A 115,343-nucleotide genomic window follows, 5' to 3' on the forward strand; every position below is an offset into this window, starting at 1 on the left:
CTACGACCAGATCTACCATTACAACGTGAATACCGGCGGTGGTAACCAGAACATTGTCCCGGGCGATTACTACTACCAGGACTGGAATAATGATGGCGTAATAGATGGTAAGGACGAATCGCCGATCGCTGTCAGGGACCTGCCGCTGATCAATTTCGGAATGACCCTTGGCGCGGCATGGAAGGGCTTTGATTTTAACATGCTGTTGCAGGGGGCTACCGATTTCTATGTGCAGTATGCCGAGCAGATGGCAGAGCCCCTGATGTATGGCCGTAGTGCGCTCACACAGTTCCTGGACAGGTGGCATACGGCTGATCCCAATGCAGATGTATTTGACCCGAATACCGTGTGGATACCCGGTAAATATCCTGCCATGGGCTCACCGGTGGCAGAAGGTACCAAAGCTGTGCAGGACGCCACTTACCTGAGGATTAAAAGCCTCGAAATAGGATATACGATTCCCCGGAAACTGCTTAGCCATATCGGTGTCAGCAATTGCAGGGCCTATGTCAACAGTTATAACCTGGCCACTTTTACGGGGCTGAAGAACAGTGATCCCGAACATCCCGGCAGTGTAGCCAATGGGGCGGACTGGAACTATTCCCAGGGTGGATATAAGTATCCTATGAACAGAACATTCAGTGTAGGCGCCAGTATCACTTTTTAAACTGCAACAACATGAAGCACAAGCTATATATAAGCATCATCACTATACTGGCGGTATTGTTACAGCCATCCTGTAAAGACCTGGACATCGATCCGCTGAATGTGATCCAGGACAAGGACGTTTTCGCTACAGAAGCGGGGATAAAAGGTTATCTGGCCACGATATACCGCGCCCTGCCCATAGAAGATTTTTACTATCGCCAGGAAGGTTCCGGGTTTAACCGCCAATGGGAACACTTTTATCATCCCGGTGCTCTTTGCGGGGAACTGGTCGGGCCTTATGGCAGTACCTACGACGGGGCCGGTGGCTTTGGCTACTGGCCTTATGGCGATATCCGCACGGTCAATTACTTTATCGAGAACCTGCCCGTTTTCAGTACAGGTTTCTCGCAGGAGCAGATCGATGCCTGGTTGGGCGAGGCCTATTTCTGCAGGGCCTATTTCTATTTTGCGCTGGCTAAGCGCTATGGTGGTATTCCCATTATCAGGAAGGTACAACACTATCCGGAGCAAAGCCTGGAAGAGCTGCAGGTACACCGGGACAAGGAAGTGGATGTCTGGAATTTCATTGGCGATGACCTCGACAGCGCCTACAATAAAATGCCGGCCGTCAGTGAAAGAGGGCGTGCTAACCGTTATGTGGCTGCTGCCCTGAAGTCTAGGGCAATGCTGTATGCAGGTAGTATCGCGAAATATGGCTCGGAGAACTTTGTAGCCGGTGATGCCCGCGATCAGGGATATGCCGGTATCCCGGCGGCTGCAGCGGCAGGATTCTTCCAGAAAGCATGGGATGCGGCAAAGCTGCTGGAAGGGCATTATAGTTTATACCGTAAAAAGACAGATAAGGAACTGAATTATGCAGACCTTTTCCTGGACAAGGAAAGTACCGAAAATATCCTGGTAAGGGATTACTCGCTGACCACCGGTACTGCCCATAGCTGGGATGCTACTATGACCTGCCGTTTCATGACTGCGGACGGCCTTTCCCGCGCCTATCCGACCCTGGAGCTGGTAGAGCGTTTTACCGGACAATTGCCGATCGTGAACGCCGACGGTACGCCCCGCCGTTTCGATAATACCAGTCAGCTGGCGCAGGGACTGGAACCCCGCCTGCTGGCAACCATCTATTTCCCCGGTGCTACACTAAGAGGTAAACAATTCGATATGCAACGTGGCATCTATGAGCATTTTAGCGGTAGCGCTGCTGACGAATTAGGGCAGAACCCTCCGAACCGGCCATTCAGGCACCTGGCAGGTAAGACGGAAACCCTGTTCAACGGCATGCGTATTATCGGTTTTACCGGTATCAGTACTGACAATGATGACCTGACCCGCACTGGTTTCTATGTACGGAAATACATTGATTATAATCGCGCGCAATCCCAATGCGGACTGTATATGAGCACCCAGAGCTGGATAGACCTGCGTTATGCGGAGGTACTGCTGAACAGGGCAGAAGCGGCTGCAGAACTGAACAATATGGCCGATGCCCGGAATGTGATCAATGATATCAGGGACCGTGCAGGCGCTCCGCTGTTAACAGGGGCTTTTACAATAGACACCGTACGCAACGAGCGCTGTAAAGAGCTGGCCTTCGAAAAACAATACTGGTGGGACCTGAGAAGATGGCGCATAGCCGACAAAATGCTGGATAACACGAAGTACCATGCCCTGATGCCATACTATGTTGCAGATGAACAAAAGTACATCTTCCTCCGGGAGCCGGAACCCTTCCAGCGTTCCTACAACTTCGAGAAGAAGTTTTACTATGAACCTATTCCAGGGGGAGAGCTGGGCAAGAACCCGAACCTGTATCCCAATAACCCTAACCACTAATTAAAACGACTACCATGCAAAAGATCATAAAGGGATTGTTTATCTTACTGACTGCTGTAGCAGTATCTTCCTGTACCAAGGAAGATAATTTCGATGGGCCTGATGCCGCTTTTAAAGGAAGGCTGCTTGACAATGATTCAAAAGAGAACTTCCTGACGGAAACAGGCGGCGTTCAGATCAAACTGGAAGAACTGAGCTGGAGCGCTACGCCTACACCGCAGTATATACCTGCTAAAATTGACGGTACCTTTGAAGATACGAAACTGTTCAGCGGGCATTATCGTGTTACGCCTGTCAACGGTGCTTTCTGGCCGGTACAGGGTGTAGAGATGGATATCAATGGAACGACTACCTACGATTTCACGTTGACGCCCTATCTGCGCATTACCCAGTTCACACATGAACTGGAAGGCACTACACTGATCATGCGGTTTAAACTGTCAGCACCTGTGGAGACGGGCCTGCCCAGGATATTGGATGTCAAGCCTTTCGTTAATACGAGCGACTACGTAGGCAGCGGTGCTACCATCAGTCAGTATACCGATCCCAATAAGATCGATATCAATAGTAGCTGGTCTGCCGATATTGCTGCAACAAACTATGAGATCAGAGTACCTAACCTGAAGGCAGCCAGAACATTTTATGCAAGAGTAGGAGTAAGGGTAGATGACAGTTTCAAGCAGTTTAACTATTCACAGATCATTGAAGTTAAAGTACCATAGCGAACTGAGGGGCATTCCGGGCGACTGGTTTGCCCCTTTAAAATGTCGTAATTGCCCCGCCTGCGCAAGTGAAAAGAATTTCATCTTTGTTGTAGTAACAACGCTTTCCATTATTTGTAAACACTAAAAGCACATTGTTATGGAAAAACATGAATTCAAGATCACTATCAATGGTCCCAGGGAAAAGGTCTGGAACGTTCTCTGGGATGACGCTTCCTATCGTGCATGGACATCGGTTTTTGCTCCCGGATCATACGCTAAAACTGACTGGAAAAAGGGCAGTCAGATACAGTTCCTGGATGAAAAGAATGACGGCATGATATCCAGGGTAGAAGAGAATATTCCCAATGAATACATGTCGATAGAACATCTCGGATATGTAAAGAACGGTGTTGAAGACAGGCATAGCGAGGAAGTGAAGAAATGGGCAGGCGCACATGAAAATTATACATTGAAAAATGTAGATGGACAAACAGAGCTGGTGGTGGATATGGATATTGTGGATGAGTATAAAGACTATTTCGTGAAGACCTGGCCTAAGGCGCTGGAAAAAGTAAAAGAGCTGGCGGAACTGCAGTAGCTCCCTCTGTCAGATGTGAATATTATAGCAGGCCGTTCCCCGTCATCGGAGAACGGCTTTTTTGTTCTGTTATTACAAAGTACCATTTTTTATTACTTTAGCCTCCAAATTCAACCAAAACAGTGAAGGAATGGAGGTCGCATGCCGGAGGTCCTAGATAATGAAACAGCATTACTTGAAAGAATGGCGAAGGGTGATAAGGATGCCTTTCAGGTAATCTATTACCATTACGCGCCAAGGATATACGGCAAACTCCTGAAATTGTTACATTCCGAAGACCTGGCTTCAGAACTGCTGCAGGAGGTGTTTATTATCGTCTGGCAGAAACATGCCCTGATCGATCCGGAGCGTTCATTCCGGTCTTACCTTTTCAAAATAGCAGACAACCTGGCCATAGACCTTTTCCGGAAGGCCAATCGAAGCGCCCAGTTGATCAACCGCCTGCTGGAAGCCAGTATTGATCATTATACGCATACGGAAGAAAGGCTGGAGCAAAAGGAGAATGCATTCCTGCTCCAGACTGCCATTGATGCCTTACCCCCGCAACGTAAACTTGTATTTACCCTCTGTAAACTGGAGGGGAAGAGTCATGATGAAGTAAGCCGTTTATTAGGTATTTCTCCATCTACCGTTAATAATCATGTAGTTAAGGCTACTCAATTCCTGCGGGAGTACCTGGCCGGCCGTCCCGACATTACGGGAATGCTCCTGCTTTGGTTTTTATTTAAATAATTTTTTTCCCCGGAGTAGTTATTTATTCAAGCTTGTTCGTAATGGCTATTATGGAAGATATTTTTCATGAGGAGGAACTGCGTAGCCTGTTCGGTAAATTCCTGCAAAAAGACTGCTCGGAAACGGAGATCCGGAGACTAATGGAGTACGCTGACATAGATCAGCTGAAGTCCGTATGGGAGGAATTGCTGTCAGATGTGGAGGTGGAAGGAACTGCCGGGGAGCTCTATGTGCTGTATCAGCAGCCGGTAGACAAGGTGTTCCGTAATCTTTCATTCCTTACAGATGAATTGCCGCAACAGGAGGGCTCCCGTGGAATATTTTCTTTGTCCCGCTATTGGTGGGCCGCTGCCGCCGTTTTCCTACTGCTGTTATCAGGTACCTGGTTTTTTATGATTAGGCCACAAAGGCAGGGAACGGTTATCGCTACTGTATATGACAGGGCACCGGGCACCGACAAAGCCTTACTGACGTTGGCGGATGGAAAAGTAGTGCCGCTGGACAGTACCGGCAAAGAGCAGTTGGTGCAGGGCAATACGGCTATACAGCAACAGGGTGGGCTGTTAAAATACAGTGCCGGTGCACATGCCGCCGGCTTCAATACACTGAGCACTCCCCGTGGCGGACAATTCCGGGTGGTATTGCCGGATGGTACCGCCGTATGGCTGAATGCCGCTACCTCGCTGCGTTATCCCACAGCCTTCGACGGTAATGAAAGAGTAGTAATGCTGCGTGGGGAGGCTTACTTTGAAGTAGCTAAAAACGCCAGACCTTTCCGCGTACAGATAGATGAACGCACAGCGGTAGAGGTGCTCGGCACACACTTTAATATCCATGCCTATTCCGATGAAAACCAGATCAGTACAACGTTGCTGGAAGGTAAAGTAATAATGACCAGAAGTGATGCATTACTCCGGCGCGTTGTGCTGAATCCGGGCCAGCAGGCAATAGCAGATAAAGAACAGTTAGGAATTAGTAAACAGGTGAATATTGACCAGGTAATGGCCTGGAAGAACGGTATGTTCAACTTCGAAGGTATGGACCTGCCCTCCGTGTTGCGGCAGTTAGCCAGATGGTATGACGTAGAGATCATCTATGAAGGAAAAATACCTACCAGGAAATTCGGCGGTGAAATGCAGCGGGATCTTTCCCTGCAACAGGTGCTGCGCATACTGGAAAGGATGGACGTAAAATGCAGGATTGAAAACGGGAACAGACTAATAGTAATGTAAGGGGGAACATCAGCCAAAATAAAAAGTCGTTCTACCCCCGTAGAACGACCACAGCCATGGCCGGCAAACAAACAGTCTTCGTAGGACGCTTATTTATTTATCAACCACAACCAGTACAAAAGTATGAATTTTCAAGCTTTTTGTAACCGGCAGGGGAAGCCTATGCCCGTCCGGAAGGACCACCGGTTATTGATCCAAACGCTACGTGTTATGCGATTATCAACCATTATCCTGCTGCTCTGCATTTTGCAGGCGAGCGCCAGTAACACCTACTCACAAAGCATCACCTATACCTGTAAAGATGCATCGCTTGAGCAGGTATTTAAAATCATTAAGCAGCAAACAGGATATGTCGTGTTTTACGACCAGGAGCTGCTGGTAAAAACCAAACGTGTTACCCTGACAGTAAAAAACCTGGAGCTGGAGTCTTTCCTCAGGAAAGCACTGGATGATCAGCCGCTGGATTACTCCATTGAAAACAAAACGATCATCATATCCAGGAAAGTAGTGCCGGAAAAAGTGCCTTATGTACTGCCGATGAAAATTCCGCTGGTGTCGGGTATTGTTACCGACGAAAAGGGCCGGCCCGTGGCGCGAGCGGTTGTTCGCCTGCTGCCAACGGAAGACAGGGGTACGATGACAGAGGAAGACGGCTCCTTTAATCTGGCCGCAGTGCCGCCGGGTAACTATACACTGGAAGTCAGACACCTGAGCTTTTTGACGGCGCAAAAGAAGATCGTAGTGGCCGATAAGGATGTAAAGGTAACGATCGCCCTGGTACCACAGCAGCGGGACTTGAAGGGGATTGTGATCAGCACCGGTTTCCAGAAGATTGAAAAAGCAGCTACAACTGGTTCTTACTCCCAGATAACTGCCAGAGAACTGGAAGAAACACCTGATATTAATATTATGAAGCGGTTGGAGGGCAAGGTGCCTGGTGTACGCTTCGACATTCGTAATAACCGTATCCAGATAAGAGGAGTGAATAATTTTGGTACCAGCTCTCCGCTGATCATTATAGACGGTTTCCCGGCCATTGATCAGAACCTGGCATTGCGTCCGGGGTATACACCGCTGTTGGGTGACCAGGCAGGCACCAGCTATGATGTATTGAATGCGTTCAACCCTGCGGATATTGAAAGTATCACTTTCCTGAAGGATGCAGCGGCTACCTCCATCTGGGGTTCCAGTGCGGCTAACGGGGTGATCGTGGTGGAAACAAAGAAGGGCAGGAAGGGTGAGATGACAACCCTTAACCTGGCAAGTACGCTCAGCATTGCAGCACCTGCAAACATGAAGAACATGAATGCGATGAACAGCCGTGAGTACATCGACTTCGAACGCGAGATGTTTGACGCTAATTTTTACCAGGATCCTTTTACACACTGGCGGTATACTAATCCCAGTGAGGCCGTGAAATACATGTTCCTGGGCAAACGTGGCGACATCACTCCACAGCAGCGGGATGAAGCCCTGGAGAAACTGGCCAGTACGAACAACCAGTCACAGATCAGGGAATACCTCTTACGACAGGCGGTGACACAACAGTATAACCTGTCCGTAAGCGGTGGCGGAAGGAATACCAGTTATTATGTATCCGGTAACTATTCCAAAAATCTGCCGGTGTTCAGGGGAAACAAGACCAGTTCCTATTTCCTGAACAGTAACATGACTACCGACCTGTTGGATGGAAAGGTGAAATTGTCTACCGGTATTAACCACAATTATTCAAGCAGTGTGGTGAACGCCGCTGCGTTGACCGCATTGAACCCCGGCACTTTTGCCCTGCGTCCTTATGATCTGCTGGTAGATGAGCATGGGCAGTCAAAGAACTACAGTGTTTTATTCAAACCGAATATAGAAGATAGTCTGCGGAGATTAGGCATGCTTCCCTGGACCTACAATACCATCGATCAGCTGAATTATTCCAATACCCATTATTTCAAGCAGACCACCCGTGTACAGACCTCCCTCACCACCCGCCTGACGCCCTGGGCAGACCTGCAGTTGTCGGGTATGTACCAGCGCAGTTCACAGGAGATCGAGCTGATAGATGAACTTAATAGCTATGTTACGAGAGATATGTTGAATACAGCTACCTCTGTTCAGAACGGCAAACTTGTTTATGGTATTCCCATAGGCGCTGTTGCGAAGCATACCAATACCTGGTCTACTGACTATGGTTTGCGAGCGCAGCTGAATATAGACAAGCAGTGGAAACTGATCCATCATCTTAACTTCCTTGCGGGTACTGACATCCGCGAGACAAAGTCAAAAGGGTACCGGCAGACGCATTATGGCTACGATCCCAATACAGGTGCTGCGCAGGCCTGGAACCCGACAGTCCCGTACAGGACCTTCTTTTTCGGAACGCGTACGCTGGGGTATTCCGATGGGGCACTGATGTCAGATATACAACGTTTTCTCTCCTATTTCTCCAACGTCAACTATTCGCTGTACGACAAGTACTTCCTTTCGGGTAGCCTGCGTTTTGATGATTTCAGCATGTTAGGCATAGCGCGCCGTGACAGGGCTATTCCCTTATGGTCTGCAGGTTTGAAATGGGATATGAGGAAGGAGCATTTCATGCCGGCAGAGAAATGGTTGACGGGACTAATGTTACGATTAACCTACGGTACGGCAGGTACGGCCCCCAATGGCGGAACCAGTTTCCCTGTTGTGAATGTTATGCCTGCCGATCCGATGACAGGGTTGGCATATGCAACGATCGGTTCTCCCGGCAACCAGCAACTCGGCTGGGAAACAACGGCTACCCTGAACGGAGGTCTTGATGCAGACATCCTGCATGGCTTGCTTGGTATCACATTTGACATATACCGTAAACATTCATCCGGCATACTGGCCACCTTGCCTTTTAATCCCACCTATGGCTGGAGCTCACTGTTATATAATACAGCGTCCATGAACAGCCACGGTTTGGAGCTGGGTATTAACGCCAATATCATCCGGACAAGGGATTGGGGATATACCACCAGTTTCAACCTGGCCTACAACACCAATAAGGTAACAGACACAAGGTTCAATGTGACGGAGAGTACGATGCAAACGGGTTCGCCCGTAACAGGTCACCCGGTCGATTACCTGACGGCATTAAGATGGGCAGGACTGGACAACGAAGGGCAGTCGCTCATTTACGATAATGCCGGCAAGATCCTGACGTCTACTGATGGAGCGATATTGAAGCCTGAAGACCGGGTGTTTAAAGGGCGTCTTAATCCGCCGGTGTTCGGAGGCTTTATGCATTTGATAAGATACAGGCAGCTGAGCTTTTCTGCAAGAATGGTCTTCTATATGGGGCATCATATGATGAAAAAGGACGTGACGCCAGGGCTGTATCCGGAGGGCGGTAGTGCGCCGGGATTTGCAGGTACATCAAAAGCCCTGGTACGCCGCTGGCGGAAGCCGGGCGATGAAGCCACCACCAATATTCCCGGTATCATTCATTCCAATTTTACAAGCCTGGACCGCTACAGCAATGCAGACATCAATGTGATCAGTGCTTCACATGCGCGCCTGGAACAACTCTCCCTGAACTATACAGCAGGTCCACGCATACTTAAAAGATGTCCCTTTATGAAGACCATGAACATAGGGGCCACCGTGAGTAACCTGGGTGTTATATGGCGTAAGAATAAAGAGGGAATTGACCCGATGTATGTGTTGGAAAACAACTTCGGCAGCCTTAAGCCGGCTCCTACCTATACTTTCAACTTCAATGTTTCATTTTAATCTTTACAGATCATGTCTATCATAAACAGGTTAATATATTTCGCGCTGGGTGGTGTGTTACTGTGCCTGAATACAGGATGCAGGGACTATGTAGAGGTTACACCTATCGGAAGACGGGCCTTGGTGAATACGGGCGATTATCAGCAGTTGTTATATAATGGTAACGACTTCCAGCCCTCCGGTTCCTTTCCGGCCTATGCGTCAGACGACTATGGTATCAGCGACGCCAATTTTGAAGCGAATATGCTAAAGGTGCTGGGAGCAGTATACAGCTGGGCTGTTACATTTGTGGGGGACGGGGAGGACCCGGATTGGTCCAGGTTTTACAAACAGATCTATGTCTGCAACCAGGTCATTGAGGGAGTATCCGGCAGCGCAGGAGGTACACCCGCAGAGAAAGAACGCATACGTGCGGAAGCGCTGGTACATCGTGCATATGCGTACCTGATGTTGGTGAATAGCTATGCGAAGCACTATAACAAAACAACTGCCGCTGCCGATGCCGGCGTACCGTTGTTGCTGAAACCCGACCTGTACGCACCTTTGCCCAGAGCCTCCGTACAGGCAGTCTACGACCAGGTGAAAGCAGACCTGGAAGCGGCGATACCTGCATTGCCGGATCAGGCTATCATTAACATGGTACCTTCTGCTACCGCGGCTTATGCTTTGCTGGCGCGCGCCTCGCTTTATATGTCCGATTATACGAATGCGGCAAAATATGCAGACAGTGCGCTGGCCAGACAATCCACCCTGCTGGACCTGCGGAAATATGCTGACAATGTGATTACTTTACCGCTCCTCTACCAGGATCCGGAAGTGATGCTGGCAAAGGAGGTCCGTTCGCTGACCCAGGTATATGCACTGAACCCTTCACTGGTACAGCTTTTTACTACGGGAGACCTTCGTTATACATTGTTTACAGCTGACGGTTCGAACTATGGCTGGTCACCCTTCACAGGCAGAGGCTTCTGGCGCCCCATGCTTACGAATACAGGCGCCTGGACAGGACCTAGCGTGGCAGAGATGATGTTGATCAGGGCAGAATGCGATGCCCGTAGTGGCAGGAAGGCAGATGCTTTGGCGCTGTTGAATGCATTGCGCGTGAAACGTTTCACCGCAGAGGACTATTCAGACCTGACGGCCGCAACACCGGAGGCCGCGCTACGACTGGTGTTGGAGGAACGTCGCCGTGAACTGATGGGCACCGGTCTTCGCTGGTTCGATCAGAAAAGGCTGAACCTTGAACCGGCTTTTGCCACGACGGTTACACGTACCTACATGGGCAAGACCTATACGCTGGAGCCCAACAGCAACCGATACGTATTTCCAATAGCCACAACTTATATTCAATTTAATCCGGAGATCACACAGAATCCGAGGTAAAAAACATTAGCAAATCACATATGAAATCAAGATCAAGCAGGAGTGCATGGCTGTTGTCATGCGCCATGTTAGCTGCGTCCTTTCATGTAACGGCGCAGAAGAGAAAAGGTAAAGACAAGGATAAAGCTGCTCCTTCCGCCGAAGTGAAAGCCGATACGACGAGCAAGAAGCCGGAACCACCCAAACTGAAAAAGTACAGTGAAGTGATCACCAAAGACATGGTCACCTCCAAAGGCTTTATTACCGTGCATTCCAAAGAGGATGAGTACTTCTTCGAAGTGCCGTTTTCCCTGATGGGTAAAGACATCCTGATCGTGAACCGCGTTGCCGAAGCCTCTGTGGACATGCGTAATGGCATATGGGGACTGGTAGGCGATGACATCGGGCAGGGTGTATACCGTTTTGAAAGAGGCAGGGGCAATAAGCTTTTCCTGCGCCGCATCTCTTTCACAGAATATACGGGCGACAGCACCAAGCCGATGTACGCCAGTGTACAGAAGAACAACCTGCAGGCTATTGCGGCGGTTTTCCCGATTGCAGCGTACAATGAAGATTCAAGTGCAGCAGTACTGAATATGAAAGAATTCCTGGAAAGCGATAATGATATCCTGTATTTCTCCAAACAGGCATTTAAGGACCGTGCCGGTATGGGCGCACAACAGAATGACCGCAGCTACATCAAGTATGTACATCCTTACACTACTAACCTGGAAGTACGGGCATTTAAAACATACAGCGCGGGCAGGAACCCAACATCCTCCAATTACAGTGTGGAGCTGAATTCATCCATGGTATTACTGCCGGAAAGTCCGGTGCGCCCACGTTTGCAGGATAAACGCGTGGGATTTTTCTCCGTTTCGCACAGGGACTTTGACGCGCATCCGCAAGGGGTGACCAACGCTACCTATGCTATCCGCTGGCGACTGGAACCTAAACCGGAAGACGTGGAGAAATATAAGAGAGGTGAACTGGTAGAGCCGGTGAAGCCGATCGTGTTCTATATTGATCCTGTAACACCTAAGAAATGGGTACCTTACCTGATACAGGGTGTAAACGATTGGAAAGTAGCCTTTGAAAGGGCCGGCTTCAAAAACGCTATTTATGCCAGGGAAGCACCTTCCCGAGAGGAAGACAGCACCTGGAGCCTGGAAGATGCCAGACATTCTGCTATCGTGTACCGCCCTTCCATTATTGCGAATGCTATGGGCCCCAGCGTAACTGACCCCCGTTCGGGAGAGATCCTGGAAAGCCATGTGTTCTGGTACCATAACGTAATGTCACTCTTACAGAAATGGTATTTTGTACAGTGTGCAGCTGTAGATACCGGCGCGAGAAAACTGGTGTTGGATGATAAGCTGATGGGAGAACTGATCCGTTTCGTGTCTTCCCATGAAGTGGGTCATGCATTGGGCCTGGCGCACAATTTTGGTTCCAGCTCCACCGTGCCGGTAGAGAACCTGCGTAATAAAGCCTGGGTGGAAAAGTATGGTCATACGCCCTCCATTATGGACTATGCCCGTTTCAACTACGTTGCACAGCCCGAAGACAATATCAGCCGTGCCGGTCTCTTCCCCCGTATCAATGACTATGATAAATGGGCTATCGAATGGGGCTACAAATGGCGCCCTGACTTCAAAGATGAATGGGAGGAACAGAAAGCGCTGACCGCTATTGTAACGGATAGCCTGAAAAATAAGAGACTCTGGTTCGGCAATGAAATGGAGCCGCTGGATCCTCGCAGCCAGAATGAAGATCTGGGCGACGATGCTGTGAAGGCGAGTACCTATGGTATCATGAACCTGAAACGTATTATTAAGCACCTGGGTGAATGGACGAATGAACCGGAGAAGGATGCCACGAATATGCGGGAGATGCTGTCTACCCTGTTCAACCAGTATGCCACCTATGTAGGGCATGTCATGAAGATCGTCGGCGGACAATATCACTACGAGAAGATCGGCAGTCAACCGGGACCCGTATACGAAGCAGTAGACTACAAACGTCAGAAAGAGGCGATGACGTTCCTGGATAAAGAGTTCTTTACTATCCCAGAATGGCTGAATGAGAAATCGCTGATGGAGAGAATACCGGACAAATTTGGTATCGACCTGACGGATATGTACCGCAGCGCCATGAACGGTATGCTGAACCGCATGCGTTTAACGGCCATGCTGGCTGCACAGTACGACGATAAGGTTGCGAACACGTATACAGTAGAGGAACTGCTGCAGGACATGGACAAGAGCATCTTTAAGGAACTGTATGCAGGAAAGAGCATAAGCTTCTACAGGCGTAACCTCCAGAAGATCTATATCAATAAACTGCTGGATATGGTTTATCCGAATGATGATAACGAGCTGATGTTCTCTGCCATGAATCAGATGTATACATATTACCAGACAGACATGAGTGATGCCCTGAAAGCAGCGCTTATGAAAGCGCAGCAGCTGATTGCCAGGTATCAGGCAGATCCCCGCCTGGATAAAGAAAGCCAGCGGCACCTGAAAGAACTGAATATCAAGATCAGGAAAATGGGTGAGAAAGACTTGCGGTATTAATCGCACAACCAACCATTGACAGGGCGTCTCATGATGAATGAGGCGCCTTTTTTGGTTAAGTATATTTCAGGATATACATCAAAGTATCTATATTGCCGGTATTATACCCTGATACCCATGACCCGAAGGCAAAAAATTATCCTTATTCTGTTGCTGCCATTTCTGGTAGTCACCATTCTCCGTGAAACAGGCAGTTTAAGTTTGAATTTATACAATAGCCGTGCGACATCCACGACCAGCACCACATGGTCGGATTTTACCGGTATTGTAAAAATATCTGTGCAGGACCTGAAGAACATGACCTGCGTTGCGGACGATGGCCTTAAAGGAAAACCGTTGCTGGTCTACTGCCTGGGGCAGAAATATGGAGAGCAGGGAACAAAGGAATGTCCGCCGGTGGCGGTGTTTATTCATCGTATTGATCATGGCCCCTTGTGGACACCCCTGTACAAAAGTGCAAGGTTCCATTTAGTAGTGCCTGTCACCCGTTCACTCAGTGCCTACAGGCAGGATGGTGACAGTATACAATTGTACAACTATCAGCTCAGTGGCGTAATTACCCTGAACGGAGAGCTTACTGTTATTGGTCTGTGCTCTTACCGGCAGGCTGAAAGTTTGCTGGCCAGTAATGTGATGGTCAGCGTATATAACATTATGCGGGCCAAACTGGACGCTACGAAGTAAGACAGGGCCTCCTGCCTTACTCTGTTCTCAAACTCTTTAACGGACTGGATATAGCGGCTTTTACTGACTGATGGGCGATGGTTATTGCAGCGATGAACACAGAAATAAGAATAGCCACGATAAAGATGCCTGCACTGAGCGAAATATGATAAGCAAAATTGCCCAGCCAGTTGTACATCAGGTAATATGACAGCGGCGTTGCTACCAGGAAGGCCAGCGCTATCAGTAGTATGAATTCCTTACCGAACAACACAATGACGTCGGGAATAGAGGCACCCAATACTTTTCTGATCCCGATTTCTTTGTGACGTTGAACGGCGGCAAAAGCTACCAGGCCGTATAACCCCAGGCAGCCGATGATAATGGCCAGTCCGGAGAATAGTCTGTATGCCGTATACAGTTTCTGTTCCTGCTTGTACATAGCGGCTATATGATCGTCCAGGAACTCGTACGCAAAGAGATCATCAGGGAAGAGGGCTGACCAGTCTTTTTCTATGCGGGCGATGGTAGCAGGCATATGCTGCGGATACAACCTGACACTAACTGTATTAAAAGCACGTGGATTGTTAAACAGGATACAAGGTCTTTTTTCCTTGTGTTTTGATTCACTCTGGAAGTCCTGCATGACGCCCTTGATCTCCAGTTTCCGCTGGCCCTGCATGATGTTGAGGCCAATGGCATCTTCCATTTTTTTAATGCCCAGTTTGCGGATCAATGCCTCGTTAACGACTACCCGGGGAATGGAGTCTTTAACTGTTGTAGCTATAATGCCTTCACCCGCCAGCATTTTCATGTCGAACATCTTCATGAAATTTTCATCCACGAATTTTATCTCCACTACGTCGTCTTTTGTAATACCTCTTTCCGGGCAGGAGAAAGGCCCAAAGCTTTGATTATAAGACGGTGCACCGGTGGAGAAAGACATTTCTCTGATACCGGTATTGTCCTTTAATTGTTGGGCCAGTACTTCCCGTTTTGCCCCGTTGGGAATAACAAAGGAAATCACTGCTTCCTTATTGAAGCCAAGATCCTGGTTCCGGAAGAAGTCCATTTGTTTGGCTACTACCAGTGTGCCGATGATCAGCACCTGCGATACCAGGAACTGGACGAAGACCAGTGATTTGCGAAGGGTTAAGCCACGGGATGATTGACCGGTTGTGCTTTTCAGACTGAGCGCAGGCTGAAAGGACGATTGCACGAAAGCAGGGTACAGACCTGCCAGTAAGATAATAACAAAGGTCAGGGCAGCCAGCAGCGTATAGATCAAGGGTTGATTCAACTGCTCTATGCCGATGCGCACGTCTAACCAGGATGCCACCTGTGGTAATGCCAGGTGTGCGATGCCAAGTCCCAGCGCCACCGTAATGAGGACCAGTACGCTGGTTTCGCCGAGGAACTGGCGTATGAGTTGAAAGCGGTGTGCCCCCAGTACTTTTCTGACACTGGTCTCTCTCGCACGTTTCATGGCCTGTGCGGTGGCCAGGTTAATGAAGTTGATACAGGCAGTAACAATGATAAAGATCGCAATGGCGATCAGTGCTCTGTAGGTATTGCGCGATGAAGTGGCGCTCTGTATATAGCGCTGATCGAAATGCACCTCTTTCAGTGGTTGCATCAGTAGCTTTGCTTCCGCCGCAATCTGGGCGCCCCAGTGCTGCCTGATGAAATCCTGTGTACGGCTTTCGATGTTCTTAATATCATAGTGAGGAGGAACGACGATAAATGTATTGCCGCCCACAATGGCATAGAACTCGCTCATGGCGTCCTTCATCTCCTTTTCAATGGTAGCAAAGGATACAAGGAAGCCAAAGGTCATACCTGTGTTCGGAGGAAGGTCCCTGATAATCCCGGTTACCGTCACCAGGTAGTTGTTGTCGAGCTGGAAAGTTTTGCCAATCGGGTCCTGGTTGCCGAAATACCTGCGCGCCACACTTTCGGTCAGTACGGCGGTATTGGGAGCAGACAACGCAGTGTGCGGATTGCCGGACAACCATTCATAATCAAAGATGTTCGTAAACGAACCATCCGCAAAGGCATATTCATGCTCCATGTAACGGGTGTTGTCCACTTTTACCAGACCATCGGAACGATGCCAGTACTGGGAAACGCTTTCCAGTTCCGGAAAGGCTGTCCGCATAGCCGGCGCCACCGCCAGGGACACGCTGGGGTTGAAGTCCAGGGCATTCATTGTAACGCGATAGGTCCTGTCGGCCTTGCGGTGATAGGTGTCGAAGGTCAGTTCATTTTTCGTGATCAGAAATATAATGAGACAGGAGGCAATACTTAAGGTAAGCCCAATGATATTCAATGTGGCATAGTTAAGATTGCGCTTCAGATGCCTGATGGCGAGAATGAAATAGTTCCTGAACATATAAGGTTACGTTTGAGTGGCAGATGTCAGGATGGGATGCAAAGCCAATGCCACCCTGCAATGGGTTTATAGTCAATGGATTGTATGTTCATGTTACCATTTGATTGTTCGCTTTCAGCATAGTATCCGTCCGTTTCCGGACGCTTTTATCAGCTTGTGGTACACAGGATGTCCTTATCCCACAAAAAGAAGGCAATACGGACAGCCTGTTCGAATGGTAATAACCGGCTCCATTCCTGTACGATACTGCCAAAAGTGGCGTCTTTGCTGGCAGCTGACAGCAATGGTGAGATCTCTACTGTGTCCAGGTAGGCCATTTCCCGTTCCAGGTTAGGGTGCTGGATGGCGGTGCGCAGTTGCAGGACCTCGTCAATCACGCAGGGTGTTTCTTTGAATACCAGGGCTGACGAGAGGCGGACCTGTTCATGCCACAGGCGTTGCAGTTCCTGTTGTACATTGATCAGGCGCTCAGGCCCTTTTTCTTTTGGCGGGGTAAATTTATCCTTCAACTTCAGAAAGAATGCCGTCGGAGAAGGAGACTGTTCAATGAAGGGCGCAGATCTTTCCCTCCAGAACGCATGTTGCTGTCCCGGCCAGGCCTGTGCATAGTAGCCGCTGGTCCAGTGTGTATGACTGCTGACGGATTCGATCATGCGGTCTTCATAGAATGTCTGTGCCATGTCCGTATGACCGTTTTTAAGAATGGTATTGACCGCGATGACCGCCTGAAGGGAAAAGCGCATGGCTTTTTCCACGCCGGTAGAAGAAAGTGGGTCGAGAGAGAAAGCGGCCTCACCCAGGCGGATGTAGTTAGCCTGCCAGGGAGAGGTATGCGCGTAGGTCAGTACCGTACATGTCTGCAGCTCGCTGATGTGCCAGCGGCTGGCCGCCTGCTGAAATAATTGCGTCCGGGACAGGAGGTCATGGAATACCTGGGGAACGTTACTGCCTCTTAGCTCCGCCGGATCGATGAAGGCAATGGTCCTGAATTGTTCGTCTGCGGTAGGAGAGCCCCAGATCCAGCCTTTTTCTGTTGCCTCCACCAATGTATCGCCCGGCATGAGATGTGCCGGTAAATGGCTCCATATTGCGACTGTAGGGGGGGCTGTGAGCACCCTGTTCTGCATATGGTTGCCCCTGCGACCGCGGGCATCGAGAATAAACCGGCTATGGACGGTGATAATGCGGGCGTCCTGGCGGAGCTGCGACTGCCAGCCGGCATTCGTCTGTTTGCAGGATTCAAAACGGGCGGGTTGATATAGTGCCAGTCCGCGTTCTACTGCCAGGTCGAGCAGGTCCTTGTCGAGCTGTCCTCTGTCGACCATCACGCCCGGGCCGCGTTGCGGGGCGCTGACGGTTTGTGGTGTGGTGGTGTCCCATATTACCTGTGCACTCAGCTGGTGCAGGTAATTGTGTCGGGTAAGCAGGCCGGCGGCATCCAGGTAGTCAAAAATGTTCCTGATGCCGGGTGATAGGGATTCGCCGATCTGCGGGCGGGGAAAGGGTTCACTTTCAGCCAGCGCCACTTTGTGGCCGAGGGCGAGCAGGCGTAATGCAGCGCAGGTACCTGCGGGGCCAGCTCCAATGATAAGCACGTCAATTGTTTGTTCCGGGGTCATAATATGTTTGAATAGCTACTTGTACCAATGGGGCGCCATTCTGGCGATCCTTTCGTGGGCCTGGATGGTGTAGTGCAGCCATCCGCGGATATAGTCGCAGGCGTTACGGCCTCTTTCCAGTACCTCGTGGTGACAACCGCCTCCGCAAAGGTACCTGGCCCAGCACCGGCTACAGGGCTCCTGGTTATGTACATGCCTTGAGGCTAACCAGTTGTTCTGTAAGGTAGGATTTATTCCGTTTAGAAGATCACCCATATGGCCTGCCGGTTCATTGACGAAGCGATGGCAGGCTGATAGCTCACCGTCGGCGGATACGCCCATATAGCCTGCGCCTGCGCCACAGGGATAAGGCCTGTGGGTGCCTTTGGCAATTTCTTTCAATGCATTGACCATATTGAGGAAGGGAAAGCGTTTACCCATGATGACATGCTGCTCAAAGAGCAGGCCGCAGGCTATCATACCCTGCAACATCTGCTCCAGGTCATCTTTGGACATTTCACCTTTGCCACTGCTGGAACGCAGTAAGGGCGAAAAGCCGACACTATGAAAACCCATGTCTATAAACTCCTGCAGGGTCTTGGCAAGCTCCATGTTAGCTGGTGTGACCGTTACGCGGGCAGATACCTGCATCCTGCGCTGGGTAGCCAGCAATGGCCGGATCTTTTCAATGATCTGCTGATAGGTGCCTGCGCCATTCTTCAGGGGGCGCAGCTGGTCATGCTGGTTGCCGATGCCATCAAGACTGATGGTGACCGCAAAACCGTATGCTTCAAAGAAGGCTGCATCATCTTCCTTTAGCAGGGTGCCATTGGTGGTCAGGGAGAAATTTACCTGTACATCTTTCTGACGGCCCTGTTCAAACGCATATACTGTGGCATCTCTCAATGCTTTCCTGTTAATGAGCGGTTCGCCGCCCAGGAAAGTGACCTGTACCTTGCTGCCAGGTATACAATCTTTGAGTAAGAGGTCTATGGATTGCCGGGCAATATTGGCCGTCATGTTTTTCGTCGGCCCACCAAAGTCGCCCTGGTCTGCATAGCAGTAGGTGCAGCCCATGTTGCATTTCTGGGCAATAGCCAGCGAGAGCGCATATGTCTTCGGACTTTTCAGTGGTTCGTCGTTAATGAGTACGGGCATATCCAGCCCGAGGGAGATCAGCTCACCAGCGATACCTGCTTCATCCTGTAGCTCCAGCAGTTGCTGCATGCGTGCTTCAATGGCGGGTGGGATGTTGTGAAGGCGACTGCCATTCACAACAAACAACTGGGTATCGCCGGCAGTAGGCACCAGGTGTACCTGCGGTGATCGTGGCGTCGATTTTTTATTGATATGGGAGGCTAATTCACCGGCAATTATTGCCAGTGAATCAGCCCCGCTATGTAGTGTTGCTGCAGGAGACATTATTTATCGATTAATGAAGGATTGGGATGTACCTGCGTACCGGGTTTAACGGCTTTATCGCTGTTTTGTTCGTTGTTATTGCCGGAGGTGGATGGAGATGCTACCGCATCGCGGCCATTGATAATAAAACTCAGTTCTCCCTGCCAGTCCTTGAAAAGATCATCATAAGAAAAGAGGCGGGAATCTGAGCGGTTATCTGGCACATATTCTCCAGTGCGTCGTTTGGCCAGCCACATATCGCCGTGACTCAGGCCGTCTTCGCCTGGTTCCACATTGACATAGTCAGGCCGGCTGGCCGCCCAGTAATAACATGCGCATTCCCGGTAGTCGTTCTGCCAGGGAGCACAGAGGCCATGCGTCAGTTCTCCGGGACTGACGATGGTAGGCGACAGGGCAGCTGTATTGGGCGTCAGATAGCTGTTGACGGTAAGGGAGAATACAGGATATTTTACGGTATCAGTCAGATCGTCTTTCGTGACCAGTACCGGTAAGGTAGCTTCTCCCGCCGTAAACTGCGCCTGCACGGTTTGTCCGGGCGTCAGTTTAAAACCGGCAATAAGATTGGACCATTCCATAAAGGCAGCGCCATGCGGATTCTCTTTCGTCATCAGGTGAACATTGTCGCCTCCGGGAAACACCGGCCCCTCGCCGCGTACCATGGTAGGATGCCCGTTCACGGCTACCAGCCGCCGGCCTTTGAGATTGAAGCCGGTCGTATCGTCGAGCACATAGTTGTCATTTTCACTCATGGTAACGTTCTGGAAAGTATGTCGCCACAGGTTCCTGAAGTCAAACTCGAGCCCCGGGAAGCAGTTGGAAATGGCAGCTCTTGGCAGTACGCTGTATGGATTGCCGGCACCGCGGTAGTGCAATTGAGCGATGAGGTCATCTGCCTTCAATGGCTGGCCCGGCACAGGTGGTGCAGGTGGAGGAGGCGTCGTGCTGCCACCCGTCTGGAACATGGCATTGGAAGCCGCCTGTATCACACTGTGGATCATCCGGTGGGTGAGTGTCAGCGCTCTTCCGTCAGCACCCCTCATGAGGCCCGGCATTTTACGACGCTCTGAGTCTGAGAGGTCGCCGATCTTATGCGGCTTGCGGAGTGCGGAGGCAAACCAGGTGGCGGCGCCGGTGCTTAACCCGTTAAAGACCCTTTCATGCAGGGTACGAAGGGCCAGGTTGTCGACGATGGAGCTGGCCATAATAGGTTCATACAGGCGGCCAAAATCGTTGGTGTCCTGTCTTACCATAGTGCTGGCCACATTTTCCCTCCCATTAATGGGGTTACCGTTCATGACAGCAGTATTCATGAGCGTTATGGATTCAAAGGCGCGGCGAACGATTTCCTCCGCTACTTCAATAGGTACTTCCTTGTCAGGTTCTGTACCGAGGATGATCTGTTCCAGTTCGTCAGATACTGCGCGGATAGGCAGGATATCGGGCGCAAAAGCCGGCGGACCAGCCACTATGTGCGCGGTAGCAACGAGTGGTGTAAGATTGTTATCACCGGGCTGCAGGGTGGCAGTGACTATACCGTCACATTCATCGTCCAGGTACCCCCAGCTTACCTGGTCGCCCTTCGCAGTGCTGTAACCTGCAAATATCTGTGCGGGCATGGTATAGTTGGGATTGAACTTCGCTGACTCGCTGTATCCCTGCCAGCTACCTTTTGCAGGATCATATAATACTTGTGCTTCACTGGTAATGACCGGATCATTGGTTGGGGGAGCGCCCTCACTTTCTATTCTCTTTGTGGAAGATCCGTATACATTACCGGCGGCTGGTGTGAAACGGAACCTTAAGCCTGGATGGTCGTCCGATGGCTTGATAAACTGCACAGCGCCTAAGGGAAGTGTTGCCTTATCCATAAAATTCTGGCATTCTCCAATTAGCCTGTACACATAGGAATCTTTGATATTATCCACGGTGGCGATGATCTTGTCTTTGACATCGCCTGTTCTGCGGAATAATTTCAGGTTGCCGACAGTAACGGACCAGCTGATATTATCAAGACTAAGGCCCGCGCTCTGCAGCAGGGATGTTGTAAGTGGAACGAGCATGTCCGGGTTGTCGGAAGTAATAGCAAAGAGTTCCAGGAAAGGTGCTACCGGGCGAATGTAGCCATCACTTTGCGCCGGATGCTTGAATTCGATGTGATCCGGCACACTGGCGCTGACGGTATGTTGAAGATTATCGATAGTGAATGTTTCCTGCGGTACTATTTGTCTGAAACCAAGGGGTTGATTGTCTGGTATTACAAGGTCATATGCGTCAACCGGCAGGGGGGAAGCGCCCAGACGCCCTATTGCGATGGGAGGTAGGATACGGATTTCTTTGATTTGCATAACGTTTGTTTTTACTGATTAGTTAACAGCTGCAGATGTTTGTCAGCTCTTCTATTACCTGCAGAAGTTTTGCATCTGCTTCCAGCAGCGAATAGAGATAGCGGTGATTGCGCTCGGGGGATTGGCTCAGCAATGTCTGGATAAGCGGTGCTGATGCCTGTATGAGGTCTCTGTGCGCGCGCCACCTGTTATGCTCTCCGGCGGGTAATGACAGGGTATATGGTACCAGGAAAGGTGGACCGGCATACTTGGTATTGGCGTCGATCGTACCAGGATCCTGCTCCAGGGGCAGTTGTACCATTACAGCGGCAATACTGCGCAGGTTGTACATTTCACCGAAAGTGGAATTGATGATCATACCGCGGGGAGAAATGGCGCCGGCATTGTTGAAGCCATTGTCCAGCACAAAACTATGTGTCAGGAAATTCAGCAGCATCCGGTAGCGGAGATTGAACAGGTGCCCCCAGTTCTGTGCTTCTATATTGGTGATGATGTCGATTTCTTCATCGGCGTTCTGACCTTCAGAAGGGGATGAGTCCGGATCGTCCGAATTGGAGGGTATCTCCGGATTGACGGCCAGGTTACGGGAGAAAGACCAGGTGTTATCCGGATTTATCTCCTTTAGTTTATTATATACATCCAGGAAACGCTCGAAGTGTGAAGGCTGTGCACCTTTAGCGTGTGTAGGGGCTTCCCCCTGTTCTGCAATTTCGGTAATGGCGTTGTAGGCGTCATCTCTGCTGGCCAGTGGCATGACAAGAACATCAGGACTACCCGGCAGGGATCCTTTCATGGTATTACCCCTGTGGCCACCCTGGTAACCCCGGCCCCATTCATCAAACTTGGCCTGGAAAGGATAGGTCTCTGCCTGAAAGGCGTCGTCCGGAATGACTTTCGGATCATTGATCAGTTTACGGAGCACCTCAAACAGCGCGGCCACTGTATTGGGATGAGGGACTTCCTGTTTAACAAGGTTAACAATTTCTATCGCGACAGGATCGTCGCTTTCCAGCCAGCTGGGAGGTGCTTCAGCATACACATATTTTGCGAGTGATCCCATGGATAGCGGCTCCAGCTTGAAGGGGAAAGGATAAAAGGGCGTGTCCCATGGATAGTCCTGCCTTTCGAAGTGTAATGGAGCGCCTATCAGCTTCAATACATTCTGAACAGAAATGAAATGCCCCATTTCCTCTTTGGCAATACCGAGTATGACCTCCTGTATCCTGCGCACATCATCCTGATGTTCTTCCGGCACCTGTGGACCGCCAAGACTATAGGCAGCGTAGAGGTACTGCAGCATCAGGCCATGTTCTATCTCTGCGTCGATGCACAGTAGAAAAGACACATAGTCTTTGCCGTTAAATTCAGGGGGGATTACAATAGGAGCTTCATCAGCTTCAAAGGTGGAGTATTCCATCGGCTGGATTCCCTTCCCTGTGAATTGGACGGACTTTAACGCTTCTGTCCGCATCTGATTGAGTTGCGCTCTTTTAAATACGGGTCCAAGGTAACGTTCGAAATTACGTTGCATGATCAGTAGGTGTTTAGAATAGTTAGTGAGTCGGTGTGGAATGAAACAATAGCAAAGTTTACCTGCAGTGCTGCGGGTTTCACATGATCTGTTTGGTAATAGTTATTTTGTCAGTTTGTAATTGTACAAGAATGTGCCGGTCAATTCGAGGTCTTTTTAAAGATAAATACTTTTTCCGGAGCTGTCAAAATGAATTTTAAATACGGATGAAAACATATATATACTTTCCGATGCATTTACACTTTGAAGAAATATCAAACCAGTTGATATTTCCCATTGATGACACCATTGCATTGCGTGTATATCCGCGACCCTAAATAAAATGTTTCTCATTCCTGATCCACAAACAACTGCTGCAATCGCGCCAATGTTTCTTTCTCCGGTTGCTTCCACATACCGCGTTGGATGGCCTCCAGCATACGCTCTGTCATGTCTTTCAATGCCCAGGGATTAACTTGCTCTATAAACTGCCTGTTCTCTTCATCGAAGAGATATGCCTGTGTGATACCCTCGTACATGAAATCGTCCACGAGGTCGGTAGTGGCATCATAAGCAAACAGGTAATCCATGGTGGCCGCCATTTCAAAAGCACCTTTGTAGCCGTGTCGTTTCACGCCCGCGATCCACTTTGGATTGACTACACGGGAACGGTAAACTTTCAATAGCTCCTGTTTCAGACTTTTTACCCTTGGACTTTCCGGGCGTGCATGATCTCCGAAATAGATGGAAGGTTGCCCGCCTTTGATGGTCTGCACGGCATTCGCCAAGCCTCCCTGGAACTGGTAATAGTCGTCGGAGTCGAGTATATCATGTTCCCTGTTATCCTGGTTATGCATGACCACCTGTATATCAGACAGGCGTTTCTCGAATACTTCATGTGCCGATTCACCGATACGGTCTGCTCCATAGGCATAACCGCTCCAGTTGATATATACCTTTGCCAGGTCTTCCCGCGATTGCCAGTTCTTCTCATCGATTACGGCCTGCAAACCTGCACCGTAAGCGCCTGGTTTGGAACCAAACACCCTGAACAATGCACGCTTATGCGCCTTTTCCTCACCCAGTCCTTTGGACTGCCATTCCTGTTTTTCCTGCAGGAAGCGTTTTCTGATGGGATTCTGTTCAAAAGGCTCTTCCAGTTGCGCTACTTTTTCAACAGCCGCATTAAAGATGGAAATGACATCAGGAAAGGCATCTCTGAAGAAGCCGGAGATGCGGAGCATCACGTCTACTCTTGGGCGACGCAGGGTGATGAGCGGAATGATCTCAAAATCGCTCACCCGCCTATTGGCTGTCTGCCATACAGGTTTTACACCCATCAGTGCCAAAGCCTGTGCGATGTCATCACCACCGGTACGCATAGTGGAAGTGCCCCAAACTGATAGTCCGATCGATTCGGGATAGTCTCCGTGTTCCTGAAGATACCTGTCGATGATCAGGTTGGAGCTCTTCACACCCAGGTTGTAGGCGGTTTGTGTAGGGATCGCACGCACGTCTACTGAAAAAAAGTTCCGTCCCGTAGGCAGTACATCCAGGCGTCCGCGTGTAGGCGCGCCCGAACTGCCGGAAGGTACATAACAACCATTCAGCCCCTGCAGGAGGTTGGTGATTTCCCCGCGGGTAGCCTGTATTTTAGGTAATGTATTGTCGCGGATGAACCTGCAGTATTCACTGCTAAGCGGATATTGTCCGGGAATGTCGGCGCCGTTAAGCATGTCACTGATCAGCGTTTTAGCCAAATCTTCCAACAAGGCTATTACATCGCCATTGATCCGGCATGCTGCGAAGGCAGTATGCTGGTCACGCGCTTTGAAAGCCACCTGGTAGTCACAATTCAGCGGGTCTAATGGCAGGCCCAGATCTTTTGCCAGTACTTGTGTGATGCCCAATCTGCCTGCTACAGGTACCCGGTGCAGGGCCACCAGCAGGTCGGTAAGTTGTTCTCCTTCCGGCGCTTTACCCAGTATGTGAAGACCATCCCTGATCTGTGCTTCTTTCAGTTCACAGAGATAGCCATCCAGTTTCACCAACAGTTCATCAATGTCTTTCACTGACGATTGCAGATCTGCCTCCAGGTTGGCTTCCGTTACGAGTTGTGTGATCTGTGTTTTAATCACGGCGCTACGCCTGGGGTCTGTGCTATAAGCGTCATAATACTCATCGATCAGGTGTTCCAGTTTTGTCAGCACGCCATAACTCTCCGCCCTTGTCATAGGTGGTATCAGGTGATCGATGATAATAGCATGATTCCTTCTTTTTGCCTGTGTTCCCTCGCCAGGATCATTGATAATAAAAGGATAGAAATGAGGGATGGGGTTTAATAACACTGCGGGGAAACAGGTATCCCTGCTCAATGCCACACTCTTGCCCGGCAGCCATTCCAGGTTACCATGTTTGCCAACATGCACTACGGCATCTGCATGGAAAACGTTGTTCACCCAGCAATAATAGGCCAGGTAAGCGTAGGTAGGAGGCAGATCAGGAGAGTGATAGATTGCTTTGACATCCTGGTTATAACCGCGGGCGGGCTGAATGCTTACAAAGGTGTTGCCCAACAGGAAGCCGGGAATGATAAACCCGTCCGCGTTGTAATTGGGCGAATCTTCAGGATGGCCCCATTGCTGTTCGATCTTCTGCCTTAGCACCGGCGACAGCGCCTCGTAATATTGCTTGAACTGCGCCATCTTCAAACTTACCTGGTAAGGCCTGTATAAAGCAGTATCCATATCGTTGGTGATGTAATGCGTGATCAGCGCTATCAGCTCTGCACTATCTGCAGGTATAAACTCTCCAAGATGATAATCGTGCATTTTTAATGCATGCAGTATTTCAATGATGCTGGCCGGCGTATCCAAACCTACACCATTCGCCAGGCGACTATCCTTGTTCGGATAGTTCGGCATGATGAGGGCAATGCGTTTCTCTTTATTCGCCTTCTGCCTGATGGCTATCCAGCGCTTTGCGAACTCCACCACAAAATCGCAGCCTTCTTCATGTGTCGTGTATTTGAGAATATCGGAATCTGTTAATGTATCCCTGCCTAAAGAAGATTTAAATGAAACGGCGGTTGTAATGATCCTGCCGTCTATTTCCGGCAGTGCAATGTTCATCGCTACATCTGTAGGCGTCAGGCCAAACAGGTTCTCCTGCCAGATCTCTTTTGTACAGGAGGCGAAGATGGCTTGTATAACGGGTACATTCGTCTGCCTGAAAATGAACTGATCGTCGGTAACATCCAGTAATGATTTTATAGAGAAACTGGTGGTGTTGATGATCACATCTATCGCGGCTCCCACCTTGTTCAACAGGCTAAACAGCTCATCGCAGGTAGCCTGGTCGCGCAGATTGCTGGCAAAGGCAATAATGGGGTTGATTTCCTGTTTTTCGAGTGCCGCTGCGAGGTAATATACCGGCTCCAGGTTATCTGCCAGGTAGTGGGTCTGATATACGAGTATTACGGCATTTCCTGAACAAGATCGTCCGGGGATGATCGTATGTTCTTCTCCCCCGGGAATAATTCCCCGTTCCGGGTGAAAGAGGAAGAGGTCCGGTAAGCGTTGTGGGGCTTCGAAACTATAAGGTAACCGGAAGAAAGTATGAAAGATGTATTGCAGGCATTGCAGGTGATTCCGCCTGCCGCCTGCGCAGAGATATTTCCAGACGGTATCCGCAATATGCAGATCAACGGTGGAACTGTTGAGCAACTCAATATCGGGTACATCATATCCCGGGAGGAATAGTACAGGTATCTTCCGCAGCTCGCACTCAATGCTGACCGCTTCGAACAGGTAAGGATAATAACTGCTGCCACCCAGGAAGCGGCATATCACCAGTTTCGCTTTCCCGACCACTTCTTCTACATACTTATCGATCGTCAGTTCCTGTTTCAGGTATACGAGGTTAGCGATGCGCAGTGAGGGCAGGGGAGCATTGCCTGCTGGTGATCCGCCGGGCAAAGGCGCGACTGTTGCCAGCTGGTAGAGTTCCCTGTACGCGTTGTTCAGGGAATGGATCTCAGTATCAGCGGCCGACAGGAACACGATATCGCCTGGCTGCTGTTGTATATGGAAGACCCCTTCGCCGTTAGGGTTCCATCCTCCCGGAATAGTTGGAATAAGATGCATGTATGATATTAGCTGACTACACTCAGTTTTTCATTGATAACAGTACCCAGGTTTTTTTCGTGCAGCTCGTTGCCGATAATGACCAGGCTTGTTTTACGTGTTTCTCCATCTTTCCATTTACGGTCGAAATAGTGATCGAAACGTTTGGATACACCCTGCAACACCATCCGCATAGGCTTACCGGGAACATTAATGAAGCCTTTTATACGGTAGATCTCATGTTCTCCGATCAGCTCTTTCAGGGCTTCTACGAGGGTCTCCGGCGTATGGGGCGCATGGATATCGACTACCACGGAATCAATATCTTCATCATGTTCATGTTCCAGGCCATTGGCATGATCTTCTTCATGATGGGAGTGGCGGCTATCCAGGTCATTCTCCGCAGCTGCGTTAACGCCCAGGAGGATCTCGGCCGACAGTACACCATTTGCTGCTGCTACCATCTTTACATCTGTGCGTACCTTGCCTGCGATGATGGCTCTCACCTCTTCGTATTTATTTTCATCTATCAGGTCCTTCTTGGTCATTACTACCAGGTCAGCGCAGGATAACTGGTCTTCAAACAGTTCTTCGATCGGTGTTTCATGATCCAGTGAATCGTCTGCCAGTCTTTGCGCATGTACACGTTCCCTATCGCAGATCTCGCCTGTAGCTTGCCCGACTACATCTACCACCGTTACCACTGCATCTACAGTGATCTGTGGTTTTAGCTCCGGCCAGTTAAAGGCATGTAGTAAAGGTTTGGGCAATGCCAGCCCTGAGGTTTCAATGATGATATGGTCGATGGTATCTTTACGTTCCATCAGTTGTAACATTACAGGCAGGAATTCTTCCTGTACGGTGCAACAGAGGCAACCGTTGTTCAGTTCCAGTACGTCTTCTTCATTGGAGCAGCATGATTTCAGGAGCTCACCATCTATACCCATTTCGCCAAATTCGTTCACAATAACGGCCAGCCTGCGGCCATTGGCGTTCTGAATAAGGTTGCGGATCAGGGTTGTTTTGCCTGAACCCAGAAAGCCTGTGATGATAGTAACAGGAATTTTTGTAGCCATTTTGTATCTTTTAAGGAGTGTACAATTTATTGCGTGATATAATGTGTGGATATTTACTCCACCGTTTTCTTTCGTTTATAGAGGAATAATTGCCATTTCTCTTCTGCCACACCAGCCTTGTCCATCTCAGCCCTGCTCATGATGAAGAAGAGATCAGACAGGCGGTTGACGTACGACAGGATATAATCATCCACCGTATCCACTTTCATCAAAGAAACCAGTAACCTTTCTCCTCTGCGCATCTGTGTTCTTACCACATGGCACAGAGCTGATATTTCGTTACCGCCGGGTAAGAGGAAATAGTCAGACTTTGTGGTCATACCGGCTTCCAGCTCGTCGATCCATTGTTCACAGAACGCGGGGCCGTCTTCCGGTTTGGGATTAGGGTTTTCTTTCTTACAGTCTGAAGGGCGGGCCAGGTGAGACATCATGTCCATCATATCTTTCTGGATCTTATGCAGATTAGGTTGCCATGCATGATCGCTGCCCAGTTTAGCGCGTAGCAGCCCGATAGTCGAGTTAACCTCGTCCAGGGTACCGTAACAGTTCACCCGTACATCGTCTTTATCGACCCGGCTGCCGCCGAAAAGCGCTGTTGTGCCTTTATCTCCTTTCCTGGTATATATTTTCATGTGTTGGTTATTTCAGGTTGAATGTATAAATGCCACCGTATTCGACTTTCTCCGTCATGATCTGACTGAGTGGAATGCCATTGAAGAGGTGCATGGCACTGCGGATGATACCCGCATGTGTAATGATCACTACCCGTTGGTACTTTGCTGCCTGCAGATCCTTGATACACGCCGCAAAACGGTCTGTCAACATCTGTAAAGATTCTCCATTTGGCGGCGCCAGCCGGATATAGTCTGCCATCCAGGGATCCAGTTCCCCGCGGGGAATGTCATCCCACCTTTTGCCTTCCCAGTTGCCGAAATGAAGCTCCATGAGGCGATGGTCGGTAATGTGCGTGGGCGTAATGGCCTGTGCCAGCAGTTTACATCTTGTCAGTGGACTACTGTACACCGCGTCATAATCTGCCGGCAAGCTGCTGATGATTGCTGCATGCAGCATGGCATAATCAGCCGGCAGTGGAACATCTGTCTGACCATAGTTGGTGCCTTCAGGAAAGTCTGGTTTGATATGCCTTACTAGATATAATTCCATATTGCCAGTATGCTCGTATAAAAAGTGATCTCATTCAGTTGCTGTACTGCCCCGAGGCAGTCGCCGGTATACCCGCCTATCCATTTACGGAAGAAGCGGGACAGGTATAAAGTGAGCAAGCCGCAGGGAACAAGGACCAGCAACAGCAGGTAGGTGTAATGAAGGGCATAGATCATCAGCAGCAGGGGAACCAGCCCGGTGATCAGTGCCACACAGCAGCCCGGCCAGCTGATCTTCGTAGCCAGTGGTTTACTTTTGGAAGTAGCGTCGTCTTCCCGTGCATAAGGCATGTAACGTAAGAGGAACACCGGCATCGTGCGACTGAAAGCGTGTGCGGTCACATACAGCAGGCAGAATGCCAACAGGTGTGTATTGACCATCAGTAAAGCCAGTTTCGCCAGCAGGCATACTTTCAGGAGTATTATCACGATAAGGGCAATGACACCAAAAGCGCCCGTACGGGAGTCTTTCATGATCTCCAGGATACGTTGCTTCGTCCAGCCGCCGCCAAAACCGTCGGCTACATCAGCCAGTCCATCTTCATGGAATGCACCTGTGACAAGCAGGGTGGCGATGAGAGAAAGTATAACTGCTGTGAAAATGTCTTTGAAGAGCGCGTGGGCTGCAGCAAAGCAGACAGCGCCTATGATGCCTACCAGGATGCCGACCATGGGAAGGTAGCGGCCGGATCTGTTCAGATCGGCTGCGTTATGATCAATACCTGCGGGTAGGGGTATGCGGGTAAAGAACATCAGCGCTGTTAAGAATATGCGGAGCTCCTGCTTCATATGCTATGCTTTATTGGATACACCGGCAGATTCAAAGCTGGCCATTTCATTCAGGAAATTGACGGCAGACCGGATCAGGGGATAAGCTACCGCCGCCCCGGTTCCTTCTCCTAAACGCATGCCCAGCTGCAGCAAAGGTACAGCATTCAGATGGGCCAGCATCAGCTGATGCCCCTGCTCATTGGACTGATGCGTGAAGATGCAGTAATCCAGGATATGCTTATCTAATCCGGATGCCACCAGCAACGCGGAAGTGGAAATAAACCCGTCCACCAGGATGATCATACCTGCCGCAGCTGCCTGCAACATGGCGCCACACATCATGGCGATCTCAAAGCCGCCGAAAGTGCTTAATACCTGCAGAGGCGTCTTCTCAATGCCCTTATGGTGTGCTACTGCTTCGGAGAGGATCGCGCACTTCTTTGCCAATCCTTCATCATCCAGTCCCGTTCCCCGGCCTATGCATTGCGCCAGCGGGATATCGCAAAGCAGGCTCATAATGATAGCTGCGGAAGAAGTATTGCTGATACCCATCTCGCCAAAGCCGATCACATTACAACCTTCCTGGTGTATCTCCCTGACGATGGCCGCGCCCTTCTCAATAGCTTCCCGGCACTGGATCATTGTCATGGCCGGTTCATGCAGATAGCTTTTAGTACCCATACCTACTTTCGCATGTATAAGACCGGGATGCTGATGGAAGTCGAAGTTCACGCCCGCATCTACTACGCGGATCTGCATCCCATGCTGCCGGGTAAAAACATTGATACCGGCGCCGCCCTGTAAGAAGTTAAACACCATCTGGTAAGTCACTTCCTGCGGGAAGGGACTTACGCCTTCCTTTGCTATGCCATGATCGCCGGCAAAGACAACAATAGTGGGTTGCTGTAATGCCGGGCTAAGCGTCTGTTGTATAGCACCTGCCTGTAGGGCGATCTTTTCCAGCTGGCCCAACGAACCCAGTGGTTTGGTCTTGTTGTCTATTTTATGTTGCAGCGCTGCTGCGATGTCTTTATTTACCGGTGGAATATTGAATGTTGCCATATGAGGTGTCTGCTTATTAGTTATTTTAATGTGAGGGGAAGCCCGGATACGATCAGCGTTGCTTTATCTGCCTGCTGTGCGATGTATTGATTCATCCATCCCTGCAGGTCAGCAAACTTCCGGCCTCCTTCCGTGGAGGCATGTACACCCATCCCTATTTCATTGGAAATGATGATCAGGTTGAAATCCTGTTGGATAAAAGCATCAAATTCCTTTTTCGCTGCCGCCAGCGCCAGGTCTGCATCGTAGTTATTGTCCACGAAGAAATTGGTGAGCCATAGTGTTACACAGTCCAGCACGACCGTTTTATTGGCCAGTAGTAGTTTGCTGATCTCTTTTTCTTCCTCGATGTTTTCCCAGCGTGCATCCCGGTTTTTTTTGTGTAATGTGATGCGGGCATTGTGATCTTCATCCCAGATGCGGGATGTGGCAAGGTAAACAGGGCGTTCCGACAGGAGCAATGCCTGTTGTATCGCGTAGTCTGTTTTGCCGGACCGTTGACCTCCTGATATATAGTGGATCATTGGATGAATTTTATATTGTTATCGCCGGTAATGGTGCGTTTTGCCGGATATGCTGATATCCGGCGCCGATGGACACTGCCAGTTTTTCGGCCAGTTCCAGTTTGACAAAACCGCTTTCATTATCGATGACGGTGGTTCGTTTGATACCATTTAAATATTGCCTGTAAAACAATACCGCTTCTCCAAATGGATCATCCGTGTTGCCGGCATTGATCTTTCCATCGGTGAATATGTACAGGCTGGCATGTTCTTTCATATTGCGCTTAAACAATTGACTGATCATCGCAAATCCAGCTTTCATATTCGTTTTGCCTCCTGAGCTGAGGTGTGCAAGTGTATTGACCAGTTCCTGCACATGCAGGGTAGGCGCTGACAATAACTCCGCAGTTCCATTGCTCAAGGCTACTGCTGCGTATTTGATCCGTTTTGATTTGTAACGGTCAATTGTTTGCGCAACAAGACCTTTGATATAGGCGATTTGCCTGTCTTTCACCATAGAGCCACTGGAGTCTACCAGGAAGAAAACATACATATCTGCTTTGGACTGTTGACGTTTATACCTGATGGTTGTTTCATCATGCGTCAGGTAGTATTTCACTGTTTCCAGTACATCTACCCGCGGCGATAATGAGGCGCTCTTTTGTCTGGCGCCCTGGAGGTGAAGCGCGACTTTCATGGCCATCCCTTTCCTTGCCTCAGCACCACCTGTTTTCAGTTGCACGTATTGATCTGTTCCTGCTGCCTGCAGTAAATATTTTTGGCTGTTGCTCAGCTCATCCTGACCCTTATCGACTCGCCCTCCTTTTCTTCCCGCGGGGACTGGCTTTCCCTTTTCTGCTGAGAATGTTGCGTGGAGGAATAGTGTTTGGACCGGTGAGACAATACGAAAGGCATCACCTTATGAACATCGTCTGTGGCGACTTCTTTTTTACCGTAGAATGCAGCATATGCCCGCGCTGCTTTCAGTAGCAGAATATCTGCACGGAGCCCTTCTACCTTGTATTGGATGCAGGCATCAGCGATGCCGGCCAGTATGCTGTCGGAATAGGCTACTTGTTTTACCTGCTCCCTGGCATACATGATCTGTCGGGCAAGTTGTTGTTCCTCCGCTTCGTATTTTTCATGGAAGGCGGGTACATCTGCGTCGAACTGTAAACGGCGGTTGATGATCTCCATACGGTCTGTTCTGTCCATAGGCGTTTTTACCGTTACACTCAGGCCGAACCTGTCCAGCAATTGCGGGCGCAGTTCACCTTCCTCCGGATTCATGGTGCCTACCAGGCAGAACCTGCTTTCAAACCATTTGGACACGGTATCCCGTTCGAGGTGATAGCCGCCGCTGGCAGCTGCGTCCAGCAGTACGTCCATCAGGTAGTCATTCAACAGGTTTACTTCGTCTATATAAAGAATGCCCCGATTGGCAGTCGCCAGGAGGCCCTGCTGCACTTCCGTTCTTTTCTCATTAATGAGCACATCCAGTTTGATGCTACCAAGTACCCTGTCTTCAGTAGCGCCGATGGGCAGGTTGACAAAGGGGAAGTCTGTAATGCAGCGTTGCATCAGGTGGCTAAGCCCTCTTACGGTAGTGGTCTTTCCCGTGCCTTTGTCGCCCAGGGCCAGTACGCCCCCCAGGCCAGGGTCTATCATGCAGAGTACCAGCGTCAGTTTAAAGTCTTCCTGTGCATGTATGGCTGTAAAAGGAAATGATCTCATGAAATGGTCCGTTTAATGGTTAAGCGAAACTGTTGTAGATCCAGAGGCAGCCTACGCCAATGGAGAAAATGCCTACAACTGCGTTGAGCGATTTAAAGGCCAGCTGATTGCGTTCTATGAACCTTGATACCGAAAAGGCCAGTACGCAGCTGTAGGTGGTCATGGCCACCACGATACCAACACTCTGCAGTACAATGATGCCAATGGCAATACCTGTACTGCTGGAGGCCATGATCAGTGCGATGGCGCATGCCCCGCCGGTGCCTGCCAGTCCATGCAGCATGCCTACCCAGAAAGAACGGCTTAAAGGGTTCATGGCAATTTCCTGCCCTTGTTTACCATGAATGTGCAGCGCGTTATTAATGTGCTCATGTTCTGCAAATGCCTTGTGTGCAGCCATCATCTGCTTCAGCTTATGATTGCGGCGGATGGCGGATATGCCCAGCCAGATCATCACCGGACCTACTACTATCTCTGCATAGGAAGAGATGTTCAGTGGTAAGGCTGATTTCAGCAACAGGGCAAAACAGCTGAACAGGATCAGTGAAGTGGAGTGGCCCAATGCCCATTGGGAGGAACGCCAGATCAGTTTCGAAAGCCCGATCCTGTTGTTGGCCTTATCCGACGCCAGTACAGACACTGCCGCCATGTGGTCGGGCTCGAAAGAGTGCTGGATGCCCAGGAGTATTGAGTCTGTAAATAAGTATCCGATCATATTAAAAAGTTAGAATAGCATCATTTGCGTCGATCAGCAGAAGCTGCAGCTGTACGTCCGGTATCAGTGGTGCACAGACCGCATAACAACGTGCTGCCAGTTCCCGGAAGAATGGTTCCGCTTCATCGAAGGGAAACAGCTCTGTGAGTCGCCGGGCCATGTTCAGCTCCAGGATAGGCCGGCATTGATCTTCACTATAACCACAGTCCCTTGCCATTGTGTAGATGAACTGTTTATCCCAGCTGGACTTCCCGCTATGTGTATCCAGTTCTCCCTGGGCAAGTTTGGCAGCCTTCCCCAGCATGATGCCCATGTTCACCTGCCGCAGGGGCACAGCGCGGATCTTCGCCAGCGTTTCCCCGATCCAGTTTCCATACTGGATGAAAGCAAATTCCGGCAGATGGTGAAACCGTTTCCGCAGCAGGTTCTCCGAACGGCCGCCGGAATTGATGACGATCTCCCTGCAGTTATTGGCCAGCGCCACATCAATGCCCTGCGTGATGCTGGCAATGTAGGCGGAGGAACTGAAGGGCCGCACAATGCCGGTAGTGCCCAATATGGAAATGCCGCCTAAGATGCCAATACGGCTGTTTAAAGTCTTTTTGGCTATCTCTGCTCCATCCACCACGAAAACCTCGATATTTACCCCCTTATTAAGCGAATAACGGTGTGTCAGGAAATGGACAACATCCGTCATCATTTTCCGGGGTACCGGGTTAATGGCCGGCTCTCCTACACTGATCGCCAGACCGGGAAGGGTGACCAGCCCAACGCCTTCCCCACGAAGGAACCTGACTTCCTGTGTATCATTGAAAGACACGGTGCAGCCGACCGTGGCTCCATGTGTCACATCCGGATCGTCGCCTGCATCTTTTACGGTGGTGCAGGTGGCCTTGTCAGCGCTGTATGTGCATACACTGATCCGGAATGTCACTTTTTCTCCCCGTGGCAGTGTGATCTCTACCTCCTGCACCGGCGTCTGTGTAATAAGCGCCAGCAAAGCGGCCTTCGTACAGGCGGTGGCGCAGGCCCCTGTCGTGTACCCTTGTCTTAAGGGCCCTTCGGGAACCGGCCGCAGGCTCATGACAAGACGCTGTTGAGCCCAGCCAGGAGTGATACTTCATCGCTGACGGTGATGAACGTATCCGGCAGGGCAGGACGTTCGATGATCAGGATGGGAATATTACTTTGCAGGGCTGCCTGTATCTTAGTAGCCAGGAAACCGGATTCCCCGCTTTCTTTCGTCAGTATACAATCAATGTCATATTGCCGAATAAGGGCCAGTTCCTGTTGCAGATCGTTGCCCGGCATATCCTGCACGAGGTGTTCTTTTGGAAAGCCTGCCTGTACTGCCAGCGCCAGGGAACTTTCCCTGGGCAGGATGCGGAAGATGGTGGCATGCTGTTGCCAGTAGGGAGTCAGCGGTGCAATGGTCTGCACACCTGTTAATGCCAGCAATCGCTTCACCGGATGCTGTTCCAGCCAGGACATCGCAACTGTATAAGAGCTGCAATATTTTACAAGCGGATGTTCCAGCCGCTCCGGGTAATTGCGTTCATAGCGGAGTACCGGAAGGGACAGCGTCTGTGCACTTTCATAAATAGTAGCGTGCAGCTGGGTGGCAAAGGGGTGACTGGCATGAACGATAGCCCTGACAGCATGAACTTTACAGAATGCCTGTAGCTGTGTTGCCGTGAGCGCGCCATGCCGGTAAATGCCATATGCGCCCGGCTGAAAGTCAATATTTGTTTTGGTGGAATAGTAATAGGGACAAGCCGCCTTCTCCAGGATGCCTGCCACTTTTTTACCTTCTGTTGTTCCGCCAAATACGAGGATCATTTAATTTGTTTTTATGGCTTTACCTGTTCTGAAAGTATGCTTCCAGTCAGGATTGTATAAATGTGAACGGTTCTTTCTGGCGCCGATGGCGACACCTACTATCACGAGGGTGGTCAGCGTCAGCTTATGATCGCGTACGATCTGCGCCAGGTCTTTTAACTGGCCGGTGTAGATCTCTTCATCTTTCCAGCTTACCCGGTACAAGACGGCTACCGGCGTTTCGGGGTCATAGTGTTCGAGCAACTGCTCCTGTACCGGCCTTGCGATGGTAGCGCTCAGGAAGATGCACATGGTGGCTTTGTGTTTAGCCATCTCATTCAGTTTCTCGTGTTCTGGCAATGGTGTCTTGCCTGCACCCCGTGTCAGGATGATGGTTTGCACCACTTCAGGAATAGTGAATTCTGATTTCAGGCTGGCAGCTGCTGCCTGGAAGGAGGAGATGCCTGGTACGATGTAGTAGTCCATGCCTTTTTCGTCGAAGATGCTCATCTGTTCCTGTATGGCGCCGTAAATACTTGGGTCGCCGGATTGCAGGCGCACGATCAGATGTCCTTTTGCATAATGTTCTTCCATTAAACTGATCTGCTCTTCCAGGGTCATACTGGCAGAGTTCCGCACGATCGCTTCTTTTTTTGCATAGTGGGTGATCTCTTCCGGTATGAGACTACCTGCGTATAAGATAAGATCTGCTTCCTCCACGAGTTGTTTGCCTTTTAGGCTGATCAGCTCCGCGTCTCCCGGTCCCGCGCCTACAATAGCGATCACTGCCTTCCTGACCGCCTGGCGCTCAAGGGCAACGGCAATTGTATGTTTTTTGCCGGAAGGAACAGAGATCTTCTGTTTCTCCAGCAGCAGTTCCTTATTGCCAGACAGCAACATGGCAGATGCTTCGGACACACTATGTACGCCGAGTTTTGACATCACTACTTCCGACGGGTTAAGCACCTCCTGTGTATTCAGCTCATCGGCCGTATAAGTAATAAAGGGGATCTGCAGTTTTTCCGCCAATGCAATAAAGGCGGTTTCGTCGTGTTTTACATCAATGGAGCCCATCGCCCTCACAGATTCCATAGCAAGTCCATGCTGCGCCAACTGCTGGTATACAGACGCCTCCAGGAGCGCTGTTTCTATATCCCGCGAGCAGCCCATCCCGAGATGTAATACCGGCGGATGGAGATATAGTACGGGTATACTTACCAGGTACTTTTTATAAGTCACCGCGATCAGCAGCGCATACTTCGAAAGGTCTGCCTGGTCAAGGTCATAAAAGACATCTGCAAAGGCTGGCAGTGTCTTTTCGAGATGTGCCGTGCCTTTGTCCTTGATGTCGAGCAGTACCGCTGTAGGTTGGTTATTGACGAATAAGGAAATAATACTGTTCATGTCCCGGCTGGCGGCCGTCTTCCAGCCAAATTGCTCCGCCAGTGTATCGAGCGACCAGATATCCTGCAGGTCACTACTGGTGGTGATCACCGCCTGAGCGCCGGTGGCGGCCGCTAGTTTGCGGGTAATGGCATTGGCGCCGCCGATATGTCCTGATACCACTGATTGTACAAAAAGCCCCCTGTCGTCCATATTGATGACGGCAGGATCTGTTTGTTTATCCTGTAAATAAGGCGCAATGCTTCTTACGCAGATGCCCAGTGCCCCGATAAAGATCAGTGTATCGAAACTGCTGAAATTAACTGCCAGGAAGGAAGCAATGCTATCGATGTGTGTTGCCTGCTCATGATGACGGGTGCTGACCAGCAGGGACTTCGGGAATTCTGTCCTGATCCTGTTGCCCAACGCAAGGCCACTGTCGGTGCTGGCTATGATGACTGTCTTGCTCATGTTATCTTTTTTCTGCTCCCAGTATGGTAATAGGATTGTGATCATCCACCCGTATCACCATCGGTGTTGACAATGTATAATCTAACGCCTGCGCGATGGCTGTAAACTGAGTTTTGCTTTCCTCTTTCACTGCATTCAATACGATCCTGCCGCCGGAGGGAAGGAGGGTATCCAGTTTCCGCAATAGTTCTTCCAGCCTGCCGCCGTGCCCACCGATGAAGACCGCATCAGGAGCTGGGTAGAGATGAAGGTCTGTCTCAAAGAAATCGCCCATCACACTTGTAATACCCGGTGTGGAATGCCTGCGCATATTTTTATCCATCAACTCACTGCATTCGCTCCTTTGTTCAAAAGCGACGATGCGCAGGTGCGGATAGGATCTCCTGGCTTCAATAGAAACAGCGCCGGTACAAAAGCCTATATCCCAGAGCACATTACGCCCGGCGAGGTCCAGGAAGGACAGGCTGGAGAGACGCACGGGCATTTTGGTGATCATATTCGGACGGTTTTCCAGGCTATAGAAAAGATGGTCTGCGATGCCGTACGAGAATGCCTGCCTGTATGTTCTTACCAGTATCACACAGTTCAGCTGATGTGCCGTATGCCTGATCGCTTCAGTTAATTCAAATGTGGTGGTGCGATGATGGAGGCCGCCCAGGTCTTCGCCTACGATCATTCTGTAATTGGTGAAATTGTATTCCAGCATGCGTTGAGCAATAACTGCCGGTGTCTTCTGCTGGTCTGTCAATACACCGATCATTGGTGCCTGTGTAAGGAGGGCATTGTCCAGTTCATCCCAGGAGCGTCCGTGTACAGACACATTCCGCAGGTTGGCGTAAGCAAGATTGTTCGCATGACAAAGCAATTGTATGCTGTTGAAATAAGGATAGATCTTCATCGTTGCTGCCGGATCGAATTTCTGTATAGTGCCGGCAAAGCCATAGAACAGCGGGTCTCCGGAGGCGAATACCACCACGGGCCCGTTATGCTGGCTGAACTGTTCAAAGAGAACAGGCATATTACCCTGAATATCTATCCAATGATGATGTGCAGGAAGGTGTTTTTTCACCAGCTCATAGTGCCGCTTACCGCCGGAGAATACCTTGTGCGATGGTAACAGTTGTCTGACTGCATCCGGCAGGATGTAGTCAGGTTCATTTGATATGCCGATCACAATATATTCCACTACTTAATCATTTACGGTGAAAGCTGCATTGACGATACTGGCTGCCACATTGCTGCCGCCTTTACGTCCCTGTATGATGACGTAGGGCACGTTTTTCATGGCCTGTAATTTCAGCTTGGACTCGATTACATTCACAAATCCGACAGGCGCACCAACAATACCCGCCGGCCTGAACCTATTGTCCTGCAACTGGTCGCAGAGCTCAAACAGGGCAGTAGGTGCATTCCCTACCACAAACAGTGCCTCCGGATGTTTTTCTATCGCGATACGCATGCCTGCCTGGCTGCGGGTAAGCCTTTCTTTTTCCGCCAGTGGCAGTACTGCTTCATCATTCAGGTAACAGTATACACTGGTATTATATTTCTTCAGAAAATCTTTGGTAATACCTGATTGCACCATGGTGACATCAGTAACGATAGTACCGCCCGCCTTCAGATAGTGATGCCATTGCGTGATAGCATCCTTATTCGACAGGTAGAGATCCTCATATTCGAAGTCGGCCGTAGTATGGATACAACGCATAACAGCCCATCTGTCGGCCATCGTTAGGTCCGGGCGTTTCATTTGGGCAGCTATCTGCCGAAAGCTTTCGTCCTGTATTTCCTGGCCACTTTGCGGTTTCCTGGACATATATCCGCGGGGCGTGACAAGGAAGTTCTTAAACTGGTAGGTCTGTGAATTGCCGATCATCACAAGCGAGAACATGTCCACGTCTTCGATGCAGAGGTCCGCCAGCGTGGTGATCGTGATCTCTTCTTCTGGTCTTGTTACCTGGCGGATGATGGCAACCGGTGTAGCTGGCTCCCGGTGTTGCAGGAAGAGCTCTTTAAACCGGGACAGTTGCCAGAAACGTTTTTTACTCCGTGGGTTATAAAGCGAGGTGACAAAGTCGCCCATAGCCGCCGCCTGTATCCGCTTTTCGATCAGGGGCCAGGGCGTCATCAGGTCGGATAGTGAGATGCAGCAGAAGTCATGACCCAGTGGAGCGCCCAGTTTGCCGGCAGCAGCAATAAAAGCGCTGATACCGGGAATGGTCTCCAGTTCAATCTCCTTATCGGCATGTGTACTGGCATATTGATATACCAGGGAGGCCATTGCATAAATGCCTGCATCACCGGAACTGATCACCACCACATGTTTGTTCGCTTCACAGCGTTCTACCGCCAGTGCTGCACGGGCTTCTTCTTCTGTGAGGTCTTTCCCGATACATTCACAATCTAATTTCAGGAGATGTGCGATGAACTGAAAGTAATAACTATAGCCGATCACGATATCGGCTGTTGCCAATACCTGTTGGGCTACAGGCAGAATATAATCCTTACCGCCGGGTCCTATGCCAACTACACTTAACTTCATATCCTTTTTAAAATGAGTAAAGAAAAATAGGGGATCTCCCTGTTTTCCAGATCGTTTATATCTGTTGTAATGTATTGCTGTGTTGTGCCCAATCGTTCACAGTAGACCATCTGCAGGCCGGTTTGCCGGATGAGTGTACGGATCTCCTGCAGCACGCTGCGTACTTTGATCAGCACAACGGTTTCAAACTCCCGCAGGTAGCGGGAGAGAGCATCGCGGTCATTCATCCTCGGGAGAATAGCTATTTTCTCATTGAGAACAGCGAGTGAAGATTGATGTTCGGCGGCGCCCAATATAAAGGACGGCACACCGGCAACGATCTCCAGGTCCAGTTTGTGTGCCTGGATATGTTTTAGGAGGTAGGCGAAAGTGCTGTAGAAAGAGATATCTCCTTCGCTGACGAAGGCCACGCGGAGACCATTATGATAGTCGGCCAGCAGCCGCTGAAAAGTGTTTGCATAGGTGTTTTCAGCCGACTGGCGGTCGTCAGACATTTTCAGAAACATGCCCTGTAATTTACTTTCTTCCAGCTGGTAGTGTTGCAGTATCTGTAATGAATAACTGGCCGTCGTCCCATTCGGCAACAGCGATCCCGGATAATAGATCTTATCCGCCTGTTGCAATATTTGCAGGCCTTTTACGGTGATCAGCAGCGGATCGCCGGGCCCTAATGAAATGCCATATATCTTTCCCTGTTTGTGCATGTATTAGATACCTAGGATCTTTTTAACTTTTCTGAACACTGTTTTCTTATCGCCTGGCTTCTCCTCTTCTTCAAAGAGGATACCTTTCACTGCCAGGTGATGACCTACCTGTGGATTGCCTACCTCTTCTTCAAAGCCGATGATCTGTGTACGATATTTACACAACTGGCAATTCATATTTGGATTACCTTCTTCCACTTCACGAATGCGTTCATCAATTGTTTGCAGCAGCAGTTCATCACAGCCGAAGGCGGCAGTGGCGATGATCTCTTTCTGCGATACTGCCCTGAACTCATCCAGTTGCGTATAGATCTTTTTCAGTAACACGCCGGTGAAGAGGAATACGGGCAGGGCCAGGATCCTTTTATAGGGCAGATGATCGATGACAGGAAGGATGTCTTTTAACAGTGGTTGTGTTACACCGATGAAAGCCGTGGTGGCAAATCCGTAGCCCAGTCCTTCTCCCAGCATATGGGTGAGCTTCGCCACATCGGAGTTAGCATCCGGGTCGGAAGTGCCCCTGCCTACGAGCAGCAGACAAGCGTCTTTCCTGTCGGGTATTGGCGCTGTTGCTTCTGCCTGTTCAATGAGTTGCTTCGCCAGCTGAAGCATGGACGGCGTAATGCCGATATGCCTGCCCAGCCTGATGGTCAGGTCTTTATACTGGCTTTGCAGCGTATTCATTTCATAGGGAATATCGTTCTTGGCGTGGCCGCCGGCAAAGAGGATCGCAGGCACGGCGGTGATCTCTCTCACGCCTGCCAGGTACATGCGCTCTACAGCGGCTGCATACACCGGGTGTGCGAATTCCAGGAAACCGTAATCCACCATCCTGTCCGGATAGCGTTTTTGCAGTGCTGATACCAGTTCTTTAAAGCCGTATACCCCTTGGGGATCCCGGCTGCCATGACCACATATTAATATCCCTTTCATGTTATAACTATAATAGTCCGAGCGGATCCGGATATTTGAATGAATAGTTCAGCCGTTGTTTGATCTTTTCGGAATTAATGATCTTAAAATGAGGATCTGTCGCCGCTGCAAAGGTGGGCAGTTCAAGTCCCGCTTTGGCAGCAGCCAGTGTATAGAACTCCCTTCGTGTGGGATGCATATCTGCGCAGGCGTTGAATATCTCACCCCATGCCTGTTGTTGTATGATGCCGGTAATAAGTGCAATACAATCGTCCTGGTGGATGACATTGATCGGAGCATCTCCATTCTCTACATTCTTTTTGCCAGCGAGGAATCGTCCGGGGAGGCGGTCATAACCAACCAGTCCGGCAAACCGGACGATGGTCGTGATCAGGTGCGGATTTGTCCGCAGCATTTTTTCCACTGCCAGTAGCGCCTTGCCGCTGTCTTTCGAGGGCGGGGCTGTCTCCAGTTCTGTTACTTCCTGGTTCAGGTCAGGATATACAGAGGTGGAGCTGACGAAGATGACATGCTTTGCGGGGCTTTTGAGGACCTGATCCAGCAAGAGCTTCATCTGCGCCTGGTGATAGAGCAGTACATCTTCCCGGCGGGAAGGCGGAATATTGATGATGAGGATCTCGCTTTCAAGGAACCCTGCCAGATCATTGCTGGTAATACTGGTGTCTGTAATCTCCACCTGGTAGGGTGCGATCCCTTTTTGGCGCAGCGCTTCAAACCTTTCTGCCTGTGTGACAGACCCTTTAACGGTGTAACCTTCCTGCACGAGGTGTGCTGCCAATGGTAACCCCAGCCAGCCGCAACCGAGAATGCTAATTGTATTTTCCAGTGTTTGTTTGTTCATAGTACATTGTCCTTAACGCTTTCTAATACCGCTTCACCTTTGGAGTACCTGTGTCGCAGGTACAGCTCAGCGTATAACGATATAATGATACTGATAAAAACAAGACCGACAATATTATTCTGGAAATCATCCAGTTCCAGTGCCGGGTTCATTACACTTGCAATTTTATACAGCGGAATGGCAAAACACATGATGGTGATCAGCACATTCAGCTTAAAGCGATGACGCTGGATCTTTTTCTGATCGAATGTTTTCAGCAGTTTACTGAGCAGGAGGGAGTCGCAGGTTCCGGTGAGGATCAGACCCAGGGAGAATACCACGCCACCCAGTATAGCATATATCCACTGATTAGAAACAGATACTGCGTACCCAAAAGCCGCGATCTGGGAGGAGGTATCAAAGATGAAACCGAAGATGATGCCGGTGATGATCACGGTGAACGGATTAAGACTGTTGCTGAACGATTTCGGCAGCAGCTTTTTCCTGAACCCGCTGAGTTGTGCGCCGTCTTTACGCGTAAGTGAGATAAGGTTGGAGACGCCCATAAAGAGCAGCATCACAGAAGACAACCATTCCACTATGATATCGAGCATAGTGGGCATTTCGAAATTGTTCTTCAGGATGCAGAGGAAGAGTGCAATGGCGGTTACCATGATACCATGCCCGAAGGTGAAAAGAGTACCTACCCAACGGGTCCAGATACTTTTATTCAGATGCAGGCGGTAGGTATAACCGTCTATGACGGTAATATGATCAGGGTCCAGTCCATGTCGCAGGCCTAGTACCGACAGGACAATGAACCCTGTAAGGTCCTGTTGTAAGAAGTCCATTATTCGTTCGGTTGTCCGCTAAGGATGAGAGGTTTGACGTCTACAAGTTCAGCAGCGGGAAAGTGTACATGTTCTTCCAGCAGTACGTTCTGCATGAGGTGTTGTGTAACGATCTCGCGGGTGGTATCAGGCGTAACGCCTTTATACCAGAGACCTTCCGGGTGCATGAAGATCATTGGTCCCCAGGTACATTGCCCCAGGCATTTGGTACGTACAGTGTGAATTTCGTCGTTGAGGTCATGCTCGCTAAGATGTGCTCTTAACTGGTTGGTGTTTTCGTCGGCGCCGCTTTTGCTGCAGGTGCCGCCATTGCAAATGAAAAGGATCTTTTGAACTTTGGTCAGGTCTTTGATCGCCATACTGTTGCCTACATTTAATTTAATACATTAATTACCCGTTAATGATTAAACAAAACTTCAGGAGGGGAAATAGCGGGGTAGGGCAACGCAGATCACATGATATGACGTGTTGCTTTTCCTGTGCTTTCTTCCCGAAGCGTTGGATAAACATGGTTGTTGGCAGGTCTTCTGACTTGTTCCACTCTTAACGCCTTCCCATCCGCCTGATAGCGGGACAGTGGCATAAGTTAAGAGCTGTTTTGGAACTTACAGCAGCGGGAACTGTTTTGGAATTACACCAAATTCCCTTTTAATTTCAACCGGTATGAGCGGCTGAAAACCAAAAACTGGCGTGAAGGTAGGGAATTATTTATTGTTTTCCTAAGACAGGGGAATTGTACGGGGGGATCCCGTACGCATATACGGTGCGCAATGTATGGTTTTCTTTGTGTTGCGGGTAAGGTATTGATGCGATATAACATGCGTACAACTAAGGTGTTATGTATTTTGTCGCGTCATTTCATCACCTTTGCGACTAGTTGAAATTAGATGTTGCCCAGTAACCCATTCGTAGGTTTCCTATACTTTGTTCGAGCATATTCATAATTCTCAATTCAGATCTTCGTCTGTAGTAGCTGTAGGATTGTTATAAGGCGTCTTATAATGGATCTGTATGGTCATGTTATCGGGTTAATCCTGAATAGTTATTTTGGAAAGCGACAATAAGTCGCTGCGAAATATTGGCGAAGGCCGTGGCAGGAGTCAATATACATAATTCGTGTACAATATTTTTATAAATAAATCTCATACCAATGAAATCACTCTTAAAGGTTACAAGTTTGTTAGCCATTGTAGTAGGAACTTCTTTTTCCGCAAAAGCTCAGATCACAAATGATTATATCCAGAATAATACTGCGCAGGCCCAGAACGCCAATTTCTGGATAACAGGCTTAGGGAAATATGGGAATGGTATTGTTTTGCCGAAGGAGGGGTATGACGGGGTAGTCCTGGGTGTCCGTTTAACAAATGTCGCTGAAACCAGGGGCGCCAATTTACAATTAACCGGAGGAACTAATCCAGGACTTGCAACGTGGATACACGACGGTACCAACTGGGTGGAACGAATGAGGATCACAAGCACGGGATACATTGGAATCAATGCACAGGCACCAGGGAGAAGAATGGATATTGTGGATACATCTTCCATTGTTTATACGCCTACAGGTGCAGCATCGGTGCCCCCCGGAGGCATTGTGCAAATCAATAACAATTCTGCAGTTGATGGTTCCGCCGCCCATTTTTTTATGAGTGCGGTAAACGGAAGTGGTTACAGGAACGCTGCATATATTGGTATTACATCTAACAAAGGGACCGCACCTGCGCCGGATATCGTTTTCGGTCAGCGTACAGGAGGGCTTGCCTGGGGCGAGGCGATGAGGATCAAAGGAAACGGAAATGTAGGTATTGGCACGATTGATCCGGGTACTAATAAGCTGGCGGTTGAAGGAACTATAGGAGCCAGGAGGGTGAAGGTTACACAGACTTCCTGGGCGGATTTTGTGTTTGAGCCTGATTATCAGTTGCCTTCTTTAGCTGATCTGGAAAGTTATATCAAGGCTAATAAACATCTGCCGGATGTGCCTTCGGCGAAGGAAGTAGCGAAAGATGGAGTTGACCTGGGAGAGATGAATAGGATCTTGTTGCAGAAGATTGAGGAGTTGACCTTGCATGTGATAGAAGAGAGCAGGCGGAATAAGGAGTTGGAAGAGAAAATGCGATTGTTGGAAAAAAAATTGGAAGAACTGCAGCAAAGGTAGCAGACTGACAGGTGGGGCATTAGATACGAAAGGACGACAACAGTCATTGGAGGCTAAATAGTTAAGAAATTGAAATAAAATAAATCATATGCTTTTCCTTTTGCATGTGGGCATAACTCGTGTCCATAAGATAGCATTATTATTGCTTATAGTATTTGTTCATACATCTGTTTTTGCACAGCGAATTGACGGTGATCTAGGCAATTTATCTAAATTGATAGAAGTAATACCTCCTTCCCCTAATGCGGCTTCTTTAGGTAAATATGGAGATATTGATGTCTCTCTTTCGAGCGGCATGGCAAATGTAGCGATACCGATATACAGTTATCAATCAAGTAATCTTACTTTGCCTGTTTCTCTAAGTTACAGTAGTAATGGGTTTAGGGTTGATGAAATTGCATCACGGGTAGGGAACGGCTGGATCTTAAATGCCGGTGGTGTTATAACGCGCACTGTTTACGGGCAAATAGATGAGTCTTCTCAGCGATTGAAGCCCCCGACAGGTTTTCCTGAACCTACAAAAGCCACGCTGGATTATCTACATACTTTAGCCAGTGATGATGCCAATAATTTTGACAGTGAACAGGATCTATTTTCATTTAACTTCAATGGTTACTCAGGGAAATTTATATTGGATGATAGTATGCATCCGGTACTGTTGACACACTCAAATATTAAAATTGAGAATGATTTCAATTCGTCGGATTGGAATTTTCGTATTATTTCCGGCGACGGTATACAATATTTTTTTGGAGGAGAAGCAAAGGAAATTACAAATAAAAGTCAGACAGGTGCAGGATGTGGTAAAATATATAGGAACGCTGCTGTAACGTCGTGGTATCTTAAGAAAATAATACATCCCAATAGGGATACAGTTAATCTTTTCTATGATCCGGTTCGGATGAGCTATTATACCGGCATTAGTCAAAGCGCTTTTTATAAAGTTTTTAATCCGGGGGGCTGTACTACATGCCCTAGTTATCAAAATACTACCTGCGTGACCTCCCTCACGACGGATGGAGTGTTGTTGAGAGAGATAAAATCTTCAGGAGGCGCAAGAGTTAGATTTTTCTATACTGGAAGATCAGACCTGAACGATAGCTTATTAGCGAGGATTGAAATTTATCGTCCCGATGGCAGTGTAGCGAGAGTATTCAACCTTGAGTATACGCAGGCGGTCGCGAATGGATTTAGTAATTCTTACCAGACGAAGAATGAATTGTTTTACAGACCATTTCTAACTAAGTTCATTGAACGATCCGCTGATTCTGTACAGGTGAAAACACACATGTTTCAGTACAATAATATAAGTAATCTACCCCCAAGACTAGCCTTTGCCCAAGATCATTATGGCTATTTCAATGGTAGAAACAATAATACACTGCTAACCACTTCGAAAGATGACTGGCTTTCGGAGTACCTGCCACAGGCAAACGCTGATAGGGAACCTGATCCGGAATATAGTTCACGGGGTATGCTCGCCAAGGTCATATATCCTACGGGAGGGGAAGATACCCTTATTTATGAAGGAAATACCACCTATGAGGAGGTGGCGATACCGCCGCCAACCGGCATTCTTGTTGCAGATGCTTACAGCTCGGATGTTTCCGGCGGTATGCAAGTTGCAAATTCAGACACGGTATTGATTAGTGAGGATCAACACGTTACAATATACGCCAGTGCAAGTAGTGATGGTGACGACCCAATCCATAATAGAGGAACGGTATCAATTATTAAGTTGCCATCAGGAACAGCTGTATTCAGCAGATCGGTTACTCCTACGGAGCCTCTTTCCGCTACCATTCCTTTAGGCAAAGGAATTAGCTACTATATGCAGGTAAGGGCTTCCGGCGTTCAGACACAGGTGAGCAGTACACTTCGATATTTAGATGGCCCCGTAACATATACGTATAAGAATATGCCTGCTGCGGGTATCCGTATAAAAAAGACTATTAGTCGAAGTAAATCATCGCCGGATGTTGTACGACGATATTACTATAACTCATTGGCTGATACCGCACGGTCTTCAGCCGTTTATTTATTTAGAACGACGTACTTTAAGCCGCTTACTACTAAAATTGGTTGTGATCCTACAACGTGTTCTTATACATCCTGTCAGTATTATGCGTTGTATTCTAATACGCAGCAGAATTTATATGTATACGGTGGGGCACCGGTTATGTATCGTACTGTGGTAGAAGGAGTAGGAGAAAATTTTGAAGGGGGAGGTATAGAACATACATATACAGTGGCTAATGATATACCTGGAAACAATTTGATGGGTGATAATATTGCAAGTGCGCCCTTTACCAGTTATAGTTGGAAGAATGGCAGGGAAGTTTATCAATTTATATTTAAAAAGAATGGTTCAGTTAATGTCCCTGTCCAGGAGACATTTACTCATTTTAAAGAAGATAGCAGAGTAGACAGCGAATACGTTTCTTATGTAGTAAATGAGAAATATGTCAGAGATTGTCAAAGTGATCCTCCTTCTCAGAACGAGATTGAGGCATTTGACCTGTTGTCTTATTCTCATTTTAAAAACTGGTCCTATGTGGACAGTGTGAAGACACGTACTTATGACGATACTGGTTCCGCTTACATGGAACGTTTAGAAATTACGGAATATGGCAACGTTTCTCATGCAATGCCTACCAGCATTACATCTACTTCCAGCGATAATAAGGTTGAAGTTGTTAAGAATTTTTACCCCGCTGATTTGGCTTTTAATGGAGGAGAAGAATCAGCCAGGCAAACGCTAATAGCACAGAATATAATTACACCTGTTCTTTTAAAACAGTTTGTTAGAGATAATACAAACATAGCCCAGAGCAAAACAGGGTACACAATTACCCCAGAGAATTTAGTGCTGCCACAAACTCAAAGTACACAGACTGGCAATAATATAATGGAGAAAAGAGTTGAATTTCATAAATATAATGCGGCAGGTAAGCTATTAGAACAGTCGAAATCCGGAGATGTACACCAGGTTTTTTTATGGGGGTACAGAAGTCTGTATCCTGTTGCAAAAATAGTTGGAACTGATTATGCTACCGCTAGTAGTTTTGTAAATATGAATATTTTGAATAGTCCATCTTCTGATCAGCAGCTCAGGATGGAGTTAGATAAAATCCGCGTTGGATTGGCGGGTAAAAATGCTCTGGTATCTAGCTATACCTATTCACCATTAGTTGGGATTACGAGCGAAACAGATCCCTCAGGGAAAACAACCTACTACGAATATGATGGACTTGGCCGTCTTAAGGTTATAAAAGATAAAGATGGAAAGGTCCTAAAGGTATTTGATTACCAGTACTCAATACCAATCACACGATAACCCCTATCCGTTGAAAATAAGTTATATGAAGAGAATACTTATTTATATATCTGGCTTGTTACTTACGCTGAATCATACTCTGCAGGCACAAAATAAGCCGGGTGGAACACGCAATACGGCAATAGCCGTCACGGTTCCTACGGCATATACTACTACCTCTGTTAGTTATATTCGCACCTGGGAACCCGATATGCCATTGACAGATACTACTGCAGTGGTATCTGCAGCAAGGAAGGTGAGGGAGGTCAAACAGACCACTCAATACGTTGACGGTCTTGGTCGTCCGATACAGACAGTTTCGAAAGGAATTAGTAGCGGCGGAAAGGACCTGGTGGCGCCGGTGATATATGATCCTTATGGGCGGGAACAGTACAAGTATCTTCCCTATGTGCAGCAATCCGGTAATCTGAGCGATGGAAAGTTTAAGACAGATCCCTTTAATGCGCAGAAAGCATTTTATCAGAACGGGGTGCTTAACCCTGGCATTACAGGGGAGAATATTTTCTATAGCCAGCAACAGTTTGAACAGTCCCCGCTTAACAGACCGCTTAAAACTTATGCGCCAGGTAATAGTTGGGTGAATCGTCCTGTGGAAGCGCGGTATCAGGTGAACACCGTGACTGATTCAGTGAGACTGTGGAATATTGGAACGGGTATACCTACCAGCGCCGGCAATTATGCTGCAGGGCAGTTACAGGAAAATGCGACTGTGGACGAGCAAGGCAGCCAGGTCATAGAGTATAAGGACAAACAAGGCCAGGTTATATTAAAGAAAGTGCAGATAGCAGCTAACCCCGGTACGGGGCATATAGGCTGGTTATGCACCTACTATGTGTACGATGATCTGGGTAATCTCCGCTTCGTTATACCTCCATTGGCTGTAGATGCTATAAAGGGCTCCTGGACAATAAGCACAGCGATCGCAGATGAGTTATGTTTCCAGTATCAATACGATGCAAGGCAGCGTATGGTGGTAAAAAAAGTACCCGGCGCGGGAAGAGTATTCATGGTATATGATCTGCGCGACAGGCTTGTATTTACGCAGGATTCTGTGCAGCGGACAAAATCTCCTATGGAGTGGCTGGTGACATTTTACGATGAGTTGAACCGTCCAACCATGACAGCTATTTATCAGGGAACTGCTACAAGAGATACTTTACAGGCAAGGATGAACAGGGCTCCGGCTTCGCAGGCCATTTCCTATGTAGCGCCGGCAGAAGCTGACCTGGCCTTGTATACCCATGATGGAAGTCCATTATATACAGCCACCAACAGCGTTACTATGTTGGGTGAATTTGATTCCGGCGCAGGCGCAGAAACAGAAGCAAAAATTGATCCTGCCGCTGCGGGGGATACTACCGTGATTGCCGCTACAAATCCATTGCCTAATATAGCGGCATCCGCACTGACGCCTCTGACATATACCTTCTACGACAACTATAACTATTCCGGCAAGTTGGCTTTTATGTCAACTGACACTGGAAAGTTAATAGCTGCCGATACTTTATATCCTGAGAAGCTGCCTGTAAGTAGTATGACTACAGGATTAGTGACGGGAAGTAAAGTGAGGGTATTAGGAACCAATAAGTGGTTAACAACAACTGCATATTACAATGATAAGGGCCGTGCCATTCAGGTATTAAGTGAAAATAACCTGGGAGGTAAAGATGTACTGACAACGCTGTACAACTTCAAAGGAGCTGTACTGGCAACTTACCTTCGTCATCAAAATCCTAAAAGCCTTACGTCCCAAAGTACCTTGCTGACAATTATGACCTACGATCATGGCGGTCGATTGCTTACAGTGAGGAAACGGTTAAATGATGATGTGACCCAGGAAAGGTTGATCACTGCAAACAGTTACGATGAACTGGGACAATTGAAATTGAAACGCCTGGGAGTAAATTCTTCCGGTAGTGTAATTGACAGTTTAAATTATACTTACAACATCCGCGGTTGGTTACAAGGCATCAATAAGAACTTCGTAAATAGCGGTACAAGTACATCCAACTGGTTTGGCCAGGAATTAAGCTATGATTATGGATTTGATTCCAGCCAGTATAATGGTAACATATCTGGCGTTAAATGGAAGACCCGTGCAGATAGTGCCTGGGCTTATGGATATAGCTATGATAAAGCCAATCGCCTGACTGGTGCATACTTCACACAGAAGAATGGAGGTAGCTGGGCACAGGACAAAAAAGACTTCACAGTTAGCAATCTTACCTACGATGCCAATGGTAACATTAAATCCATGTGGCAGAAGGGGATGATTGGGACAAAAATCGATACGATTGACCGCCTAAGCTATACCTACTTGGCTAATAGCAATAAGCTGGCAGCAGTAGCTGATCCTAATCCTGCAAAGACAGCATCCGCAAAACTGGGCGACTTTATTGACGGCAGTAATAGTGGTAACGACTATTTCTATGATGGTAATGGTAATATGGTGGCTGATTCCAATAAGCACATTAGTTCAATTGTGTACAATCATCTGAACCTGCCTGCTGTAATTACGATTGCGGGTAAGGGAACAATTACATACCAGTATGATGCTTCCGGGAATAAAGTGAGTAAGACTGTGGTAGATAACACCAACACCCCTTCAAAGACGACTATAACCGATTATGCGGGAGCATTTGTATACAGGCAGGATAGTCTGGAGCTGATAAGTCATGAAGAAGGTCGTATCCGTCCTGTTTACAAAAGTGGGCAAGCGCTGCAATATGCTTACGATTATTTCGAGAAAGATCATTTGGGGAACGTGAGAACTGTTCTAACTGATCAGACTGATTTTACTATGTATGCTGCCACAATGGAAACGGAGGTGGCTGCTCAGGAAGTGGCATTGTTCAGCAACGTAGAGGAGACGCGTACAGAGGTGCCTTCCGGCTATCCTGCAGATCAGACTACGGAAAAGAACAAGTTTGCGGCGAAGCTAAATGCGAAAGCAGGAGGGAAGAAGGTCGGTCCTTCATTAGTGTTACGTATAATGGCCGGTGATACCGTTCAGATCAAGGCAAAGGCATTTTACAAGTCTCAGGGACCGACGAATAATAATGGAAAAGCCCCGGTAGAAGATATGGTGGCAGGTCTGGTGCAGGCATTTGGAGGTGTAGCAAGTGAAAACGGGTCGCATGCTTCCGATGCAATAGCTAACAATACACCTTTTAACGCAGATTTTTATAACAATAATTATCAGCGGTTAAAAGAAAGGGATCAAGATAATGGTGCAACAAGTCGTCCAAAGGCTTATTTAAACTTTGTTTTATTCGACGATGATTTTAAATTAGTGGAAGATAATAGTGGAGTAAGACAAGTGAAGGAGAGTCCGGACGAGCTGCAGGAACTGGGGGTGGACAAGATGGCTGTTGAAAAAAGTGGATTTTTGTATGTTTATACCAGTAACGAGAGTCAGCAGGACGTGTTCTTTGATAATGTCGTTTTAGCGGTGAATAGTGGACCGTTGTTGGAGGAGACGCATTATTATCCGTATGGGTTGACGATGGCGGGGATTTCCAGCAAGGCGGCTGTAAAATTAGACAATAGATATAAGTTCAATGGAGCAAATGAATTGCAAACAAACGAATTTGGTGAAGGCGGTGGTTTGGAGCTTTACGATGCTGTTAATAGACTATATGATGCCCAAATCGCTAGATTTCATCAGATGGACCCATTGACTGATTTGTCTTTAAGCTTATCAGCATATGTTTTCTCAAGTAACAATCCAATAAACAGGAATGATCCTTTAGGCTTGAAAGATACGACTATCAATGGAGTTACTGGACACTTACTAAATGAGGTTGTTGTTACAGCAAAACGTCCACAAAGCACAACAAATAATGTATCTGACCAACAAACCGGTATAGGCCGTTTATGGCGTCGATATGTTAGTCATTTTTCTGCTGCTTCCGCGAACGTTAGTAATCTAAGGGAACTAGGAATGAATTCAATGTTAAGAAGAAATATGATTTGGTTGACAGGGGATTTGTTGGAAAGAGTTAAAAAAGATCCTGAGATGATTGAGCATCAAAGAAGAATAGTCGCAATTATCAAAGCCGATCCGCGATACAAAAGACTTCGGTTCATTTATTCTAATACGGGTGAGCAATTGGAATTTGGAGGGAAAAGAGCAAAAGGAGAGGATTGGTTTGGTTTATCGGATGAAAATCCACTCTTGCATGAAGAGACATGGGACGTGGCAGCTAATCCATTAACATGGACATTAAGGCATGCTACAGTACAGACAGACGCAGTTGTTAAGGATGATGGCACTATTATATTGAATCATTATGTGAGTGATGTACTCGACCTTAGACCAGGTGCAAACCATACGCCTGCATATAATAAAGTTACAACCGTGTTAGGTGGTGCGTATCATGATGTGTTACGAGGTGCTGATAACTTGCAGGTAAAGGGCAGTTGGAGTACGCAAATCCAATAAAAATTAATGTAAAATGAAGAATACTTTTATCGTTTTGAGTTTTACGGCTTTGTTGTGTTTCGGTTGCAAACAGTCCGGAATCAATAAGAAAAACGTAGATCCTTTTTATTCTCAAGATAACGTGTTTGATAGACTTAACATTCCATTGATAAAGCCTTATAAGCTTATTAAAGTGGATGATACAGAATGGCGCCTGGAATTACAGACAACGAGTCTGCTAACACTGTCTATACATAATGTGCAAGGGGTTGATACAGCTAAAGGAAGGATTTTTATTTATTCTAAAGGCGGTACGGAAGTAAAGAATGTTCAATATAATGAACTTTGGTTTGTTATAACTCCAGACTCTTTGCTAGAGCAATCATTTGAATCGCATGAGGCGTTTAAAGATGCGTTAAAAAAAGCAAATATTAGTAAAGCTAATTTGAGAAATCCTGACATTTTTTATAAGGAAGTACATAAGTAATATAAATAACATACCGGAGTCTACTTGAAGTGCAGAGTAGCAGCCTTATCTTTTGCTGATGTGTTTCATCCAAGAGCTTCCTTGCTGCATACACAGATCTATGGAAGCTCTTGGATGTATTTTGTTTATATCGTAAGAAGCTCTATGAGAGATGAAGGAAAGCTGAATAGCAACACATAAGAGGTCCACTTAATGGGAAATAAGAATTATGAATATTAATTTGATTTGGATATTTCATGGTATTAACGGACGGTTTGCCAGCGGTGTTTTTACCGAAAGAAAACTTGCAGAGGAATGGATCTTTTTACATAAACTAACGGGTGTTTTAACAGCATATCCCGTTAATGTTGGGGTCTTTGACTGGGCAATTAAATCAGGCGTTTTTAAGCTACAAAAGGAAGAACACTCAAATCCCGAGTTCGTAGGTAAATTTACTTCTGCCGGACAGGAGCATTTTCATTATGAGAATGGCGCTCTGGCTTGATAAGCAACAAATCAACGGTTTAGCGTGCCTGTCTCAACAAGAGGTGTTTAAATGATAGTGAAGGGAACCTGGAGCCGCGATGATATCTACCATGGAGAATGTAATGAGAAAATATGGATACATAATATTGTTTGCCGGAATGCTGGTTTACATCTTGTATAAAATTGGTGTCAGACAGGCGACCATTATGTATTTAATGAGCGATACCGTTGCTATTAGGGCCGTGATTATTGATGAGCAAAATTTTTGGGGTAATAGCCCTGTCAGTCATGAGCATTCAAATTCCTATAAGTTTTTTGTAAATGGTCAATCATATACGAATGACTCACATGACTCGAAACTTTTGCCCGGGGATTCGATCGATGTGATATACAACAAGAGATATCCATTCTTTAACCGCCCCAGGTGATGTTAAGAATATGGAACAATTAGTTTTATAATCAGCTGTGGATATTGCCTCTTGCTTGTTACATGTTGGCTTGCCTAGCCGAGAGTTTGAGATGTTAATAATCTCGCAAGTTTACTTATTATTGAGTCCCAATCCTCCATACCTATGCCTAAGAAAAAAAATCTTAATATCTCAATCATCACCTTATTATCAGCCATTTGTATCGCCGCTGCATCCTGGTGGCTATATCTCACCTACACCTACAACGAATTTACGCCCCTTGCATTAGATAAGCAGAACGGTTATGTAACTCCAGGTGTTGCAGAAGACTTCTACAAAAATCTCCGCATTGTATTGAAGTCTGAACATATCGACTATAAGCTGAACATTTTGGACCATCCCCTGATCCCCTTGAAGACAGTAAGGAACCAGGCCCTGATATGCGACCTGACAGCAAAAGCACAGGATGTTGTTTGGATGTATAAGCATATGCATGAAAAGCTTCCTTCATTTCTATGTGAAGGGAAGGGTTATCAGGGCTTTGTATTCCATAAGGAGGTAGCCCATGTTCAAACAATAGATTATGGGGACATTGAATACATTGACCTTGGCTGTAAAGACATAGAGTTAACTGAAAAGATCCTGCAACTACAGGTGGAGCAGGTGATCAAGCTACGGAAGAGATATGCGAACCTTGAACTGCCCCTGTATTACCGTCAGTATGTCGGCTATCGCAGAGAAAACGGAGATAAAATGGTCTACGTCGACCTTGTGCGGAAGGATATCGCATCGGTATCAGCATTGTTGAATGGTATCATTCGCATTTACCAGGGGCATAAGGCTAACCTGGACGCAAGAGTAAATCTAACCCAGAAGAAGGTGGAGACCTTTGAAGCCACGTTGGTAGACCGTGATGAATGAGCCCCTTGCAAATGTAAAAAGATCACAATATATTTCGCCCTGATTAAAATACAATCCATATGTCTGAGCCTCGCTCTCTCTACCTAAAAATCAAAACCAGCAAGGAAAACCTCCAAAGTTTCTTCAGCGAAAAACCAATAGCCCCGCAAATTGATCAGGATTGGACGTCATGGTGGGACAGCCGTAAAATGCACTCCAAGTCGCCCTTGACAAAAGTTCCCATCTATGCCTGGCTAAAGACGAATCGTGGTCTCGCTGACTCATATCTGTCAGATCCACAAACAGGAACGCGCGAACGGGAAACGGATCAGGGCGAATGGCAGCTGGCTATCGCATTTCTCTCTCATAACTATACGGAGATCCTGCCTATGCTGGCCTGGGTTAAAAGTATAGCAACTTACCTGGAAGCGGGTGATGAAGGTATCGCCATTATTTATGACCATTTCTGGGGAAGCGGAAGCGTGATGGCACATTTGGAGTTTGCCGGACAGCAGGCATCTTTCAGGCTGACTAATAAAACCTCCGAAATCGACCCGAATATAATAGCGGAAGCTGGTAACATGTTGATGAATGCAATAGGCCAATAACCCCTCTGCATAAATGTACTGTGCTGACTATGCATAGCCCAACACCGCCATAATTGGTAAAGTAATAACAGGAACAATAAGGAACTTACATGAGAAGCAAGTTTATTTACCAGGATGGTAAATCGAATAAATTCTGGGACATTGAAATTACAGGTAATCAGTTCACCGTTTATTTTGGTAAGGCTGGTACCGAGGGACAAACTCAAACAAAGGAATACACGTCAGAAGATGAATGTAAAAAGGCCGCTGAAAAGCTGATCGCCGAGAAGATAAAGAAAGGGTATAGCCGGCTGGCTGAAGAAGCTGCTGACCAGATACTTAGTACAGACGCAATAACTCCCGAAATTCCTGGCGATACACTCCCCCGGCATTTATTTAACGACCTGCTGGCGCTTGCCCAATATCTCGCTGATGGCAAATATCCGGGAGAACTGGAAACCGTTCCCGTAACGGACGAAAACATTGAAGAAATGGAAGCAGCTGCCGGTTTTCAGATGCCGGAAGCATTCGTTGATTTCTGGCTGGAAAAGGGCTCGCTCTTTTTTAGTAAAGACGATTTTATTTGTGCAGTATATTGTTATAATGCTGGAGGTGTTAACGGCAATAACCTGCATGGGCTCCTGACCTTCTATCAAAACTTCTACAGATGTAAGTTCAAACTGCTCGATGAAGAGGCAGGTTTCTTATCGAAGGGATGCTGGGTGTTGGGAATGATCATCAGCGGAGATGAAATGAGGATATTTGTCAGCGATCCTTTAGGGATAATACATGTTGTTCATTTCCCGCAGGCGCTAAGGAATACCAGTGATGAGGCCTTTCTACAGGCATTATCGCCTGTATTGGAAGCAAAGACTGCCCTGAAATCCATAATGGGTACTGCCGCCTTCAACACCATAACAGTTAATACAGGCACAAATGAAGCCGAAGCCGTTGGCGATGAGGCCGGGGAAGAGGACGAAAATAAAGAAACACAGGCCTTCCTCGAAAAGCATGGTTTGAAAGCTGTTTCCTATCGTGAAGCGCTGGAAGCCCTGGAATTGGATCAGTTATTTGACTACTGGGAAGATGAAGATAATTCCTATGCTGAGAATTATGAGAGTGAGCGGGAATATTTTGAAGAATACAATAACGATATTTATTACTGCGACGGGGACCTGCATATCGATGGAGATCTGAAAATCCCACATGTTAATACCGGTCTGGTTGTGGTACGTGGCAATATGACGATAGAGGGCAAGGTCGCGTCTTCCTATGGCTCCGCTTATGCCTATTATGTTACCGGCGATACGAACATTGACTTCCTGGAACTGGGATATTTCCAGAAAACAGTGGGGACCGAGACCATCCGCTATGTTGCTTACGCCTGGGCCGAGGATGATGAAGTGGTACATTCCATGCCCACCCGGACCGTCAATGCACCCTATTTCTTCTCCTGGTTCTATGGCCTGCACTGTTTTGAGTTTGCACCGGAAACGCTGATCACAGCCCTGTACAATTATGATGAGCTAACGGCTTATACAACAGACAACGCCTTCCTTGCCTGGCATGATTATGCCTATGCATTCGTTCCGGAGCTCTGTTATACATTGGACGAATCCCATCATGATACACTGAATATCAATACACGATCAGTGTACGAGGCGCTGAAGAGCAATCAGCCCGTTTTACAGAAAGGCGTCACTTTAGAGGGTATTAAACTGACCCGTGAAGGTGTGCGACTGAAGGATCAGGAGGATGTTGCGGGGGCGTATCAGCTTTTTAAAGCCGCATTCACAAAATCTCCGGGTTACTATCTTGCCTATTATCATGCAGGTAAATGCCTGTTTGAGCAGAAGGCTTATAAACAGGCCATGGAGACGTTTGTCAAAGGTATTCCTTACACACCGGAGAAGGTGAAATATGAGCTGGCCTGTATGGAGGAAGCTGCTTTGTGTGCCGTACAGATCGGTGAATATGAGAAGGCTATCGAATTAGCGCATCGGGCACTGCAAAAGAGCAACTCAGCGTATTTTGCCCTGAGGGTATTGGGAGAAGCATTGATCTATCAGCAGCAACTGGATGCAGCCAAAGGTTACCTGGAACGATCTGTTGACATAAAGAGCATCTTTACGAACAACTGGTTACTGGGATTGGTTTATCACCTGCAGGGGGACGGGAAAAAGGCGGATAACTATTACAAAGAGGCTGCCCAAAAGAGCAGCAGAGCGCAACCTTATACGGAGCATACCAGTCTCCGCTATATATACGGTGATGCTGTGACCGTGAACTGGGATGCGCAAGCCCCGGTGTCGGCAGTAAAAGACCAGGCATACTGGGATCAGTACTTTACTGACATGCTGGCTAAGTATGGTCCGGATATGTATAAAAAGACCGGGAAATTCCCCGATGAATGGCTTGGCGCCAAGCTGTTAAATATCCCGGAACAATACCGTACCAGAGATATGCTACAGGCTTTGCTCGAACATCAGACGAAAGGTGAATACGACGTAAGGGGACGGGTGATCACGTATTTCAAACCGGAACTGTATACGCCGGCTATTATCCTGCTGGCGGTCAACAGGGAGGAGCCCTGTTTCTACCAGGAGATCCCTGCTGCATTCCTTTCAGAAGAGATCTACGCGGTACATCCGCATGGCATAGACCTTTCCTGTGTGCCAGAGGAGCATTTAACCTATGATCTATGCTTCCGTGCAGTAAGTGGCAATCAATACAACTATAACCATGTACCGGCCGCATTCAAAGACGAGCGGATGAATGTTGCGCTCATCGCCGGCGGCAATCTGCAAAGTACGCACTGTAAGGATCTGCCTTCAAAATACTATACCAATACATACATTATACAGGCCATTGACCTGGGTATTCATGTAATTAAAAACATTCCCGCGAAACTGGTAGATACTGAAATATACCAGTATGCTGTCAGAAAGTACGGGCAGGATCCTGAGTGGCCTTTTATTGTTGAACTGTACGACAGGGAGAGATGGCGTTTTGGATCTCAGTCTGATATGGAAAGGATGGGAAATAACGTAAAAAAATATGGTATGGACATCTTCGAATATGTAGAGATGGATCGTATCAACAAACATAGCTTTGCTTATTACAGGAAGCACCTTGGACAGTTACCCGGATTCAATGAGAAGGCGGCAGCCGCCGGTTGGGAAGAGCGTAGCAAGATAACGGATGAATACTTTGTGCAAGCGGAGTTTGACTATGATACTTTCAGTAAGGTTTGGGCCTGCTTCTGGGATGAAGACTTCATTATTAAGGCCATCACCGACAATAAATCCGGCAACAGTGAACGCATCTATGATGTGCCACAGAAATACCTGACACAGAGGATCTGTGATATTGCGGTGAAGATGAACTCATACGATTTTGAGTTTGTGCCGAAACATTTTGTAACACAGGAAATGTGTGAAACGGCTTGTTCGCTGGACTATGGCACGGCACTTGAATATGTTCCCCTGCCAATGCGTACAGCAAAGGTATGCGAACTGGCAATCCGCCGGGATATCACTAACATTAAATTTGTACCCCTTGCGTTGCGTACCATAGATTTTTGTGCCGGCGCAGTTTTGAGCGATCAGCAACTAAGTAAGTATATTCCGCACGCACAATATGCTGCAGTCTATGAAATGCTTGTTAAGAAGTACAAGAACAGGTTTGCCGCGGATTATCTGCTTTTGAACCAGGGATTGGGACTGATCATGGATAAGAGGTATGAAGAGGCAATAAAGCAATTATCGGAGGTCGAAGGTATTAAGAACGTTGAGCCGTCTTACCTGCATCAATCTGTTTATTATCTCGGCTGGGCTTATCATCTTCAGAACAATACAGTTAAGGCTACCGAATATTATCGTAAATCGCAGGATATCGCAAAAACGCAGAAAATTGAGGATGAAAATTGGTTGACATATCCTTATGCCAGCTTCCGGTTGCCCGATGTGCCAGGTGTATATGAATTCAGCCGCGAAGAATTTAAGCGGCAGATGCACGAAGCAACATTACTGGTGCAAGATAAAAATTATACGCAGGCAATTGAAATACTAGAACAGGCAGAAAAGCTGCTCAGGGATGCACAATGTTCTGAAATGAGCTTGTGGGCATATGTATGGGATTACCAGCGTTACGCGCTCTACGAAGCCGGCAGGAAAGAGGAATCGCTTGCATTGTGCCGCAACACTATTACTGAACTGGGTAAGCTCACTTTGTGGGATTACCTGGAAGAGTTCAATCCTATCCGCGCCGCACTACGCAGTGCACACAATAACCTGGCTTACCATTGCTACGAAACAGCAACAGATCTGAAAGGAATAGAGGAGGGAATTAAGCACATAAAAATAACCATGAAGACGGTATCGCCGATTGAGGAAAAGGGTGTGCTGAATCTTTTTTATGAAACACATGCCCTGCTCTTAAATAAGGCAATGAGCTTTGATCCGGCTTATAGGAAAGATCTGGAAAAGGTGGTTGCAAAGATCAGTAAACTGAAGCTGAAGGAGAAGGGATTATTAAGTGATGAGTATATTGAGCATGTGAAATTGTAGTGTCTGAAGTATTTACAGGAAGGCCTGGTTCCATAAGAGACCAGGCTTTTTTCATGTATGCGCTTCTCTATGGCAGCTGGCGACTATAACCAGCCTTGTGGCGCAAATACCCCCCATCATTGTCGATTTCCCCACCGCAACGCCAGCAGAGGATGGCCTATTTTTGAGCAACAAATATTTCAATTATGCGCAAACTAATTATGAAGATGTCGATATCAGTCGACGGTTTTGTTGGTGGTCCAAATGGAGAGAACGATTGGGTTTTCAGGAGCTCGGATGAAGCGTCAAGGGAGTGGAGCCTCGGGCAGGTGGCAGATGCTGGCCTGATTATTATGGGCAGGAAGTCGTTTGAGATAATGGCTCCTTACTGGCCAACTGCAACAGGGCCTTTTGCCGCCCCGATGAATGAAATTCCCAAGGCCGTATTTACCCAAAAAGGATTTAAGGTCCCTCCCGCCGATGCTTCTCTGCCAGCAACTGAGTCCTGGGCTAAGGCGCGGGTCTTCGACGGCGATCTTGCCGAAAGTATTCAGCAACTGAAACAGGAGCCAGGAAAGAACATAGTTGCATTGGGCGGCGCTGGTTTTATGCGCAGCCTGATAGATACTGGCCTTATTGATGAATATCATCTGGCTGTGCATCCCGTGGCATTAGGCGCCGGACTACCAATCTTTACCGGTCTTGCAAAGTCGCTGGACCTGAAACTGGTAGCCGTGAAGGATTTTCCTGGTGGCATAGTCGTTCATAATTACCTGCCCGCGTAAGGCCTGGGGGATTGTGGTATAATGCAAGTAATGCCTATACTGCACTAAAAGTGATAATATAGATAATCAGCAATTTTTCTGAAGGGAATCTTCCTGTCGGCTGCATTACGTCCGCTCTTCAGTATTGAATCCATATCGGCAAGAATTACTTTGGACCGTGCAAACCTGTCGTGACCCAGGAAATCTGTTTTTTCCGCCACAGCATCTATAATATCGATATTCCTGAATGTGTAAATGGGCGGCGGCATGCCGACTTCACCCAGTCTCAGGTTACCATGGATCTTTTTGGATGCAAGTAAAGCCCAGTCGTTTCTGGCAGAATATACAGTAACATGTTTTGCTTTTTTCACAATGGCATCCGCGTAACTGATCTTAAATAGATCAGCATAAATATCCGGCGCCGCCATAATCACCTGGTCAATTTTTAGATTTGTGGTGTCGTTTTCCAGTTGTAAAAGTGCATAACTGATTAGCCGGTTACCCATGCTATGTGCAATCAGGTGAATATTTTTAAACTTTCCTTCTTTTGATATGCGTTTCAGGAAGTCCTTAAATGCGGGAACGGCTAACTGAACTTTATCTTCGTCGGATATATAGTTAGCCGTTTTTCCATTTGAAGACCAGCTAAACATGATAGGAGTAATTGGCAGATGGATGTCTACTGCTAATTGAGCTGTTCTCAGTGCAGCGTCTTTAAAGCTGTTATTATATCCATGGACAAAAATAAATGCATCTTTACCGCTCGCTGCAAGTTTTAGCATTGAATTGAATTCACTATCCGTTAAAACCCTGATTTTCCTTTGTATCATATGCTTGTTCGGATCCTCTCTAAACTCCAGTTTCCATATACTGGGTGTTTCAGTTATTCCGGCTTTATGATTTGGCGGAACAGATACTATTGTGAATCCGACATCATATTTAACAGATCCCGGATTGCCAGGCTGATTCCCGTATTGGACCTGATCTTTTCCATAGCTTATAGCCTTCCTGTCGGTACCATATAATATTTTGACTGCCGTGGCAGTTGCAGGCTTTAAAGAAGTAGAGTCGTGCGCATCGTAACCGGGTGGTGGCACCGTAGCCGATGCCTCCTCAGAAATTTCCCTAGCCGAGACGCTGGAATCGCGTGCTTCTTCCTGAGAATATACCGGGGACCTTTTGCGTGTACTTGTACAGGACGTTATGAGCCCGATTAACACTAACAGCGATAAGGTAAGCGTGTTTTTCATTGTTTTGCTGGATTTAAGTCACATGATTGGAATCAATATACCCAAAGTTGCTTCGGTGCTTTAGTGATGGGGTATGATGAATATCTGGTTGGACGTTTCCCGCGGGGGGTATATCCCGGAAGTGCCCGGCTATTGGACGGGCGCCTGTGGCTGTAACCGGAAAGCGTTGACATTTTCCTGCGGTTTTTACTCCCGAAAATTAGGAAAGAATAATGGTAGGAAAAATACAAACTAGTTGGTATTTATCGTCGGGATTGTGGAGAGTAAGGGGGCCTGTGAAGCGCCTGGATGCGCCGTGCTCCATCCGGAGTACCGCGGTTATGGCCATAGGTTTCACCCCCGGCATTTAACCCGCATTAGATGTAGCTGACACTAGAAAATTTTTTAATAAATGTTTTGAAATATACGTTATTGTCCGTAGGTTTATGCCTGAGTTAATTTCGCAACAAATTAGCAACCTTAAGAGACACTGCAACCGAGCATTGTTGCCCAGTAAACCAAAAACAAAATTCACATATTGATGATTTGATGTTGTGACGAACAACAGCCTATCTTTCACGTAGCATATAACAGTAAAACTCTTCTAATGAAATCAGTTATCCCTATGGGCAATATCAGTCCCCGGCTGCACTATGCAATATATAAAAGCATGAACATGTATATCCGTTAACAGGCTCCGGCCCGGCACATAATCATATACCTGCGATTTCCTCTTCTCACTGAGGAACCAGACCCTTATTTCCTATACTTAAATATACTTTCAATGATACTGAAGACCGCTGCGAAAGGTAAGAAAGCATTTGCCATTGCCATGCTCATCTTACTTTATTGTGATGCAGTATTGCCCGCATACGCATTTGCTGCGCCGCGGGCGCCCCGGCATTTCAGCCATACTACGGTGAGCAGCACACGAAAAACATTGCCTGCATCTATTGTTGCTGCCGATGTGGCCTTAAATGAGCAGACAAGTGAAACACACTATGGCGGCCCCGGACAGCCAGAAAGCCAATCCTTCCATTCAGTGAACGGCGACAATATGGTAGATCTGTTCTCCGGCGACTTCTCCTACAAGATCCCCCTGATGGACGTTGGCGGCTATCCGCTGGCGCTTGGTTACAGCAGTGGGATCTCTATGGACCAGGAGGCCAGCTGGGTGGGCCTGGGTTGGAACATTAATCCAGGATCCATCACGAGGAATATGCGCGGACTGCCCGACGATTTCAACGGTACGGACACCATACAGAAGGCGTCCAATATGAAGGCTAACAAAACGATCGGGGTAACTTCCGGTGCAGATGTGGAAGTTACAGGCCTTAGCAAGTTTGTGGGCTTCGGCATAGGCGGTAGTATGGGCGTATTGTACAACACTTATAAGGGCTGGGGACTGGAAACAAGCGTGAACGCCAATATCAATGTGGGCTCGCGCAGTATGGGTACCTTAACCAGCGGCCTGTCTATTACCAACAGCTCGCAGGAAGGAGTCACGCTCGGTACTTCCTTCAGTTATAAGTTTGCCGATCAGAAAGCTTCGCAGGAAGGCGGCATGAGTGGTAGCGTATCTACCGGGCTTTCCTACAACGCCCGTGAAGGAATGAAAGCGCTGACGTTCTCGGCAGGCCTGCGGCAATATTCTGCAGATGATAAGAAAAACAGGGAGGTTGCTGAACATGGCAGCACTATGTCGAGCTATATCTCTTTTGCACAGCCGGCCTTTACCCCCACCATGAACATTGCCTACACCAATACATCATTCAGTTATACAGCGAAGATCGGCTATGAAACAAAAGTGGTGCATCCCAGTTTTTATGTATCAGGATACGTATCCCTCCAGGACATTGCGGATGAAGATAAACGCCTGGCATTGCCGGCATATGGATATCTGAACTATCAGAAAGCGAATGGCAACGAGGGCGCCTTACTGGATTATAACCGTGATAAAGAGATCGCTTACAGGGAGAAACCTGCTGTGCCCAATATAGGCGTTCCTTCCTACACTTACGATGTGTTCTCCATCTCAGGAGAGGGCAATGGTGGTATGTTTCGCGCTTATCGCGGAGATATAGGATATGTATACGATCATGCCATGAGATCAAAGGATAAATCGTCCAGGCTGAGCACCGATGTGGGTATCGGCGATCTCGTACACGGTGGTGTTGACCTGAGCCTGACCCGCGCCTATACGCAGGTAGGCCCCTGGGTGGAACAGAATCCCCTGGCTACTACCGTGGCATTCAGGAAGTCCGACAAGACATTTGAAAGCGCTTACTTCAGGAACCCCGGCGAGAAGACCGGCAATACTAAAGCATTTTATGATGCTATTGGGGGCGATGATGTGGTGGCTGTAGACCTGCACCAACCAGGAAACAGCAGTCCAACTATTGAGGCTACCAATACACTGAATGCTTATCGCAATAAAAAGCTGGTAGCAAAGAAAACGCTGACACCTGACAACGTGTATAAAGCAACACGCGACAAACGCAGCCAGGTCATTTCTTACCTTACGGCCAGCGAAGCCAGTGTTGGCGGACTTTCAAAATATATTGAGAACTATACACCGAACCTGTTCAGCCTGAATAGCTGCAGCGTTGATTTTCCTGATAATGTCAACGGGCAGGGCGTAGGACTGAAAGCAGAATATTATAAAGGAAAGAAATTCGAAGAGAAAGTACTCGAACGTATAGACCCGGTGGTGAACTACAACAACAAAGGCGAGTTCACCGCTACCGCACCTGCGGGCGTCAACCTGGACAACAACTTCTCTGTACGCTGGACGGGCCGGCTGAAGGCAGATGTTACAGGGCCTTACCGCATCAGCACCCGCAGTGATGATGGCGTAAGATTATACCTGAACGATACATTGCTGATAGACCGTTGGAATGATCACGGGGAGAAACAGGATACTGCCTGGGTGAACCTGGTGGCAGGTGAATTATATAATATAAGGACAGAATATTACCAGGCGGGTGGACGTGCAGTAATGAGAATGCTGTGGAAGCCATTAGGCACTACAGAGGTGCCCATTCCCACTTCCAACCTCTACCTGATGCCGGATAAAGACACCTTCGTAGTAGGTAATGGTCTCCTCTCGAGAGAGAAACGTGTGAACCAGTTCCGCAAAGCTGACCATATTTCCGAGATCAGTGTGCTGAATACCGATGGTCGCCGTTATGTATACGGTATTCCCGTGTACAACCTGAAACAAAAAGATGTTACCTTCTCAGTGGCTGCCAGTGGTGGTAACAGGAACGAAGGAATGGTGAAATATGCCGCAGGTTCCGACAATACACTCGGTAATAATAAAGGCAATGACAATTATTTCAACAGTGAGGAGTTTCCGGCCTTCGCGCATTCTTTCCTGCTGACAGGTATAGTGTCGGCCGATTATGCTGATGTTACCGGCGACGGTATCTCTGATGATGACCTGGGAACGGCCGTTAAGTTCAACTATACAAAGATCGCCGGTATTAAGAATCCTTACCAGTGGCGATCACCAGCCAATGACAGTGCCGCCTACAATGAAGGGCAGAGAACTGATAACAGGGACGATAAAGGCAGTTATGTAACTGGTGAAAAAGAACTCTGGTACCTGCATTCCATAGAGTCGAAAACAATGATCGCTACCTTCAGGACGAGCGAACGTGAAGACCTGCCCGCCGTCAACGAGAACGGTGTAAAGCAGTCCGGCCGTGTAGCCCGCAAACTGGATGAGATCAACCTGTATGCGAAAGCAGATTTTCAGAAATATAATACAGGCGCTAAGCCTATTAAGACCGTTCACTTTGAATATACCTATGAATTGTGTCCCGGTGTGAACAGGCCCTTGAACAATAACGGCAAACTGACACTGAAACGTGTCTGGTTCACTTATAACGGCAACGACAAGGGAAAGAAGAATCCTTATGTCTTTAATTACAATAGCAACAACCCGGTATATAATGCTAAGTCGTATGACCGCTGGGGAAATTACAAACCATCTTCGCAGAACCCCGGTTACACATCTTCTAACCAGATCAACAATGCCGAGTATCCCTATGCATTGCAGGACAGTGCGCTGGCGGCCGCTAATGCGGCAGCATGGACGCTGGATTCTATCATATTGCCCGGTGGCGGTCGCATGAAGATTGATTATGAGAGTGATGACTATGCGTATGTACAGAACAAGCGTGCCGCGCAGATGTTCAGGGTGGCCGGCTTTTCCAATAGTGCACCTGCTAATATGAACGATGTAAATCGCTCGCTGTATGGTCTTACCGACTACCGCTATGTTGCTGTCAAGGTACCAAAGCCGGTCAGCAGCAAACAGGAGATCTATACCAGGTACCTGGAGGGATTGAATGGCCGCTTATACTTCCGCTTATTCGTACAGGTGCCGGGCGATAAGTTTGGTGGTGGTGGTGAATACGTGCCTTGCTACGCTGTGATCGACGATAATGAATATGGCTATTTCAACAATGGCAATACGATCTGGATCAAAGTAAAAGCTATCAATGCAAGCGGCGATACAGGCGAGGTAACGAGCATATTCAGTCCGATGGCGCAGGCCGCCATTCAATACCTCCGTCTGAACCTGCCTTCTAAAGCCTATCCGGGATCGGATACGGGAGACGACTTCGAATTCTCCGATGCAGTCAAGATCCTGCTGTCACAGGCGGATAATATCAATAATACATTCCTCACCTACAACGTGGCTGCCAGGGCAAAAGGATGGATGCGCGACATCGATACATCGCGCACCATGGTAAGACTGGATAATCCATTCTATAAGAAATACGGCGGTGGCCTTCGTGTAAAACGTGTTAAAATATACGATAACTGGAATGCCATGACCAAACAGAAGGAATCTGTATATGGCACTGAATACCAGTACACGACCACGGTTGAAGTGAACAGGACGCCTGTAGAGATCAGCAGTGGTGTGGCCAGTTATGAGCCGATGATAGGCAATGAAGAAAACCCCTGGCGTCAGCCATTGGAATATAAACAGCAGGTAGCTGCATTGGCGCCCGTGAATATGGGCTATACCGAAGAGCCTTTGTGTGAGGCCTTCTTCCCGTCGCCATCGGTTGGTTACCGGAAAGTAAGGGCGCGTTCCATCAATTCAAAGAATGTGCGTTCTGCCAATGGCTTTGAAGAAACCCGCTTTTTTACCACTTATGATTTCCCGGTATTGACCGATATGACCCTCGCAGCAGATGGCAAAAAACGCTTTAAGCCGGCGCTGGCCAATTTCCTGCGTATCAACGCAAAACACTTTGTGGCAGTGAGCCAGGGCTTTAAAGTGGAACTGAATGATATGAACGGTAAAATGCGCTCCAAAGGTATGTATGCGGAAACGGATGCTGATAACCCGGTATCCTATACAGAAAACTTCTACAGAACAGAAGCACCGGCTGCTGAGTTCAAGCACCTGAGCAGTACCGTTATCACTATCAGTCCGGACGGTGTTGTGGATACGGCCGCTACAGTGGGAGAAGATGTGGAACTGATGCTGGATATGCGTCACCAGAAGAGTGTGACCAATTCTAACAACTTCAACGTGAATGGCGATTTCTTCTCATTCAGCCTGCCGCCGGTATTCCTCATCCCTACACTTTGGAACCTTGCACAGAGGGAAGAAGTATTGTTCAAGTCTGTCGCAGCCACTAAGGTGATCAGCCGTCATGGTTTGCTTGACAGCATTGTAGTCATTGATAAAGGAAGCAGGGTGGTAACCCGCAATATTGCATACGACAACGAGACCGGCAATGTGGTACTGACCAGTACCCAGAACCTCTTCGGAGATCCTGTTTATAATTTCAGCTGGCCTTCCGGATGGACCTACGAAGGCATGAGCGGTGCGTATAAGAACGTGAACGTGGTGCTGGATAATATTTTCATCTCCGGGGGTAAGATCACAAAGGGGCTTGCAGCGAATACGGAAGCTGATTATTTCAGTAGCGGCGATGTGATACTCGTAGGCTCAAGATTGAAGACGGGAGGCGCGGAATGTACGCCTGATATAGCCACATTCCGTACCAGCAGTGTACTGTATGCGGTAGATGCCAATGCCGTGAATGGCGGCACGCCTGATATCTATTTCGTGGATGCGGACGGTGTACCCTTCTCAGGCAATGATGTGATGATGAAAGTAGTGCGTTCCGGCAGGAAGAATATGAGCCTGGCTGTTGGAGATGCGTCCATGCTCAGCAATCCGCTGGTGAAGCAGGGTGATAAATACCAGCTGGTGATAGATGCCAGCTCGAGAGTGATCAAGGCGAATGCAGTGGAATATAAACAGGACTGGCAGGTGGCCGATAAGAAGAAACAGAAGGCCGTTTGCGCTAATTAATTGACTACATAAAATCAGATGATATGTTTATAAAGAGATTACTTGTGCTGTTGATGATACTTGCCGGCGCTTATGGTATGGTGGAAGCACAGGGTGGCAGGCCACCGGTGGCTGGTACCTGGGAGGTAGTAAAGATAGAGACCCGCCTGTTCTCGCAGCAGGATCACCGGCTGTTGGAGGAGAAGACTTTGACGAAGGCAGAAGAGTTTAAAAACCTGACTGGTTTCGTGCCGATGAAGATTGCAGTGGATGGGGACAAGTGTATGATCACCAATGCGTCGGGATTCACCGAAACGGGTAAATATAAGATAGAAGAGAAAGGTATCCTGTTGTATCAGAAGGCGCTGCCGCCAATGCCGGAAAATAGGATGCCCGGCATTCCTTCTCCCGAAGCGCCATATCTGCCCTACCGCTATAAAGTGCAAAGTGGCGGGACCTTGTTGCTGGAACTACCGGGCGCCTCCTTCATGGATAAGGCCAGCAATGTTCCGGTTGTACTGGAATGTACCTGTTACTATAAAAAGAAACAGTAGTTCGTTAACCGCTTTATCGCTATACCAATGATATACAAGATATTCAGGCGTAAATATATTTTTGTTTTACAGGCATTGCTCTTATTGCTTACCGCCGGTGCCAGTGCGCAGACCTGCCCTGCCTGGGGCCTCAGTGCTGTCACAGAGCCTTCTCTTTGCGCTGCCAGCGGTAAGATCACCCTGTCTTTTACCGGTACAGGTGCAGGTAATGTAACTGACATGCTGTTCAGCCTTGAACCGCTGACCTCCGGTGGTTACAACGTGTCGCCCAATACATCTAACGTATTTGAGAATATTCCCGCAGGCAGTTACCGCGCTTTAGCGAAAGGGATCTGTAACAATGCAGTAGTATCTGCCACAGTAGATGTAACTGTATCAGGCAACTACATTCCTTTTACAGCGGCAATATCCCAGAACCGTCCGGCATTACATGCCTGTAATACGGGAAGGGCATACGTGTCTATGAAGAACGGAAGGCTACCTTACCAGATCAATATAACAGGTAAGCCCGCTTCGTATACCGGCCGTACCTCATTTACGGCAACACAGGACATTTATATCGACAGCCTGCAGCCGGGCACCTACACAGTATCCATTACAGATGCCTGTGGAGCGGCGGCCTCTGTACAGGCTTTGGTGATCGATGAACTTTCCCTGATACCTACAGCCGATCTGTACACTGCAATGCCATATGGTGTGCCGAATACCTGTAATAAGTTCGTGATAACAGGGCCCCGCGCATATTCCGGAAGCCCTTTTGTGCAGTACCTGGCGCCGGGTACGCCGCTGACCTATAGCGTGTCTTTTGACGGCGGACCCAAAACGGCCTATAAGGACCTGGGTGGTAAAGATACTTTCACGCTGGCTGCCGGACAGACTTTTAAGGACATGTACACTAAAACGGTCACTTACTACATCAGGACGGCCTGTGGCGATGAAGTGGTATATCCCCGGGTATTCGGGATCCCTTATATGTGGGATTATTACAAGTTGAACTGTGCGACGGATTTCGACGAAACTTATTATGTGGATACCTCGTATTCACATTGTTATCCCATTTATATAAGCTTCAGGAATAAGACAACCAATGCCGTACGCTATGACACGATAAGGAAAAATGTAGACCGGCAGACCATGTCGCATTTTCCCTTTGGCACCTATCATATAACAGGTGTTACGAACGATGGTGTGACAATAGCCGATAGAGATGTAGTCATTAACGGCCCGGTATCCAATCCATATTCTGTGATCATTAACCAGAATGGTGGGCTCTATGGAAATGATGGTGCTGTGATGTTCCTCATTTACAAGTCAACAGGTTACCTCACAGCAGGAACGACCGTCACCCTGACCAGTCCTTCCAATATTCCTTATACTGCAACAGTTACGCCCGATTACCAGAGTAACACCTGGGGCGTGTACATGACACAGCATAACCCTGCACGGTATTTTTATCCGGGTAACTACACTTTCCGGGTAACTGACAGCTGTTTCAGTTATGATCTGCCCGTTACGGTGACCGAAAGAGATGTGTACCGTTTCAACCTGACCTATACAGAAGAGCAAACCTGTACCGGCCTTAAGATAAAGCCTACCGGTACGAGCGTTTATCATGATGCGCAGCAACCTGTCTATTTCAGGATCGTGAGAGGGCCGCAAGGCTCCGTAGGATATGACAATTCGATCATCACCACCGGCGATTCCCTTTTATTGCCTTTGGAAGGTACATACAGGATCGCGATGTCTTCATATCCGACCATTGTGGGCGATTTTTCGCAGGCAAACAGCCCGAATACCAAAGAGATCAACTTCACCTACAAGCCTTTGATCATAGACGTCAATAAATCGCTGGGATGGGTTTGTCCCGGCGCGCCGGATAATTCTGGTAGTATCGTAGCTGTCGCCGCCGGTGGCAGTAAGGCCGTCACAGGCGTCTTCGCCTACCGCCTGGCTGCTGAAGGAAAAGGTTCCACCGGACCTTACTGGGCCAGTAATACCACTGGTAAATTCAGTACGGCTACTTCCGGCGGCGCTTATACACTGATGAAGAACCAGAACTACGACGTACGGGTGGAAGATGAATGTGGCGCTGCAGCAGTACAGCGATTGAAGATCATCGATTTTGAAACGGCGGAACTGGCTACTTCCGATAAACTTGAGTATTGTATCGGTGACAGGATCGAGTTTAAGATCATTAACCTGCCAACAACCGCCATCACCTATGCATGGTCAGGCCCTGATAATTTCAGCAGCACTTTACAGAACCCGGTATTATCGCCGGTTACACCAAAGAGCGGGGGGAATTATCACGTGATCATCTACTCAGATATCTGCATGAATCCGATCCATGCAGACGTCAATATCACATTGGCGCCCTACAACCTGACCTGTTACAGCGCCGTGACCGATACAAGTGTAAACCCATATACCTATGGCCTGCTGGGCAACTGGAAGCCACAGCGGAGTTATTCCTATTACGCGGCAAGAACAGAGAGCAGTACGGCAACGGCCACTAATGTCAGAACAGACGGTACCATCAAAGACTTCGTTGCTTTCTGGAAAAAAGGCAGCACTGGCAGATGGCAACCACAATATGACACTACCCGCTGGATATGGAACAATACAGCCACCCTGTATAATAAAAAAGGCTTTGAGCTGGAAAATACAGATCCCCTGGGAAGATATAACGCTGCTATCTATGGATTTGATGATGCGCTGACCACCGCCGTAGTACAGAACAGTCGTTACCGTGAAGCAGCCTATGAAGGATTTGAAGACTATAGCTCCGCCGGTGCTGCCTGCGATACTGCCTGCAGCGGGGGACGCAGCTTTGATTTCTCTTCCTATAAAAGCGATCTGGATTCTACACAACAGCATACCGGGAAATACAGCCTGCGCATAGCTGCCGGTAAGAGCGCCGGTATCAGCGCGGTGATAGTACCCGATAGTACTGCCGGTTTTAATCTCTCTTTCAACAGGAATACCAACAGTTGTGTGAGCGGAGGGCAGGTACTGGGCAGTATCCGTACCAATAAGGATGCTATACTCCCGGTATATTCACCATTTGCCGGTAAGCAGATCGTGATCAGTGCCTGGGTCAAGGAGGCAAAGGACTGTAAAGGACTTAGCTATACCGGTAACAGGATGGTTATTTCAGCCAAACGGGGATCAACATCTTCCGTACTGGTTGCAACGCCAAAGGGCGGCATCATTGACGGATGGCAACGGTATGAACAACCAGTGACGCTGCCTGCAGATGCTACTGAACTGATCATATCAGTACAGGCAACCGGTACAGCTACCATATACCTGGACGACCTCCGTATACACCCTTACAATGCCAACATGCGCTCTTTTGTGTACAACTCTGCCGACCTGCGATTGATGGCGGAACTGGATGAGAACAACTATGCCACCTTCTATGAGTATGATGACGATGGTACACTGATCAGGCTGAAAAGGGAAACAGAAAGCGGCATTAAGACCGTGAAGGAGACGAGAAGCGCATTGTTAAAAGATTAATTATTCCTGGTACCCCTATTAAATAAGATATTATGCATTCTTTGCCAAGAAAGAGCGCTTTATGGCTGACGGTTTTGATGCTGCTGATGGCAGCCGGCAGCAGCTTTGCGCAAACAGGTACTGTCAGAACATTGAGAAATATACTGGACGGTAGCAGAGGTCAGTTAGCGAAAGATTCTGCTGCCACTGTTCAGGACAGCCTTTACTTTAACCCGGCGCAGATCGCTAAACTGGATACGCCTTACCAGGTAAAAAATATTGTCACCTTTAAGGTGAACGAATACAGTAACGTGTACCTGCCCGCGCAGTTCAGCGCTACCATTAATGCCCGGCTGATATATACGAAGCCCGACTTTACGATAGACTCTGTCGACAAAAGCTTCATTATCAATTATGATGCGGCAGGCAGTTATACCAACAGGAGCAGTTTCGTGTTTGCCAACGCGCACAAGGTCACAGTAAAAGTGATCAGTGTTTCGGTGACAGCTGCCGCCAGGGTGCTGAATGCACTCGTAATGGAGAATGAGATGCGGGTTACTCCCGTCTATAAATTATCCTGTACAGACGATGCGGTGAAGAATATCAGCGCTGTCAACGCGGCGAATACCGATTCTACGGACGAGCTGACTGTTACCTGGCCTGTTACTGCCGGTGCTGATGTCTATGATCTGGAATGGGCGTATGTGGATTCTTCTGCTTATACCAACAACAAATATGGCAATCCTGTCAACCCGGTATTGTTGTTCAGGAACAATGCCACCCGCGTAACGCTTGCTGATAATACCTACCGTATCCCGCTGTTGTATGATAATGGTGGCATCCTGTTCTTCAGGGTCCGGGCAGTACAACAGAAAAGCAATGTAAGCAGGGTGGAGACGGCCTGGAGCTCTGACTATAGCGGCGGACTGGGTGCTTACAATTTCACCGGTCACCAGCGAAAGCTGAATTGGCAGATGACGGTCAATTATGCCGAAGAGGGAAAGCGCAAGGCGGTAGTGGAGTACTATGATGGTAGCCTGCGTAGCAGGCAGCTGGTCACAAAAGACAATACGACCAATAAGACAACCGTTGGCGAAACCTTTTATGATTACCAGGGAAGAGCAGCTATACAGGTGATGCCTGCGCCGTCTATCAATTCGGTGATCAAATATTCACCTCGTTTTAACAGCGCATTGAATGGCGCTGAATATGACAAGTCTAATTACGACAAGCTGAATGCGCCTTCCGAATACCTTACGGCGAGGGCCAGCCAGATGTCGTCTGCAACCGGAGCGAACCAGTATTATTCCAACAACAATCCGGAAAAGAACACAGGTATTAACCAGTTTATTCCCGATGCAGGTGGATTCGCCTTTACTGAAACGGTATACACACAGGACAACACCGGCAGGATCAGCCGGCAGAGTGGCCTCGGACCTGTTTTCAGGATGGGAAGTAATCATGAAACGAGATATTACTATGGCGCTCCGGGCGATAATGACCTGGATGTGTTGTTTGGTACGGAGGCGGGCGACAAAAGCCATTACTTCAAAAATATGGTGCAGGACGCCAATGGTCAATATGCCATTACCTACCTCGATATGTATGGCCGTACCGTGGCTACTGCTTTGGCTGGTACCCCGGATAGCGCCAGCCTGGATAATCTCTCCTCCAACACCAGTTTCCCCGTAACAGATACTTTGTCAAGGGTGAACAGCAACGTGATCAAAGACCTGGTAATGGAGAATACCCAGAGCCAGCTGGTGGCGATAGATGGCGATTACCAGTTCAAATATTCCCTGGCGCCACCGGTATTACAAAAGAAAGATTGTAATAACAATACGGTATGTTATACTGCCCTCTATGATCTCGAAATAAAGATCACAGATGATGCTTATAACCTCCGCCTGGGTGGAAAAGCTTTCGACACCATCATCCGCAATTATACCGGAACGATCGTGCCTGATTGCAATACGCCCCAACCTTTGCAGGTGGCATTCACCTTACGTCTGCCCAGAGGCAACTACCAGATCACGAAGCGCCTGACCGTTAACAGGGAGGCTATGGCCTACTACAGGGACAGTGTCTTTATGAAGAAGAATCTCTGTACTACCCTGGAACAGTTTGTACAGCAACAGCGCGATTTCCTCGCCAATACACAATGTATTCCTAACTGTGCTGCCTGCCAGGACAGTATCGGCACATGGGATAATTTCCGTAACAGGTACATGACCGCGGGCGGTATTGCTACGGCCGATAGTGCCACTTACAGGGGAGAAGCACAGGCTGCATATGCAGAGGCGGTAGCTGCCTGTGAAGCTTTGTGTGAGAAAACAACGGAATCAACCGATGTAAAGGCAGCACTGCTCCTGGACGTATCTGCGCCTTCCGGTCAATATGCCGACGCTGAAGATACATTGAATGTATATTCCATTTTTTATCAGCCGGACGAGAATACGCTGCCGCCTTATAAACGCGATACCGTTACTTACCTGGATGAAGCAGGCAGGCCTGATCTGGCATATGACGAATTAAGCAATGCATATGTGATCCCCCAGCGTCTGAGACCTGAGCAGTTCGCTGCAAAGTTTAAAGCATCGTGGGCTCCGGCATTACTGAAGTTCCACCCCGAATATTGCAAGTGGCTGGAATTCCAGAAGCACCAGGCAAGTTATGTATGGGACAGGGACTTCGAAAAGACAGATACCTATACAGAAGCGAAAGCCAAAGGGTATCTGAACCCGACAGGCAATAACAGCTTCCCTTATCCGATAGTAGCCGCTAACAAAGATCCTTTGTCGCTGGAAAGCGCGGAGATGCTCAATGCGCTCCAGGCGAAGCTGACCAACTACAACGGCGGTTCCGGCAGCCAGATACTGACCATGTGGAGCACCGCAACTGCTACCCTAAAATGTGAAGGCACTAATACGTCCTGTATTACGTCTTATGCGGCGGCCACTGCGCCTTTCAACGAGAGCGCATTGTGTACGGGCGATCTGGATATGGCATGGCGTAATTTCAGGCAGTTATACCTGTCTGCAAAGCGTACTATTATCGACAATAAGATAAAGAATGCTGCTTGTCCCTCAGGTGTGTCTAACCCTACATCCGCAGCACTGCTGGCTGCCGGTAAACAGCTTAATTTCAACAATGCAACAGACGCCCTGGGGCAAAATGGGCTCGGCTATCTCAATAATGGTCAATCAGGACCAGCGTCAGATTCCGCTAATAATGCGGTGAAGCGGCATTATGAAGATAACTGTAATGCTTATGCAAAAGCATGGGTGAAACAGCTGGCGCCATGTAAGTATACCCAGGCCATGCTGAGTATCCTCATCCCGAGATTGGTGGAAGTCTGTAAGGAAGGATCGGATGTTTCTCACCCGATGGGATCCAGCTCTGTAAGGCCGGGCAGCACTTATACCTATAGGAGCTTCCAGCAGGTGCTGGAGGAATTCAATGCACAACAGGGCATTTCCAACGGTGTGGATTGTAATGGATACCTGATCACAGCACCCGCGCCTTATGACAAGCAGGTGGCATACGGCAACAAGCCGGTATATTCCAAACCCGATACCTGCGAGTGTCGCAAGCTGAATAACCTGCGGGCTGAATATCTCCAGTATGGTAAAACCACAGATGGCAGTTTCGCTGGGTACCTGGCGCGTACAAGGCAGATCAACATGTCGGATGCCGACCTCACGCAATTGCTGAACGCATGTAATACTACCAGCAGCTGTACTTACTTCACAAAGATCATCAGTCTGCCGCCGGCATTGCAATGTAATACCGGCGAGATATGTGTGCCATGCAGTGTGGTGAATAATGCGTATAACAGATTTACGGATAAGTTCCCGGGCATCACACCGACGATAGAAGAAGCGGATACACTGCAGCGGAAGCGGAATACCCTGTTTGCCAATTACATGAACAATGAACTGGGCTTCAGTAAACAGGCATGGGAGTACCTGAAGTTCCGTGCTGATTGCCCGGCGCCGCCGCAACCATCAGCTACTTGTACAACGATTACTAATATCAGGAACAACTTCCTGAGCCTGTATCCTGTTACACTGGGGGATTCTGTTACGGTTGACAAGACGGCTCCGACCCTCAGGATCACACACCTGCTGAGCACCAGGACTACGGCCTATGCTTCATCAGTGACCCTGGGAGCATCGGTATGGACGAACAACGGTGTATGGTTTACTTTCAGGGACAATATTGTATTCAATTTTGCCAGAATTGCGAGAGGCGCCAATATCACTTATGCAGACATGAACCTGTTTGCAAAACCCGCCTCTGCTGGTGGTGAGCTGGTCTGTGGTTCCTTATCGCATTACGCTGCTAATCCGGGAACCATTAGTTTGTTGTTTTCCCGTTCGCTGGGACCTGTAGTAGCCAATGTCACGACATGGGCGGGGCAACCAGGAACGGTAGCAGCCAATACGCTCACCATACCTCCGATCACGAGTACGCAGAGTAGCGCCAACTATTTGAACCAGGTCTGCACGAACCTCGTGAGGGATATGTATACCGCTTCCCGTAGTGGTACTGATTTTGGGTTAATAATGAGACTGAGTTCGGAGCCTGCAACCACGCGTAACGGATTTGTGTTCTGGTCAAATTCCACCACCAATGCCAACGCCATACCACCATTCCTGAATGTTAGATACAGGGCGCACAGATGTAATGAGTTTGAAGTTTACTTCAATGAGAATTACGGGCAGGGCACGAATTACACCATGCCCCAGATAGATAGTTTCTATCTGGCAAATTGTGGAAATGTTTCAGGTGTGTGTGGCAGTACGCCACCTGCGACGCCGACGCCGGTATATGATGGGCCCTTATTATGCGGAAAATCAACGCCTGTATTCCCGCCTACGGATGTGAATACGGTAAATAACTGTTCTGATACCGCTTTCTTCTCTGTCAGCAAAGGAACAGAGTTATACAATGCTTACCGCGATTCCCTGCTGGGCAGTTTCGGACAGGACTATATCAATACAGGACTGCTGGCGGCGAACAGGGAAGTATTTACAGTAAGTTATACCACCAGTGAGTATCACTATACCTTGTTCTATTACGACCAGGCGGGCAACCTGGTGAAAACCGTACCTCCTGCTGGTGTCGTAATAGACAGGTCTGCGGCCTGGGTGAATAGTGTGAAGGCTGCCAGAGCGGCCGGACAGGTGAAAGTACCGGCGCATCAGAAAGTTACCCAGTACAGGTACAATACGCTGAACCAGATAGTGGAACAGCAAACGCCGGATGGAGGGATCAGTAAGTTCTGGTACGACAAGCTGGGAAGACCGGTATTATCACAGAACGCCCAGCAGCGGGTAACGCGCGACTACAATTATACATTTTATGATGGACTGGGACGGGTAATGGAAATCGGCCAGTTGAGGAGCAATACCATCGTGAACGACAACCTCACCCGCAACCCGACCACCCTCCAGCATTTTTATTCAAGTGCCCGTGCCACCTGTGTACAGATCACACGTACCACCTTTGATATTCCTTATGCGCCTTTATCACAACTGGTCCTGTCTGCCCGCAATCTGCGTAACAGGATAGCATGGACCGCGGCATATGACAATGCGACTACCCTGGGCGCCGGCAACTATACAGCTGCGACTTTCTATAGTTACGATGTACATGGTAATGTAGATACGCTACTACAGGACTATAAGAAAGGCGGCATGGCCGATGCCGGGAACAGGTTTAAGAAGATTGTTTATAAGTATGACCTGATCAGCGGCAATGTGAAACAGGTGGCTTATCAGCCTTCCCAGGCAGATGCGTTTTATCATCGTTACACCTATGATGCAGAGAACAGGCTCATAAACGTGGAGACCAGCAAAGACAGCGTGTACTGGGAGAACGATGCCTATTATCAATATTACAGGCATGGCGCACTGGCAAGGCTTGTACTGGGGCAACAGCAGGTGCAGGGACTGGATTATGCTTACACATTGCAGGGCTGGCTGAAGGGTGTGAATTCAACTTCGATCGGTGGCAGTACGGATATGGGCCAGGATGGTACAGCGGGTAGCCCTGTGGCAAGAGATGCGGTTGGTTATGGTCTGTACTATTATGGTATCAGGGACTATAACCCGATTGGTAGCCAGGCGCCCTTTGCACCGATTGAGGGCACTGGCTTTAAGTCACTCTTCAATGGCAATATTGCAGCAGGTAGTCAGCATATCCCTGCTTTGGGTGAGTCTTTATTATCGGTCTACAGCTATGACCTGTTGAATCGTCTCAAAGGGACACAGGCCATCCGCGGATTAAATACAACAACCAATAAATGGACCCCTGTAGCGATCCAGGATTTCAAAGAAGGTATTACATATGATGAAGACGGCAATATCCTGACCTATAGCCGCAACGGCAACAGCACATTTGCCGGTAAACCGCTGGCAATGGACAATCTTACCTATACCTACAAGGCAGGTAAGAACCAGCTCGATTTTGTGGCAGATACAGTAGGTACAGGCAGGTACGATGATGATATTGATAATCAGACGGCAGGCAATTTCGCTTACGACAGTACAGGTAACCTGATAAAAGATAATGCGGGTGGTATTACCAGCGTTGTCTGGACAGTTGACGGCAAGATAGCCTCCATTACAAAGAGCGATGGGACGGTAGTTACTTACACTTATGATGCATCCGGAAACCGTATCAGCCAGACAGTGAACGGTGTACAGACCTGGTATGTACGGGATGCAGCCGGCAATACGATCAGCACCTATATTAAAGGGAATAGCAACGTCAATGGCGGGAATCTTACCCAGACAGAAGTGTATCTGTACGGTCTTGGTCGCCTGGGTGTGAGCGCATTTAACAGGGACCTGCAAAATGTTGCCCTGCCTGACCTGACAAATATGTCCGGACTGGGCGCCGGAATTGCCGGCAACTTTACGAGAGGAAGCAAGTCCTTCGAGATAAGCAACTTTCATGGCAATGTGCTGGCAACGGTATCTGATAAGAAACGTGGCGTGTCGAACGACAGCGCTACGATCAGCTATTTCATGCCGGATGTGCTTTCAACGCAGGAATACTACTCTTTCGGTATGAAGATGGCCGGCAGGGGGACCGGCAATAATGACTACCGCTTTGGATTTAACGGACAGGAGAAATCGATCGGGGTCGGCACTAATAATTATACCGCTCAGTACTGGGAGTATGACAGCAGATTAGGTCGCAGGTGGAATATGGACCCTGTTGTTAATCCGGGTGAAAGTCCTTATGCTACTTTCGCCAATAGCCCCATTCTTGTGAGCGACACGAAGGGAAATTGCCCGGATGGGAAATGTGGCGATAAAGAGAAGGTGGCAGCATATGAAGTGGTCAAAAAACATTTTGACCCCAAGAAAAACCGTAAGGACATTTCTGCTGAGCTGAAGCAGTCGGCCCTGGAATGGTTCTTAAAAGAGTATACGAGCGGTGGATATCCGAAGGATACGAAAGTAGGAGACTATGCGCATTTCGAGAAACTGGTGCTTGATACCTGGACCGGCGCTTTTGCTTCTTCCTTTTTCTCAAGATTTGAGTCGAACGATAAGCTCATTCAGGGTATGTCCACCTCATCGGGTAAGGCATTTGCTATTCAGTATCTATTGGGGAAGGATTGGAGCGATTTGCAGGTGTTTGGTAATGTGATGGTGCCGCAGATCATGGATTTCTTTACTGGTGCTGCTGTGGGCAGTAATCCCGGTTTTAATACACCACAAAAGCTACCGTCAAGAGCAGGTATTAATATCGGCTTCAGCGAAACGCTTTTCAGTGACATTCCGAAGGGAGCAGGCGCATTGTTAGGGAAGCGGGGAGAAGAATTAACAGAAGTCATGATCCGCCATGCATATCCGAATGCAACTATCGGAAAACAAGTGTATTTTTATTTTTCGAAGACGAACTACGCTAAACTGGATTTTGTTGTTGTCAATGAAGGGAAGGTGGTTGCCATCTGGGAAAGTAAGGTCAATGGAAGCGTGTTGTCGGGGCCACAGCAATTGCTGTTCATTGAAAAGCAGGCCGGGGCCTTTGGTGGTAAAGCTGCCAAAGAAGTAGGTATCGCCGGTCAAAGTGCAGAGGGGGCATTGCTGCGTGAGGTAAGGTATGAATCAGGTACGGGAGCTGCAACAATCATTTCGCATTAAGTATGAATAAAAAGGAGATTATAAAATTACTACGTTCAAAAGTTGACAAAGAACTGAAGGCCCTTGGATTTGCATACAGGAGCAAGGAGGAGAGCTATGTAAAACAGGATAAAGAAACACAGCTGTTCTTTGAAATTTCCCTGCTCTTGCTGGACTATGCGGATTATGAGAGTGGTGCAATAGGGAAGTATGTGGAATTATATGTTAATGTGTATCACAAAGAGGTGTCTGAAATCTTACTGGAAACGTCTACACGTAGTTTTTTAGGGTCAATGTTTTATTTTAAAATAGTGGGGAACTTGTTGGCGGATATAACCTTGAATCCCAATATTGCTGATTATACCAAACGTAATAATTTCAATTATTTCAAATTGAATTTTCCGCCGGGAAAGGAATCGGATGTATCAGATGATATATCATCAAAGATGCTGTCTGTCGTTCATCAGCATATAATACCTTTTTTCAACACTGTCAATACATTGGAAAAGATCAGGAATATGCTGGATCAAAGTTATGAGGCCACCCTGTCTGTTCATAATGTAAACAATGAAAGATTACTGGCCCTGGTTGTGCTGTTGCTGCAATGTAAAGATGATGCCATGTTGGAAAAGATACAGCGGATCAGAGCGCATTTCCTTTCTATTGATCATAGTACCGCATTAAGGGAACTTGATAATATTTTAAGTAAGTACCATTGATGCCGTATTGGGTGTATAAGTATCTGGAAGGTATTGTGTTAAGTAGATAATTGGCTATTGAATATTAGTTTGATGCCCGGGGCTGATCAACAATAATGATCAGCCCCGTTTTTTTTTTCAGCAGATGGCGGACCTCTTATCGCCAGCCAGGTCAAATCCGGTACGCTTGATAATTTTTCCCCAAATGTTTTGAAATCTACGGTATTGTGTGTACGTTTACAACCAAGACGAGTTTGCAACAAAACGAACAAAGAGGACAATAAGAGACACAGTACACGAGTAATGTTGCCCAACTACCATTAACAGTGAAGACGTAACCACTAATTGATGTTGTAACTGACAACACCAGTCTTTCGCGTAGCAAAAAACAAAAAAAACATCATAAAAAGCTATCAATGAAATCAGTTATCCCTATCCATCAACGCCCGCCAGATAAGTGTATTGGTGACATGTTTACCGTACGGCTCATTTTGTAATACCAGGAGAATAAGCCTGAAGGCTACTATCAGACCTATACGATTCCTCTTCTCCGGAGGAACAGGAACGCTATTTCCTATACTAAAATATACATTCAATGATACTGGAGATTGTTGCCAGACATAAGAGAGCGTTTGCCGTCATAATGCTGACGCTCCTTTATTGTGATGCAGTATTGCCCGCTTATGTATTTGCTTCGGCGCGGGCAGATAGTCGTAATTATACGGGGCGAAGACCTGTCGTGATACCTGTTAAGGAAGCCGGTAGTATGGCGAATACTTCGAGGTCAGGCCCTGTTAAAGCCGGGGCAGCGCCTTCCTTAAAAGCGAAAGCGGAGGCTGCTGCTGGCGGCCCCGGTCAGCCGGAGAGCCAGGCATTCCACTCTGTGAACAGCAACAATATGGTTGACCTGTTCACGGGCGATTTTTCCTACAACATTCCCCTGATGGACGTAGGTGGCTATCCGCTGGCGATCGGCTATAATAGCGGTATCTCCATGGACCAGGAAGCCAGTTGGGTAGGGCTGGGGTGGAATATTAACCCCGGGGCCATTACCCGTAATATGCGTGGCCTGCCGGACGATTTTAACGGCAGGGATACCATTCAGAAAGTGGTATCAGTAAAAGAGAACCGTACAGTAGGCGTAACAGTGGGAGCCGATGTGGAGATCACCGGTTTAAGCGAGTATGCGCAGTTCGGCGCTGGCGCCAGCCTGGGTATTTTACATAACTCATATAAGGGTATTGGCCTGGAAACCAGTGTGAATACCAGTATCAGCGCTGGGTCCAGCAGCATGGGATGGTTTACGACCGGCTTGTCCGTCACCAACAGTTCACAGGAAGGACTAACCATCGGCAGATCACTGGCATATAAGTTTGCCGATGAACAGGCAAGGCAGAAAGGTGGCCTGGGGGGAAGTGTATCTACAGGATGGTCTTACAATTCCAGGGAAGGCTTAAAGGCACTCACCTTTTCCGCTGGTTTGCGGCAATACACCATGGACTACCTGAACAGGCCCGCTGTACAGAGTGCCGGTATTTCTTCTTATATCTCTTTTGCTCATCCGGCTTTCACACCTGCCATCAATATGCCGGTTACCAATACGATGTATAATTATACCGCAAAGGTTGGCTGGGAAGCACAGGTGGTACACCCCAGTGTGTTTGTGAGCGGGTATGTATCCAAACAACGCATCGCACCGGAAGATAAACGCAGCGCCCTGCCGGCATATGGTTATCTCAATTACCATAGCGCTAACGGCAATGAAGGCGCTTTGCTGGATTATAACAGGGAAAAGGAAATCGCTTACCGGGAAAAACCTGCCGTTCCCAATATTGCAGTACCTTCTTATACATATGACGTATTCTCCATCACCGGAGAAGGTACAGGAGGCATGTTCCGTGCGTATCGCGGGGATATTGGATTTATATACGATCATGCAGTAAAGACGCGCGACAATTCTTCCCGTGGTAGTGTAGATATTGGTTTGGGTAGCCTGGCGCATGCGGGTGTGGACCTCGGTATCACCAGGGCCTATTCACAGAGCGGTCCCTGGATAGAGCAGAACCCCTTGGCTACCACCATTGCCTTCAGGAAACCGGACAAACTGTTCGAAAGCGTTTATTTCAGGAACCCGGGAGAGAAGACGATCAATACCAGGGCATTCTATGACGCTGTTGGCGGCGAGGATGTGGTATCGGTAGACCTCTATCAGTCGGGTAACAGTAGTGCTGTGATACAGACTGCCAACAGGTTGAATGTTTACAAGAACAAACGCTTCGTGGGCAATAAATCCTTATCCTCAGCAAATGTATATAAAACTGAAAGAGACAAACGGGGACAGGTTATTTCTTACCTGACCGCAGCAGAAGCCAGTGTAGCCGGTTTGTCAAGATATATAGACAACTATACCCGCAATGTATATAGTATTGGTAATTGTGGCAATACCTTCCCCGATGATGTGAATGGTAATGGTGCAGGACTGAGAGGAGAGTATTTCAGGGGAAGAAAATTCGAAACAAAACTCTTTGAGAGAACCGATGCCACGATCAACTTCAATAATAAAGACGAGATCAATCAGAACCTGCCTTCCGGCGCTGCCAGGCTGGATAACGATTTCTCGGTACGCTGGACGGGAAGAATAAAAGTGCCTTCCACGGGCCCTTATCGTTTCAGTACCAACAGCGATGACGGTGTAAGGGTATATCTCAATGATACCCTGATCATTGACCGCTGGAATGACCATGCTAATATGAAAGATACTGCCTGGGTCAATCTTGTGGCAGATCAGTTATATAATATCAGGACGGAGTATTACCAGGCGCGCGGTGGTGTGATCATGAAACTGCAATGGCGGCCATTAGCCGCTGCGGAAGTGGTGATTCCGACCGCAAGTCTTTACCTGATGCCTGATAAAGATACTTTCGTGGTAGGTAATAATCTGTCGAAAGAAAAACGTGTGAACGATTTCCGTAAGGCTGATCATATCTCCGAAATAGATGTCCTGAATACGGACGGCCGCCGCTATGTATATGGTATTCCTGTGTACAACCTGAAGCAGCGTGACCTCACGTTTTCCGTGGCCGCCGGTACAGGAAGAAGGGCGGAAGGATTGGTGAAATACACGCCCGGTCTTGATAATACCGTGAACAATAACAAGGGGAACGATAATTATTTCGACAGTGAGGAGATGCCGGCTTATGCGCATACATTCCTGCTGACAGGTATCTTGTCGCCCGACTATACCGACCTGACCGGGGACGGTATTTCCGATGATGATCCGGGGAATGCCATCAGGTTTAACTATACCAAGGTAGCAGGTATTAAGAACCCTTATAAATGGAGATCGCCGGCAAATGACAGTGCCAGTTACAGTGAAGGTTTACTTACCGACAACAGGGACGATAAAGGCAGTTATGTGGCGGGCGATAAAGAGCTGTGGTACCTGCACTCTATTGAGTCAAAGAACATGATCGCTACTTTTAAACTGAGCGACAGGGATGACCTTTTTGCTATTACGGAAGATGGCGCCAAACAGCCGGCACGTGTAGCTAAAAAGCTGGAAGAGATCAACCTGTATAACAAGGCTGATTTTCAAAAGTATAATACTGCTGCCAGACCCGTGAGGACAGTGCATTTTGAATATACCTATGAGCTGTGCCCCGGCTCGAACAGGGGAATTAATACCACGGGTAAGCTGACGCTTAAACGTATCTGGTTCACCTATAATGGTAATGACAAGGGCAAGCGGAACCCTTACGTATTTGCGTACAACAGTTTCAATCCACCTTACAATAGCAAGGCCTATGACCGTTGGGGCAATTACAAGGATAACCTGCAGAACCCGGGTGCCACTGCCAGTAATCCTATTTACAACGCGGAATATCCTTATACGCTGAGAGACAGTGCGCAGATGGCTAAGAACGTGGCTGCCTGGACGCTGGATTCTATTATCCTGCCATCAGGGGGACATATGAAGATCGATTATGAAAGCGACGATTATGCTTATGTGCAGAACAAAAGGGCTGCACAGATGTTCCATGTGGCTGGCTTTTCAGCTTCTAAACCGGCTGCCACCAGTGATCTGAGTAACTCGTTGTACGGGCTTATTGATTATCTGTATGTGGCCGTGAACGTGCCTAAGCCGGTCAGCAGCAATGAAGAAGTATACCGGCGTTACCTGGAAAGGATGGATAAGATCTATTTTAAGTTATCCGTACAGGTGCCCTCAGATAAATTCGGTGCAGGAAATGAATATGTGCCGGTGTATGCCACACTGGACGACAGTTATGGCTTCTTTAACAATGGGTCGACCATCTGGTTCAAGGTAAGGGCGATTGATGCCAAAGGCAATGTGGGAGATCCGCTGAGCGTGTTCAGTCCTATGGCACAGGCAGCACTGCAATACCTGCGCCTGAACCTGCCTTCCAAGGCATACCCGGGTTCCGATGTGGGAGATAATGTAGACCTGGGCGACGCGATCAAGGTCCTGTTGTCGCAGGCGGACAATATCACCAATACAATGCTGACGTTCAATGTGGCTGCCCGGGCAAAAGGCTGGATGAAAACGATCGATACACTACGGTCGCTCGTGCGCCTCAATAGCCCGGTATACCGGAAGTTTGGTGGCGGCCTGCGGGTGAAAAGGATCAGGATCTACGATAACTGGACCAAAATGACCCAGCAGAAAGAGTCGGTGTATGGTACTGAATATCAATACACCACCCAGCTTACTACCGCTGCGGGCGTTGAGACGATCAGCAGTGGCGTAGCCAGTTATGAACCGACATTGGGAGGAGATGAGACCCCCTGGCGGCAGCCGGTAGAATACACGCAGCAGGCAGCTGTCCTGGCCCCGGTAGAACTGGGATATACGGAGTATCCACTGGGTGAGTCTTTCTTCCCGGCGCCTTCTATAGGGTACCGGAAGGTAAGGACACGTTCCATCAACAGCAAGGAAGTGCGCTCGGCAAATGGTTACCAGGAATACTGTTTCTATACAAATTACGAATTCCCTGTTATGACAGATATGACCCTGCTGGCAGATGGCAAGAAGCGTTTTAAACCTGCGCTGGCCAATTTCCTGCGCATTAATGCCCGTCATTTTGTAGCGGTAAGCCAGGGCTTTAAAGTAGAGCTGAATGACATGCATGGTAAACCCAGGTCAACGGCGGTATACCCCGAAAGTGATCCTGATAACCCGGTTGCAGCTACGGAGTTTTTTTACAGGGAAGATGACCCTGGCGCTACTGTCAGACATCTGAACAATACTGTCACCACGATAGCGCCTGATGGCACCGTCAATACTGCAGCGGTGATCGGCGAGGATATTGAGATCATGACGGACATGCGCGAACATAAGAGCGTAACCAACGCCAATAACTTTAACCTGAACTCGGAGCTGTTCTCTTTCGGTTTTCCTCCAATCATGATCATACCTACTTTATGGAACCTTGCACAGCGGGAAGAAGTGAAGTTCAGGTCTGCGGCGGTGACGAAAGTGATCAACCGCCACGGTATACTGGACAGTACCGTTGTGACCGACAAGGGCAGCAGGGTAACGGCCCGCAATCTTGCTTATAACAGCGAAACAGGCGGCGTACTGCTGACCAGCACACAGAACCTCTTTGGAGATCCGGTATACCAGTTCGAGTGGCCTTCCGGCTGGGCATACGAAGGTATGAGCGGCGCTTATAAGAACCTGAATGTGGTGCTGGACGATATCTACGTCAACAAAGGAAAGATCACCAGTGGCCTTGGCCAGGCAACAGCCGCCACTTATTTCTATGGCGGAGATGAGATCCTCGTTGCTTCCAAAGTGAAGACTGGCGGGACTGATTGTTCACCTGAGATAGCTTCCTTCCCGGCATTCAGTACACTGTATGCGGTGGATGCGAATGCAAAAGCAGGCACTGCACCCGATATTTACCTGGTAGACGCCAACGGAACGCCATTTACCGGTAATGATGTATCGCTGAAGATCGTACGCTCCGGCAGAAGGAACATGGATGTTCCTGTGGGAACGGTCACTATGCTGAATAATCCGATAGTGAAGAACGGAACCTCCTGGAAGCTGGTCATAGACGATACTTCAAGGGTCATTAAAGCCAGTGTAACAGAATACAAACAGGACTGGCAGGTAGCAGACCGTAAAAAACAAAAAGCGGTGTGCGCTAATTGATCAGCAGTTTAGAAAAGTAAGTCAGTAACAGTCCTTATCTGTGATACTATGAAATGTAAATTAACAACTGAAAATAAATACCCCGTTTTACTGCTGGTGCTGCTTTTATGGACGGCCCGCACAGTGAATGCGCAATGTACGTCCTGGGGTATCAGCGCTGTGGCTACAGCTTCTACCTGTGCCGCCAATGGAAAGATCACGCTTTCCTTCACAGGAACAGGAGCCGGCAATGTCAGCAATATGTTATATAGCCTGGAGCCGCTGACCGCAGGCGGATATGCCGTATCACCCGGTACTTCGGCGGTGTTTGAAAATGTGCCGGCTGGCAGCTACAGGGCGGTGGCAAAAGGGAACTGTAACAGCCAGGTAGTATCTGCCACGGTAGATGTAACGGTGCCTGGCACCTATGTGCCTTTTAAAGCAGCTGTTGCGCAGAACAAGATTACCCTGTACCAATGTAATACCGGACAGGCATATGTAACGCTCAGCAATGGCAAGACGCCTTATACGGTCACCATCACCAGCGCACCTGCCGCTTATACAGGACGGAGAACATTTGTGGCTACCACCAGTTTTGTGATAGATAGTTTGTGGGGTGGCGACTACACATTTTCAGCGACGGATGCCTGTAGTGCTGCGGCCTCCACACAGACCATCACCATCACCGAATTAAAACAGCTGGGACTGAGCGATCTGACCTTTATAGAGCCGGCAATGATCAGGAATACCTGTAACAGGATCATCTTCAAATCGCCAGGCAGCGTCACCAGCAGTCCATATGCGCCCTATTTCCTGGGGGCTACACCGCTGACTTTTGCTGTGTCTTACAATGGCGGTGCAAAGTCTCCATACAGGGCTATAGGGGCTACAGATACCATCACGCTGCCTGCAGGACAGACCTTTGCCAGTACATATGGCGATACCGTGATGTATTATTTCAAAACTCCCTGCGGCGGTGAGGTAGCCATCCCTTATATGATACGAATGCCTGCAATGAGCAACTATTCGGAATATAATTGCAGCAGGGATTTCAATGCAGGATATTTTGTGGATACTACGAGGATCGTCTGTTATCCTGTTTATGTCACCTTAAAGAATACCGCTACCAATGCGATAAGATATGATACGCTGAAGGCGCCGGAGCTGCAGCGCCTTATTAAAAACGTTCCTTTTGGCAATTACTCGTTCAATGCGGTAACGGCCGACGGGGCAAAGCTGCGCGATGATTTTATCCTGAATGTTTCAGCGCCTCCCGCCAATCCATATATCCTGCGCTTACAGCCGAATGAAGGGGTCACCGGTAATGACGGCGCTATCGCTTTTTCTTTCAGCAGGCCAGGTGCATCATTGCCTGCAGGCCTGAATATAAAACTGATAAGCCCATCCGATTATACATATTCTTTCACCGTATCAGGCAACAGGCCTAACAGTGCGCTGGTCTCTATCAGTGACGATAATCCCAGGCGTTATTTTTATCCCGGCACATACCTGTTCAGGCTTACAGATACCTGTGGTACATACGATATGCCGGTGACTGTGACAGAGAATGATGTGTATCGTTATACCTGGGATATTGCCAGCGCACAGACCTGTACAGGACTGGCAGTGATACCTGTAGGGAAGGCTATGTACCAGGGCGCTGAACAGCAAGCCTACTTCCAGATCCTCAGGGGGCCGCTTGGCGGAGTGGGATTTGACAGAACGATCGTTAGCTCGGGTGGTACCCTGTTGCTGCCATCTGAAGGCACTTACCGTATTGGCGTCTCAGCCTACCCCACAGTGATACAGGACTTTAGTGTATATGGAAACGGTGTGACGTTGAAAGACATCAATTTTAGATATCAGCCACTGATCATTGATGTCAATAATTCCCTTGGATGGATCTGTCCTGGTCAGCCGGATAATTCAGGTACCATCCAGGCCAATGCTATCGGCGGTAGTAAAATAAAGACAGGCGTGTATACCTATAAGCTCGCTGCACAGGGGAATGGCGCCACCGGGCCTTACTGGGCAACCAATACCACCGGCAGGTTCAGCACTGCTGCTGCGGGCGGCGCATATACCCTTTTGAAAGATCAGAACTATGATGTACGGGTGGAAGATGAATGTGGAAGTGCGGCAGTACAAACCTTGAAGATCATAGACTTCGAAACTGCGCAACTGTCAAAGACAGACAAACCGGAATATTGTATTGGCGATAAGATCACATTCAATATCATCAACCTGCCCACCACAGCGATCACTTATGCCTGGACAGGCCCGGATGGCTTTACCAGTACAGAGCAGAATCCGGTGTTGTCTCCTGTTACTGTCAACAGTGGCGGGAATTATCATGCTACCATCTATTCAGATATCTGTATGCAACCTATTCAGACTGATGTGCTGGTGAAACTGGCTCCTTATAATCTAAGTTGTTACAGCGCTGTTACCGATACCAGTGTGAATCCCTATGCTTACAGCCTGATGGGCAACTGGCGGCCGCAGCGGACCTATAGCTATTACGCCGCAAGAACGGAGAACAGTACCTCGCAGACAGTGAATTTACGGACGGATGGTACTATAAAGAACTTCAAATCTTTCTGGCAGCTTAACGGCACGGGCATTCAGCCGCAATATGATGAGAGCCGCTGGTTATGGAACAGCGAGAGTACCATGTTCAACAGAAGAGGGCTGGAGCTGGAAAACAAAGACCCTATGGGAAGGTTCAATGCCGGTATTTACGGCTTTGATGATGCACTGGCAGTAGCGGTAGTGCAGAACAGCCGTTACAGGGAAGCAGCATATGAGGGGTTTGAAGACTATTTCTTTGGCGGCACTTATTGCGATACTTCCTGCAGTGTTGGGCGCAGCTTTGACTTTTCAGGTTACAGGAACAACCTGGACTCCCTGCAATCACATACGGGCAAATATAGCCTGCGGATAGCGGCAGGCCAGAGCGCAGGCATCAGTACGGATATCCTGCCAGACAATGGCACTGCCTTCAACCTGTCTTTTAATAAGGAGACAAACAGCTGTGTAACAACAGGACAGGTACTGGGTGGCATACGTACCAATAAGGATGCTATTCTGCCGGTATATTCACCATTGCCGGGAAAACAGATCCTGATCAGCGCCTGGGTAAAGGAACAGCAGGATTGTAAAGGCCTTGGTTATACCGGCAATAAAATGAATATCACCGTGAAAAGAGGAGCAGTTGTTACAACGCTCACTGCGAATCCGAAGGGAGGGATCATCGATGGCTGGCAACGTTATGAACAGGTGGTGGACCTGCCTGCAGATGCCACATCCTTGTCTGTAACCCTGGTATCTACAGGAACTTCAGCGGTATACCTGGATGATCTGCGGATCCATCCCTACAATGCCAATATGCGGTCTTTTGTGTACAGCCCTGCAGACCTCCGCATGATGGCGGAACTGGATGAGAACAACTATGCTACTTTCTTTGAGTATGATGATGATGGTACGCTTGTGAGAGTGAAGAAGGAAACAGAAAACGGCATTAAGATGATCAAGGAATCCAGAACCGCCCTGATAAAGTAATAGATAACATAATACTGCCCTAAATAAGATATTATGCATTTTTTGCCAAGAAAGATCGTTCAATGTTGTCTGACTATGCTGTTCCTGCTGATGGCAGGCTATAGCAAGGCGCAGACCGGCAATATAACCCTGCTGAAAAATACGCTGGATGGCAGTAAGCAACAGGTGGCGAAAGACTCCGTTGTTACCGTACAGGATAGTGTATACTTCAACGCAGGCCAGATCAGTAAGCTGGATACCCCTTACTATGTGAAGAACATTATTACATTCCGTATCAATGAATATGCGGGTGTATACCTGCCTGCGCAGTTTGCTGCAACTGTGAAAGTGCGGATCATCTATACAAAGCCGAACCTTACTATAGATTCACTGGAGAAAGACCTGAGCATCAATTATGACGCAAATGCTGCTTATACGAACAGGAGCAGCTTCGTATTCAATAACGCACACAAGGTAACAGTGAAGGTGCTGAGTGCGAACACCGGCAGTGCGCCCGCAAGGGTCATGTCGGCACTGGTGCTGGATAACGAAATGCAGGTAAGTCCTGTGTATAAGTTGTCCTGTACAGACGATGCCGTGAAAAGCATCTCTGCCAACAGTATTGCCAATATTGACTCTACAGATGAACTGACTGTTGTATGGCCGGTGGTGACCGGTGCCACGGTGTATGACCTCGAATGGGCATATGTCGATTCTTCGGCTTACCTGGCAAACAGGTATGGCAACCCACTTGATGCGGGCCAGTTGTTCAGAAATAATACCTCCCGCGTTACGCTTGCGGGTAATACCTACCGTATCCCATTGTTGTATGATAATGGCGGCATCCTGTACTTCAGGGTACGGGCGGTTCAGGAAAAAAGCCGTGAAACGAGAATAGAAACGGCCTGGAGCTCAGATTATACGGGTGGATTGGGCAGTTTCTCCTTTGGCGGTCATCAACGCCTCATGAACTGGCAGTCCACGGTTGATTATTCGGAAGAAGGCAAGCGCAAGGCCGTCGTGACCTACTTTGATGGTTCTTTAAGAGAAAGGCAGATGGTGACGAAAGACAATGTGACGAACAAGACCGTTGTGGCTGAGACGTTTTACGACTACCAGGGAAGACAGACCGTACAGGTCATGCCAACGCCTACCCTGAGCAGTGTGATGCGGTATACGCCTAAATTCAATGCCGCCGGTAGTACGGCAGAATATGACAAGAGTTATTATGATAAGCTTACCTCGCCTGCGGCATACCTGACCAGCAGTGCCTCACCTATGTATATGGGAAGTGGGGCATCACAGTATTATTCCAGCTCAAATCCTGACAAAGGCACTGGCATAAACCAGTTCATTCCTAACGCAGGGCAATATCCGTTCACAGAAACAGAGTATACGCAGGACAATACCGGTAGGATCAGTCGCCGGAGCGATGTGGGAGCGGTATTTAAATTAGGCAGCAAACATGAGACCCGGTATTTTTATGGTACACCGGGAGAGAATGACCTGGATGTATTGTTTGGTACAGATGCGGGCGACAGGAATCATTATTTCAAGAACATGGTGCAGGATGCTAATGGCCAGATCGCTGTTACCTACCTGGACATGTACGGGCGTACCATTGCCACCGCGCTGGCAGGTGTGCCGGATAGTGCGGCGATGGATAACCTCAGCTCTTATTCACAGTTTCCTGTCACCGATACTTTATCGCGTGCCAATAGTAATGTGATCACTGATATGGTGATGGAAAGCACGCAGAGCCAGGTAGTGCCTGTTGACGGAGATTACCAGTTCAAATATACATTGACGCCGCCGGTGTTGCAGAAACGCGATTGCAATAATAACCTGGTTTGTTATAATGCCTTGTATGATCTGAGGATCACGATCAGCGATGACGCGTATAATCAGCGGCTGGGTGGTAAAGCTTTTGATACCATTGTCCGTAACTATACGGGTGCCTTTGTTACCGACTGTTCTGCGCCTGCGCCATTCAATGTGACTTTCACAAAACGTCTTTCCCGTGGCACCTATCAGATCACCAAACAACTGAGCATCAGGCGTGACGCGACGGATTATTACAGGGACAGTGTATTCATGAAAAAGAACCTTTGTACTACACTGGACCAGTTTATACAACAACAGCGGGATTTGCTGGTGAATACAAAGTGTACGCCGGATTGTGCTGCCTGCCAGGATAGTCTTGGCACCTGGGATACTTTCAGGGCGAAGTATATAAAGGCGGCCGGTATTGCAATAGCCGATTCTGCCGGCTATCGCGGCGAAGCCCTGGCTGCCTACCAGGAGGCGCTTGCAGCCTGTGATGCCTTGTGTAACAAGACGACGGATGTGACAGATACCAGGAATGCGCTGCTGCTCGATATGTCGGCGCCATCAGGACAGTATGCTAATCCTGATGACACGCTAAATATCTATTCCATCTTCTACCAGAAAGATGAAAATACACTTCCTGTCTATAAACGGGATACAATAACTTACCTGGATGAAGCAGGTAAGCCTGATCTGGTCTACGATGAGTTAAGCAACAGTTACGTGATACCACAGCGGCTAAGGCCAGATCAATTTGCGGCTAAGTTCAAACCTTCCTGGGCAGCGGCTTTGCTGAAATTCCATCCCGAGTATTGTAAGTGGCTGGAATTCGAAAAACATGCGGCCAGCTATAGTTGGGACAGGGCCTTTGCCGCCACAGATACCTATGCGGACGCAAAGGCAAAAGGATATCTGAACCCTACCGCCAACAGCAGTTTCCCTTTCACGATAGTGACAGCAAATAAGGATCCGCTGGCAGCTGAAAGCAGCGCCAATCAAACTGCGCTGGAAGCTAAGCTGAATAATTTCAACGGCGGGACAGGCGCTAATATCCTCTCGCTGTGGAGTATGGCTACCATCACAGTGAAGTGCCCTGATAACAGCAGTACCTGTATCAATACTTATAATACCCCTGCAAAGGCATTCAGCGAGAGTACCTTATGTACTGCTGACCTGGATATGGCGTGGCGTAACTTCCGCCAGCTGTACCAGACCGTAAAACAGGGTATGCTGAGTGACAAGATAAAGAACGCAACTTGTCCGGCGGGCGTAGTGAACCCTACTACGGCACAATTGACCGCTGCAGGCAAGCAGCTCAATTTTAACAATGCAGCAGATGCACTGGGACAGAACGGACTGGGATATTTGAACAATAATCCTACCGGAGCGGCTGCCACGGATTCAGCTAACAAGGCGCTTGCAAAGGCCTATGATGAGAATTGCAACGCTTATGCCAAAGCATGGGTACAGCAACTGGCGCCTTGTAAGTACAGCCAGGCAGCATTGAACATTATCATACCGAGACTGGTGCAGGTGTGTAAGGATGGTTCGGATGTATCGCATCCGCTGGGTTCCAGTTCCGTGAAACCTGGTAGTACAAATACTTATAAGAGCTTCCAGGAAGTGCTGGATGCTTATAACAGGCAAAACGGCATTACTAATTCCTGGGACTGTTATCCGGATATGATCACTGCGCCGGCGCCTTACGATAAGCAGTTGGCCTATACCAATAAGCCTGTCTATACCAAACCGGATAGTTGTGAGTGCGCTAAGCTCAATGGTCTGCGCGCAGAGTATCTGAAATATGGTAAACCTGCTGACGGCAGTTTTGCAGGGTATCTGTCACGTACAAGAAAGATCAACATGACGGATGCTGATCTGACACAGTTGCTGAATGCATGTAATACGGCAAATAGTTGTACCTATTTCCAGAAGGTGATCAATATTCCGCCGGCATTACAATGTAATAGCGGGGAGATATGTGTGCCTTGTAATGTGGTAAAGAACCTGTATAAAAAATATATAGAAAAGTACAGTGCTTTTACACCTACGGCAGTAGTGTCGGATACCTTCCAGCAGAAGCGGAACAAGGTATTTGAGAACTATATGAATAACCAGTTGGGCTTTAGTAAGGAGGCATGGGAATATCTCAAATTTATCCAGGACTGTGGTGGAGAATCTCCCAATCCACCTGATCCCGCTTCCTGTGCTACGCTTACAGCTATAAGGGATGCCTTCAGAAGAAGTTTTCCCGACAGCTTCGGAGACACACTGGGAATCGGTAAGGCTGTTTATCCCAAATCGGTGACCCATCTCATCTCTATCAACGGCGAAACGGCATATCCGGCATCCTCGGCACTGGCGGCCCTTGTATGGAATGATGGTAATGGATGGTTTAAGGTCAGGGACAATATCGTCTATGATTTTTCCAATATAGCGAAGGGGGCAAGAGTAAGCTGGTCTTCGCTGACGCTAACGACGAAGCCTCTGGGCACCGGGAGTGACGCAAACATTGGCACCAAGTCCAATTTCAGCACCAGCGGAACAGAATACGCTTATTTTGAAAGGGCCCTTGGCCCGGTGATCCCCGGTGTGACAACCTGGAATACGCAGCCTGCTACCTCTTCACTGCATAGGCTTTCAATACCTGCGCTGCCGGCGGGACAGAGTGCACAGACATATCAGGGCCTCATTTGTACTGAACTCGTACAGGATATGTACAGTGATTATAAAAACGGCAATAACAATGGCTTGATCTTCAGGTTGAATACAGAAGCTGATGGTATATCCAATGCATATGTATTCTGGGGAATCAATGGAGCTGGCGATACCCGGCCGATTCTGAGAGTGGATACGTATGCACACCGCTGTGATGAATGGGTATCGTACTTTAACAGCAATTACGCATCTAAATTTGAAACCGTTGGACAGATTGATAGTTTCTACCTTGCCACCTGCGGATATCCTGCCGGAATATGCAACGCAACGCCTCCTCCGCTTGATACCACTGTTATCTATGACGGTTTGCTGCTTTGTGGTAAATCTGCGCCCATTTTTGCCCCGGTGGATGTAAACGAGATCAACAACTGTTCGGACAACGAATTCTTTGCTGTGAGCAAGGGTACTGAATTGTACAAAGCTTACCGTGATTCGGTGAAAGGCAGTTTTGAAAAAGACTATATCAGCACCGGTCTGCAGGCAGTAAATAAGGAAGTGTTCACCGTAAATTATAATACCAGCGAGTATCATTATACCTTGTTCTATTATGATCAGGCGGGCAACCTGGTAAAGACCGTGCCGCCCGCTGGTGTGGTGATAGACAGGTCTGATAGTTGGCTGAATAGCGTAAAGGCAGCACGGAAGGCAGGGCAGCAGCGGATTCCTGCGCATAAGAAGATCACCCAGTACAGGTATAATACGCTGGAGCAGGTAGTTGAGCAAAAAACGCCCGATGGCGGTACTACACGCTTCTGGTATGACCGCCTGGGAAGGCCGGTAATAACGCAGAACTTGCAGCAGAAGACCGATCGTAACTATAGTTATACAAACTATGATGCCATCGGACGGATCGTGGAGGTCGGGCAAATGAACAGCAGCAATGTAATGACAGACAGCATCAGCCGCGATCCGCAGTTGCTGGCGCAGTGGTTATCGGCAGCAAAAGGAACCAGTACGCAGATCACGCGTACTACATATGATGTTCCTTATACGCCGCTGTCGCAGCTGGTGTTGTCGGCCCGGAACCTGCGTAACAGGGTGGCCTGGACGGCGACTTACAATAACAATACTGACCTGGGTAATGGTAATTATGCTGCTGGTACTTTCTATAGTTATGATGCGCATGGTAATGTAGATACCCTGTTGCAGGACTATAAGCTGGGAGGAATGGCTGATGGTGGAAACCGGTTTAAGAAGATGGTGTACAGATATGATCTGATCAGCGGTAAGGTACTCCAGGTGGCTTATCAGCCCTCGCAGGCAGATGCGTTCTATCATCGTTATACCTATGATGCTGAAAACAGGCTGATCAATGTAGAGACAAGCAGGGATAGTGTGTATTGGGAGAATGATGCCTATTATACTTATTACAGGCATGGCCTGCTGGCAAGGTTGGTCCTGGGACAGCAGCAGGTGCAGGGACTGGACTATGCTTATACACTACAGGGCTGGCTAAAAGGTGTGAATACAACTGCAATCGGCGGCAGCACGGACATGGGTAAGGATGGTATGGCCGGTAGTGCTGTGGCAAGAGATGCTGTTGGCTATGGTTTGTATTACTACGGAACCAGGGATTATAGTCCTGTTGGCAGTTTAGTTCCTTTCGCACCCATTGAAGGTTCAGGGTTTAAGCCGCTGTTCACGGGAAGTATTTCGGCCAGCAGTCAGCATACTCCCGCTGTTGGAGAATCGTTGTTGTCGACCTATTCCTATGATGTATTGAACCGCATGAAGGGCATGCAGGCAGTACGTGGATTGAACACGGCTACCAATAAATGGACGCCGGTAGCAATACAGGATTTCAAAGAGGCTGTTACATATGATGAAGACGGAAATATTCTGACCTATAGCCGTAATGGCAACAATACGTTTGCCGGTAATCCCCTGGCGATGGACAGTCTTACTTACAATTACAAAGCCGGCAGGAATCAGCTGGATTTTGTCAGGGATTCTGTGCGTTCAACAAACTATACTATAGACATCGACGGCCAGTCAGCCGGGAACTATGTCTATGATAGTATAGGCAACCTCATAAAGGACATTGCCGGTGGGATCAGCAGTATTCAATGGACCGTATACGGGAAGGTGGCGACCATTAACAAAACCGATGGGACCACTATTACGTACACCTATGATATAGCAGGAAACCGTATCAGTAAGACCGTAAATGGCATACAGACATGGTATATACGTGATGCTTCCGGCAATGTGATGAGTGTATATACAAAGGGCGATAATACTGTTAACAGTGGAAACCTTACACAGACAGAAACGCACCTGTATGGCAGTGGCCGTCTGGGTATAAGCAGGTGGAATACCGACGTACAAAGTATTGTTCCTCCTGAAATAACGCCCCTGCTCGGATTAGGGAACGGCACAGGCCTCCGTTTCATGCGTGGTATGAAAATGTTTGAACTGAGTAATTATCTTGGTAACGTGCTGGCAACAGTGTCTGATAAGAAGCTGGGCGTTTCCACAGACAGTCTTACTGTGAGTTATTTTACACCGGATATTGTCTCTACGCAGGAATATTATCCTTTTGGGATGCAGATGCCCGGCAGGGGATCCAATAGTGGAAGTTACCGCTACGGTTTTAACGGACAGGAGCGGTCGAAAGAAATACATGACAATAGCTATACCGCTGAATTCTGGGAATATGATAGCAGGATTGGCAGAAGATGGAACATGGACCCGAAAACGGTTCCGGGTATAAGTGCTTATTCCGTGCTGGGGAATTCACCGGTTAACAATAATGACCCGAAAGGTGATGAATTTATCAGTGCTATAGTAGATGGATTGGTGGCATTTACGGTAGAAGCAGGTATGGATTTCCTGGGAAATATGTTGTTGAAGGGTGAAAGTGCCGGAGATGCCTTCGATCATATCAACTGGAAGTCGGCCTCTTACGAAGGAAGTAAGGCTTTCGCTATAAGCCTGTTTATTCCAGGTAGTTCTGAAATGGCTATAGCCAAAGCCACCCAGTCTAAAGTTGGTCAGGTGATGATTGGCATTGTCCAGAATATGTTGTCAGATCTGCATAAAAATGTTACTATCGGCGCCTACAATGATGAGAAAGGACAGTTTTCATGGAATAAGTTTGTCGAAGTAACGAAGGAGTCATTTGTTAATTCCACAGTTTCCACCCTTTTTGAAATGGGATTTGGCAAAAAAGCAGATGAACTGCTGGAGCAGTTCAAGGGGAACAGCAAGCGTTTGACTGCATTGTATGAAAAGTATATGAAACAGGCAAACCGTTTGAAACCTGTTATGGAGCTTTCCAAGAAAGGAAGGAACCATGCGGCTAAGATCAGGAAGAGCATGCAGAAAACTGACCGGGAAATAGCGAAGGTGGCAACCGAGCAGAAGGAGCTTATTTTAAAGGCAGCTACCCAGCGGGCGGCAGAGAACGCGGCAAAAAAAGGAACAGGCGATGCTATAAATACCATGACGCCATTACCGCAGCAAAGTAATTGACATTTATAATTAAATCAGGATGAATAAAGTGTTTTTGGACGCAAAGGCAGAGTATTATGTTATTTTTATCTCGCTGGTTATTTTTATTGTATTCAACGAGTACGCTAAAAGGATCATTAACTTTTATGACAACTGTTTTTTTATCATTACAGGTGTTGCTGCCCTTCCTTTTTTAATGTATTCAATTCCGGTATTGTGGAAATATTTACTGGCTATTGACTATATATCTTTTTCCAGGAGGCTACTTGCTGTAGCCTTCCTGGGTTTAGGTGTCAATATAGTTACGGTAAGCGGTGTGAGGGTGTTTAAAACGTATCATGCAGCAGTGCCGGTAGGAAGTGCTGCTATTAGTTGTCCGGTCCTGTCCCTGAATAGTTCCCGGATAGGGTATGAAACTATTGACTTCAAATTGAAAGATAAAGATATGAGTTTGAGAGTGTCAGGTAAGACAGTTGGGACTTTGGAGGTAAATGGCGTGTCCGGTTATTGTGTATTTCTGGAACTAAGGAAGGGAAATGACTATTTTATTGTCGACAGGTACTGGGTAGCACATTGCCAGAATAGATAAAAATTAGCGGAATGATAAGGCGTTTGCCTTCTTGGCAGAAATGCTGATCGGGCGCCGGTGATCATTATAGGAGACTTGAAAGAAGGATCATACAAACCGTTACTAATGTCACCGCATGGTTCACATACACGACCTTTTTTAACTCATCGTGCGCGATATCTCTTGGTGTATCGCCGATATACGGCTTCACCACCACCTGTCCATGATAAGTATTCGGGCCTCCGAAGCGGCACTGCAGGATACCTGCCAGCGCCGCTTCGGGGTAACCTGAATTCGGACTGGCATGCTGATGGCCATATCTGAAAATATATACCAGCCCCCGTTTACTGAACGTCACCAATACCATCAGCAATGCAGTTAACCTGGCCGGAATGAAATTAGCTACGTCGTCTAATCTCGCCGCAAATTTCCCGAAATAGAAATACCGCTCACTTTTGTACCCGATCATGGAATCGAGGGTATTGAGCATTTTATACGTCATCATAGCGGGTACGCCGCCAACAGCGTAATAGAACAAAGGAGCGATCACGCCGTCGCTTAAATTCTCAGAGAGGGTTTCAAATACTGCTGTCCGGACCTGGTTTTCGTTCAGTGCAGCTGTTTGCCTGCCAACAATCCAGGAGAGGCGTTTGCGTCCTGCATCGAGGCTTTGATGTTGCAGGGTGTCGAAGACTTCCTTGCCTTCCTGTAACAGGCTTTTGTTTGCTAGTCCATAAAACACAAAAATGCTGGCGAAGATATAATATGCCGCTGAGCTGATGTTGAGCAGGCAGTGTTGTGTAAAATAGAAGCAGCTGAATACCAATAAACACAGCAGGATTGTCAGCAATGCCCCTTTTAGTAGTTTATATCTCCCCGTATTCAGCAATTCTTCGCCTTTACTGATAATGTTACCGAACAAGCGGACAGGATGCGGCAGCCACCTGGGATCTCCCAGTAACAGGTCCAGCAGATAGCCTGCCACCAGGGGAATGGCTATGATCAGAAACTTTCCATCCATGCTGTAATTCCTTTTACCAGTAACGCATTGTGTTCTCTTCGCTGTGCAGCTATACGGAAATGTTGCGGCGTCAGGCTCCTGAAATTAGACGCATCCCTGATCAGCAAACCGGATGTTTCTAACAGGTATTGTTTCAGTGTTGCCGCTGTACCTTTTTCGGTTTGGCAGAGGAAGAAATTGGTATGCGTGTGCCGGATGGAGATATTACCGATGGCCCTCAATGCACCAATGAGATGGAATGTTTCCCGTGTGAGTTCAGCCGTAGGTAATACCATTTCCTGCCGGTGTGCCGCAATGAACAATCCTGCTTCGATCGCCAGGGCATTGACAGACCAGGGCATTTTGTAGGGAAGGATATTATTGATAACAGCCGCGCCGCTTAGGATGTAGCCTAAACGCAGGCCAGGGATGGAATAGGTCTTTGTAAGGGACTTAATGATGATGAGGTTCGGATATTGATCCAGGAAAGGTATCATCGAGATAACATCCACCGTAAAGTCAACATACGCTTCATCGATCACGAACATCGTTTGGGTGTTATGTTCCAACAACTGTTGTATGGTAGCCGGGCGTAATATGGCGCCTGTGGGATTGTTTGGATTACCGAAGAAGACAATATCTGTCTGAAAGGTCGTGTCAGGTAACAGATCGTCCCAGTGCAGATGCTGTATTTGCAGATCATTTGCGCGACAGGCGTCTTCATATTCTGCAAAGGCAGGAATAACGATAGTGGCTGATTTTCTGCGATATGCATGTGCTACCAGGTAAAAAGCTTCCGTTGCACCATTGGTCACCAATACCTCAGCCGGCGTCAGGGCATGCCAATCTGCCAAAGCAGTTTGTAGTCGCTGGGCATTCGCTTCCGGGTAATTCCTGACCTTATACAGGCAGTCCGTCAGGTGTTGCTGCAGTCCATTAGCCCAGCTTCCGTAATATACGTTAGAGCTGAAGTCAGCAACGATCTTATAATTAAACAGGTATCTGTCGTCTCCATGACCGTTGATCATCTGTTATTCTTTAGTTGTCCGTAAATATATTCCATGTCGATATGCTCCCGCAGGTGTTGCGCCAGTTTGTCGTACTGGGCCTCTTTGAAAGCTGAATAGTCAAAGGGAGCAGAGACTTGCTGTGTCGTATGTGCTTCCAGCAGGTCATCTATCACGACGGCATTGTCCAGGATGCCGTGGATGTAGGTGCCCCAGCAATGCGCATCAAGGAAGTACCCCTCACGGTTACCGGTAGCCGTTCTATTGAGAGGGCTTTCGGTACCGGTGGCGGTGCTGATGCCCATATGGATTTCGTAGCCATTGCAGGGAACCGCATTCTTTCTATAATAGAAACGGCATTGTTCTGTGGTCTTTTGTTCCGTCAAAACAGTCTTTACAGGCAGAATACCCAGTCCCGGCATTGATTCAACCGTACCTTCCACATGATGAGGGTCTTCTATACTGCTGCCCATCATCTGGTAACCACCGCAGATGCCGATCACGGTTTTACCACTTTTATGCGCCTGTACGATCGCTTTAGCTACCCCGTTGTTCTTGATATCTATCAGATCGGCTATGGTGTTCTTACTGCCGGGAAGGATGATAATGTCCGCCTTTTCGATATCCGCAGGATTGTTGCTGTAGAACAGGTGTACCCGTCCGTCCCGCTCCAGTACATTAAAGTCGGTGAAATTGGACAGGCGGTTGAGCAGTACAACGGCTACATTCACTTTACCGGGGGCCAGTTTGTTATGTTTATGTTCCAGTCCGACAGAATCTTCTTCTTCTACGTAGATGTCTTTACGATAGGGAATAATGCCAACCACTGGTACGCCGCAGAGCTCTTCCAGGATCGTCTTGCCGGAATCAAAAAGACGGGCATCGCCCCTGAATTTATTAATGATAATACCTTTGATGAGTTGTTTCTCCTCCGGTGGCAGCAGGGCCATGGTGCCATATACACTGGCGAACAGGCCGCCACGGTCAATGTCGCCTACCAGGTACACGTCGGCCTGTGCGTGAAGCGCCATTCGCATGTTGGTAATGTCGCGGTGCTTCAGGTTCAGTTCACTGATGCTGCCTGCGCCTTCCATCACAATAGGATTATATTTCGCCTGTAAACGATCGTAGGCAGCTTTGGCTTCTTTGAAGAGTTCCTGTTTATTGTTGCCCATAAAATAGTCGTAGGCCGACTGATTACCTACGGGTTTGCCTAGCAGGACTACCTGCGAGGCTTTATCGCTGGTCGGTTTTAACAGGACGGGGTTCATGTCGGTGCTGCAGGGAAGACCGCAGGCTTCCGCCTGTACGGCCTGCGCGCGTCCTATCTCGAAGCCATCCGGAGTGGCATAGCTGTTGAGCGACATGTTCTGTGCTTTGAAGGGAGCGGGATGGTAACCATCCTGTTTGAAAATGCGGCAGAAGCCTGTATTGATAAAACTTTTGCCGACATCAGATGCAGTGCCGGCAAACATGATGGACCTTAATTGCTGCATAAGATTGCGAATGTACTATCTTTGACCGAATGAAGCCTCAGTTTTTAATTGCAGCACCATCCAGTAATTCGGGCAAAACGACACTCACATTAGGCCTCTTGAGATGGTTGCATCACCAGGGCTTAAAAGTACAGCCCTTCAAGTGCGGGCCGGATTATATAGATACTAAACATCATTCCCTGGCAGCCCATTCCCCAAGTATTAACCTGGATACCTTCATGATGAGCGAAGGGCATCTGCGCTCCGTTTATGCGAAGTACAGCGAAGGAGCGGATGTGGTGATCACCGAAGGCGTGATGGGACTCTTCGACGGGGCAGACCGCATGAAGGGCAGCAGTGCAGAGATAGCCATGTTACTGGACCTGCCGGTGATACTGGTGGTAAATGCAAAGGCCATGGCTTATTCTGTAGCGCCCCTGATCTATGGCTTCATGCATTTTAATCCGCAGCTACAGATAGCAGGCGTGATCTTCAACTTTGTAAACACCGAAAGCCATTACCAGTTCCTGAAAGATGCCTGTGAAGATATCGGCGTTACCCCATTGGGATATGTGCCTGCCAGTGATGACATCAGGATCCCTTCCCGTCACCTCGGACTGGCAATTTCTCCCGACAATGACTATGATGCTATTATAGAACGGGCCGCCGCCCATATCAGTAAAACGGTGGACCTTGCGCAGTTGCTGGCAATCACCCGGAAGCCCGTGCCGCAGGCGCCGGTGCAAACCGTATCGCCACCTTCCGGAATCATGAAAATCTCCGTCGCCATGGACGAGGCTTTTAACTTCACCTATGCGGAAAACCTGGCGGTATTACAAAGCCATGGCCAGGTGACAACTTTTAGCCCCCTGTACGATGCCCAACTCCCTGATACAGATCTGCTCTACCTGGCCGGAGGATATCCGGAACTGTTCCTGGAACAATTGTCAACTAATCTTACTATGCGGGCGTCTATCCTCGAATATTGCGCAAACGGTGGAAACGTGATCGCGGAATGTGGGGGGATGATGTACCTCGGAGAGACCCTGGCCGATAGTACCGGGAAGGAATACCCGATGGTGGGCTTTTTAAGCCTTAAAACGACGATGAAAGACGCAAAGCTGTCACTTGGCTACCGTGAGATAGAAGTGGGCTTAAATCGCTTTAAAGGGCATGAATTTCACTATTCCGCCTGTACGGAGACGGCCGCGCTTCCGAAATTAGGTAAGGTGTTCAATGCCAGGGGCATGGAAGTGTCCACCCCGGTGTACCGGAAAGACAATGTGATTGCGTCTTATATACACCTCTATTGGGGGGAGAATGACGGTTGGTTGCAATTGTTTTAAGGGGCGTGAATAATTCCGATCCCGGATCACAAACATGGTTTCCGGGGTATCAAACCGGTGTTAAACACGATTCCCCGGCATGGAACCGGGTTAACCACGCCATCCCGGGGGGGCACCCCGGGCTACAAACACGTGGCTCCTGACGGAGCCGAATGCCGCGGATATTCCGTCCCGGCATCCAGGTTACCAACATGGTTTTCGGGACATGTAACCAGGTTAAACACGCCATCCCGGGGTTGCACCCCGGGCTACAAACACGGGGCTCCTGACGGAGCCGAATGCCGCAGATATTCCGTTCCGGCATCCAGATTATGAACATCGTTTCCGGAGGCATGAAAACTTGGGCTAACCACGCCATCGCCGGGGTTGCACCCCGGCTACAAACACGTGGCTCCTGACGGAGCCGAATGCGCGGATATTCAGTCCCGGCATCCAGGTTGTGAACATCGTTTCCGGAGGCATGAAAACTTGGGTTAACCACGCCATCGCCGGGGTTGCACCCCCGGGCTACAAACACGTGGCTCCTGACGGAGCCGAATGCAGCGGATATTCAGTCCCGGCATCTAGGTTGTGAACATCGTTTCCGGAGGCATGAAAACTTGGGTTAACCACGCCATCGCCAGGGTTGCACCCCCGGCTACAAACACCGGGACTCCGTCAGGAGTCCTATTATGTCTTGTTAATGACATTTGATATAAGGGCATGACTTCGCCTGAGATTCGCTTCGTCTATCCTACCGCTTACTACCTATAAGCGCTACAGTCCTACATTTCACCTACAATTCTATAGCGTTCGCTATAGAACAGTGCCTAAAATGCTATAGCAGAGAGCCTGTAGGTAGGAGGGTCCATACTATTTCCTCCCTATCTCCACACTATATCAATGGGATTAAGATGCCAGGAAGAGAATTTGAGTGAACATCGATGGCTTGAAATGATATTTGATAATCAATGAGATGTGGTATGAACGAACTTGAACGAACTTGCTCCCCCAAAAATAGGTGCAAGCAAACAGGATGGACTAAGTTTACCCTGGATGCGCATCCGGATTTTATTTCAATCACTAAAACTTGTCCAGCCCGTTATGTATCGTCTTCTGTTTATCATGATCGTTTTCTCACTTAATGTTATGGCCCAGACAGCTGTTCCGTTTGATTCACCACGCTGGAAGATCAGTGGACAGGAAGCCGTCAGGGAAACCCACCTGGGACAGCCCGCCCTGCGACTGAAATCGGGTAATGCCCTGCTGGCAGACGCTAATTTTAAAAATGGGGTCATAGAATTTGACATCGCATTGTCCAAAGCCCGTTACTTCCCCGGTATTGACTTCCGGATGCAGGACAGTGCCAATTGCGAGGAATATTATCTGCGCCCTCATCAGTCAGGCAATCCTGATGCCATGCAGTATACACCGGTGTATAACAACATGGGCGGCTTTCAGCTATACTATGGCGCCGGCTATAACAACCGGGTGGAGCTGCCTTTTGACCGCTGGTTGCACATTAAAATGGTCGTGAAGGAAAAGGAAGCTGAGATCTTTTTCGATAATGGCCCTGAGCCGGTTTTATATATCAACCGCCTGGACCGGGCTCCTGCTGCCGGTATGATCTCCCTGGCCAATCCATGGGATGCGGTGGCATGGTACAGCAATTTCGTATATACACCCGGTGATGCTGTTACAATTAAGAGTTCAAGGAAACTGCCTGAGTTGCCGGAAGGCACCATCACCAGCTGGGAGGTAAGTACTGTATTCGGTGAGAAACAGGTGGAAGGACGTACGAAACTGCAGGCGGCAGATACGGCCTCGCTTCGCTGGAAAACCCTTCGGGCGGATCATAATGGCATTACAAATGTATCCCTGATATCTGCTGTGACGGGAGAGAAGAACACGGTATTTGTGCGCAAAGTCATTGATTCCGGCACGGCACGTGTGCAGAAGCTACAGTTCGGATTTTCAGATAAGGCACGCGTATATCTGAACGGCCGGCTGTTGTATGAAGGGAACGATGAATTTGCAACCCGCGACTATCGTTTCCTTGGCACAGTGGGGTACTGGGATGCCCTGTACCTGCCACTGCAAAAAGGAAGGAATGAATTATTGATCGCACTGTCTGAAGCCTTCGGTGGTTGGGGCGTAAAAGCCCGGCTGACGGATTAACAACTGCTATTTTCCTAAAGCTTTCCTGACAGCAGGGGCAATTTTGGTCCCATACAGCTCAATAGCATGCATGACCTTCTGATGAGGGATTTCTCCGCCAATAAGCTGCGCCAGGTAGCGGGTATTGTGATACAGCTCATGCACGTGGAGGATCTTGTCGATGATCTCATTAACATCACCTACCATCAACGGACCTCCACGGCGGAGCGCTTCGAAGTACTGCCTTTCGATAGGCGACCAGCCTCTTTCACGACCTATCCTGTTCATCATCTTCTCATAAGTAGGATAGAGGTCGTCCGATGCCTGCTCCGAATCATCCGCCGCAAAGAAATGTGTGCTGATGGCAAATGGCAGCTGGCTGACATCATGCCCTGCTTCCTGTGCTGATTTCCGGTAGAGTTCCGCAAAAGGAACAAAGCCATTGGTAGGTCCTCCCAGGATAGCAACCGTCAGGGGCAGATTCATTTTGCCTGCCCTTACCGCCGATGCAGGCGTGCCACCTGCTGCCAGCCATATAGGTAATGCGGGTTGTATCGGGCGAGGATAGACGCCCCTGTTAGGAATAGATGCCCTGAACTTTCCTTTCCAGTTCACGATCTCATGCTGGTTGATATTCAACAGGAGGTCAAGCTTTTCTACAAATAATTCATCGTAATCTTTCAGGTCATAGCCAAACAAGGGGAATGATTCTATAAACGATCCTCTGCCGGCCATGATCTCGGCTCTTCCATTGGAGATCAGGTCCAGGGTGGCAAACTGTTGGAATGTACGCACAGGGTCCACAGAACTTAATACTGTTACAGAGCTGGACAGCTTGATCCGTTTCGTAATGGCAGCAGCTGCCGCCAGTATTGTTTCGGGTGATGATACAACAAAATCAGGACGGTGGTGCTCGCCCAATGCAAAGACATCCAGGCCTACCTCATCGGCCAGTTTTATCTCTTCCAGCAATTCATGTACGCGCTTGTGCGCATTAACAGCCTTGCCGGCTACTCTTTCCGGGGTGATTTCTCCAAAGGAGCTGATACCTAGTTCCATTTTATATTGATTTAAACAGTTTATGACGTATTGACCTGATAGCACTGCCACTATTCCGATAGGAATTCTATAAGGCCCCGCAAAGTTCCGGTATAAGCCCTGGTCCGGGAAGACTGTTTCCCAAAGTATAGTACTTTCTACCGGGAAACCAGGTATTTATACGCTTGTCACAATGTTTTATCTGGCGGACCTTTAGGTCAGCATTACAGCAGCATTCAGGAACACCAGCGGGATTGATACGTTGCCCCGAAACACCGGTAATATAACAACGCACAAGACCACAACATTTTAACAGCAAAAAATTCGGACCCCAAAGCATTCATTGTTATGTCCCGCGCAACGCCGTAGCGTTGTCAGGAACTGCTATCATCACTTTTGTAACCTCAAAAAAAATTAACAAATGGACAAAGCACTTGCAACAGACAACCTTACAGATCAGCAGGTCAAACTGTATCTGGAAAACCGTAAGCTTCTATTGCTCTCCAAATTCCTGCCACAGCAAACCTCCGGTATTACCTTCTGGGAACAGCTGATGTGTGTAGGGTTTAATCCCGATGTATCCAGGCTGGAAGCCGTCGTGAAGATCAAACAACCTACCGGCTACAGTGGTGGATTGTGCAGTACGGGATCGCATGAGTTTATACGCTTCTTTGTGGACTATCATGATGGCGCCGGCTTCCAGGATGCCGGTGTGACCAGCTTCAAAGTGGCTGATATCCCCGATCCAAGCCCACACACCAAACATCCGCTTCATTACATGGCATATATCTTCCTCAATGATGAAGCACACCGCCGGTTCACTGCCTGCGATACGGCCACCATCCCTACCGTAAGGACGGTATTGTCATGGAACACGATCCCTTCTTTAAACCCGAACGATGTGCCACATTTTGGGAACGTGGTAGATATCAATATTCAGCTGAAGCGGAAACGGATCATCTTCTGGGGCGACCTTGTCAAGGAACTGGATATCAAAGAGAAACTGGACATATTACCACAGGTGGATGAGGAGTTTAAATTGCCGGTGATCGACAAGCCTTTACCACCGGTAGAACAGTTCTACAAAATGTACAAAGGTGCAGGCGTGGAAGATCACCGTACCTTTTACAGCAGCATCATACCGCAGCTGCCGCAGGTGGCACAGTTGCCCACTACGGCGCCTGTGTTTGACCTGGACATTGTCAGTAAGATAGGGGTGAACATTGCGGATATCACCAAGGTGATCACCAATCCCATATTCGAGAAGGATAACGCCAACATTGATTATGAGCAGCTGACCTGCGTAGGGCTCAATACTGTTTCCGACACGCTGGGCGCTGTGATCAAATTGAAAAAGAGTACCGGCTTCAGTGGCAACCTCTGTACTGCCGGATCAAAAGAATACGTTGCGTTCTGGGCGGACTGGAATAATGACGGCACTTTTGATGAGTACCTCGGAACGGCCAGTGTTACGGTACACGACATCAGTAACATCCCGAAAGATGGCCTGTACTACAACGTGGCATTGCCCTTAGACCTTTCCAAACGCCTGAAGAGCTGTGAAACGCCTAACGTTATCAGGATACGCGGCGTATTGTCCTGGCAGACCCTGCCCTCCACAACAGATCCGAATGCGCTGAACTTCTACGGCAACCGCGTAGATGTAAGGGTACAGGTAAGGCCAGGCGTACAGGATGGTGGCAAGCTGGGTATCAATATCTTTGATGTGAATGGCGTTGCCATCAGCAATATTGACCAGGTGGCAATCGCTACCCGCGGACTGGCGTACAGCAGTGCAGTATTTCCTGCCGCGGCCTATCCATTTGGCGGCCTGATCAAACTGAGTGGTATGTTCACCAACAGTGGTCCATCCGGCACTACTTTCTACAAGGTGCAATTCCTCGACACCAGTGGCGGTACCTGGCAGGATGTAATGGATAAACAGAAATTCCAGATCATTGAAAGCAGCATACTGACGCTGCACGACCAGGATCCCTCACTGACCGGCGGCTGGCTCACCTACCTGCCTGCTGTACCTTCCAGGGCAGAGAAACTATCCCTGCTGGCATTCTGGGATAGCGGCAACAGGAATGGTCTGTACAAGCTCAGGGTCCTGTTCACAAAAGATCCGCTCCACGCACCGGCTAATATCAGCTACTCAGCCGAAACGTATGTTTACCTTGATAATACCGGGTACACTGTGAACGGCGCACCATCTGCCACACTCGATCCTGCCAGCACGCTGGATGTGATCATTGCCGGCGGCGACTGTAAGTTCTATAATAAGGGAGATGTGATCAATGGTCAGCTGAAAGTGCTCGACAAGTTCTTCAGCGGCTGGTACTTCGACCTGCAGCCGGCAGCGCATATCACTCCTCCGGGTACACCGCTGAGCACTATTATCAGTCCTTCTTCCAGGTCTTGCGTAAGCCTGGCAGACAATGGAAATAACGGTCTGGCCTTTACTATCGACACCAAGTACCTGCAGTCCTGCGGATACACCATCCGCCTGAGTGCGACAGACAGGTCGCTGGTAGGGTATAAGATCACCTTCCTTGATGGCTCGTATATTTATAACCTGACCAGCCATTATGCGGAGAAATATCTTGGATTTGCTGTATTGCCCTAGTAAGATAGGTGGATAGCGAAGCATGGGAATGGCGAAAGGCTGTTCCCGTGCTTTTGCTGTTTAGGTAAAAAACGTAAAATATCATTTTTAAATTCCTCCAATGTATTGACCTTTGCGCTGAGAATGGACCAAAGAGATGGCAGTAACAACAGCAGCAGCACCAATTGTAAAGGCCGAAAGGGGAAGTCTCCGTTTCCGGCGTATCAAGAACAGTATATTCTTATCGGGACTTTCGGTATTTGCCCAGTTATATTTATTCCAGCCTGTACTTCCCCTGTTATGTAAGGAGTTTAAGATCTCTCCCGCTGAAAGCAGCTGGGCCGTGTCTGCCTCGACAATGGGCATGGCGGTAGGACTGTTTATCTTCTCCCTTAAAGCAGACGCCTTACCGAGAAAACAACTGATGGGATTTGCCATGCTGGGATCTGCCGTGCTGACGTTGCTGTCGGTTTTCATTCATAATTTTCATTTGCTGATAGCGGTGAGTTTCGTCAAAGGCGCTATCCTGTCGGGCGTTACAGCAGTGGCCCTGGCATATCTATCGGAAGAGGTCAGCCTTAATTCATTGGGACTGGCCATCAGTCTTTACCTGAGTGGCAATGCCATTGGAGGGATGGCAGGCAGGATCGTGGTGATGCTGATAGCCGGCTGGGCCAACTGGCGCTGGGCGGCGGCCTTCGTGGGTATCTCTGGCCTGGTGTTAGGTTTGTTTTTCATGAAGCGTTTACCAGCTTCAAAACATTTTATGCCCTTACCAGTCAATATGGGTCAGAAATGGCAGCAGATGGGTATCTTTTTCCGTCAGCCGGTAATCGTTTTCCTGTACCTGGCCGCATTCCTGCTCATGGGCGGATTTGTAAGTATCTATAATTATACAGGTTTTCACCTGGAGGAACCTCCTTTTTCCTTACCGCATTATGTGATTGCCTGCATCTTCCTGATGTATACCGTAGGTGTATGGGGAACGATGGTGGCAGGAAGAACGTCGGATAAAATTGCACCGGCGAAGCTGATCCGTTTCTTCATTCCTGCCATCGCCGCAGGGCTGTTGCTGATGCTGGTCTCGCAGTTGTTTGTTTTTATCGGCGGACTGGGAATTTTTACGTTCAGCTTTTTCGGTACGCATACACTGGCCAGCAGAATAGTGTCGCAGGAAGCAAAGGAAGGTAAGAGCAGTGCTACTTCACTTTACTGGCTGTTCTACTATGCAGGTTCTGCCATCATTGGTACCGCTACAGGCGTTGTGCTGACGGGATGGGGATGGGCTGTGTTTATCTTTTCCCTGTTGCTGCTGGTAGTGGCAGGATTTCTCCTGGTACTCAGGGCAGGAAGGAAATAGTGGTCATTTATCCAATGCATTGACCGGCGGGAAGTTTAACCCCGGATATCCTTAGTGGAGCTTAGAAAGTCATTCTTTTTGATATCGAGCTTCTCCATCTTGGACTCGAGTGTTGTGGGTTTAATATTCAGTAGTTCCGCGGCCCCGTTGGCGCCGCGTATCCGTCCGGCTGTTTTCCTCAGGATGGATATGATATATTCCCTTTCTGTCTCCCTTTGAACACGTTTGACATCATCCAGTGTTTTAATATCTGTTGTAGCCAAAGGAGCAGGGGATGTACCTGTAAGATTTCGTCTCAATTCCAGTGGCGATCTGCCATCATTGAGAATAGCAGATTGTTCCAGGACATTTTCCAGTTGCCTGATATTGCCCGGCCAGTCATAAGTGAGCATTGTTTCCATCATTGACGCTGTAATGCCATTAAACGGCTTGTTGAATTCCCTGCAAAACTTTTCTGCAAAATAGACGGCCAATCCTTCTATGTCACTTCTTCGCTCCCTTAAGGGTGGTAATGTGATCGGGAAAACATTCAGCCGATAGTATAGATCGAGCCGGAAATTTCCCCGGGCTACCTCTTCTTCCAGGTTCCTGTTTGTGGCGGCAACAATGCGGACATTGACCTGTAGCGGAGCGTTGCCACCGATAGGTTCAATCTCTTTTTCCTGTAAAACACGTAATATTTTCACCTGCATTTCGAGCGGCAGTTCTCCTATCTCATCTAAAAAGACGGTCCCACCGTCGGCTTGTTCAAATTTACCTTTCCTTTTTTCCGTTGCACCCGTGAAGGCCCCTTTCTCATGGCCAAATAATTCTGACTCGATCAGTGTGGCCGGAATAGCTGCACAGTTGACCTTTATGAAGGGGGCATTTTTTCTTGGCGAGAGCAGATGAATAGATTGCGCCACCTGTTCTTTACCGGTGCCGCTTTCCCCCAGTATCAATACTGAAGTATTGTGCGGCGCTACCTGTGCAGTAAGATCCAATGCTGCCAATAAAAGATGGTGACTGCCGATGATGTTCCTGAATTCAGGCCGGTTAACCGTTTCTCCCTGTAGATTTGTAAATGCACCTGCAGGGTTCAACAACGAATCCGCCGGATCATCTTCATACATTATTCTTTCAGACAGGGCCGTTATTGAGGGTCTTAACCGGTTTAGTAAGGCAATATGATTATCCGTATACACATCCAGCCGGCGGCTATAGAAGAAGTAGTGAAAGGATAGTCCATTATTCAAAGTAACAGGAAATACCAGGTAGGACCGGATGTTGAATGTCCCGGCCAATGTCTTCAGCAGGGAGGGCACATGTAGCTTTTCATCCTGTATCTCATTGCAGATGACTGTATTTATGTCTGTTTGGCTGTTGGCCAGGACGACCGGCAATGCCGCTTTTTTCAGGTTTGTAATTGTAAGCAGTTCTTCTGTGCCGATAAACTGGTATTCATCGAATCCGATGCGCAGATAGCCCTTGTCATCAAATTGTGCGGTATTGAGAGGCCTGAGACCGGACGTGATAAAATCGAATGGTATGTGAGGTAGCAGGATCCTGGCGAGCTTCAATATCTTCTGCCGGCCCGTAGCATCTTCATGGGCTGCTTCCTCAATCTGTTGCTGTAAAAGGTGTTCCCGGCGTTCCCTGGCTTCAAGGCTATGCATATGTCGGTACCAGGCAATATCTAACATCACCATCAGGTCTTTTTTTCTGAAAGGCTTCACCAGAAAGCCATAAGGTTCTGTGGCCCTTGCTTCTTCGAGTATTTTCCGGTTGGAATTAGCAGACAAATAGATAAAGGCTATATGCTCAGATCTTAATTTCCTGGCAAGATCGATGCCTGAAAGTTTACCCTGTAGCCGGATATCCAGTAATGCGATATCCGGTTTCTCCCGTTGAAGCAGCTCTTCGGCCTCTTCGCCGGAGGCAGCAATCCCACTGACCTCATAACCAAACCGCTGTAGTACCTGTCGGAGGTTATTGGCCACAATAAATTCATCTTCCACGATCAGCACTTTCTTCTTCATAATATTGGTAATTAAGCGTTCATCAAAGGTGTATGTGAAAAGTGCATGTTCATTACAACAAATACGTAACGCTGTCCAGGCGCCGGTGATAATTATCTGTCTCAAAAGCGTAGTAAGCACCCGGCAGGAGTAGTAATTGCAGGCGCCGGAATTTGCGATACCACCTTACATGGGATCAACAACCAGAATAGCAGGCAGGTGAAAAATTTTCCAGACATAGGCGTCTTTTTTATGAGGATCATAAAAAAGTCAGACCCCGTATGGTTCAGGGGACTGCATTCTACATACGCTCTTCAATAAGACAAAAGATAGTAAAAAAAGACGGATGTTCAAACTTTTGCCCGGTCGCCTTCAACACTTTAGGTTTACATTGAATCGGCACGATTCATTTCCCTGAAATTTCCAACAATTCTTTCAGGTATTCTCCCCACACAGCGGGTAGCGAATTGGTGCCATGACCAACGGTTTTGTCTGTGACAGGTAACAAGATATATCTCCCCTTCTTTA

Annotated in this window: 64 protein-coding genes and 1 riboswitch (2 of these 65 only partly in view); of the genes, 32 read left to right on the forward strand and 32 right to left on the reverse strand. The window is 48.2% G+C overall.

From position 1 onward, the window contains the following. The 10 genes from MYF79_RS17305 to MYF79_RS17350 all read left to right on the forward strand — a co-directional run. Window positions 1-667: the 3' end of a SusC/RagA family TonB-linked outer membrane protein gene (locus MYF79_RS17305; RefSeq protein ID WP_247808905.1), read on the forward strand. 2,555 nt of this gene lie to the left of the window's left edge; the window shows 667 of its 3,222 coding nt (coding positions 2,556-3,222); the start codon falls outside the window, past its left edge; the stop codon is at window positions 665-667. Between the two features lie 11 nt (window positions 668-678). Further along, entirely contained in the window at window positions 679-2,502 is a 1,824-nt protein-coding gene (locus tag MYF79_RS17310; RefSeq protein ID WP_247808906.1) for a RagB/SusD family nutrient uptake outer membrane protein, read from the forward strand. Window positions 2,503-2,516: 14 nt separating this feature from the next. Continuing rightward, entirely contained in the window at window positions 2,517-3,224 is a 708-nt protein-coding gene (locus tag MYF79_RS17315) for a DUF3823 domain-containing protein (RefSeq protein ID WP_247808907.1), read from the forward strand. A 139-nt stretch (window positions 3,225-3,363) separates the two neighbouring features. Beyond that, window positions 3,364-3,804, forward strand: coding sequence for an SRPBCC family protein (locus tag MYF79_RS17320; protein ID WP_247808908.1), 441 nt, complete (start codon window positions 3,364-3,366; stop codon window positions 3,802-3,804). Between the two features lie 141 nt (window positions 3,805-3,945). Continuing rightward, window positions 3,946-4,536, forward strand: a complete 591-nt coding sequence (locus MYF79_RS17325) for an RNA polymerase sigma factor (RefSeq protein ID WP_247808909.1) — start codon at window positions 3,946-3,948, stop codon at window positions 4,534-4,536. 50 nt (window positions 4,537-4,586) lie between these two features. Further along, window positions 4,587-5,768: a FecR family protein gene (locus tag MYF79_RS17330; protein ID WP_247808910.1), complete on the forward strand. Its 1,182-nt coding sequence runs from the start codon at window positions 4,587-4,589 to the stop codon at window positions 5,766-5,768. 210 nt (window positions 5,769-5,978) lie between these two features. Continuing rightward, window positions 5,979-9,518 carry a SusC/RagA family TonB-linked outer membrane protein gene (locus MYF79_RS17335; RefSeq protein ID WP_247808911.1) on the forward strand — a complete coding sequence of 1,180 codons (3,540 nt, stop codon included), beginning with the start codon at window positions 5,979-5,981 and terminating at the stop codon, window positions 9,516-9,518. A 12-nt stretch (window positions 9,519-9,530) separates the two neighbouring features. Further along, window positions 9,531-10,901 carry a RagB/SusD family nutrient uptake outer membrane protein gene (locus MYF79_RS17340; protein ID WP_247808912.1) on the forward strand — a complete coding sequence of 457 codons (1,371 nt, stop codon included), beginning with the start codon at window positions 9,531-9,533 and terminating at the stop codon, window positions 10,899-10,901. 20 nt (window positions 10,902-10,921) lie between these two features. Then, window positions 10,922-13,459 (forward strand): zinc-dependent metalloprotease, encoded by a 2,538-nt coding sequence (locus MYF79_RS17345; RefSeq protein WP_247808913.1) that lies wholly within the window; start codon window positions 10,922-10,924, stop codon window positions 13,457-13,459. Between the two features lie 117 nt (window positions 13,460-13,576). Next, complete coding sequence (locus MYF79_RS17350) at window positions 13,577-14,143, forward strand: hypothetical protein (RefSeq protein ID WP_247808914.1); 567 nt, start codon at window positions 13,577-13,579, stop codon at window positions 14,141-14,143. A gap of 16 nt (window positions 14,144-14,159) precedes the next feature. Here the strand turns inward: MYF79_RS17350 and MYF79_RS17355 are convergent, their stop codons facing one another. From MYF79_RS17355 to MYF79_RS17475, 25 genes are all read right to left on the reverse strand, one after another. After that, window positions 14,160-16,514 carry an ABC transporter permease gene (locus tag MYF79_RS17355; protein ID WP_247808915.1) on the reverse strand — a complete coding sequence of 785 codons (2,355 nt, stop codon included), beginning with the start codon at window positions 16,512-16,514 and terminating at the stop codon, window positions 14,160-14,162. A 149-nt stretch (window positions 16,515-16,663) separates the two neighbouring features. Then, complete coding sequence (locus MYF79_RS17360) at window positions 16,664-18,133, reverse strand: NAD(P)/FAD-dependent oxidoreductase (RefSeq protein ID WP_247808916.1); 1,470 nt, start codon at window positions 18,131-18,133, stop codon at window positions 16,664-16,666. Window positions 18,134-18,148: 15 nt separating this feature from the next. Beyond that, the gene (locus MYF79_RS17365; RefSeq protein ID WP_247808917.1) at window positions 18,149-19,534 is read right to left on the reverse strand and encodes a radical SAM/SPASM domain-containing protein; all 1,386 of its coding nucleotides are present in this window, start codon (window positions 19,532-19,534) and stop codon (window positions 18,149-18,151) included. Beyond that, the gene (locus MYF79_RS17370; protein ID WP_247808918.1) at window positions 19,534-21,879 is read right to left on the reverse strand and encodes a hypothetical protein; all 2,346 of its coding nucleotides are present in this window, start codon (window positions 21,877-21,879) and stop codon (window positions 19,534-19,536) included. Before MYF79_RS17370 ends, MYF79_RS17365 begins: the two co-directional genes overlap by 1 nt. 22 nt (window positions 21,880-21,901) lie before the next feature. Next, entirely contained in the window at window positions 21,902-23,410 is a 1,509-nt protein-coding gene (locus tag MYF79_RS17375; protein WP_247808919.1) for a ferritin-like domain-containing protein, read from the reverse strand. 329 nt (window positions 23,411-23,739) lie between these two features. After that, window positions 23,740-27,534, reverse strand: a complete 3,795-nt coding sequence (gene cobN, locus MYF79_RS17380) for a cobaltochelatase subunit CobN (RefSeq protein ID WP_247808920.1) — start codon at window positions 27,532-27,534, stop codon at window positions 23,740-23,742. Window positions 27,535-27,542: 8 nt separating this feature from the next. Beyond that, the gene (cobW, locus tag MYF79_RS17385; RefSeq protein ID WP_247808921.1) at window positions 27,543-28,589 is read right to left on the reverse strand and encodes a cobalamin biosynthesis protein CobW; all 1,047 of its coding nucleotides are present in this window, start codon (window positions 28,587-28,589) and stop codon (window positions 27,543-27,545) included. A 53-nt stretch (window positions 28,590-28,642) separates the two neighbouring features. Continuing rightward, complete coding sequence (locus tag MYF79_RS17390) at window positions 28,643-29,221, reverse strand: cob(I)yrinic acid a,c-diamide adenosyltransferase (RefSeq protein ID WP_247808922.1); 579 nt, start codon at window positions 29,219-29,221, stop codon at window positions 28,643-28,645. Between the two features lie 7 nt (window positions 29,222-29,228). Then, on the reverse strand, window positions 29,229-29,753 hold the full coding sequence (gene cobC, locus MYF79_RS17395; RefSeq protein ID WP_247808923.1) for an alpha-ribazole phosphatase family protein: 525 nt from the start codon (window positions 29,751-29,753) through the stop codon (window positions 29,229-29,231). Continuing rightward, window positions 29,738-30,541 (reverse strand): adenosylcobinamide-GDP ribazoletransferase, encoded by an 804-nt coding sequence (locus MYF79_RS17400; RefSeq protein WP_247808924.1) that lies wholly within the window; start codon window positions 30,539-30,541, stop codon window positions 29,738-29,740. The genes cobC and MYF79_RS17400 overlap by 16 nt, the downstream gene beginning before the upstream one ends. A 3-nt stretch (window positions 30,542-30,544) precedes the next feature. Further along, window positions 30,545-31,585 (reverse strand): nicotinate-nucleotide--dimethylbenzimidazole phosphoribosyltransferase, encoded by a 1,041-nt coding sequence (gene cobT / locus MYF79_RS17405; protein WP_247808925.1) that lies wholly within the window; start codon window positions 31,583-31,585, stop codon window positions 30,545-30,547. Between the two features lie 20 nt (window positions 31,586-31,605). Beyond that, on the reverse strand, window positions 31,606-32,109 hold the full coding sequence (locus MYF79_RS17410) for a bifunctional adenosylcobinamide kinase/adenosylcobinamide-phosphate guanylyltransferase (protein ID WP_247808926.1): 504 nt from the start codon (window positions 32,107-32,109) through the stop codon (window positions 31,606-31,608). 10 nt (window positions 32,110-32,119) lie between these two features. Beyond that, the gene (locus tag MYF79_RS17415) at window positions 32,120-32,830 is read right to left on the reverse strand and encodes a vWA domain-containing protein (protein ID WP_247808927.1); all 711 of its coding nucleotides are present in this window, start codon (window positions 32,828-32,830) and stop codon (window positions 32,120-32,122) included. A gap of 47 nt (window positions 32,831-32,877) precedes the next feature. Continuing rightward, entirely contained in the window at window positions 32,878-33,822 is a 945-nt protein-coding gene (locus MYF79_RS17420) for an ATP-binding protein (RefSeq protein WP_247808928.1), read from the reverse strand. A 19-nt stretch (window positions 33,823-33,841) separates the two neighbouring features. Beyond that, complete coding sequence (locus MYF79_RS17425) at window positions 33,842-34,537, reverse strand: hypothetical protein (protein WP_247808929.1); 696 nt, start codon at window positions 34,535-34,537, stop codon at window positions 33,842-33,844. A 1-nt stretch (window position 34,538) separates the two neighbouring features. After that, window positions 34,539-35,621 (reverse strand): cobalt-precorrin-5B (C(1))-methyltransferase, encoded by a 1,083-nt coding sequence (locus MYF79_RS17430; RefSeq protein WP_247808930.1) that lies wholly within the window; start codon window positions 35,619-35,621, stop codon window positions 34,539-34,541. Next, window positions 35,618-36,376 carry a precorrin-6A reductase gene (cobK, locus tag MYF79_RS17435; protein WP_247808931.1) on the reverse strand — a complete coding sequence of 253 codons (759 nt, stop codon included), beginning with the start codon at window positions 36,374-36,376 and terminating at the stop codon, window positions 35,618-35,620. Before cobK ends, MYF79_RS17430 begins: the two co-directional genes overlap by 4 nt. After that, window positions 36,377-38,209 carry a precorrin-4 C(11)-methyltransferase gene (cobM, locus tag MYF79_RS17440; protein WP_247808932.1) on the reverse strand — a complete coding sequence of 611 codons (1,833 nt, stop codon included), beginning with the start codon at window positions 38,207-38,209 and terminating at the stop codon, window positions 36,377-36,379. 1 nt (window position 38,210) lies between these two features. Further along, a complete protein-coding gene (gene cbiE / locus MYF79_RS17445; RefSeq protein WP_247808933.1) occupies window positions 38,211-39,395 on the reverse strand; it encodes a precorrin-6y C5,15-methyltransferase (decarboxylating) subunit CbiE in 1,185 nt (394 codons plus the stop codon). A 3-nt stretch (window positions 39,396-39,398) separates the two neighbouring features. Then, entirely contained in the window at window positions 39,399-40,751 is a 1,353-nt protein-coding gene (gene cobJ / locus MYF79_RS17450) for a precorrin-3B C(17)-methyltransferase (protein WP_247808934.1), read from the reverse strand. Continuing rightward, window positions 40,748-41,455, reverse strand: a complete 708-nt coding sequence (cobI, locus tag MYF79_RS17455) for a precorrin-2 C(20)-methyltransferase (protein WP_247808935.1) — start codon at window positions 41,453-41,455, stop codon at window positions 40,748-40,750. The genes cobJ and cobI overlap by 4 nt, the downstream gene beginning before the upstream one ends. A 3-nt stretch (window positions 41,456-41,458) precedes the next feature. Further along, complete coding sequence (locus MYF79_RS17460) at window positions 41,459-42,388, reverse strand: sirohydrochlorin chelatase (protein WP_247808936.1); 930 nt, start codon at window positions 42,386-42,388, stop codon at window positions 41,459-41,461. 7 nt (window positions 42,389-42,395) lie between these two features. Beyond that, window positions 42,396-43,229 carry an SDR family oxidoreductase gene (locus tag MYF79_RS17465; RefSeq protein ID WP_247808937.1) on the reverse strand — a complete coding sequence of 278 codons (834 nt, stop codon included), beginning with the start codon at window positions 43,227-43,229 and terminating at the stop codon, window positions 42,396-42,398. Further along, the gene (locus tag MYF79_RS17470; RefSeq protein WP_247808938.1) at window positions 43,226-44,059 is read right to left on the reverse strand and encodes an NAD+ synthetase; all 834 of its coding nucleotides are present in this window, start codon (window positions 44,057-44,059) and stop codon (window positions 43,226-43,228) included. The genes MYF79_RS17465 and MYF79_RS17470 overlap by 4 nt, the downstream gene beginning before the upstream one ends. Beyond that, on the reverse strand, window positions 44,059-44,418 hold the full coding sequence (locus MYF79_RS17475) for a (2Fe-2S) ferredoxin domain-containing protein (RefSeq protein WP_247808939.1): 360 nt from the start codon (window positions 44,416-44,418) through the stop codon (window positions 44,059-44,061). The genes MYF79_RS17470 and MYF79_RS17475 overlap by 1 nt, the downstream gene beginning before the upstream one ends. Window positions 44,419-44,558: 140 nt before the next feature. Beyond that, a riboswitch (cobalamin riboswitch) is annotated at window positions 44,559-44,757 on the reverse strand. A 452-nt stretch (window positions 44,758-45,209) separates the two neighbouring features. Between MYF79_RS17475 and MYF79_RS17480 the strand changes: the two genes are divergently transcribed. The 9 genes from MYF79_RS17480 (at window position 45,210) to MYF79_RS17520 (ending at window position 62,152) form a co-directional block, all read left to right on the forward strand. Continuing rightward, on the forward strand, window positions 45,210-46,214 hold the full coding sequence (locus MYF79_RS17480) for a tail fiber protein (protein WP_247808940.1): 1,005 nt from the start codon (window positions 45,210-45,212) through the stop codon (window positions 46,212-46,214). Window positions 46,215-46,302: 88 nt separating this feature from the next. After that, window positions 46,303-49,551, forward strand: a complete 3,249-nt coding sequence (locus MYF79_RS17485; RefSeq protein ID WP_247808941.1) for an RHS repeat protein — start codon at window positions 46,303-46,305, stop codon at window positions 49,549-49,551. A gap of 25 nt (window positions 49,552-49,576) precedes the next feature. Then, window positions 49,577-53,995, forward strand: a complete 4,419-nt coding sequence (locus tag MYF79_RS17490; RefSeq protein ID WP_247808942.1) for a DUF6443 domain-containing protein — start codon at window positions 49,577-49,579, stop codon at window positions 53,993-53,995. A 13-nt stretch (window positions 53,996-54,008) separates the two neighbouring features. Then, on the forward strand, window positions 54,009-54,461 hold the full coding sequence (locus tag MYF79_RS17495; protein WP_247808943.1) for a hypothetical protein: 453 nt from the start codon (window positions 54,009-54,011) through the stop codon (window positions 54,459-54,461). A gap of 208 nt (window positions 54,462-54,669) precedes the next feature. Next, window positions 54,670-54,945 carry a hypothetical protein gene (locus tag MYF79_RS17500; RefSeq protein ID WP_247808944.1) on the forward strand — a complete coding sequence of 92 codons (276 nt, stop codon included), beginning with the start codon at window positions 54,670-54,672 and terminating at the stop codon, window positions 54,943-54,945. 553 nt (window positions 54,946-55,498) lie between these two features. After that, on the forward strand, window positions 55,499-56,254 hold the full coding sequence (locus MYF79_RS17505) for a hypothetical protein (RefSeq protein ID WP_247808945.1): 756 nt from the start codon (window positions 55,499-55,501) through the stop codon (window positions 56,252-56,254). Between the two features lie 59 nt (window positions 56,255-56,313). Further along, window positions 56,314-56,841 (forward strand): hypothetical protein, encoded by a 528-nt coding sequence (locus tag MYF79_RS17510; protein WP_247808946.1) that lies wholly within the window; start codon window positions 56,314-56,316, stop codon window positions 56,839-56,841. 89 nt (window positions 56,842-56,930) lie between these two features. Further along, window positions 56,931-61,388, forward strand: a complete 4,458-nt coding sequence (locus MYF79_RS17515; protein ID WP_247808947.1) for a WGR domain-containing protein — start codon at window positions 56,931-56,933, stop codon at window positions 61,386-61,388. A 185-nt stretch (window positions 61,389-61,573) separates the two neighbouring features. Beyond that, window positions 61,574-62,152: a dihydrofolate reductase family protein gene (locus MYF79_RS17520; RefSeq protein ID WP_247808948.1), complete on the forward strand. Its 579-nt coding sequence runs from the start codon at window positions 61,574-61,576 to the stop codon at window positions 62,150-62,152. Window positions 62,153-62,196: 44 nt separating this feature from the next. On the opposite strand, the gene MYF79_RS17525 is transcribed toward MYF79_RS17520, so the two are convergent. After that, window positions 62,197-63,381, reverse strand: a complete 1,185-nt coding sequence (locus MYF79_RS17525) for an alpha/beta hydrolase (protein ID WP_247808949.1) — start codon at window positions 63,379-63,381, stop codon at window positions 62,197-62,199. 763 nt (window positions 63,382-64,144) lie between these two features. On the opposite strand from MYF79_RS17525, the gene MYF79_RS17530 reads away from it, so the two are divergent. From MYF79_RS17530 to MYF79_RS17570, 9 genes are all read left to right on the forward strand, one after another. Beyond that, window positions 64,145-69,709: a PA14 domain-containing protein gene (locus MYF79_RS17530; protein WP_247808950.1), complete on the forward strand. Its 5,565-nt coding sequence runs from the start codon at window positions 64,145-64,147 to the stop codon at window positions 69,707-69,709. A 23-nt stretch (window positions 69,710-69,732) separates the two neighbouring features. Beyond that, window positions 69,733-70,242: a hypothetical protein gene (locus MYF79_RS17535; protein WP_247808951.1), complete on the forward strand. Its 510-nt coding sequence runs from the start codon at window positions 69,733-69,735 to the stop codon at window positions 70,240-70,242. A gap of 27 nt (window positions 70,243-70,269) precedes the next feature. Then, a complete protein-coding gene (locus MYF79_RS17540) occupies window positions 70,270-73,764 on the forward strand; it encodes a hypothetical protein (protein WP_247808952.1) in 3,495 nt (1,164 codons plus the stop codon). Between the two features lie 32 nt (window positions 73,765-73,796). Then, the gene (locus MYF79_RS17545; RefSeq protein ID WP_247808953.1) at window positions 73,797-81,908 is read left to right on the forward strand and encodes an RHS repeat protein; all 8,112 of its coding nucleotides are present in this window, start codon (window positions 73,797-73,799) and stop codon (window positions 81,906-81,908) included. A gap of 2 nt (window positions 81,909-81,910) precedes the next feature. Then, window positions 81,911-82,606, forward strand: a complete 696-nt coding sequence (locus MYF79_RS17550) for a hypothetical protein (RefSeq protein ID WP_247808954.1) — start codon at window positions 81,911-81,913, stop codon at window positions 82,604-82,606. 574 nt (window positions 82,607-83,180) lie between these two features. Then, window positions 83,181-88,763, forward strand: a complete 5,583-nt coding sequence (locus MYF79_RS17555) for a PA14 domain-containing protein (RefSeq protein WP_247808955.1) — start codon at window positions 83,181-83,183, stop codon at window positions 88,761-88,763. 48 nt (window positions 88,764-88,811) lie between these two features. Next, a complete protein-coding gene (locus MYF79_RS17560; protein WP_247808956.1) occupies window positions 88,812-92,303 on the forward strand; it encodes a hypothetical protein in 3,492 nt (1,163 codons plus the stop codon). Window positions 92,304-92,336: 33 nt separating this feature from the next. Next, window positions 92,337-100,301 (forward strand): hypothetical protein, encoded by a 7,965-nt coding sequence (locus tag MYF79_RS17565; RefSeq protein WP_247808957.1) that lies wholly within the window; start codon window positions 92,337-92,339, stop codon window positions 100,299-100,301. 19 nt (window positions 100,302-100,320) lie between these two features. Then, window positions 100,321-100,869, forward strand: coding sequence for a hypothetical protein (locus tag MYF79_RS17570; RefSeq protein ID WP_247808958.1), 549 nt, complete (start codon window positions 100,321-100,323; stop codon window positions 100,867-100,869). A 64-nt stretch (window positions 100,870-100,933) separates the two neighbouring features. Here the strand turns inward: MYF79_RS17570 and cbiB are convergent, their stop codons facing one another. Genes cbiB through MYF79_RS17585 form a run of 3 tightly spaced genes read right to left on the reverse strand, consistent with a single transcriptional unit; the run spans window position 100,934 to window position 104,351 of the window. Then, on the reverse strand, window positions 100,934-101,869 hold the full coding sequence (cbiB, locus tag MYF79_RS17575) for an adenosylcobinamide-phosphate synthase CbiB (RefSeq protein ID WP_247808959.1): 936 nt from the start codon (window positions 101,867-101,869) through the stop codon (window positions 100,934-100,936). Continuing rightward, the gene (locus MYF79_RS17580) at window positions 101,851-102,876 is read right to left on the reverse strand and encodes a pyridoxal phosphate-dependent aminotransferase (RefSeq protein WP_247808960.1); all 1,026 of its coding nucleotides are present in this window, start codon (window positions 102,874-102,876) and stop codon (window positions 101,851-101,853) included. The genes cbiB and MYF79_RS17580 overlap by 19 nt, the downstream gene beginning before the upstream one ends. Next, complete coding sequence (locus tag MYF79_RS17585; protein ID WP_247808961.1) at window positions 102,873-104,351, reverse strand: cobyric acid synthase; 1,479 nt, start codon at window positions 104,349-104,351, stop codon at window positions 102,873-102,875. Before MYF79_RS17585 ends, MYF79_RS17580 begins: the two co-directional genes overlap by 4 nt. Before the next feature lie 29 nt (window positions 104,352-104,380). Between MYF79_RS17585 and MYF79_RS17590 the strand changes: the two genes are divergently transcribed. Together MYF79_RS17590 and MYF79_RS17595 are read left to right on the forward strand one after the other, a co-directional pair. Continuing rightward, window positions 104,381-105,676, forward strand: a complete 1,296-nt coding sequence (locus MYF79_RS17590) for a cobyrinate a,c-diamide synthase (protein ID WP_247808962.1) — start codon at window positions 104,381-104,383, stop codon at window positions 105,674-105,676. 1,083 nt (window positions 105,677-106,759) lie between these two features. Further along, window positions 106,760-107,833 carry a hypothetical protein gene (locus tag MYF79_RS17595; protein ID WP_247808963.1) on the forward strand — a complete coding sequence of 358 codons (1,074 nt, stop codon included), beginning with the start codon at window positions 106,760-106,762 and terminating at the stop codon, window positions 107,831-107,833. A 6-nt stretch (window positions 107,834-107,839) separates the two neighbouring features. On the opposite strand, the gene MYF79_RS17600 is transcribed toward MYF79_RS17595, so the two are convergent. Beyond that, entirely contained in the window at window positions 107,840-108,871 is a 1,032-nt protein-coding gene (locus MYF79_RS17600; protein ID WP_247808964.1) for an Atu2307/SP_0267 family LLM class monooxygenase, read from the reverse strand. Between the two features lie 400 nt (window positions 108,872-109,271). Between MYF79_RS17600 and MYF79_RS17605 the strand changes: the two genes are divergently transcribed. Then, complete coding sequence (locus MYF79_RS17605; RefSeq protein WP_247808965.1) at window positions 109,272-111,479, forward strand: hypothetical protein; 2,208 nt, start codon at window positions 109,272-109,274, stop codon at window positions 111,477-111,479. A 136-nt stretch (window positions 111,480-111,615) separates the two neighbouring features. Next, on the forward strand, window positions 111,616-112,818 hold the full coding sequence (locus MYF79_RS17610) for an MFS transporter (protein ID WP_247808966.1): 1,203 nt from the start codon (window positions 111,616-111,618) through the stop codon (window positions 112,816-112,818). Window positions 112,819-112,853: 35 nt separating this feature from the next. On the opposite strand, the gene MYF79_RS17615 is transcribed toward MYF79_RS17610, so the two are convergent. Together MYF79_RS17615 and MYF79_RS17620 are read right to left on the reverse strand one after the other, a co-directional pair. Next, complete coding sequence (locus MYF79_RS17615; protein ID WP_247808967.1) at window positions 112,854-114,836, reverse strand: sigma 54-interacting response regulator; 1,983 nt, start codon at window positions 114,834-114,836, stop codon at window positions 112,854-112,856. Between the two features lie 385 nt (window positions 114,837-115,221). Beyond that, on the reverse strand, window positions 115,222-115,343 hold the end of the coding sequence (locus tag MYF79_RS17620; RefSeq protein WP_247808968.1) for an alpha/beta fold hydrolase. Its footprint extends 955 nt past the window's final position; only the last 122 of its 1,077 coding nucleotides appear in the window; its start codon lies off the right edge, out of view; it ends in the stop codon at window positions 115,222-115,224.

The sequence above is a fragment of the Chitinophaga filiformis genome (genome assembly GCF_023100805.1).
In the GTDB taxonomy this organism is placed as follows: domain Bacteria; phylum Bacteroidota; class Bacteroidia; order Chitinophagales; family Chitinophagaceae; genus Chitinophaga; species Chitinophaga filiformis_B.

Coding starts and splice junctions, on each gene's coding strand:
- MYF79_RS17310 (WP_247808906.1), top strand. CDS start 679: ATGAAGCACAAGCTATATATAAGCATCATCACTATACTGGCGGTATTG.
- MYF79_RS17315 (WP_247808907.1), top strand. CDS start 2,517: ATGCAAAAGATCATAAAGGGATTGTTTATCTTACTGACTGCTGTAGCA.
- MYF79_RS17320 (WP_247808908.1), top strand. CDS start 3,364: ATGGAAAAACATGAATTCAAGATCACTATCAATGGTCCCAGGGAAAAG.
- MYF79_RS17325 (WP_247808909.1), top strand. CDS start 3,946: ATGCCGGAGGTCCTAGATAATGAAACAGCATTACTTGAAAGAATGGCG.
- MYF79_RS17330 (WP_247808910.1), top strand. CDS start 4,587: ATGGAAGATATTTTTCATGAGGAGGAACTGCGTAGCCTGTTCGGTAAA.
- MYF79_RS17335 (WP_247808911.1), top strand. CDS start 5,979: ATGCGATTATCAACCATTATCCTGCTGCTCTGCATTTTGCAGGCGAGC.
- MYF79_RS17340 (WP_247808912.1), top strand. CDS start 9,531: ATGTCTATCATAAACAGGTTAATATATTTCGCGCTGGGTGGTGTGTTA.
- MYF79_RS17345 (WP_247808913.1), top strand. CDS start 10,922: ATGAAATCAAGATCAAGCAGGAGTGCATGGCTGTTGTCATGCGCCATG.
- MYF79_RS17350 (WP_247808914.1), top strand. CDS start 13,577: ATGACCCGAAGGCAAAAAATTATCCTTATTCTGTTGCTGCCATTTCTG.
- MYF79_RS17355 (WP_247808915.1), bottom strand. CDS start 16,514: ATGTTCAGGAACTATTTCATTCTCGCCATCAGGCATCTGAAGCGCAAT.
- MYF79_RS17360 (WP_247808916.1), bottom strand. CDS start 18,133: ATGACCCCGGAACAAACAATTGACGTGCTTATCATTGGAGCTGGCCCC.
- MYF79_RS17365 (WP_247808917.1), bottom strand. CDS start 19,534: ATGTCTCCTGCAGCAACACTACATAGCGGGGCTGATTCACTGGCAATA.
- MYF79_RS17370 (WP_247808918.1), bottom strand. CDS start 21,879: ATGCAAATCAAAGAAATCCGTATCCTACCTCCCATCGCAATAGGGCGT.
- MYF79_RS17375 (WP_247808919.1), bottom strand. CDS start 23,410: ATGCAACGTAATTTCGAACGTTACCTTGGACCCGTATTTAAAAGAGCG.
- cobN (WP_247808920.1), bottom strand. CDS start 27,534: ATGCATCTTATTCCAACTATTCCGGGAGGATGGAACCCTAACGGCGAA.
- cobW (WP_247808921.1), bottom strand. CDS start 28,589: ATGGCTACAAAAATTCCTGTTACTATCATCACAGGCTTTCTGGGTTCA.
- MYF79_RS17390 (WP_247808922.1), bottom strand. CDS start 29,221: ATGAAAATATATACCAGGAAAGGAGATAAAGGCACAACAGCGCTTTTC.
- cobC (WP_247808923.1), bottom strand. CDS start 29,753: ATGGAATTATATCTAGTAAGGCATATCAAACCAGACTTTCCTGAAGGC.
- MYF79_RS17400 (WP_247808924.1), bottom strand. CDS start 30,541: ATGAAGCAGGAGCTCCGCATATTCTTAACAGCGCTGATGTTCTTTACC.
- cobT (WP_247808925.1), bottom strand. CDS start 31,585: ATGGCAACATTCAATATTCCACCGGTAAATAAAGACATCGCAGCAGCG.
- MYF79_RS17410 (WP_247808926.1), bottom strand. CDS start 32,109: ATGATCCACTATATATCAGGAGGTCAACGGTCCGGCAAAACAGACTAC.
- MYF79_RS17420 (WP_247808928.1), bottom strand. CDS start 33,822: ATGAGATCATTTCCTTTTACAGCCATACATGCACAGGAAGACTTTAAA.
- MYF79_RS17425 (WP_247808929.1), bottom strand. CDS start 34,537: ATGATCGGATACTTATTTACAGACTCAATACTCCTGGGCATCCAGCAC.
- MYF79_RS17430 (WP_247808930.1), bottom strand. CDS start 35,621: ATGAGCCTGCGGCCGGTTCCCGAAGGGCCCTTAAGACAAGGGTACACG.
- cobK (WP_247808931.1), bottom strand. CDS start 36,376: ATGATCCTCGTATTTGGCGGAACAACAGAAGGTAAAAAAGTGGCAGGC.
- cobM (WP_247808932.1), bottom strand. CDS start 38,209: ATGAGCAAGACAGTCATCATAGCCAGCACCGACAGTGGCCTTGCGTTG.
- cobJ (WP_247808934.1), bottom strand. CDS start 40,751: ATGAAGTTAAGTGTAGTTGGCATAGGACCCGGCGGTAAGGATTATATT.
- cobI (WP_247808935.1), bottom strand. CDS start 41,455: ATGCACAAACAGGGAAAGATATATGGCATTTCATTAGGGCCCGGCGAT.
- MYF79_RS17460 (WP_247808936.1), bottom strand. CDS start 42,388: ATGAAAGGGATATTAATATGTGGTCATGGCAGCCGGGATCCCCAAGGG.
- MYF79_RS17465 (WP_247808937.1), bottom strand. CDS start 43,229: ATGAACAAACAAACACTGGAAAATACAATTAGCATTCTCGGTTGCGGC.
- MYF79_RS17470 (WP_247808938.1), bottom strand. CDS start 44,059: ATGGACTTCTTACAACAGGACCTTACAGGGTTCATTGTCCTGTCGGTA.
- MYF79_RS17475 (WP_247808939.1), bottom strand. CDS start 44,418: ATGGCGATCAAAGACCTGACCAAAGTTCAAAAGATCCTTTTCATTTGC.
- MYF79_RS17480 (WP_247808940.1), top strand. CDS start 45,210: ATGAAATCACTCTTAAAGGTTACAAGTTTGTTAGCCATTGTAGTAGGA.
- MYF79_RS17485 (WP_247808941.1), top strand. CDS start 46,303: ATGCTTTTCCTTTTGCATGTGGGCATAACTCGTGTCCATAAGATAGCA.
- MYF79_RS17490 (WP_247808942.1), top strand. CDS start 49,577: ATGAAGAGAATACTTATTTATATATCTGGCTTGTTACTTACGCTGAAT.
- MYF79_RS17495 (WP_247808943.1), top strand. CDS start 54,009: ATGAAGAATACTTTTATCGTTTTGAGTTTTACGGCTTTGTTGTGTTTC.
- MYF79_RS17500 (WP_247808944.1), top strand. CDS start 54,670: ATGAATATTAATTTGATTTGGATATTTCATGGTATTAACGGACGGTTT.
- MYF79_RS17505 (WP_247808945.1), top strand. CDS start 55,499: ATGCCTAAGAAAAAAAATCTTAATATCTCAATCATCACCTTATTATCA.
- MYF79_RS17510 (WP_247808946.1), top strand. CDS start 56,314: ATGTCTGAGCCTCGCTCTCTCTACCTAAAAATCAAAACCAGCAAGGAA.
- MYF79_RS17515 (WP_247808947.1), top strand. CDS start 56,931: ATGAGAAGCAAGTTTATTTACCAGGATGGTAAATCGAATAAATTCTGG.
- MYF79_RS17520 (WP_247808948.1), top strand. CDS start 61,574: ATGCGCAAACTAATTATGAAGATGTCGATATCAGTCGACGGTTTTGTT.
- MYF79_RS17525 (WP_247808949.1), bottom strand. CDS start 63,381: ATGAAAAACACGCTTACCTTATCGCTGTTAGTGTTAATCGGGCTCATA.
- MYF79_RS17530 (WP_247808950.1), top strand. CDS start 64,145: ATGATACTGAAGACCGCTGCGAAAGGTAAGAAAGCATTTGCCATTGCC.
- MYF79_RS17535 (WP_247808951.1), top strand. CDS start 69,733: ATGTTTATAAAGAGATTACTTGTGCTGTTGATGATACTTGCCGGCGCT.
- MYF79_RS17540 (WP_247808952.1), top strand. CDS start 70,270: ATGATATACAAGATATTCAGGCGTAAATATATTTTTGTTTTACAGGCA.
- MYF79_RS17545 (WP_247808953.1), top strand. CDS start 73,797: ATGCATTCTTTGCCAAGAAAGAGCGCTTTATGGCTGACGGTTTTGATG.
- MYF79_RS17550 (WP_247808954.1), top strand. CDS start 81,911: ATGAATAAAAAGGAGATTATAAAATTACTACGTTCAAAAGTTGACAAA.
- MYF79_RS17555 (WP_247808955.1), top strand. CDS start 83,181: ATGATACTGGAGATTGTTGCCAGACATAAGAGAGCGTTTGCCGTCATA.
- MYF79_RS17560 (WP_247808956.1), top strand. CDS start 88,812: ATGAAATGTAAATTAACAACTGAAAATAAATACCCCGTTTTACTGCTG.
- MYF79_RS17565 (WP_247808957.1), top strand. CDS start 92,337: ATGCATTTTTTGCCAAGAAAGATCGTTCAATGTTGTCTGACTATGCTG.
- MYF79_RS17570 (WP_247808958.1), top strand. CDS start 100,321: ATGAATAAAGTGTTTTTGGACGCAAAGGCAGAGTATTATGTTATTTTT.
- cbiB (WP_247808959.1), bottom strand. CDS start 101,869: ATGGATGGAAAGTTTCTGATCATAGCCATTCCCCTGGTGGCAGGCTAT.
- MYF79_RS17580 (WP_247808960.1), bottom strand. CDS start 102,876: ATGATCAACGGTCATGGAGACGACAGATACCTGTTTAATTATAAGATC.
- MYF79_RS17585 (WP_247808961.1), bottom strand. CDS start 104,351: ATGCAGCAATTAAGGTCCATCATGTTTGCCGGCACTGCATCTGATGTC.
- MYF79_RS17590 (WP_247808962.1), top strand. CDS start 104,381: ATGAAGCCTCAGTTTTTAATTGCAGCACCATCCAGTAATTCGGGCAAA.
- MYF79_RS17595 (WP_247808963.1), top strand. CDS start 106,760: ATGTATCGTCTTCTGTTTATCATGATCGTTTTCTCACTTAATGTTATG.
- MYF79_RS17600 (WP_247808964.1), bottom strand. CDS start 108,871: ATGGAACTAGGTATCAGCTCCTTTGGAGAAATCACCCCGGAAAGAGTA.
- MYF79_RS17605 (WP_247808965.1), top strand. CDS start 109,272: ATGGACAAAGCACTTGCAACAGACAACCTTACAGATCAGCAGGTCAAA.
- MYF79_RS17610 (WP_247808966.1), top strand. CDS start 111,616: ATGGCAGTAACAACAGCAGCAGCACCAATTGTAAAGGCCGAAAGGGGA.
- MYF79_RS17615 (WP_247808967.1), bottom strand. CDS start 114,836: ATGAAGAAGAAAGTGCTGATCGTGGAAGATGAATTTATTGTGGCCAAT.